Consider the following 115343-nt stretch of genomic DNA (forward strand, 5'->3'; position numbering starts at 1 on the left):
CGAGATCGAATGGATGCAGGCCAAGGGCATCGCCAACGGTTGGGCCGACGGCAGCTACCGTCCGCTCAACGATACGAACCGTGACGCGATCGCCGCCTTCCTGCACCGTGCGACCGATCAGGGGGTGCTGGCCCTGCACTGAACCGGTCGCGGCCATGCGGACGTCAGCCCCGCGGACGAGAACCGTGCGACTGTGCCCCGGCCGCAGGCCATCCGGCTGGAACCATCCCGAACCGAGGTCCCGGCGTTGTATCCCCCTGCAACGCCGGGACTTCTCACGCCCCCAGCCACGTCGACCCCAACGCTCCTCCCCCCAGACCGGCCATTCGGCTTATCCTGTGCAGCCTCATAGGGTGGGCAGGTGACCACCCCCGGCATTCGTCAGCGCGTCGTGGGCGGACTGTCGCGGGACGTGCTGGTGCTCGGCCTGATCGCCTTCTTCGTGGCGGTCGGCTTCGGCGTGCTGGTGCCCGTGCTGCCCACCTTCGCCGCATCCTTCGGCGCCACCGACTTCCTGGTGGGCATGGTGGTCTCGATGTTCGCCGCCACCAGGCTTGCCACCAGCCCCTTCTGCGGCTGGATCCTGGACAAGATCGGCGGACGCCTCACCCTGGCCGTCGGCATCTTCATCGTCGCGGCATCCAGCTGGCTGATGGGCGAGGCCGGCGACTTCTGGTGGCTGCTCGGCTGGCGGGCCGCCGGCGGCATCGGCTCGGCCATGTTCACCGTGTCGGCCATGACCCTGCTGTTGGCGTCCGTGCCGCCCGACATGCGTGGACGCGCCACCGGCTTCTACCAGAGCGGCTTCCTCATCGGCGGCATGGCCGGCCCCGCACTCGGCGGCCTGCTCACCCGCATCTCGCTGGTCGCGCCGTTCCGCTTCTACGCCATCACCCTGGCCATTGCCGGGCTGATCGGCCTCACGATGCTGTCGAGCGCCACCACCCACGCCGATCGTCCTGCCCACGCGCGCGCCACCCCGCGTCCGCTGCGCCAGGTGCTCGCCGACACCCGCTTCCAGGCCGCGTGTGTGGCCAACTTCGCCCAGGGCTGGAACTCGATGGGGGTGCGCAATTCACTGATTCCCCTTGTCATCGTCGCAACGCTCGGCCTCACCCCCACCTGGACGGGCATCGTGTTCGCGGTGTCGGCGGTGGTGCAGGTGATCGTGCTGCACCCCATCGGCCACTTCGTCGACACGGTGGGACGCCGCCCCGCACTGCTGGCCGGTGGCGTCGTGATGGCCGCCTCGATCGCCGCGGTGCCCCTGTCGGGGTCGATCTGGATCGTCATGGCCCTGATGTGCGTCTACGCGGTGGGCGCGGCGGCCATGAGCACTGCCCCGGCTGCCTCCGTCGGCGACGCCACCGGCGGTGTGCACGGCGGCACGCCCGTGGCGATCTTCTCGATGAGCAGCGACGTGGGTGCCATCATCGGTCCGCTGGCCGCCGGCGCGATCTCGGATGTGGCCGGACGACCCCTGGCCTTCGCCGTGGGCGCCGTCTTCCTGGCCCTCAGCTCGTTGGTCGCGCTGCGGATGCCCGGCGGACGTCCCGACCACTCCGCAGGATCTGTCGCGTCCGCCGATCCCGACGCCCTGCTGTCCGAGGACTGACCGGGTCGATCGCCGGCGCCGTGCCCCTTGTCGGCCACCATCACATTGCCGGCCAATGTCACAGTGTCGGCCACTATCTGAGGATCCAACCATGACCGAGACACCCCACAGCCCCTCGTCGCACGCCGATCCCGCGTCCAACCCCGAGCTGGTGCGCGGCGAGGACGGTCGCGTGCGTCCCCGCTGGGCTGCCACGGATCCGCTGCTGCGCGACTACTACGACCACGAGTGGGGCGTGCCGATCCGCACCGAGCGTGGACTGTACGAGCGGCTGAGCCTGGAGGCCTTCCAATCCGGATTGAGCTGGGCGACGATCCTGCGCAAGCGTCCGGCCTTCCGTGCCGCATTCGCTGATTTCGAGCCCGACGCGGTGGCCGCGTTCGGCGACGACGATGTGCGCCGACTGCTTGCCGACGCCGGCATCGTGCGCAATGAACGCAAGATCCACGCCGCCATCACCAATGCGCGCGCCACGGTGTCGCTGCGCTCCGACGGTGGCCTGGTGCAGCTGGTCTGGGGCTTCCAGCCGGCGCCGGGCCCGCCTCCGCAGTCGTATGCCGAGGTGCCCGCGAAGGTCCCCGCATCGGAGCAGCTCGCCAAGGCCCTGAAGAAGGCGGGCTTCGTCTTCGTGGGACCCACCACGATGTACGCGCTGATGCAGGCGATCGGGATGGTGGACGATCACCTGGTGGGCGAATCGGGACCACTGGCCGGCTGATTCCGGGGCCCGGACGCGCACCAATCCCCACTAAGTGGACAGCTGTGCGGCGTCATTGCCGCACAAGTGACCACCTAGCGGTCCGTCCCCGGGAACCAGGCCCACCCCGCATCGACGCCACGATCCAGCCGCCCTCTGCACCAATCCCCCACTAAGTGGACAACTGTGCGGCGTCATTCCCGCACAACTGCCCACTTAGGGTTCCGTCCAACAGAAACCAGGCCCGTCCCCGGGAACCAGGCCAACCCCGCACCGCAAGACGCCGCGGAGCACCCCCGCACACCACACAGAAATGTCAGACCCCTCCCCTAGCGTGGATCACTCCAGCCCCTGCTGGAACCCTTCGGGCCCGGACGGCCCGGCGACACCATGGAGACCGCCATGACCGAACTACCCGTGCCCGTGCCGGGCACCACCAGCGACACCCTCATGTGGGCCGATCCCACCACCGTGGAGCCGGAGGCCCTCGACCAGCTGCGCGCGATCTCGCGCCTGCCCTGGCTGGCGAAGCTGCGCGTGATGCCCGACGTGCACCTGGGCAAGGGCGCCACCGTCGGCAGCGTGATCGCCATGCGCGACGCGGTCTCGCCGGCGGCGGTGGGCGTCGACATCGGCTGCGGCATGGTTGCCGCACGCACCAACCTGACGGTGGACGACCTGCCCGACAGCCTGCATGCGATCCGCTCCCGCCTCGAGGAGCTCGTGCCGGTGGGATGGAAGAGCCACACCGGCACTGCCCCGGTGCTGAGCCGCGACGAACAGCTCAAGGGGCGATTCACCACCCTGTTCGACCGCTTCGGACAGCTGCGCGCGCCCCACATCGACGACCGCGAGACCCGGGCGCTGTCGCAGTCGGGCACGCTGGGCGGCGGCAACCACTTCCTGGAGCTGCAGGCCGACGACACCGGCACCGTATGGCTCATGCTGCACTCGGGATCGCGCAACATCGGCAAGGAACTGGCCGACCGCCACATCACCGAGGCCAAGGGGCTCGACCACAACCTCGACCTGCCCGACCGCGACCTGGCCGTCTTCCTGGCCGGCACCCCCGAAATGGACGACTACCTCCACGACCTCTACTGGGCGCAGGAATATGCGCGCCTGAACCGCGACATCATGATGCGCACCTTCAAGGGCGTCATCACCGAGTTCTTCCCGCACGCCACCTTCGACCACGACGTCAACTGCCACCACAACTACGTGTCGCAGGAGTGCTACGACGGCGTCGACCTGATCGTCACGCGCAAGGGCGCCATCTTCGCCGGCAGCGGCACGCTGGGGCTGATCCCCGGCTCGATGGCCACCGGCTCCTATGTGGTGCGGGGCCTGGGCAACGCCACCGGCCTGTGCTCCGCCTCGCATGGTGCGGGACGACGCATGTCGCGCCGTGCGGCCCGTCGCACCTTCACCGTGGACGACCTCGCCGCGCAAACGGCCGGCGTCGAGTCGCGCAAGGACGAGGGCGTGCTCGACGAGATCCCCGGCGCCTACAAGGACATCGACGCGGTGATCCACGACCAGACCACCGGGCCGAGCCCGCTCGTGGAGGTGGTGGCGAGGCTGCGCACGCTGCTGTGTGTCAAGGGCTGAGGCCGGTCACGCGAGGCCGGTCGCACCGGTCAGACGCCGCGGCGTCCACCCCTGTGGGGCCAGTGGAACAGCTCACCGGAGTTGTCCACAACGCTTGCGGTGGGCGTATCGGTCACGTCCAGCGTCACGCGCACCCAGTGGTCGGCGTCGGCGGGGTCGTGGGCCCGGTAGACGATCCGCGGGTTGGTGATCGACTCCACCTCGGTGCGCGCATCGGGCAGCCACGCATACCGGCGCCGGATCGCCAGGATCGCCTGATAGGCCCGGTAGGTGGGCAGGCCGAAGCCCGCCAGCTGGTCGGGACGCTCGGGCATCGGTTGGCGCACCTCGGCGTCGCCACCGGGACGGTCATATTTCTCGCCCCGGAAGGCCTGCTCGTCGCCGTAGTAGACGCACGGCGTCCCGCCGACGGTGCCCAGCAGCACTGCCGCGAGGATGGCCTTGTCGGCACCCACCTTGGTGGCGATGCGGGTGACGTCGTGGTTGCCGATGAAGGTGAAGGGACGGAAGTCGTCGAGCATCTCGTTGTGGCGCCCCAGCGTCCACTCGAGCTCGTAGAAGTTCTCGGTGGCAAGCGAGCTCCAGCACGCCTTCCACAGCTCGTATTCGGTGACCGCGTCCATGCCCGACTCGTGCACGATCTGCGCGTAGTCGCCGTGGATCACCTCGCCGTAGATGTACAGCTCGGGGAAGCGCTCGCGCACCGTCGCCAGCACCGGCGCCCAGAATTCTGGGTCCACCGCGTAGGCCGCGTCGAGGCGCCAGCCGTCCACGCCGCGCCCACACCAGTGCAGCATCACGTCGGTGACCAGCTTGCGCACCTGCGGCGACGCATGGTTGAGCCGCACCAGGTCGTCGCTGCCCTCGAAGTTCAGGCGGGTGGGCGGCGTGGTGGAGAAGTCGATGTGGAACATGTCGGCCAGGGGCCCATCCGGCCCCTCGGCGAGCGCCTGGCGCAGTGCCGGGTAGCGGGCGCTCACATGGTTGAAGACGCCGTCGAGCACCAGCTTGATGCCCCGGGCATGGCAGGCGGCGACCAGCGCGTCGAAGTCGGCGTCGTCGCCCAGCCGCGGGTCGATGGCGAAATAGTCCAGGGTGTCGTAGCCGTGCGACTCCGAGCGGAAGATGGGGCCCAGCACGAGGCCGTTGCACCCCAGGTCGATCAGGTAGTCGAGCCAGTTCTCCAGGCGCGGCAGGCGATGGGCCACCGGAGCCTGCTCATCCAGGTGGGTGGGGGCGCCGGTGAACCCCAGCGGGTAGACCGTCCACCAGATCACGTCTCGTCGCCAGTCGCTCACATGCATCCCCTCCGCACGCATCGCTGCTTGTCGCAGCCACCCTGCCGTGCCCTATGGGCTCACAGTAGCGGGCGTATCCGCGGGCCCTGCGCGCGCGACGATCCGCAGATCAGCTGGCCCAGTGCCCCAGGTAGAACAATCGCGCCCACCAAAACATCAGCAGGAGGTCGGCGGCGATGAGCACACCCACCACAGCCGTCCTGACGGTGCGTGCGGTGGCGCCGTGCGGACGCCGCCCCAGCCAGCTGCCCACACCGATGAACAGCGGGAACCACAGCAGGTCGGCGCGGTTCACCGACATGAACCAGGTGGCGATGCTGAATGCGAACACCTGCACCGCCACATAGCCGGCCTGCGCCCATGCCCGACGCACCAGGCAGCCCAGCGCGGTGAGGCAGCCGATCGCCATCGAGATGATCTCGAAGCGGAAGATCCAGGCACGGGTGGTCTCGGTGGGCCACCGCGCCTCGCTGGTGGCGGCCCAGGTGTTGTGCAGGCTGTCCCAGGGCGACGTCCATTCGCGCTGCCAGCCAGCCCGTTGCGCGCTCAGCCAGCTGTCCCAATGCCCCGACAGCGTGTACAGGTAGACCGTGAAGGCCGCCAACACCGCCAGCGGCACCACCAGCCAGGCCAGATTGCGCAGACGCTGCGACCAGGTGGCCACCCGCTTGGCCGGCTCGGCACCCGCCACGGTCGGTTCACCACCGAACAGCGCCAGCAGGCCGAGCCCGCCCACCAGGAACAACCCGGAGATGCGGGTGAGGCAGGCCACCGACGCCAGCACGGCCACCCAGCCCCAGCGTCCACGACGCGCCAGCACCCATGCCCAGAACGCCACCGCGCAAAACAACGCCTCGGTGTAGCCGACCGTGGTGAACACGGCCATTGGTGCCAGCAACCAGACGATCGCCGCGTTGAGGCCCCCGAGGCGTTCCATCGCGAAGGCGGCCACCAGGCTCGCGAGCTGCGACACCGCCGCAGCTCCGATGGCCATCGGCACGCCGACCGCGTCCAGCAGGCGCATCACCATCGGCAGCGCCGGGAAGAATGCCATCTCCTTGGGGTCGGCATATCCGCTGGTGGCGATGAGCATGTAGTGCTGCACGTCCCAGTTGCCCAGCGCCCGGGCCGGCGTCAACCTCCCCTGGCGCATCGCCAGCAGCAGTGCCGCGCCCATCACCAGCCGGGTGGCCAGCCATGCGGCGACGATCACCACCGTGCGTGAGCGCAGGGCAGGGCTGGTCCTGGTGGCCGTGGCGCTCACTGGCCGGACTCCTCGTCGCGGGTCCCGGAATCGTGCACATCGGCATCGGAGGTGGTGGCCGGAGCAGGCACGGTGGCAGTCGCGGGCACCTGCTCGGACGCGCCCTGCTCATCTACCGGCCCGGATTGGTCAACTGCCTGCTTCTTGCGGTCGGACTCGGCCTCGGCGAGCCACGGGGCGTCCACGGCATGGTCGAGCACGCCACCCACCGGATCGTCCACGAAGGGACGCCGGACCGGATCGTTCCAGGGGCTGAACATGTCGCCGATCACGCGGCTGGCAACCCACAGCACCACGCCGATGCGCAGCAGCACGGCCAGCCAGTACAGCGCGTCGGCACCAGAACCGGCGCCCAGGATGCCCTCGAGGTAGCCCCAGATCGCCAGCCAGTAGAGCACCTCGGCGACGTTCCACACGGCCCAGTCGAGCACCTTTGGGCGCGCCAGCACGAGCAACGGCAGGAGCCACAGCGCATATTGGGGCGAATAGTGCGGGCCGAACACGGCCACGGCCGCCACCAGCAGGAAGGCCACCTGACCGAGCCGGGGACGCCGCGGCGCGGTGAACACGAGCCAGACCACGGCCAGCACCGCGATCACCACGAAGACGCTGGCCACCACGCCGAGCAGCGTGCCCGAGACGCCCAGCAACTGCAGCGCGTACCAGAACGAGCCGACGCCCGAACCGCCACCGAGCACGGTGGACCAGTAGGCGGTCCAGCCATGCGGGGCCGTGATGACCACCGGCAGGTTGAGCGCCACCCATGCGACGATCCCCGGCACCAGCATCCGCAGGGCCTCGCGCATCCGGGCAGCGCGGATGCACAGCACGACGACCGCCAGCACCACGAGCACGGGATAGGCGTCCGCGCCCACGGCCAGGCCGAACAGCACGCCCGACACGACGGGCAGCTTGCGTGCCCAGGCCCACACTGCCAGCGAGGTGAGGGCGACGGGCAGCAGCTGCCAACTGATCAGGCCGCCGGTGAACACCACCGGCGCGATGGCGATCAGCAGCGCGTCGAAGCTGCGGACGCGCACCCCGCGGGTGGCGTCGCTGAACGAGTCGCGGCCCATCTGCAGGTGGGCGAGCACCAGCGCCAGAAAGGCGCAGAACAGGCCGATGGCGGCCAGCACGAAGAACATGTAGCTGGAATCCAGCTGGGCCTGGCCCGAGGCGTCCGGGCCGACGCCCGCACCGAGCAGCCTGATGATGAACCGGTCCAGTGACGCCAAGTAACCCACCAACACCGGCAGCGGGCTGGCGGCGTCGGAGTAGATGCCGGCGCCCGAGCCGATGCCGTTGTTCTGGAAGAACACCGGGATGTCGGAATAGCACAGCCGCAGGAAGGGGTTCACCGGCTTGCCGAAGGTGTACTGCTGGCAGGGTGCCTGACGCCACAACAGCAGCACCCAGTTGATGGTTGACAACAGCAGCGCCCATGGTGCCGGATCGAACCACAGTCCCCCCGGGCGCGCGTGGCGTCCGAGCGGGCCGCCGATGCGGTGGGAGAGGCGCACCGAGATCGTCGGCAGGTTGCTGCGGGCCGGCGCGGATTCCTGCGGCGCGGCGTCCCCAGATCCGCCCTTCGGGACAGTCTTCCCAGGTCCGCCCTCCGGGGCGGGTTCCTCCACGGATCCACTCACCGGGCTCACGGCCCCGCAGTGCCCGCCGGCGTGGGCTCACGCGACGCCGGCGGCGCGGTGGGCACGTCCACGGCGGGCTCGTTCACGGCCGGGGCCTCCGGGGTCGCCGACGCGGTCACGCTGGGGGTCGGCGTCCGTCGGACGCTGGGACGCACGGAGGCGGCCTGGGTGGGGGCGTTCGTGTTGAAGTTCAGCCGGTCCATGCCCTGGCTCGCCTGCTCCATGTAGTCCTCCCACAGGTAGGCGGGATAGGAGTCCGACTCGAATGCACCCGAGGCGGCATAGGGGTCGAGGTTGGCGTTGCCATCGCCGGCGACGAACATCACGGCGGTGGAGATCTGCTTGGTGGCGCCGACGAACCAGGCCGACACAGTCTGGTCGTCCACGTCCTTGGTGCCAGTCTTGGCGATCACCTGACGGCCCAGCTGGCGGGCCTCGGTGCCGGTGCCGCTGGTGACCACCGATTCCAGGGCGGTCTGCGCGTTGTGCACCAGCGAGGCGTCGATGGTCTGCGTGGCCGAAGTGTCGCCGGTGTACACCACCTTGCCGCTGGCGTCCTTGACCTCCTTCACCACGTGGGTGGTGTTGCGCTGGCCGTCATTGGCCAGGGTGGCGAAGCCAGTGGCGTTGTCCACCGGACTCACCTGCCCGGTGCCCAGGGCGATGCGGTTGTTGAGGTCCCAGCCGTCGCCGGTGGGCACGCCCGCGTCGTTGGCTGCCTTCACGGTGTCGGCGGGGCCGTTGGGCATGCGCTGTTCCAGGTCGGTGAACGCGGTGTTCATCGAATAGCTGGTGGCCTTCTGCAGCGTCACCGAGCCGTAGTTGACGCCGCCGTCGTTGCGCACCACCACATTGTCGCCATTGGGCGTGAAGGTGCTGCCGGTGAGCGTGGAGTTCAGCGTGAAGCCATTGCGCAGGCCCGCGACGAGCGCCCACGCCTTGAAGGTGGACGCCGCCGGGCGCGCGGTGGTGGCCCAGTTGATCTGCGACTTCAGGAAGTCGGGTCCGCCGTACAGGGCGTACACCTCACCGGTGCCGACGCCGATCGAGGCGACGGCCGCGTGCAGGGTGCTGGCGTCCTGGTTGGTCTTGGCCTTGCGGATCGCGGTGGACACATTGTCGGTGGCGGTCTTCACCGCCGCGTCCTGCATCTTCTGGTCGAAGGTGGTGGTGATGGTCAGGCCGCCGCCGTCGATCTGTTCCTCACTGAAGCCGGCCTTGCGCAGCTCCTGCTCGGCCATCGTCAGCAGGAAGCCGTTGGTGCCGCCGTAGAGGTCGGACTGGGTCACCGGCAGTGTGTCGGGCAGCTTGTCGTAGTTCGCATCGTGGTCGGCCTGGCTGATCTTGCCGGCCTCGAGCATGCCGTCGAGCACGTAGTCGTAGCGCTCGGTGAGGTCGCGCTTGGCGTCGTCGCCATTGGCCGGGTCGAGGGTGGAGGGGCTGTTGACCAGGGCGCTCAGCATCGCCGACTGCGGCACGTTCAGGCCGGCGGCATTGGTGCCGAAGTAGGTGGTGGCCGCCTTCTCGACGCCGTAGGCGTTGCGTCCGAAGTAGACGGTGTTGAGGTAGCCGGCAAGGATCTCGTCCTTGCTCACCTCACGGTTCATCTTGACGGCCAGGGCGAGCTCGGTGAGCTTGCGGCTCATCGTCTGCTTGCTGGTGAGGTAGCGGATCTTGATGTACTGCTGGGTGATCGTGGAGCCCGATTGCAGGTCCTTGCCGCGGGCGATCTGGAACAGCGAACGCACGATGCCCTTGGGTGAGACGCCCTTGTTGGACCAGAAGCTGCGGTCCTCGGCGGCGACGACGGCGGCCTTCACGTTGTCGGACATCGCCGAGTAGTCGACCATGGTGCGGTTCTGGATCGCGAGCTCGCCGAGCTTGGTGGAGCCGTCGCGGAACAGCACGGTGCTGGTCTGGCTGTTGAAATCGGCGTTGGGGTCGGGCAGCTTGACGCGCGCGTAGAAGATCAGCGAGCCGAGCACGCCGACGATCATCAGGGTGGCGAGGGTGATCGCGATGGCGGTGACCACGCGCCTGGCCCGGCTGGCCTTCTTCTTGGTGCGGTGCGGGCCGTGTCGCTGGCTGGCGCTGGGCGCCAGGGCCCGGCGCGGTTTGCGCGACTTCTTCCGGTCAGCCATAGATGTCCTCAACTGTCTGCTTGTGCCGTGGGGCGCGGCGTTTGCGTCCGTCTCCCAGCACATAGCTGGCGATCATGAAGTTCCAGCCGCAGTCGGGGCACACTTCGACCACTCGCACGGTGAACTCACCGAATTGGTGTTCCATCTCTTCCAGCTCAGCCGGCTGACGGATACGTCCTGAATACTGCCCGAGCTGGTCGCCGAACACATAGCGCAACACCGCCATGCGGTCGGATGCGCACACCGGGCATTCGCGTCCCGCGGGGGTGCCGTGGTGGAGGGCCGAGCTGATCAGACGCGGATCGGCGTCGCAGGGGTCGGCCTCCATCATGACGCGATCAGGCCGCCGCATCGCCTCCAGGGTTGCCCGGCGTTGCAGCGCATAGTCGATTCGATGGCGCTCCGTTTGCACGGGTCAAGGTTAGTCGGGGCGCCTGTGGCTGCCGCCGATACCGTATTAATAGGCGGATTGCGGCGACGGATCGGCGTGACGACGGGGTGGCCGGGTGGCCATGCGGGTGTGGCCTCGGGGGTGTCGCAAAGCGACGGGTGGATCGGTGGAGCCTGGGCGTCCAAGCCCGACGGGGAGCCTGGTTCGGGCCTGCCCGGGGGCGTGGGGCGGCGTCGTCATGCGTGCCGACTCGGCAGGGCGCCCCTCGACCGCTAAACTGTTGGGGCGCCGCCGTTGGGGTCTCCGGACGCCGGGGTGCGCAACCCGTCTCGGGGCATTAGCTCAGTTGGTAGAGCGATGGCTTTGCAAGCCATAGGTCAGGGGTTCGAATCCCCTATGCTCCACCAAAAGTGACATTTTCGAACCCTGCCCCGCAGACCAGCGGGCAGGGTTCGAAGTGTCTTCGGGGTCGGATGCTTCGGCCTCGGCGATCGGTGCGTGACCAGGGATGACGCAGTCCAACGCTGCCTGGACGGCCTGGTCGGGCTGGTAGCGGATGGTCTGCTCGTCGTCGAGGATGATCTTGTCGAAGAGGGCTCGGTTGAGGATGCGGCGTTCAGCAGGTTCGCATCGCGCGTAGACGTCGCCGAGATCGGTGAGGATGTCGGCGAGCTGGTCGAGGCCCTCACGGGCGTCCTCGTAGCTGGTGGCGAGGTTCTCCAGCCGGTGTTCGATAGCGTCGTGAGTGGTGCGGATGCGTTCCTGCTCGGACTTGAGGAGGTCGAGCGGGATGGCGTCGGCGTAGTGGGCTTGGACGAGCTTGAGTCGCTCGGCGTCGAGCTTCTCCTTCTGGGCGGTCAGGAGTGCACGTTCGTCGTCGGTGGTGGCTTCGAGCTGGTCGAAGACGGCTCCGAGGACTTCGCGGACACGATCGGCCTCGTCGGGGGTGAGGCCGTTGGCGCCGTAGGTGGAGTCGATCCGGTCCTCGATGCGGTCGGTGAGGATGGCGGACCGCGTGCAACCGTTCTTCTTGCGGCGCCCGGAGCAGGTGAAGTACTCGTAGGTGATGCCGGACTTGCCGGTGGGGCATTCGATCATCATCTTCGCCCCGCACGAGCAGTAGAGCGTTCCCTTGAGGTAGTGGTCGTGGGTGCGGGGCTTCTCTCCGCGCTGGTTCTTCGCCGCCAACTCCGTCTGGACTCGCAGCCAGGTTTCGGTGTCGACGAGAGGGTCGTGAGCGCCGTCGTAGGTGATGCCGCGGAAAGTGACGCTGCCCTGGTAGTAGGGGTTCGTGAGGACCTTGTGCAGCGCTTTCGTGGTCACCGGTTTCGCGGGGAAGGACGGGGTGGGGCGGGTGGTGAGCCCACGGGCTTCCAGCTCTTTCGCGAGGGAGGAGAGAGTCCAGTTGCCGGTGGCGTAGGCGGTGAAGGCGAAGGTGACCAGGTCGGCGCGTTCGGGATCGACGGTGACATCTCGGACCTCACGCCCCTTGGCATCAGTGGTGCGCACGTTCAGGTACCCGAGGGGTGCTTTGGCAGGAGTGCCGCCCATGCTGGCTTTCTGGGTCATTCCTTTGAGGACTTCTTGAGCGAGGTTCAGGGAGTAGAACTCGGCCATGGAGGCGAGGATGCCGTGCATGAGCATCCCTGAGGGCGTCTCGTCGATGTTCTCCGTCACGGAGACCAAGCTGATGTTCGCATCCCGAAGCGTCGCGTGGATGATCGCGTCGTCGAGGCGGTTGCGAGCCGGGCGGTCGACCTTGTTGATGAGTAACTGTTCAGGTGGTGGCTGGGGTCCAGGCCTGTCCGTTGAACAGGTCGACGAGGACCTGGTAGGTGTTGCAGGCCTGCTTGGTGGCGGTGGACAGGTAGGAGCGCAGCCGGAGGAAGCCCTCGGCGCCGGTCAGAGTGCGGTGGCATCCCGAGACCTTCTGATGCACCTTGACCATGCGGATCTCGCGTTCAGCGGCGTTGTTGTCGGGTGCCAGGCCCGGTGTGGTGGCGAAGCGCAGGTAGTCGTCGATCCGGGCACTGATCCGCCGGGCCAGGGCGCGGTGCTTCGCCCCGACCTTCCCGGGCACTCCCGAATCCGCACCCAGTCGTGCTGCGTCGACGATGAGACGCCGCCCGGCCTCCAGCAGTCCGGGGTCGGCCTGTCCTGCGGCGGCGTGGGGATCGCGGATCAGCGGCAGGAGGGCGTCGAGGACCTGGCGGGCCCAGCAGAACGCCCCGGGCGGGTCGTGGGCGTCGTGGTGGTCGGCCACCGCGACCAGTTCGCGGATCAGGTGGGCGCAGCACAGTTGGTGGTCCACGTGCTCGTAGGTGTCGTAGGGGGCCCACGCGTCATGGACCAGCACACCGGTGCAGCCGGGCAGGATGCCGGCGGCATCCATCCCCGCCCGGCCCCGCCGCCGGTGCACACTGATATGCGAGTACTGACCGGTGGAGGCCGAGTGGACCCAGTGCAGCTTCCCAGCGACCCGCAGCCCGGTCTCATCGGCGTGGACGACAGGGGATGCGGCGATCCGGCCCGCCACCTGGCCGGTGAAGGCGTCCAGGGGCTCACCGCCCGCCTGTTCGACGGCGGCGGCCACCGCCCCGGTCGACACGGGCATCCCCAGCAGGTCGGCCATGGTCACCGCGACCCGCCTGATCGGTATGTACTGGCCGGCGGCCAGGTAGACCATCGCCGCACGGGCCGCCGGCCCGTAGGAGACCGGCGCGGCCACCCCGGCCGGAGCCGTCCCCGCCGTCAGGTGCCCGCAGGCGCACCGGCGGGTGAGGATCTGGTGCTCGGTCACCACCGCGCGCACCTGGGGCAGGTCGACCACCTGCCGGGCCACCACACCCACGTCGCAGCACTCGTCCAGGACCCCGCCGCAGGCCGGGCACCGGTCCGGGGCGTGGGTCACGATGTGATCGGGATGATCGACCTGGCGCAGGGCCGCACCCGGATGGCCGGGCTGGCCGCCCGGGTGCCGTTCTGAGGGGCGCCGCAAGGATTTCGGGGCCGGCTTGGCCAACCCGTCTGCCGAGGGTGGCTTCGACGAGTTGCGCGAGGTCGACCCGAGTTGGCGTTCCAACTCAGCGATCTGGGCCGCCTGGGCGGCCACCAGCCCGACCAGCTCGTCATAGGTGGGTTTACGCGACCGCGGCATGCCCCGAATACTCCACCTCCAGCCCCCGGACCAGCGACGCGACACGCCGCACACCCCGCCAGACCCCCGAACCCACCAGCTGAACAGTTACGACTGGCTCAGGCAGGCCATCGGGGACCTCATCGCCTACGAGTACGACTCCGGTATCCTCCCATGGCCATGACACCCCAGACAGAACTACGACGACTCCACCAGTCCCCGGCTGCGAACCGGAAGGCTTCCTCATCGCCGTCGACGTCGCCGCCCCCGATCCTCAGACTGAACCGTCCCGGGCCTGATTGAGAGGTATCCAGACATTCTGTAAGCAATCCCTGATCATGCCTGAATACAGCAAGTACCCGCCCGAACTCCGCGAACGAGCGACCCGACTGGCCGGGGAGGCCCGCCGTGACCCCGAGACCCGTACCGGTGAGATTCACGTGACCTGATCCAACGCATTCAGTCCGACCTGGCCACCCTGGCGAACAACGTCTCCTGACAGTCACAATGCGGCGGTGCCGCCGACCGTAATGGGTCGGCGGCACCGCCGCATTGTGACTCGCTACGACTACCAGGCTCAGGCCTTCTCGGGGGCGCGGGTCTCGGAGCTGATGAACCAGGCCTGCTGCTCCAGCTTCTGGGTGTACTCGTGCAGCATGTCCGAGGTGGTCGGATCCTCCGCGTCGACGGCGTCATGCACCTCGCGCATTGTGGCGACAGTGGCCTCGATGGCGGCCACGATGAGGTCGATGGCGTCGTGGGTCGACACCTCGCCCTGCGGGAACTGGCCGATCGAGGTGCGGGCGGCGACCACCGAGGGACGGCCGTCCGGGGTGGCGTGCAGAGCGCGCAGACGCTCGGCGAACTCGTCGGACCCGTCACGGGCGATATCGACGACCTCATCGAGGTTCAGGTGAAGGTCGCGGAAGTTCGGCCCCACGATGTTCCAGTGGGCCTGCTTGCCGACCAGGCTCAGGGCGATGAGATCGACCAGGACCTTCTGGATGTTGTCGCTCAGCTCCTGGGACGCGCGGAAGCCCTTCTCAGCGTTCTCCGCGGCGGTCCGGGTGTCTCCAGCGTGCTTCGGAACGGTGATGGACTGCTCGGTCATATGACCTACTCCTTCTATCTCGACGTCTCTTTCGCTCTCTGTGGGGTGGAACGTCCCACCGCCCTCCACTATTCCGTGTAGGAGAGCCCGGCGTGTCGCGATCGGGCAGGATCCCGCACGCCCTCAGCCGGCCGCCAGCTCCTCCAGGGCGTCGACGTCGCGCAGCGTGATCTCCGCGCCCGAGGTGGCGATCAGGCCCTTCGATCGCAGGGCGTCCAGGCCCCTGCTGAACGACTCCGGGGTCATCCCGAGCAGCGACGCCGTGTCCTTCTTGGCCATCGGCAGCCTCACCCGGTAACCCGACTCCTCGGCGCTCCCCGGCTGATCCAGCAGATAGCCGGCGATCCGTGCCGGCCGGCTGGTGGAGGCCAGGCTCAGCCGGTGCTCGGCGTCGTCCAGCCGCTGAGCCAGTGAGCGCAGCATGGCCATCGCCACCGACGGATGGGAGGCGATCAAGGGCGCCAGATCGGCCCGCGAGAAGACGCACATCCGGGTGGGGGCGGCGGCCTCGATGAGATAGCTCGGTGCCTCCCCGGTGAGGAAGGACCCCTCCCCCACGAAGTCGCCGGGCCCAGCCAGCCGCAGCACCCGCTCGTGGCCGCTCGCCGAGAGCCGCGACACCTTCACCTGCCCCCGGTGCACCACGGCCAGGCGCCCGGTCGCCGGCCCGAAGGCCTCCCCCCGCTCCAGCGACGTCGGCCTGGCCAGGGACCCGACGGCGTCCTGATCAGGCGCGCTGAGACCGCCGAACAGCGGGACCAGACGCACACAGCTCACATGCTCGGTGACGTCGGTCAGAGGCAGGTTCTTCACCCGTCCGAGGCTAGTGCCGATCGGCCAGAGCTGCGGCGATCAGCCGGAGATGGCCCCGCCCAACCGCCCGATAATCCATGTTGACAAGGGAGTTCATGTGATCTTGACCTACGTCAAGGAGTGTGGCGCCGCCTCGAACCAGTATTCGAGGTGTCGCCGGAACAGGCGGCATGACGAAAGGACAGATCATGAGCACCAACGAGATCACCACCACCCACACCGTGCTGCGCGCCGAGGGGTTCTCCTGCCCCTCCTGCGTCGCCAAGATCACCGGGGCCCTGGAGAAGCTGCCCGGCGTCGGCGACGTCACCGTGCACTTCGCCTCCGGACGCATCGAGGCCGACCACGACGAGGCCCGCACCAGCGTCGACGATCTGATCGCCGCCGTCGGCAAGCTGGGCTACCCCGCCACCGCCTCGGCCTTCTGAGCCGACCGCCAACCGAATGCGAAGGAGAAGGATGATGTCTGCTCTCAAACGCCCGGGGCCGCGACTTGCCGCCGCCGGGATCCTCATCGCGGCCGCCCTGGTGATGGGCCGCCTCGGCACCGATTGGGCACTGCCCGGCAACATCGCCATGGCTGCCGCCGCCATCATCTCGACCATCCCGATCGCGGCGGCCGCCCTGCGGGCGCTGCGCTCCAGGACGATCGGGATCGACCTGCTGGTCACCATCGCCTCGATCGGGGCCCTGGCGATCGGCAACTACTGGGAGGCGGCCGCCGTCACCTTTCTCTTCGCATTCGGCCACGTCCTGGAGCAGGGGGCCATGACGCGCACCCGATCGGCCCTCACCGATCTGGTGCGCTCGGCCCCCCAGGACGCCGTCCTGGTGCGCGACGGACGCACCGAGACCGTGCCCACCCGCACGCTGAGGCCCGACGACGTCGTACTGGTCGCCGCCGGCAGCTCCGTCTCGGTCGACGGGACGGTGATCTCGGGATCCGGTGCCGCCGACGAGTCGGCGGTGACCGGGGAATCCATGCCCGCCGAGAAGACGCCGGGCGACCAGGTGCGATCCGGCACCACGCTCACCTCGGGGATGGTGCAGGTGCGCGCCGAGAAGGTGGGCTCCCAGACCCTGCTGGCCCGCATCGTGGCCAGGGTCGAGGAGGCCCAGGACGCCCGCGGACGGGTGCAGACGATGATGGATAGGTTCGGACGCTGGTACACCCCGGCCATCATCGTGCTTGCGATCGTCGTCGGGCTCATCAGCGGCAGCCTCACGCTGGCCCTCACCCTGCTGGTCATCGGCTGCCCTGGCGCCCTCGTGATCTCGGTGCCGGTGGCCGTGGTCGCCGGTATCGGACGCGGGGCCCGCGACGGCATCCTCATCCGCGGCGGGGAGCATCTGGAGACCGCGGCGAAGGTCGACACCGTCGTCTTCGACAAGACCGGGACGCTGACCACCGGGCATCCCGAACTCACCGACGTCGTGGCGTACGGGGCCGCAGGCGAGGAGGAGGTGCTCCGGTGGGCGGCGCTGGCCGAGATCGGCTCCGGGCACCCGCTGGCCGGCCCGATCCTCGACGCCGCCCGGAGCCACGGCGTCGCCCCCGGGGAAGTTCCCGGCGAGGCCGACGCGATCCCGGGACGCGGCCTGATCGCCGACGTGCTGGACGCCGAGCACCCGCAGACCCGCCATCGGGTGGTCGTGGGCACAGTGGAACTGGCCGGCCAGGAACTGGGCTACGACAAGGAGTCCGACACCGCATGGGCGGCCCGGACGTCCGCCCGGCTGGCCGGCGGCGGGGCCACGCCGGTCACCGTCGTCCGCGACGGCGTCCTGCTCGGCGTGCTCGCGATCGCCGACACGATCCGGGCCGACGCCCCCGCCGCACTGGCCCGGCTGCGCCGGACCGGCGTCACCCGTCTGGTGATGCTGAGCGGCGACCGCCAGGAGGTCGCAAGCGCGGTGGCCGATCAGCTCGGCATCGACGACGCCCGTGGCGGCCTGCTGCCCGAGGACAAACTGGCTGCAGTCCAGGAGCTGCGCGCCGGCGGAGCGGTCGTGGCCATGGTGGGAGACGGCATCAACGACGCCCCGGCCCTGGCGGCCGCCGACGTCGGGGTGGCGATGGGGGCGGCCGGCAGCGCTCTGGCGGTGGAGACCTCCGATATCGCGCTGATGGCCGACGACCTCACCCGGCTGCCGGAGTCCCTGAGGCTGGCCCGCCGCACCCGCGCGGTGATCCGCCAGAACATCGTCATCGCCGTCGCGACGGTGACCCTGCTGCTGGCCGGGGTGCTGCTCGGCGGGGTGACGATGGCGCTGGGGATGCTCGTCCACGAGGCGTCTGTGCTCGTGGTCATCGTCAATGCCCTGAGACTGCTGGGACGCCGAGCCCGCACCCGCGAGGAGTCCCGCCAGGACCAGGCCGGCAAGCAGGATCAGCCGTGGCAGACTTCAGAGCATGGCGGATCGAGATCGGGACGCCCAGGGGCGTCCCCGCAACAGCAGGCCGCGTGACGGCCTCGGCCGGCCCCTGCCCCGTGGCCAGGAGGGTGTCCCGGTGACTCCGGACGATCTGGAGCTGCCGGGCCCCGAGACCCTGGAGATGGCCCAGGAGCTGCTCGACCGGGGCCGGCCCTTCCACGCCCACGAGGTACTCGAGGCCAGGTGGAAGAACTGCCCCGAGGCGGAGCGGGACCTGTGGCACGGTCTGGCCCAGCTGGCCGTCGGCGTCACCCACCAGATGCGCGGCAACACGACCGGCGCGATCCGGCTCATCGGGCGCGGGGCCATGTACCTGCGCCCCTACGCGACGGCGGCCGCACCGGCCCGCGTCGAGGAGGTGGACGTGGCGGGCATCCTGTCCTGGGCCGATGCCACCGTCACCGCACTCGAGGACGGCCACTGGATCGACACCGTGGTGACACTTCGTCAGAAGGCATCCTCATGAGGCTGCATCAGAAGGGGTCGTCATGACGACCTTCCACATCGCCAACATCCGCGACGACATCCGCGAGGGCAGTGCCGACTCCGGCTACCGCGTCCTGGTGGACAGGATCTGGCCGCGCGGCGTCAGCAAGGAGCGGGCCGGCCTGGACGAGCACCGCAAGGAGGTCGCCCCGAGCAACGAGCTGCGCAAATGGTTCGGCCACGACCCGGTGCGTTTCGACGAGTTCACGGCCCGCTACCGGGCAGAACTGGACGCCTCCGGCGCCGCCGAGACCTTCGCCCGGGACATGGCCGGCCACCCGCTGGTGACACTGCTCTACGGCGCGAAGGATCACGAGCACAACCAGGCGGTCGTTCTGAAGCAGGTCCTGGAGGAGCTGGACGGGCATACCGCCTGAAGCCGCGGGCGACCCGCGTGATATTTTCAAGGAGTGCCTGATCAAAAATCGCGGGATCCCCGCGCCCGCGTTCAGGCCGCTCATCTCGAGGCGAAGGCCCGCCCCGGCGTCCTCAGCCGGCACCGGGCCTGGTTGATGGTCGGCGCGGGGTTCTCCCTGCTCGCTGGCCTCGACGGCGCTCTCATCCTACTGGGGGTCTGGTCGCCGGTGCTCACCGCCCGGCTCTCGCAGTGGCACGGCCCCTTCATGACGCTGGGCTTCATCGGCACCGTCATCTGCCTGGAGCGGGCCGTCGCCCTGGACCGTACGTGGGGCTATCTGGCCCCGCTGGCCTCGGGCATCGGGTCGATTCTGCTGGCCTCCCCCGCACCGGTGCAGATCGGGCTGGCACTGCTGCTGCACGGCCAGATCGGCATGCTCGCCATCTACATCCCCTTGTGGCGGCGCAGCGAGGACGACGCCACCGTCATCCAGGCCGCCGGATCGGCATGCGCGGTCGGCGCCGCCGGGCTGCTGCTCGCCGGGGTCGAGGTGAGGTCGGTGATCGGATGGCTGTCGTGCTATCTGGTGCTGACCATCCTCGGGGAGCGCCTCGAGCTGTCTCGGCTGACGATGACTCGGAACCGCTTCCTGCCCGCCGCCGCACTGTGCCTGCTGGCCGCCCTGGTGATCCAGACCGCCTCGCCGAAGGTCGGCTGGCCGCTGCTCGGCGTCGTGCTGGTGGTGATGTCGGTGTGGCTCATCGACAAGGACGTCGCCCGGGTCGGCATGCGGCGCGGCGGGCAGGCCGCCTACATCGGCGGGATGCTGATGGCCGGCTATGTGTGGCTGGCGATCGCCGGCGTCGTGTGGATCTTCTCCGGGCCGCTGGGCACCGGTACGGGATATGACGCCGCCGTCCACGCCGTCTTCCTGGGATTCGTGATGGGCATGATCCTGGGGCATGCGCCGATCATTCTTCCCGCCGTGCTGCGGATCCGCCTCGACTGGTCGAACTGGTTCTGGGTGCCGGCGGTGCTGCTGGAGGCCTCGCTCGTGGTCCGGTTGGGGATCGGCGACGGGCTGGGCCTGCCCCTGGCCGTCCAGATCGGTGGGACGATCAATGTGATCGCCCTGCTGAGCCTGATCGCCGTCGTCGTCACCCATGCCCATTCACGAGATGGTGCTCATTCAGCCCATCCACACGACAGGAGGTCCCGTGCCTGAGATCACCTCGCGCCCGCAAGAGGATCCAGGGAGACCCGCCCCGAAGGGCTCCGACCGGACCCGCCGCAGCGCCTGGCACCGCAAGGCCTCCGCCCCGGTGTCGGTGTGGCTGGTGGCCCTGCTCGCCGTGGTGATCGGCGGGCACTGGATCCCCCAGCAGCGGTGGCTGCTGGTGCACATGGTGACCCTCGGCGTGGCGACCACCTCGATCCTGGTGTGGGGGCAGTACTTCACCGAGTCGATCCTCCACGAGAAGCTCGCGGAGCCGGACCGCAAGCGCCAGGTGTGGCGGATCCGCATCCTCAACCTCGGCGTGCTGGCCTGCTGCGTCGGCATGGTGCCGAGCTGGCCGTGGGTGGTGGTGGCCGGCGCCACCGTCGTCGGTCTGGCGATGTGCTGGTACGCCCTCGACCTGGGCCTGCAGGTGCGCCGCGCCCTGCCGGGACGATTCGACGCCACCGTGCGGTTCTACAGCGCCGCGGCCTGCCTGCTGCCACTGGGCGCGATCGCCGGGGCGGTGATGGCCTTCTCTCCCGAGGAGCCCTGGCGCACCCGACTGCTGATGGCCCACCAGGGGCTCAACATCATGGGATTCGTGGGGCTGACGGCGGTCGGCACCCTGGTGACCCTGTGGCCCACGGTGCTGCGCACGAAGATGCAGCCCACTCAGGACCGCAACGGGAGGCGGGCTCTGTGGATCATGTGCGCCGCCGTTCTCGTGATGACGGTCGGATCGCTGGCCGGATGGTGGTGGCTCGAGGCCGCCGGGGTGCTCGCCGAACTGGCCGGGCTGTGCGTCGTCGGGGTCGACCTGGTGCGCTGCGCCATGAAGAAGCCCCCGCGGGACTTCCCCGGATACTCGATGGGTGCGGCGGTCATCTGGTTCGCCATCTGGCTGGGATGGCTGGCCGCCACCATCCTCATCAAGCGCGACCACCTGCTCCAGGAGGACATCACCGCCCTCACCGTGCCAGTGGTCGTCGGCTTCCTGCTGCAGTTGCTGCTGGGGGCCATGAGCTACCTCATGCCGATGGTGATGGGCGGCGGGCCGGCGATCGTGCGCGCCACCAACGCGAGGATGCACACCCTGGGGGCGCTGCGGGGCACCGCCACCAACGCCGGACTGGTGATCTGGGCGCTGGCCGCCGGGACGTGGACCTCCCGGATCGGACTGGGACTGGCCATTCTCGGGATGGCGGGATTCCTGCCGGCGATGGTCGCCATGGTGAAGACCGGGGTCGGGATGCTGCGGGCGAAACGGGCCGCGGCCGAGCAGAAGGCCCCGGTGCCGGCGGCCGACCGCGCGGATCACTCGCCCGAGGGCCGTTCTGGGGCTCCGGAGCCCGGGAAGGCCGCTCCAGCTAGCAAAATGCGCACTCCCACCAACCATCCGGCCCCGGCTCCCACCGCCCCGACCTCCCGGCGCTCCTTCGCCGAGGCGGCGATCGGCCTGGGCGCCGCCCTGGGAGCGGTGGCCGTGGGCTGGCGCCTTGACGGGGACACCTCCGGCTCCGGGTCTTCCGGCCATGTCACCGCGACCGGCCGCACCACCACCGTCAAGATCTCGATGAAGGACATGCACTACCACCCGTCGGCGGTCGAGGTGCCCGCCGGGAACCGCCTGGTGGTCCAGCTCCACAATGCCGATCCGGAGCAGACCCACGACCTCTACTTCCCCTCCGGTGCGGCCTCGAGGCGGCTGGCCCCCGGGCAGAGCCAGACCGTGGACGCCGGAGTCATCAGCGCCCCCACCCAGGGGTGGTGCACCATCGTGGGCCACCGCTCGATGGGCATGGAGCTCGAGGTGACGGTCGGCGGCGCCTCCGCCTCCCAGGGCGGATCCTCGGCGGCAACGTCCACCCGCCGGAAGATCGACCTCACCAAGGCGCCCGGTGCGGGTTTCCGCACCCGTGACGCCAGGCTCCCGGCCCTGCTGGCCGGGCGTGATCACACAATGACCCTCACGGTCACCGAGTCCACCCAGGAGGTGGCCCCTGGCGCCACGATCCGCGCCATGACCTACAACGGGCGGGTGATGGGACCGGCGATCCACGCCCGGATCGGCGACACCATGGACGTCCACCTGGTCAACCGCGGCTCGATGGGCCACTCGATCGACTTCCACGCCGGGACCGTCTCCCCCAATGCCGTGATGCGCACCATCTCGCCGGGAGCGTCCCTGGACTACCGCTTCACTCTGCACCGGTCGGGCGTCTGGCTGTACCACTGCTCGACGATGCCGATGAGCTCGCACATCGCCGCTGGCATGTACGGGGCGGTCGTCGTGCCTCCCCACGACCTGGCCCGCGCCGACCGCGAGTACCTGCTGGTGCAGTCGGAGACCTACCTCGATTCAGCCAACGGCAAGGAGGTCGACGCCGACAAGATCGCGGCCGAGACCCCCGATCTCACGATGTTCAACGGCCACGCCAACCAGTACGTCTTCGCCCCACTGACCGCGAAGGTCGGGGAGCGGGTGAGGATCTGGGTTCTGGCCGCAGGCCCGAGTCGTGGTATCTCATTCCATGTGGTGGGTACCCAGTTCGACACGGTCTTCAAGGAGGGCGCCTACCTGCTGCGCCCCGACAACGCCGAGGGCGGCGGGGCCCAGGCCCTGGATCTGGCCAGCGCCCAGGGAGGATTCGTGGAGATGGTCTTCGAGGAACCGGGCCGCTACACCTTCGTCAACCACTCCTTCGTCGAGATGGAGCGCGGGGCGAGGGGACTCATCGAGGTGATCTCATGACCGAGAATCAGCACACACTCACCGATCCCGGGGCCGATTCTCCGGCCGACCGGGTCGTCGAGGCCCTCAGGCGCCGTGGCGGCACGGCCTCGGCCGCCGAGGTGGGCGCCGATCTGGGCATCCACGTCTCGACGGCGCGCTTCCACCTGGACCATCTGGTCGAGGACGGACGCGCCCGGTCGGGTCGCGAGAAGCGCGCCACCCGCGGGCGCCCGCGCACCATGTTCACCCTGACCCCCGACCCGAAGGAGGGGCCGAGGGCCTACCAGATGCTCGCCGGGGTGCTCGTCGACCACCTGTCGCGGCAGGACGACGCCGTCGCCCTGGCCCACCAGGCCGGGGTGGAGTGGGGACGTCGGTACGCAGGTGTCGACGTCACCGAGATCCTTGAACAGATCGGCTTCGCCCCTTGCACGACCCTGGTGGACGACGACCAGGATGAGGGCCCGGACGGCGAGGCACGGATCGCACTGCGCCACTGCCCCTTCATCGACGTCGTCCAGGAGCATGCGGCCCTGCTCTGTCCGCTGCACCGCGGCGTCGTCGAGGGGGTCGTGGGCCATCCGGTGACTCTGGAGGCCCACCCCGGCGCAACCTGCTACGTCGATCTGGAGCAGGCCGGCTGATCCGCGGGAAAGCACCATACCCGCGCCTCGTGAGCGCGAGGTACCGCCTCTGAGAACCGCGATGTTTGCGCAATCTCTCACACGGTCATATGCTCCTGGTCATGACTGACGCACGTATCTCGCTGGGCAGCTCTGCTTCTGCTCTGCGAATGTGTTGTCCCTGCAGCCTGTGATCCTGCGCCTGTGACGGTGCATCACCGGTAAGTCAATTCTCCGAAGCTTCACAGCGGGAGGCGTCTCTGCGCCTCCACGCAGCTTCTCACCTTTTCTGCAGCGGCCCGCATGTGCGCAGTGACCACCACGATCTGCTCCTGAGGGCGGCGTTCTGCATGCCCTTCAGGAGCCGAACCTGTGGTCAGACTCATCCTCAGACGAATCGCCGGCTGGGCGGCGATGATCGTCGTCGCCACCAATGCCACGTATTTCCTCGCGGTGGCATTCCTCGATCCCCGATCCAACTACCGGGACACCCGCCCCGTCCCCAGCGAGATCCATATCGACCAGGCCCTGGCTCCCTACAACCTCGACCCGAGGGTTCCCGTCCTGGAACGCTGGTGGCACTGGCTCAGCGACATCGTGCTGCACTTCGACTGGGGACGCTCCCCCACCGGTGGATCGGTCAACGCGGAGGTCGGGTACCGGGTCTTCACCAGCGCCGAACTGGTCCTACTGGCCACCGTCCTGTCGGTGGTCATCGGGGTGGGCCTGGGCGTGGTGAGCGCGCTTCACCAGTACCGACCTGCCGATCGCATCCTGCAGAGTGTCTCCGTCATCCTCTACAACGTTCCGACCGTAGTGGCGGCCCTGTTCCTAGTGTTCGGGGCGATCCGCCTCAATGACGCCGTCGGCCGGCGCATCTTCTTCGTCACCGGCTCCAGCTCCCCCGACGTCACCGGCTTCTGGGCCACCCTGGGCGACACCCTCGCCCACCTCCTGCTGCCGACGATCTGTCTCACCGTGCTCGGCTACGTCGGCTACCACCTGACCCAGCGGTCCCTGCTCCTGGACACCATCAATGCCGACTTCGTGCGCACCGCCCGGGCCACCGGGCTCACCCGCGCCCAGGCCGTCCGGCGGCACGCTCTGAGGGCCTCGCTCATCCCCACCGCCACCTCCGTCGCCTTCTCCATCCCCGGTATTTTCACCGGAGCGGTCCTCACCGAGAGCATCTTCGGCTGGCACGGCATGGGCGAGTACTTCACATTGACCCTCAGCAAGAATGATGTTCACGGCGTGGTCGCCGTCGCTGCCTTCGGGGCACTCATGACGGCGATCGGCGCCGTTCTCGCCGATATCGCCACCGCATTCCTCGACCCGAGAGTGAGGCTACGATGACGGGCTCTTCACGAACGAGGGTGTAGCGCGGGTCTGAATCCGCCGGCTTCGAGCAGCGACCGAGCGATGTAGTGGCTGAGGTTGCGGAAGCCGAGGGCCGTGCCGCGGAGGTGTTCGAGTCGGCCGTTGATCGCTTCGGTGGGGCCGTTGCTGGTGCCGGGGCGGTCGAAGTAGCCGAGCACGTCCGAAGCGCGCTGTGTGAGGGTGCGGGCGAGTTTGCGGATCTCGACGAGCTGCTCCGGGACGCTGGCGCTGATCTTGTCGATCGTGTGCGCGAGGAAGAATCTGCCCAGGCCGCGGTCCTTGTCCCGGTAGGCGGTGATCATGTCTTGGTAGATGCCCCACGTCGCTTCGACCTCGACGTGCCTGTCGTCGGCGAACAGGGCATCTAGCTGTTGTGGGTCATGACGTTGTGGTCGCTGGGGTGGGGATAGAAGGAACGGGCCCCTGACCGGCACGATGGGTGGTGCTGAAGCCATGCATCTGCTGGGAGGAGACCCGTTCCATGACCCACCGTAATGCCCCGTTGACCGTGCTCGGAAGACAGCGTGCTGTCGCACAGGTCCTCGAGAGAGGACGCCCGATCGCGCACGTCGCGCAGGAGTTCCACATCGCCCGCTCGACCCTGTCGAAGTGGGTCGCCCGCTATCGCAAGCACGGCCAGACAGGACTGGTAGACCGCTCGAGCGCTCCCGCGCACCGGCCTACGCGATTGCCCGCGCAGGTCGTGGAACTGATCGAGGACTGGAGGCGGGAGAAGAAGTGGTCCGCCCGCCGGATCGCACGGGAACTCGCCGACGGCCACGGGTTCCGCTGCTGCGTGCGCACGGTGACGCGCTGGCTGGACCGCCTGGGTCTGAACCGGATCCGCGACATCACCCCGGACGGCAAGGATCTCCGCCGGCCGGGGAAGATCATCGCCCGCTATCCCGGGCACATGGTCCACATGGACGTGAAGAAGGTCGGGAAGATCCCAGACGGCGGCGGCTGGAGAGTCCATGGCCGCGGCAGCGAGCAGGCCCTGGCCGGCAAACGCGCTCACAAGCAGAAGGTCGGCTACGCCTACCTCCACTCCATGATCGACGGCTTCTCCCGCTTGGCCTACACTGAAGTCCTGCCCGATGAGAAAGCAGCCACCACAACTGGGTTCTTCCATCGCGCAAGGGTGTTCTTCGCCGCGCACGGCATCAGCAGGATCACGCGTCTGGTCACGGACAACGGCAGCAACTATCGCGCCGCGTCGTTCGCCCAGTCGACCAGGGCGTTCGTCTCCCGCCACCAGCGGACCCGGCCCTACACGCCCCGACACAACGGGAAGGTCGAGCGCTACCAGCGGATCCTCACCGACGAGTGCCTCTATGCCCGCGACTACGCCTCCGAGAAGGAGCGAGTCGAGGCGCTCGGCGTCTGGAACCACCACTACAACTACCATCGGCCCCACACCGCCTGCGGCGACCAGCCCCCGGCCTCACGCCTCCACACCGGCGTCGACAACGTCATGACCAACTACACCTAGATCGCTACGCCGATGGCCAGCATGACGACGCCGAGGGCGGGCACGACGCCCTGCTTCAGCGCGGCGGCGGCCTTGTCGGGGCTGGACAGGATCAGCACGAGCGCGGCGCCCACCATCGAGCCAGCCCCGGTGAAGATGAGGGTCAGCGCGATCGAGTCCTGCCCGATCGCGAAGAAGATGATGCCGAGGATGACCGCGACCGCGAGGAAGAGGTTGTAGAACCCCTGGTTGAACGCCAGCGCCTTGGTCGCCGGCGCGGCGGCCTCGTCCTCGGTGGCGCCGAAGGTCTTCCTAGCCGCGGCGGACGTCCACGCGATCGACTCCATGTAGAAGATGTAGACGTGGATGAGCGCGGCGATGCCCGCGAGTACGAGTCCGGCGATGATCATGGCGGGGATCCTTCTGGTTGGGGTCAGCGGAGGGGTTGATGTCCAAAGCCTATTTCGCCTCGTGCTTGGCCAGCGCTGCGACGAGGTCGTCCCGTTCGCGGCGCAGCGCGACCTGGAAGAGCTCGTGATCGTCGAGGGCGCGGGCGAGGACGATGCCGCCCGGCATTGGACGGCAACAGCGGAGCGATCCGCTTCCACTGCGCATCCGTGAACACCCGATATCGAGAACCCGTCGACCTCACCCCACCAGACTGCCGCGAACCTCACGATGCATATGGGAGACACGCCCTAGTTCGGCCCAGTGGGTGGTGCCCCGGTTGGACAGCATCTCGCGGCGCATCTGCCAGTCCGGGGGAGCTGTGATCCCGGCCCATCCCAGGCCCAGGGCCCCGCGCCCGCAGGCGGCGTTGACCCGATCGACCAAGGCGCCCAGGCGGGCCAGGCGAGGGTCGGGGGAGAAGGGGTCGAGCATCGGCTGGGCGCCTGCCGGGGCCAGGTCCAGCAGCGAGATCCCGGCCCGGACGTACCGGCGGCCGGGCTCGATGCGATCCAGCAGCAGATCGCAGGCCGCCTTGACGATGGTCACCGGATCATCGGCGGGGTGGGGGAGCCGCCCGGCCACACTGATCTGGTGGACGGGTTCGACGTACCAGCTCGTGGAGGCGAAGACCCACAGGCCGGCAGCCACCGAGTGCTGGTGACGCAGCCGCGTGGCGGCCTGCTGGGCATAGATCGCCAGAACCTGATGCATCTGGGTCCGGTCGGTCACCGGTGTGGAGAACGACCGGGAGAACATGATCTGCCCCGTCCGCACGGCGTCCCTGTCATCGACGTCGATGCAGTCGGTGCCGCGCAACTCCAGGATCGTGCGGGCCAGGTTCACGTTGAACCGTCGGCGCATCACCGCAGGGTCGGCATCGCGTAGCTGGCGGGCAGTGCGGATACCCATCGAGGCCAGCCGGGAGTCCAGGCGCCGGCCCACACCCCACAGGTCGGCGACCGGGGTCGCCTCCAGGATCGCGTCGACCTAGTGGGCCTACCCTGGTTTTTCGGACACCTGATGTGGCGGGGCCTGGTGGCCCTGCCCAGTTGCTCGGACTCGTCGCGGGTGGGAAGGATGCCGGCAACTCGGAACTCGAGAAGGCGGGATCCCATGAGACCGGCGCCGGCTTCCCCGTTACCTGGCGCACTGACACCGATCACCAGGGCTTCTGAGCCTCGGACGAGTTCAGGGCACTCGACATACCCCAACGACATACCCCAACTCGATCTGTCGGCCAGACAGTGCATGATGTTCAGAGAAGTCCGACCGAAGGGATCCTCACCCATGCCCAATCCCGTACACGACATCGACGCAGGCGGCCAGCCGATGGATAAGTATGACGCTCGAGTATGGAAGTCGCTGAACGAGTTCTGGGAGAAGAAGAGTGATCCCCAGACCCTGACGAACCGAGCCGCCGCGGCGCTTCAGCACGGCGGTGCAGCTGTCGAAGGAGCCGCCAAGAAGGCCACCGGCGCCATCCCTGAGATGGTGAAACAGCCGATCCGTCACGTCAGTGACGCGGCTGGAGAGAAAGTCATGGAGCCGGTGGCTAAATCGGTGGTTCACCTGCTCGATCTGGTTAATTCATGGGCCCTCGATCTCAATGATCCGAGCTGGGTCGTGACCCACGCGCAAAAGCAGGGGCTGTGCATCGATGCCTTCACCGAGCTGCATGATGCCGATCTCAAGTTCTGCGACAGACTGCTCGATCGCAGTACCTTGACGTGGCGCACGGTCGGTGCGCTCGAAGGTGGTGCCATGGGTGCTCTCGCAATGGTGCCCATTGCAGGAACTGTCGCCTCAATCAGTGCGGACATCATCGTCATCCAAGTGCTGAGTACTGCCATAGCTGCCCGGGTGGCGTACTCCTACGGTTTCGACGCGAAGGATCCGGACGAGCAGAGGTTCATCCAGCGTCTCGTGAACCGAACTTTCATGGCCCAAGCGGCCAAGACGCAGCCGATGGCGCAGGTTGGTAAAGCCGCCGGTGCAATCAAAGGGCGCGTGCACTGGTCCGATAAACTCCGCAACGATCACCAGATCATCAAGAATCTTGAGAAGCTCATGAATCTCACTGGAACGAATGGTGGGAAGGTCGGCGTCCAGAGTGTCGGAAAAGCTGTTCCAGTAGTTGGCGTGCTTCTCGGAGCAGGAACGAACTCCGCAGTGCTAGGCAACGTAGCGGCTGATGCCAAGCGTTACTGTCAGACCCGGTTCTTGTGTGAGAAGTACGGTCTACAAACCCCCTCCGCCTTGGACTTCTAGGGGATCCAAAAGAGCGGTAGCCATCGACACCATGGGCATGCCCACCGAATCGGTGTCCAGTTCGGCAACCGTCCCGGCTCCCTGCGGTTCACGACCCCAGCAGCCGGGCCCGCTACTGAAACGATCACTCCCACATCCGGCCACGGACCGCCCGGTACGCCCTCGCAGATCTGCACGAGAGCGATCACGAACCCCGGGGCGCAGGTGAACTGCTCCGCACGCCCCACGACTCCCGGCATCCCCACCGACTCGGCCTCCACCGCCTCGCAACGGGCGGCAGAGCTGAAGTAGCGACTCCGGGCCCGGTCGGGGCCCCTGGAGCCCGGTCAGATGTGGTCCCGCTGAGGTGGTGGCGGATCCTGGTTCGACTACGGACCAGCATCCGCCACACTCTCGGGCCACCAGGCCCCGCCACATCAGGTGTCCGAAAAACCAGGGTAGGCCCAGTCGGTGGTCGGTCTGCTGTTGGTCCGGGAAAGAGCTTCAGTGTTGGTAGCGGCCTTGGCCGGACAGGGCGGTGTAGAGGGTCTGCCGCGACACTCCGAGATCCCGGGCGACCCTGGATTTGGTCACCCCGTTGGCGATGCGCCGGCGGGCGGTGTCGATCTGGTCGGCCGACAGTTTGGGTCCCCGGTCGTAGACGCCGCGGGCTTTGGCCAGGGCGATGCCTTCGCGGATCGATCGCCGTGGGCTACCAAACTCTGAACCAGAACGGCGACATCCGGCAGCGCGCGCGAATCACGCTCATAGGCTGGAGATGCGACGTTGGAGCTCAGGCCGCAGCACCGGGTGCTGAGAGCGGCGAAAAGGCGATCAAACGCGGAGAAAGTCGCTGAGTCGTACCTGGTCTGGCATTGCGACTACAGGCTGATGGCGGCAATGCCGGCAAGTACGATCACGGCGCCGATCAGACGCCGGGCGAGGTGTCCTTCGCCGAAGAGACGCCAGGCGAGGAGCGCGCCGATCACGATGGATGCCTCCCGCAGTGGCGCGACGAGTGCCACGGGTGAGGTTTGCATTGCGGTCAGCACAAGGATGTACGCGAGCGGGGACAGCACTGCGACCGCGGCGGTAGGTGCGCGATTTACGCGGAGGGTGTTCGCGAACGCTGCGCGGCGTCTGATGATGGCTGGAGCCAGGAATACGACCTGGACGACGAGCGTGCCGGCGTAGTAACTGACGGGTGCGAGCCCGATGGAGCCGATCGCGAACGCGTCCCACAGCGTGTAGGCGGCGATCGTGGCTCCGGTGGTAGTACCCCATGCGATGCCGCGGAGGGGGCGGCTGCCCGTTCTCTGGAAGGGGTTGCCCGTGACGACGAGGATGCCTGCGAGGATAACGAGCGCTCCGATGATCGCCAGCGCCGTGGGGCGTTCTCCGAGCAGGAAGATAGCGATCACGATGGTGAGCAGCGGCCCGACGCCGCGAGCGATCGGATAGACGACTCCGAGGTCTGCTCGGTCGTAGCCCGCCTGCAGGGTGAGCGAGTACGTCAGGTGCAGGGCGGCGGACACGGCCGCAGCGGCGACCAGGGCCCAGGTGATCGGTTGCGAACCGGAGACGGCGGCACCGATCGCGAGAGGGAGACACAGGATCGCGGAAGCGGTCGTGTAGGCGCCCACGAACAGCAGCGTGTCGCCTTTCTTATACTTCGATACGAGGTTCCAGCCAGCGTGGGCGACTGCGGCGACGAGGACGATCGCAACGGTGACTGGTGGCATCAGGTGATGTCGGGCAGGTCGATCCCGGCCCGTTCCGCGCGCGAGACACGGTCGGGATCGCGCAGTGCCAATGCAGCTGCGAGTGCGTCGACGACGACAAGCTGTGCCAGCCGGCTCCCGGCAGCGGCCATCTGCGTCGTCAGCGGCGCGCCGCCCACGACGAGTGCGACGGCGGAGACATCGGTGAGTGGTGTGCCGTACTGGTTGGTGATGGCGATGACGGTCGCGTCGGCGGTCGCGGCGGCGTCGGCGATCGCGACGGTCATGTCGGTGCGACCGGTCGAGCTGACGGCGACGACGACGTCGCCGGGGTCGAGCAGGCGTGCCGCGATCATCGCGGACTCGTGATCGACGACCCCCGATGTCCGCACGCCCAGCGAACGCAGCCTGAACACGACATCGGCCGCGACCGTCGCCGATGGGCCCGCACCATAGGCGAGGAGTTGCCCCGCGCCACGGATCGCAGAGACCGCCTGGTCGAGAGCGTCCGGGTCGATCGCGCCGCTGAGGGCGGTGAGCGCGTCGATCCCTGTGCGCGCTGTCGTGTCGATGATCGTGCGCGTCGAATCGGTGCTCGTGAGCGTGTGTGGCGGGGCGAAGAACTCCGCTGTTCCGCGAGCGCGGGCGATTTCCAGCTTCAGTTCGGCGAAGCCCGAGAAACCGATTGCGCGGGCGGCACGGATCACGCTTGGTGCCGAGACCCCTGCTCGCTCGGCGACTTGCGCCGTCGTGCTCCTTCCCACGAACAACGGGTCCTCCAGCACGAGGTCGACAACCTTTGCCTCGCTTGCCACCAGGCCCGCGCTCCGCGCCTGAACCGTTCCGAGCCAGCGGCGCAGCGGATCCACTGCTGCCGAAACGGAGTTACTTGATGGTATTGTCACGGGTAATAGCGTAACATTGCAGCATGGCGACAGAGCAACGGCGCGGCTCCGCTGGAGGGCGCATACGGGTTGGCGTGGTGGGTCCGGGAGCCATCGGGACGACGGTGTCCGCACTCCTACATGAGGCAGGCAACACACCGACGCTCTACGGTCGCACGCCGCGAACAGAGCTCACCCTGATCGACGGCGACCGCCGGATCGTCGTTCCCGGCCCCGTGCGCACCGATCCTGCTGCGCAGCCCGAGAAGGCGGATGTGCTCTTCTTGGCGGTCAAGGCCACCCAGACCGCGGCGGCAGCCCCCTGGCTGCGTGCTTTGTGCGCCCCCGGGACCGTGGTCTGCGTGTTGCAGAACGGCGTCGAGCAGATCGCTGCCGTTCGACCCCATGTTCCTGAGGGAGTAGAGGTCGTCCCCGCGGTCGTCTGGTTCCCGGCGCAGTCGCAGGAAGACGGCACCATCCTCCTGCGGGGCGAGCCCCGGCTGACGCTTCCCGCATCACCGGAGGCGGAGCGCATCGCGGATGTCCTGCGCGACACGCGCTGCCAGGTCGAACTCGCGGGCGACTTCACCACTCTCGCCTGGCGCAAACTCCTCCAGAACGCCGCCGCCGGGCTCATGGCACTCACCGGCCGGCGCGCCGGCGTGTTCACCCGCCCTGACTTCGCGGACCTCACTCTCGACTATCTGAAAGAGTGCCTGGCCGTCTCGCATGCGGAAGGAGCAGCACTGAGCGATGACGTGCCCGCTGCCATCCTGGCCCGCTTCCAGGCCTTCCCGGCTGATATGAGCACGTCGATCCTCACCGACCGAGAAGCCGGCCGGCCGCTCGAATGGGATATCCGCAACGGCGTCATCTCGCGTCTCGCGCGCAGACACGACATCCACACGCCGATCAGCGACGCCATCACTGCGCTCCTCGCCGCCACAAGCGACGGCCCCGGATGACCCGGGACGCTGCTGCTCCGGCTCAGCGTCCGGAGAGATTACGGGCTCTTCCCAGATGAGGGTGTAGCGCACGTCGCGCGGCGGGCCGGCGCGTCTGGCTATGTCAACTTCATTTGGCCCCGGGTTGTCGGTCTGGCTGGGCCCCGGTTGGGTGCGAGAAGCCAACCCAGAGTGAACTCCGGGCAGCTTATGGGGGGCGGTTCATGTCAGTGGTGTCGGCGCAGGCGCAGGGAGTTGGTGATGACGCTCACCGAACTGAGGGCCATGGCGGCTGCGGCGATCATCGGGGACAACAGCCAGCCGAAGGCGGGGTAGAGCACTCCCGCGGCGATCGGAATGCCGATGACGTTGTAGATGAATGCGAACAGCAGGTTCTGCTTGATGTTGCGCATAGTGTCGACGGACAGGTCGCGGGCCTTGACCAGGGCTGCGAGGTCGCCGCCGAGGAGGGTCACGTCTGCGCTCTCGATGGCGACGTCGGTCCCGGTGCCCATGGCGACGCCAACGTCCGCCCCGGCCAGGGCAGGGGCGTCGTTGACGCCGTCACCGGCCATCGCGACCGTGTGACCTTGCTCCTGGAACCGCTGGACGTGCCCATGCTTCTGATCCGGAAGCACGTCCGCGATCACCTCGTCGATGTGGAGCTCGTCGGCGATGGCGTGGGCGGTGGTGGCGTTGTCCCCGGTCAGCATCACGATCCGCATGCCACGGTGACGTAGGTCGTCGATGGCCTGGGCGGTGGTGGGCTTGAGTGGGTCGGCGATGGCCAGGATGCTTGCAGGCTGACCATCGACAGTCACGATGACGGCAGTGGCTCCTTGGCGACGGAAGGCGTCGATGTCGTCGGTCAGGGGGGTCGTGTCGGCATGCTGGGTCGTGAGGAAGGCAGGGCTGCCGACCATGACCTGGTGACCGTCGACCAATGCTTCGACGCCGCCACCCGGGTGGGCGGTGAATGCAGTGGCGGTCGGTACGGTGACGTCGCGTTCTCGCGCCGCGTCGACGATCGCGCGGGCCAAGGGATGTTCGGACCCGGACTCGACAGCGGCCGCCATGGCCAGCACGATCTCGGCGTGGTGGCCGGCGACGACCTTCTGGTCGACGAGGCTGGGATGGCCCTGGGTCAGGGTCCCGGTCTTGTCGACCACCAGGGTGTCGATCTTCTGCAGTCGTTCGAGTGCTTCGGCGTTCTTGACCAGGACGCCATCGCGGGCTCCGCGACCAACCCCGACCATGATGGACATGGGTGTGGCAAGGCCAAGCGCGCAAGGGCAGGCGATGATGAGCACGGACACTGCAGCAACGATCGCGAACGGTAGCCGGGGCTGTGGCCCGACCGTGGCCCAGACGGCGAAGGTGATCAGTGCGATGCCGATCACGACCGGCACGAACACAGCGGAGATCTTGTCGACGAGCCCTTGGATGGGGGCTTGGGAACGTTGCGCCTGGGACACGAGGTCGACGATGCGGGCCAGGGTCGAGTCGGCGCCCAGGCCGGTGGCCTCGATGACCAGGCTGCCGCCGCTGGTGATGGTGCCGCCGATCACACGGTCGCCGGGGTTCTTGTCAACAGGTACCGGCTCGCCGGTGATCATGGATTCGTCGACGTAGGCGTGGCCGTCGACCACGATGCCGTCTGCTGGGATCTTCTCACCGGGGCGGACCCGGCAATGGTCGCCGACCTGCAGGTCCGCGGATGGCACTTCCTCTTCTTCTCCGTCGGGGTTGATGCGGTGCGCGGTGGCTGGCGACAGGTCCAGCAGGGCGCGGATGGCACCCGAGGTCTGGTCGCGTGCCCGCAGTTCGAGTACCTGCCCCAGCAGCACCAGGGTGATGATCACGGCGGTGGCCTCGAAGTAGACGCCGACCCGGCCACCGTCATCACGCATGATGGCCGGGAAGATCCCCGGGGCCAGGACGGCGACCACACTGTAGAACCACGCGGCACCCACACCGAGGCTGACGAGGGTGAACATGTTGAGGTGCCGGCTGGCCACTGATCGGGCGCCACGTGCGAAGAATGGCCACCCGGCCCACCACACCACGGGGGTGGACAGCGCGAGTTCGACCCAGGGCACCCACGCCCCGACGGCCAGGGCCGGGACCATCGCCAGCACCACCAGGGGCAGGCTGAGCACGGCTGCCACGCGGAGACGGCGGCGCATGTCTGCCAGCTCTGGGTTGGGTCCGTCGTGGACGCCCACCGAGACCGGTTCGAGCGCCATGCCACAGATCGGGCACTCGCCCGGCCCATCCTGCCGGATCTCGGGGTGCATGGGGCAGGTCCATTCGCCATCGCGTGGGCCGGTGTCGGCCTGTGGTGGCGGGGCGCTTTGCCCGCCGTGCTCTTGGTGGGCAGCAGTCTGCCCGGGGTGGGTGTGCTGGTGTGCTGCTGGCGCGGGGGGCTGTCCGTCCGGTTGGAGGAACATGCCGCACTTGGGGCAGCGGCCAGGGTGGTCACTGGTGACCTCGGGGTGCATGGGGCAGGTGAAGGAGTCCCCTTCAGCCGTGATGGGCTCGTCGGGTGGGGTAGGGCTGGTCATGGTCTTCCTCGTCCGTTGAGTGGTGGTGCTCTGTGGTGCTGGTGGGCGCGTGGTGCGAGGTTCTTGGCTCAGTGGTGATCGGCCCCGTGGTTCATCATCCGCATCATGAGCCACATCATCACTACGCAGCCGAGGGCGGGGATGACGGCGGCCATGACGCCGCCTGCGGCGAGGCTGGCACGACCTGTCCACAGGTATCCGGCCACGATGAGCAGCATCGGGGCACACATCAGCAGGTGCATCCAGTGGTGGCTCTTGCCGTGGCCTGTCATCTTCGGGTCGTGCCGGTGCTGCACGGGCTCGAGTACCGGGTCGGCGGCGGGGCGGGGAGCGTCGCTGTCACTGCGGTTGAGCTGGGTGGGGTTTGTGTACATGGTGGTCTCCTTCGTCGTGTGTGGCTGGCTGCCGTCACCATCCAGACTGTCGAGCGTCCATGAAGCTGGACCGGGGCAAATGATGAAGGTTTGACCAAGACGTCGGAGGCATGTGCGGGCATGCGGCGGTGCGGTTCCCGGGGCGACGCGGGAACCGCATCGGCGTGGGCTGGGGTCAGTAGCGCAGGCTGGTCATCATGCCGATCTCGGCGTGGTAGATGTTGTGGCAGTGCAGCATCCAGGCTCCGGGGTTGTCGGCCTGCAGGTCGGCCTCGATGGTCTGCATGGGCAGCAGCAGCACGGTGTCCTTGCGTAGTCCGTTGCTGCCCGGCAGGGACCAGGTGTGGCCGTGGATGTGCATCGGGTGGGCCATCATCGTCATGTTCGTCATCCGCATCCGGACCCGCTGTCCCAGGCTGATCGACAGGGGTGTGTCCTCACCGAACTTCTTGCCGTTGATGCCCCAGGCGTAGGGCTTCATCTGGCCGTTGAGCTGGACCTCGAGGGTCTGCTCCGGTTCCTTGTCGGGCAGCTTGGCTGCGTCGGCGGCGCGCAGGGCGGTGCCAAGGACAGCCTTTCCTCCGAGTTCGGGGATTCGGGTGGTGGCCGGCGGAATGCTGCCGGCGCCGGTCTTGACGATGGCGCGGGCGGGAGTACCGGTCTTGCCCTCGGGGGCGGCCTGCAGCACGAAGACGCCGTCGCCGACGGTGACGGTGGCGTCGATCCTTTCTCCCATGGCGAGGTAGATGGCCGTCGCCTCGACTGGCTGCACGGCGAATCCGTCGGCGTGGGTGATGGTGAGTCGGTGCCCGGACAGGCCGACCTTGAAGATCGTGTCGGCTCCGGCGTTGATCAGCCGTAGCCGGATCTTGTCTCCGGGGCGTGCCGTGAGGGTGCGCGGTGCGGCCGGGATCCGGCCGTTGACGACGTAGTGCGGGTAGCTCACGTCTCCGGCATCGCCCAAGGGGGAACTGCCGTGGTCCATGCCTCCCATGTCGTGGTTCATTCCTTGGGACAGGGGGCCGCTGTTGGCCTTGAAGTCGGCGAAGATCGCATCCGGTGACTTGCCCACCCCATCGGTCCAGTCATCCAGGACCAGGACCCATTCCGCGTCGTGGTCGCCCGGATCGCGTGGGTCGTCCAGCACGAGGGGAGCGTACAGGCCCCGGTCGATCTGGACTCCGCTGTGGGGATGGAAGAAGTAGGTTCCGGCATGGGGTGCGACGAACTCGTAGGTGAAGGCACTCTTGGCGGCGATGGGGTCCTGAGTGACACCAGGCACACCGTCGGAGGCGTTGCGCAGGGCAATGCCGTGCCAGTGCACCGAGGTGGCTGTGGGGAGCTGGTTGTCGACCGTGACCCGGAACAGGTCGCCCGCCTTGCCGCGCAGGACGTTCCCGTCGAGTTCGTCGGTGTAGGCCCAGGTCTTGGCCAGGACACCGCCCAGGTCCAAGGTGACAGGGCGCGGGGTCAGGGTGTGGGTGACGGTCGTCGCCCCGGCCGGGGTGGCGAGTGGTGTCTGGGTCGGGATGGCCCATGTGGCCGGGGTGGTGCTGGCCGGGGAGGGCTGCTTGGCGCCGCATGCAGCCAGGGCGCTGGTGGATGCCAGGCCGAGGCCGGCGAGCAAGGCCTGTCGGCGAGTGATCGTGTTCATGCCCCCGACTCTTCCCGCCCCGCATTGTGACCGGGTCAGGGAAGTGTGGAGATTCGATCAAGACTTCGTGGCAGCACCAGGCTGAACGACGCACCGCAGCCCACCCCCGGACTGGCCGCCAGCACGTCGCCCCCATGTGCCCGGGCGACGGCCCTGGCGATGGTCAGGCCGACTCCGGTTCCGCCGTCGACGTCACGGACCCTGCGTGATCCTTGGTGGAAGAAGCGTTCGAAGACGTGGGGCACCTCACCGGCGGGTATGCCTGCGCCGGTGTCGCTGACCTGGATGGACACCGAGTCCGTGTCAGACCAGCTCGTCACACATACCTCACCCCCGCGTGGCGTGTGCTGGACGGCGTTGCGCAGCAGGTTGTCCAGGACCTGGCCGATGCGTGCAGGGTCGACATCCACCTCCACGGGGCAGTTGCCACGGGTCACCAGCTGGATACCTGCCTCGGCACAGGCTTTCGCACACGAGGTGACCGCCGATTTCACCAGGTCATCGATGCGGGTCAGCCGTAGTTCCAAGGGGATCCGCCCCTCCTCTGCCCTGGAGACCTCGGAGATGTCGGCCGCCAGCGCCGTGATGCGCTCGTTCTGGCGTTGGAGGACCTCAAGGACCTCCGGCCCATACACGGCGACTCCGTCCTCGAGGCTCTCGAGCGTCACCCGCGTCACGGACAGGGGCGTGCGCAGCTCATGGCCAAGATCGGTCCACATGCGTCGTCGGGTGGCCTCCGTGGCCGCGATCTGGGCCGCCATCCGGTTGAACTCATGGGCCACGGATTCGAGTTCGCGCCCCAGCGGCGGCATGCGCACGGGATCGTCGTAGTTGCCGTGCGCGACCCTCTCAGCCCCCTCGGCCAGGGCATCCAGCCCTCGGATGAGGCTGCGGTTCAGCACCCATGACGTCACCGCCGCGATCATCATCGCGGCGGCAAGTCCCAATCCCAGGGAGGCCGCACCGGCGTCATGGAAGGCACGCTCGGCATGGTCCAGCACCTTGGGCTGGGTGTGCCCGGCCTCGGCCATGTGCTTCTTGAACAACGGCGGGCCCATCTCCAGGGCGGTGAGGACCAGCGTGACGCTCATGGTGACCAGGACGGCGAACTGGGTCCACACCAGCCGTCGACCCCACGACAACCCGGGCCACAGCTCTGATGGCCGTCCTCCCATCAGCCTCGGCCCATCCGGTAGCCCACGCCCCGCACAGTCAGCACGTAGCGGGGATCGGCGGCCTCCTCACCCAGCTTCTTGCGAAGGTGTGCCACGTGGACATCGACCAGATGGTCGTTGCCGACCCAGTCCTCGCCCCAGACCATGTCCGTGAGCTGACGCCGACTCAACACACGTCCGGGATGCGCGGACAGGGCCTTCAGCAGGTCGAACTCGGTGCGTGTCAGGTCCACCGCCACACCATCCATGGAAGCCTCGCGCGAGTCGGGATGCACCACCAGTTCCCCGATCCTGCGGGCGACGGATGCCGAAGCCGTGGATCTCGGGCGACGCAGCATCACCTGGACACGTGCGACGAGTTCGCGCGGGCTGAAGGGCTTGGTGAGGTAGTCATCCGCGCCCACGGACAACCCGATGAGCATGTCCACCTCGTCAGCTCGCGCGGTCAGCATCAGGACGTAGCAGTCGCTGAAGGTGCGCACCTTGCGACAGACCTCCACTCCGTCGAGGCCCGGAAGGCCGAGGTCGAGGATGACGACATCTGGCTGCTCCTCCCGGATCCGCGACACCGCCTCGTTCCCGTCTGCACAGGTGTCTGCGGCCATGCCGGCCCGTTCCAGGTAGTTCTTCACCGTGCCGGCCAGCACCGGTTCGTCGTCGACCACCAGCACCGAAGTGCGCGCCACATCGCTCATGGCTCCACCTCACCACGAGACCCAGCAGGCGTCACCTCGTCGGTTGCGAGGACGGGGACATGTTGTGGTTCATGCTGCCCATGTCGTGGTTCATGCCGGACATGCCACCCATGTCATGGGTCATGACGCTCGACGACGTGTCACCTCCCAGGACTGCCGGATCGACCATCCCGAAGATCATCGCCACGTGGGCCACCACGAGGAAGGCCGCCACCATCGCCACGTGCATCCGCAGACGGTTCTCACTACTGCGGCCCAGGACCCCCGCCTCGAGGAGACTGATCACGAGCATGGGCAGGCCACCGACCAGGTAGCTGAGGACCGCGATGACATCAGCCGGGCCGCGCCATCCCCCATTCATGGTCAAGGGCACCACCGCGTGGACCATCAGGTGCGTCCCGATGAAGACCCACACGGGACCGGCGAGCAGGCCAGCAGCCCGACTGAGCCTCGCCACCCACGGGGCTGCGGGCCGGTCATTGCGGCGCCCCAGCAGCATGACCAGTTCCGTGATCGCCAAGGTCTCGGCCAGGATGACCGGGAGGGCCATGAACAACAGCAGGTTCCACGGTTGCCGCACCGCGAGGAGTTCCATGTAGTGGGTCATCGCCATGCCAGCCATGCCCGAGCCAGCAGTCAGGTCGGGCACGGCCAGGGCCAGCCCGACCGCGGCCACGCTGGCAATTCCCAGGAATGCGAGGGACCCACGAGCCAGGGATGAGGATTCATTCGTCGTCATGCCGCCAAGCCTCCAGGCGGCATGTCGAGCACGAGCAAGACAGTGTGAAGAAATGATCAAGATCCACCGCGAACACCGGCTGTCACCCACCTCCCCCGTCCGGACCATCGATGCCCCGGACCTGTGCAGTACCCGCAGTGGCACAGAAACCCACCAGAAGTCGACCGGCACTCGGTTCGGCCGCCTCTCTGCCGTGCACTTCTCTCGATGGCCACGCCATGACCCGTCGAGTCACAGAGTCTGGCGAGCTCGCGTGTGGGCGAGGCGATAGGAGTGGGTGCCGGTCTCGATGATGGTGGCGTTGTAGGTGAGGCGGTCGACGATCGCTGCGCACAGTCGTGGATCGGTGAAGGTGTCGGTCCAGGCGGAGAAGGACTGGTTGGAGGCGATCGCGATGGCGTTCTTCTCCTCCCGCTCGGTGAGGACCTGGAACAACAGCTCGGCCCCGCGCCGGTCGAGCTCCATGTATCCCAGTTCGTCAATGACCAGGAGATCCACTCTTCCGTAGCGGTTGATGGTCTTGGTGAGTTGCTTCTCGTCAGCGGCCTCGACGAGCTCGTTCACCAGGCGGGTGGCGAGGGTGTAGCGGACGCGGTAGCCCTGCTCGGCGGCGGCGGTCCCGAGTGCGATGAGCAGGTGGGACTTGCCGGTGCCGGAGTCCCCGATCAGGCACAGCGGGTCGCCGCGGCGGATCCAGTCCCCGGTGGCGAGCTCGTTGATGGTGGCGGGGTTGATGTTCGGGTTCGCGGTGAAGTCGAAGTCGGCCAGCCACTTCTCGCGCGGGAATCCGGCGCTCTTGATACGGCGCAGGGTAGAGCGCCGGTCACGGTCGTCGACCTCGGCCAGGAGCAGCTCGGCGAGGAAGCCCTGGTAGGTGAGTTGTTCCTTGGTGGCGGTGGTGATCGCCTCATCGACGACGGACCGGATGGTGGGCAGTCGTAGGCGGCGGCAGGCCTGGTCGATCGCGGCCTGGGCGGCTTGTTCGGTGAGGCCGTGACGACGACGAAGACCGCCCGGACGGGAGCTGCTGGTGTTGGTGGTGGTCATGGGGTTCCTGTCGGAGTGTGGTGATGGGCTTCGGCGGTGGCCGAAGCGGGGTCGGGTTGGCGACGTCGCAACAGCTCGTCGTAGGCGGTGACGCTGGGCAGGGGCCAGGTGTCGGCCGGTAGCGCGGCGATCAGCGAGTTCGAGTCGGTGTGGCGGCGCGGTGGCAGGTTCACCACGGTGCCGCCGCGCTGCGGCGCGGGCGCGGTGTGGCTGACGCTGTGGCGTCGGGCCTCGACGGCGACGACGTCGGCCGAGACGGCCCCGACGGACAGGGCGCTGGTGATCCCGGCGATCACCGCCTCGGCCGGCAGGGAGCGGTGGAGCAGGAGCACGTCGATCAACTCCTGGGTGCCCGCGACGTCGCCGCTGGTCTTGCGGGCGGCAGCCCAGAACGCGTCGTGGGCGGCGGTGAACGCCCCCGCGGCTCTGGCTTGGGCCAAGGCGGTCGAGCCGGGGAACGCGCCGGGCTTGTGGCGCAGAACCTCGAGGTAGTGGTCCAGCTCGACCCGGGTCACCCCACGCGTGCCGAGGCGGGGATGGGTGGCGACCACGGTGCGGCCCTCGAACACGACCACGCACGAGGCCCGCAGACTGACCCGGACGCGCTGCCCGATCAGGTGCGCCGGAACGGAGTACTTGACCATGCGCACGGTGATCAGGGCGGAGCGGTCGACGCGCGGGTGGAGGATCAGGCCGGGGTCGAAGTCATCGGCCGGCAGCGGCGCCAGGTGGTCGAGTTCGGCGCGGTAGTCCTGCCCGATCGTGTTCGCATGGCCGGCGATCCGGCGGGTGTTGTCGTCGACTTCCCAGACACGGATCTGGTCGTTGAGTTCGTCCAGGCTGGCGACCTCGGGCATCGGGGTGAGGTGGTTGCGGCGGAACCAGCCGACCTCGCCCTCGACACCGCCCTTCTCATGGGCGCCGTCGATGCCGGGCTGGCAGTAGAACGCGTCGAAGCCGTAGTGGGACTTGAACAGAACCCAGCGTTCGTTCTCCTCGCGGAGCCGGTCACCGCCATGGATTACCTGCACGACCGCGGACGTGAGGTTGTCGTAGCGGATGTGGCGGGTCGGGATGCCGCCCAGGGCGTGGAAGGCCTCGATGTGGCCCTCGAGGAAGGCTTCCTGCCCTCCGGTCGGGTAGACGCGGTGGATCGCCTTGCCCGAGTGCGACAGGCGGTAGACGAACATGTGGCGCTTGGTCTTGACGCCGTCGAGGATCACATACACCTCGCCGAAGTCGACCTCGGCCTCCGCGCCGGGGGCGTGGTCCTGCGGCACCATCGCCTCCACCCGCCGCCCGGCCTCCAGCTCGATCTGCGCCCGCCGGGTCCTGACATAGTCCCGCACCGTCGAGTAGGACAGGTCCGTGGCACCGTGCTCGTCACGCAACCTGGCCAGGATCCTCGTGGCGGTGTGGCGCTGCTTGCGCGGGGCGGTCAGGTCGTAGAGCAGCATCTGGTCGATCGCCGGCTTGTACGGGTCCAGACGTGGTGCGGACCGTACCGGGGTCTTGCGGGGCGGGGGTTCGGCTGCCGCGAGGGCCTGGCGAATGGTGCGGCGGTGCACCCCGTGCTTGCGCGCGAGTTCGCGGATGGACAGGCCATCGACTCGCGCGTCGTGGCGGATGTCGGCAAACAGTTGCACTCGTGACCCCATCTCGGCCTCCTCGCCTCACACCAGTGGATGGGGACCAGCGTGGAGGGGCGGGGCCAATTCAGACCGTCAACACCCCGGCAGGCTGCACGTGGGGCCGATTCAGGCCGTCACAACGGGGCCAAACCAAGCTGTCACAACCAGGCGCCGCCGGTGCGGCGCAGGAGGTAGGTCATGGTGTGATCTCGCAGGTCGTGAGGTAGGTCAGGGCGTGGTCCGGGGCAGGGCGTGGTCCGGGTCAGTCGGTGAGCCAGGTGTCGTAGAAGCGGGGTCGACCCACGGACTCGGTGGCGAAGCCCTGGACGGCCGCGGTGAGCCCGTACACCTGCGGCTCCTCGAAGAGCGGCAGGATCAGCGCCTGCTCGGCCAGGTGCCGCTGGGCCGCGGCGGAGGCCTCGGCCCGCCCCTCGGCCTCCGGCACGGAGGCGATCCGGGCCAGCAGCTCGTCCAGCTCCGGGTCGCCGACACTGCCGTCGGGGTACCCGTTGAGCAGGGTGTTGCGGTTGTCTGAGGAGTACTGGGACTTCAGCACGTCGTAGTCCGAGCGGCCCACCATCGAGTGGTACACCTGCACGGTGCCGGGCTCGCCCCGGGCGGCGTCCTGCGCGGCCTGGTCGCCGGGCAGCAGCTGCACGTCAATGCCGAGCTCGGTGGGCTGCCCCTGGATCAGGGTGACCACCTCCCGGGAGCGGGGCTGCGGGAGGGCCTCGTTGAACGTGAGGGTCAGGGGCTTGCCGTCCTTGGTGCGGGTGCCGTCGGCCCCGGCGCTCCAACCGGCCTCCTCCAGCAGCGAGGCCGCCTTCTCGGGGTCGTGGACGTAGTGCTCGGAGGTGTCCACATAGCCCAGGGCGGTGGCGGCGAGCGCCCCGGTGGCCAGGGGATAGTTGTCCGTGAACAGGGTGTCCACGATGGCCTGGCGGTCGATCGCGGCGATCAGCGCCTGGCGGGTGCGCAGGTCATCCGGGGCCGGGTCGCGGAAGCGGAAGCTCAGGCCGTTGTTGACGCCGTTGGTGGAAGCGGCGTGCAGGCTCAGCCCGTCGGCCGCGAACTGGGGGTCGTCGGGCGCCTCGATCTGTCGGGCGATGTGGGCCTGCCCGGAGGTGACGGTGCCCACCCGCACGCTGTCCTCGGCGGCGACCACGTAGTCGATGCCGTCCAGCAGGGCCCGGCCCTCGCGCTGGGCGGTGGCCGGCGGTTAGGCGTAGTCCTCGCGCACCGTGAGGGTGAGGCGGGTGCCGATCTCCTCCGCGTCGATCACGAAGGGGCCGGAGCCGATGATGTCGGCGGCGTTGCCAGGGCCGAACTCCTCGCCGGTGCGGTCCAGGGTGGCGTTGGAGAGCAGGCCGGAGTTGATGGTGGAGACGGCCTGGGCGAACCCGGGCGAGGGTGCGGAGAAGTGGAAGCGGACCGTGGTGGGGTCCACCACCTCGCCGCGGTCGTAGTTGTTGATCGCCTCGGAGACGGTCAGTGCCCGATCGGGGTCGCCCGCGCCGTACAGGTCGAAGTTCTTCACCACGTTCTCGGCGTCGAGGGGGGTGCCATCGGAGTAGGTGACGCCCTCACGCAGCGTAAAGGTGTACTCGGTGGCGTCCTCGTTGACCTCAGGCAGGGCCGTGGCGATCCACGGGTGCAGCTCGAGGGTCTCGGGGTCCTGGTACAGCAGGCGGTCGGTGATGTTGTTGACCACGCCGCCGTTGGGGTAGAAACCGGCCGCCGGCGGGTACAGCGTGCTCCAGGTCTGCGGCTCCAGGTATGTCAGGGTGCCGCCCTGCTGCGGTTCACCGGCCGCAGCGTTGTCGCCGCCGGTGCCGGAACCGCAGCCGGCCAGCGCCATCAGGGCCGGGGTGCCGAGACCGAGCGCGAGTGCTGAGCGACGCGTGAGGGAGGACATGGGAGGGGCTCCTGGAAGTGCGGGGGCAGTCCGGGCGGCGTGCCGCGGACTGCCCCCGTGCACCACAGGTCCCAAAGAATCGCTAATGGCGGTTCATGGTGTGACATGGGGGCTCCGGAGCTCACCGGGGCTCCTGGCCCGCGCACCAGCTGCACTGCACCAGCAAAGGACGATTACGTTCCAGGACCTCGCGATCGTGGAACGGAATCGTCCTTCTTGTGACTGGACAGCACGAAGGCCAGGGCACCTGCAACACGTCGCAGGCGCCCTGGCCTCTGTGGCCCCGTCGCGGGGGGGCGGTTACCCGAGCATCACAGCTCCGTGGTCCCCGTCCCGCCGGGGGTGTCGCCGCCGGTGACCTTGGCCTTGAGGATCTGGGCCACACCTGCGACCTTGCCACCGGGCAGGCCCCAGTACTGTGCGGACTCACTGGTGACCAGCACCAGGGCCAGGTTCGGATCGTCCACGCCGTCGGGGAAGTAGCTCTTGGCGGAGTCGTCCCACAGCTCGGCGATCTTGGCGCGGTCCTCGACGAACTTGGCCCTGCCCGCCACGGACAACCAGGATCCGGCCTCGGAGACGTTGAGGTTCACCTCGGGGCCCTGACGCAGGGCGTCGGCCTGATCGCCCTGCAGGCCCACGAACAGCCACACATCAGCATCGTCGGTGACGTCCTGGACGGTCATGGGGTGGGACAGCAGCTTGCCGTCGGCGCGGGCGGTGGTCAGCATGACGATGCTGGTGCCGCGCAGCTTCTCGACGACGTCCTGCTGGGTGAAGTCCTGGTCGGTGCTCACGGTTCCTCCATCGGGTCGAGCGGGTGGTCGAACGGGGTGCGGGCCCCTGGGCCACACCTGGATGAGCGGGCGCGCCGACGTCGGGCGGCCGCGCCCGGTGATGCGTCGACCGTAGGCTCCGCACCTGCGACGGGCACCCAGGAACCCGACCGACCGGTCCCGGGATGCCAGGCAGCTCGTCGCGCACTCCGGCGGCCACCAGCACCCTTCGGGACCGGATGCGGGTGCCACGCCCCCTCGACCATTCGGTCACAGCAGGCCGTCCGTTCATGGGGCCTGCATGTTGTAGCGTGGCCAGGTGACCCACACCTCCGGCTCCCCGCAGCGGGAGCACACCAGCAGCACGCCCGCGGATGACCGGCCGCCCGCCACCCCCACCGAGGCGGCCACCAGCGGACCCGACATCCCCGTCGGCCTCGACAACGGCCCGGAGGGCCCGGGCGTCTCCGCGGCGGGGTTCGCGTCCCCCGTGCCCGCGATCGTGGCCGGGATCAGCGAGGCCATCGGGAACACTCCCCTGATCCGTCTGGACTCCCTGTTCCCCGACTCCGGGGTGGAGATCCTGGCGAAGCTGGAGTCGGTGAACCCGGGCGGCTCCACCAAGGACCGGCCGGCGATGGGCATGGTGCGCGACGCCCTGCAGACCGGGCGACTGGCCCCCGGCGGCACCGTGGTGGAGTCCTCCTCCGGCAACCTTGGCGTGGCCCTGGCCCGTGCCTGCAACGCCCACGACGTGCGGTTCGTGTGCGTGGTCGACGCCCGTACCAACGCCACCACCGTGCGCACCATCCAGGCGCTCGGCGGGGAGATCGACCTGGTGTCCGAGCCCGATCCAGCTACCGGCGACCTGCTCACCGCCCGCTTCAACCGGGTCAAGGAGCTGCTGGAGGAGATCCCCGATGCGGTGAACCTGTACCAGTACGGCAATCCCGCCAATCCCCGTGCCCACTACGACGGCACCATGCGGGAGATCGCCGAGGCCACCGGGCACCAGGTGGACGTGCTGATGGCGGCGGTGTCCACGACCGGAACCATCGGCGGCTGCTCCGCGTACATCCGCGACCACGACATGAGCACCCGCGCGATCGCGGTCGACGCGGTGGGCTCGGTTCTGTTCGGTGGCACCGCCGCGCCCCGCCCCCTGCCCGGCATGGGTGCGGGCGTGGTCACCGAGCTGTCCCGCCAGGTTCAACCCGATCAGGTGATCCGCGTGGAGGGCCTGGACTGCGTGGTGGGCGCCCGGCACCTGGCACGCAGCGAGGGCATCCTGGCCGGGGGCTCCACCGGCGGCATCGTGCATGCCCTGGGCGGGCTGATCCCCAGCCTCGAGCCCGGCACCCGCGTGGTGTTCGTGGTGCACGACGGCGGCGTTCCCTACCTGGAGACCGTGTACGACGACCAGTGGGTGCGGGAGAACCTCGACGCCGACACGGACGCGATCGCGGAGGGGATCGAGCAGCTGCGCAGGACCGCCCGCCGTGGCTGAGCAGCCCTCCGTCCGGGCCGGCACGGCCCATCCGGCCCGCAGCGACGGTGCTGCCCGCCCGATTCGCGACGACCGCACTGCACCGCCCATGGCAGCCGCTGAGACACCGCTTCGCCCGGCCGCCGATGCGCCGCTGCGGCTCGCCGTCGTCGGTGCCGGACCGAAGGCGCTGTACGCGCTGGAGGAACTGACCGCGCTGCTGGATGCTGCGGGCTCCGCCACGGCCACCGCCGACGACGCGGGAGCTGCGGCCTCCGAATCGTCAGCAGCATCCGGCCTGATCGTGACGGTGATCGATCCTGTCGCCGTGCCGGGTACGGGCGCCGCCTACCACTCCGGCCAGCCGCACCACCTGCGGCTGAACGTGACCGCGGCGATCCTGGATGAGCCCGCCACCGGCGACTTCCCCGCGTACCCCAGTTGGGTGCAGGACCCGTACCCGCAGCTGGCCGACGAGCCGTACCCGCCGCGCGCGGTGGTCGGCGAGTACCTCGCCCAGCGCTGGCAGCAGATGATCCATGGTCTCTCCCGGCATGCCCGCGTGGAGCACGCCCGGGCCCGGGTGACGGACCTGCGGCGCGAGGGCAGCGCCTGGCATCTGACCACCGACGCTGCTCCCGCGGACGTCGGCCCGGTGGACGAGGTGCTGATCGCCACCGGTCACGCCGCTGGCCACCGGGGCGCCCTGGTGCACCACTGGAGTTCACCCCTCCCCCTGGTCCCGGCGGTGCTGCCCGCTGAGCGGATGCTCAGCGCCGAGCAGGTCCCACCCGGTTCCCGGGTCGCGGTGCGCGGCGGGGCGCTGACCTTCATCGACGCCTGCCTGACCCTCACCGAGGGCCGCGGCGGCACCTTCACCGAGAGCACCGAGGTCGACGCGAGCGGCGGCACCGAGGCGGATGTCCCTGCCCGCCTGGTGCACCATCGCGGGCCGCACGAGCCGACCGTGATTCGGCCGATCACCCGGCAGGGTCTGCTGCTGGATGCGAAGCCGGACCCGGGATCACCCCTGACCGGGGCCGGCGAGCGCGCCGTCGAGCAGGCCCGCGCCCGATTCACCTCCGGCCAGGGCATGGGCCCGGACGCGGTGCTGGCGATCGTGGTCGATGCCGCCACCGCCATGCTCGAGGGGACACCCGCGCCCAAGAAGCACGCCAGTACCTCGGGACGGGATGCGCGCGACACCGTCGCTGGTTCTCGCGCGGCCGTCGAACACACGCTGAGCACCGGTGCGGAACCCGATCTGCCCCGCGGCGCGGGGCGCGCCGAGGCGGCGCTGCGTCGCAGTATCGAGACGGCCCAGGGCCACCGCTCGCCCGGTCCGGCCTGGGCGCTGGGTCGCGTGTGGCAGACCCTCTACTCCCTGGTCTCCGCCGCCCTGCGCGGCAGCGACGCCCCCGAGGAGGAGTGGGCGCGCTTCCGGCAGGCCGCGCAGGTGCTGGAGCGGTTCGCCTTCGGCCCTCCGCTGGTCAACGCCCGCAAGCTGCTGGCGATGATCGACTCCGGCGCGGTGGACCTGTCCTGGATGGATGGTGGGACGGGCATCGACGGCAACAGCATCCATGTCGCGCCCGTGACCGAGAGCTCCGACGCCACTGCCACCGGCCGGCATGTTGACGCCACTGCCACCGGCCGGCACGACGACGCACCGTCGGGCGGCGATGTCGACGTGGTGATCGACGCGGTGCTCACCCCGCCCGGTCTGCTGAACCTCACCGACGAGCTGGCGGGGTCGCTGCTGCACCGCGGCCTGGTGCAGGTGCGGCCCGGCAGGCGGGGGGCGATGATCGACGAGGCCGGCTCCCCCGTCGGCCGCGATGACGCGCCACTGGTCGCCCCCGACGGTCGGACCGTGGCCGGGCTCGCGCTGATCGGGCGGCCCACAGAGGACCATGTCATCGGCCACGACTCGCTGAACCGCCACCTGCACCACGAGGGCCGATGCTGGGCCCGACGGATCGCGGACCGGGTTGCGGGCGTTGACGATGCCGCTCCCGCTGACGCAGCTGTTCCTGCCGCCCCCGCCCCCGCTGTCGCCCCCGAGTGAGAGGACCTGCCGTGACCGAGGAACCCACCCTGCGCGAGGCATGCCAGGGAACCCCGCCGCTGTCGGCTCGTCTGGAGCCGTGGATGCAGGAGCTGCTGGCGGACCCTGCGACCTGCAGCTCGCTGCTGGAGCGCTACGGAAGCCCGCTGAACGTGCACGACTTTTCCGCGCTGCCGCGCAACGCCGCAGAGCTCACGGAGGTGGCCGAGGGCTCCGGGGTGGACCTGCGGATCTTCGTGGCACGCAAGGCCAACAAGACCCTCGGCATGGTGCGTGCCGCGCATCGCGCCGGGCTGGGGGTCGACGTGGGCAGCGAGCGCGAGCTGGGCCAGGTGCTCGAGGCCGGTGTGCCGCCGCATGACGTGGTGGTCACCGCGGCCATCAAGCCCGATCCGGTGCTGCGCCTGGCCCTGGAGTCCCGCTCACTGCTGGTGCTGGACAACCTCGACGAGGTGGCCGCCTCCCGGAGGGTCGCCGAGCAGGTCACCGGCGCCCGGAGCGCGGAACCAGGTCGCCCCGCGGACGGGGCCTCTGGTGCCCCCGAGCCGTTCCCCGTGGCGCTGCGCCTCGCGCCCAAGCCCAGCGACCTGATCCCGCCCACCCGCTTCGGGGAGTCGGCCCGCGCCTGGCTCGAGCTGATCGACTCCGGCGGCCTGGGCGACCTGCTGCGGGTGGACGGTGTGCACTTCCACCTGCACGGCTATGACCCGACCGCGCGCGCCACCGCCCTCGGGGAGGCGCTGGAGCTGATCGACGCGCTGCGCGAGCGCGGCCTGGCCCAGGATGGCGCGTTCGTGGACATCGGCGGCGGCATCCCGATGAGCTACTTGGACGATGCCGAGCAGTGGGACGCCTTCTGGCAGGCCCACGAGCGGCAGGCCCCGGAGTCGGGCCTCGGCGGGGGTGCTCGCGCGGCCGACGACGACCGGCCCGCGGCTGCCCCCGACGCCGGCGAGGACGCCCCCACCGCCCCGCTGACCTGGCGCCGGGAACCGCTGCGGCAGGTGTACCCCTACCACCAGCAGGTGATCCGCGGGCCCTGGCTGGAGCGGTTCCTGGGCCACGAGATCCGCCCGGGTGCCACTGCCGGGCAGGCCCTGCGAGAGCGCGGGGTGCAGCTGCGCTGCGAGCCGGGCCGCTCCATGATGGACGGTTGCGGCATGACGCTGGCGAGGGTCATCCAGCGCACCAGTGCCAGCGACGGCGTGCCCCTGGTGGGGCTGGAGATGAACCGCACCCAGTGCCGCTCCACCTCCGACGACTTCCTGGTGGACCCGATCCTGGTGCGCACCGGCACACGCGACGATGCCACGGATCCGTCGGTCGCCGGTGCCGGGCAGAGCAGGGCGAGCGAACGGTTCGAGGGGTTCCTGGTGGGCGCCTACTGCATCGAGGCCGAGCTGATCCTGCGTCGGCGCCTCGCGTTCCCGCAGGGTGTGGCCGTGGGCGATGTGATCGCCCTGCCCAACACCGCCGGGTACCTGATGCACATCCTGGAGAGCGCGTCCCACCAGATCCCCCTGGCCTCCAACGTGGAGCGCGTCGGCGGTGGGGAGGCAGGCGGATCCGGAGGTGACCACCCCAGCGCAGAGGTGGCGGACCGCAGCAGGACGGGCGGCACGGACCACAGCAGCACCGCCGTCGAAGGCAGCGATCCCCGTCCTGATGTGCCCGGGTTCAAGCGCGACGGCATCGACCGGGTGCTGCCCATCCGGGCCTGATCCCCCGCTTGAGAGCTCTGTGAGCACGCCTACATGCCGGGAATCTTCGGCCCACCGGTCGAGGTGGGCACAGATGCGTCCCGTCAGGTGCAGGTGCTGGCACGCACGGGGCGGCACGCGACCAGCTGACGGCGCGGCCATGCACGGGGCGGCCTCGCGCTCGGCGGCACGCGACCTGCTGACGGCGTTGCCAAGCGCGGGGCGGCACGCGAGCCGGTGGCGGCGCGGCCTCGGTCTGACCCGACGCAACAGGAGTGCTAGCTGTACTTCCCCGGGAGGTTGTGAACGGGTGAGGTAGCGAAGACCTCCGGGCAGGATGTGGGTTACCACACTCACTCTCCTGACCACGGAGGTCTTCGTGACTCACGCTAACGCACCCTTGACACCGGAAGGGCGTCGTCGTCTTGCTGTTCTCGTCGTGGAACAGGGCTGGTCGTTGCGGCGGGCGGCGGAACGGTTCCAGTGCTCGCCCGCGACGGTGAAGCGGTGGGCCGACAGGTACCGGGCAGGGCTGCCGTTGATCGACCGTAGTTCGAGGCCCACCTCGTCACCGAACCGGCTTTCGCGTAAGACGGAGCATCGGATCGTCGCGTTGCGGTTCACTCGCCGGTGGGGTCCGCACCGGATCGCGTATCACCTGCGGTTGCACCGTTCCACGGTCGGTCGGGTGCTCGCCCGATACAAGATGCCGAAGCTGATCAACATCGACCAGGCCACCGGGCTGCCGGTTCGCCGCCCGAAGCCGAAACGGTACGAGGTCGCCGCGCCGGGCCAGCTCGTGCACGTAGATATCAAGAAACAAGGCCGGATCCCCGACGGCGGCGGGTGGCGTGCCCACGGTCGCGGATCCATGCAGGACCGTCACGCGGGAGTGGCCCGCGACAAGGCAGCCCGTGCCGGGGCAGCCGGCTCTCGCGGCTACCGGTATCTGCACCACGCCGTGGACGACCACTCCCGGATCGCGTACTCAGAGATCCTTGACGACGAGCGCAAAGAGACCGCAGCGGGGTTCTGGACCCGCGCGAACGCGTTCTTCGCAGGCCTGGGCGTCACAGTCACCGCGGTGATGACCGACAACGGTTCCTGCTACCGGTCAGGCGCCTTCGCTGACGCGCTCGGCGACGAGGTGAAGCACAAGTGGACCCGGCCATACCGGCCGCAGACCAACGGCAAGGTCGAGCGGTTCAACCGGACCCTCGCCGTCGAGTGGGCCTACGCGAAGCCCTACGCCAGCGAAGCCGAGCGCGCCGCAGCCTACGAGACCTGGCTCCATCACTACAATCACCACAGACCCCACACCGGGATCGGCGGCCAGACTCCCTCAGCCCGCGTTCACAACGTCACGGGGAAGTACAGCTAGACCCTAGAACGGTGCCTCGTCGCGTGTCGCCCACGGGTTCGGGGGCGACGGCGGCAAGGCTCCCCCGGGCAGCGGCAGGTTGGTGACGACGTAGAGGTTCAAGATGTCGTCGCGGTCCATGAACATGATCTGGCTCCGCTTGCTGGCATCGAGAGCGTTGCCGAGCCAGTTGCGAGCCGCCTTGGTGATCTCCCCGCCCGCCACGATGAAGGCGTGGTCAACCAAGACCCGGCGGTTGGTCTCAGGATCGAAGATCTCGTGTGCCAGCATCATGAGCGCTTGGTTGTGGATCTCGGCCATGTTGGCGTTGCCGGTCTTGGTGACGCCTGAGGCGTCGAGCTTGCCCTTCTTAGCCTGGATGCCGAAGTAGAGGATGTGCTGGGTCGGCAAGGTGTAGCGCATCCAGATGTCCTTGCCGTACTCCAGCGCCTTGTCCTTGTGCCCGGCTGCCGTGATGCGGTGGTAGCCCAACTGTCTGAACAGCGGGAGGAGCACTTCCTCGATGAGATCATCCTCGCTGCACTGGTCGAGGTAGGCCGTCAAGAGCTGCCGCCGCTCCAGTTCAGCCTTGCTGAAGGGGCGGTGCGGATTGGCGGCAAGGACAGTGACGGTCTGTGTGCCGACGTGGCGGAGGTAGCAGTGGTTGTCTTCGCCGTAGAACGCCTCGAAACCTTCGCGACCGAGTACCTCGTTGAGTTGTGCCAGCGCACGAGGACGGTCGGGGCCTTCGTTGAGCCGATCGGCTGGACTCATGAGTTGGTCAATGAGACGGCAGAAGACATCCGGGGGACGTGTGGGGCCGTCATGGGGTTCGGCCAGCATCTGTTCCAACACGTCCGCAACCCAGCGATGGCGGGTCGAGCCGTCGTGGTGGAACTCGGTCTCCAACTCTTGAAAGAACTCGGTGATGTACATGCTGGAGCGATACGGGAAGTACTTGGCTTCGTCCTCGTTTTCGGCGTCGTCACGACCCACGTTGCCCACGATGAGTGACCCGAGGGCTTCGAGGTTGCGGCGACGGAACTTCACGGGACCATTGTTGCAAGCGGGACCGACAAACGACCGGACTCCGTGGGCTGCGGCTGCACCGTCTGCCCCGGCATGCGGTGCCGCATCGGCTGAGTGTCAGTGTCACGTGCTCGAATAGACCCATGACTGTGGACGTGCGGCGCGCTGTTCTTGACCGCCTCGGCACTGGAGGTGCCTCGCGCTTTGGCCGCCCATACCTCGTGGCAACCCTTCACCGGGAAGTTGGCTGTTCCGAGACGGAAGTGTGGGAGGCCTTCTGGGGTCTGGTCGGTGAGGGACTGGTCTACCTCGACACCGCCGGCCAGGGATCAGGCACTGACAACTGGCAGTGGCACCTATCGACAGATGGCCGAAGGGTGGCTGAGGGCGGCTCCTGGGAGCCACGCGACCCCGACGGCTACATGGATCGGGTTCGACGAGACATCCCCGACTTGGACGAACTCGTGGAACTTTACCTGACAGAGGCGTTGCAGTCGTTCAACGGGCGATGCTACCTCGCCACCTCCGTCATGCTTGGAGTCGCCGCAGAACGTGCCTTCCTGGTCATGGCTGCGTCCTACGCCGCCTCTACTGTCTCGGGCGCGCCGGCTATGGCCAAGGAGTTAGCGCGGCCGCGAAGCAACTACTTCGCCTTGTGGACGGAGTTCCGAAAGCGCATCGAGCCGATCCGCCAGGATCTGCCGGATGGGCTCGCCGACTCTCTCACGCTGGATGCCATCGCTGACCTGATCCGCCTGACCCGCAACGAGGTTGGCCACCCCACTGGCCGCCAGATTGACGAGGACACCGCTCGAGTTCACCTGACGATTGCTCCGACATACATGCGGAAGATGCGTGCGCTGACCGTCCACTTCGCCCAGAGGCCGGCGGAGGTGAACGAATGACGCAACTGCCGATGCCGGTCCACGTCGGATCCGAACCACCTGAGCATTGGGACGACATAGAGGCGCGACAACAGCAGTATGGCGACGATGCGGCACCATACCTGCGTGACAAACAACGGCCGTCCATCGCCAGGCCAGACATTGACTGGGGTGCGCTTGGATTCGAGCCACGTTGGGTGGGTTTCGACGCCGCAGACTGCGCGGCTGCGTTGCAGCCGAGCATTTTCTCTGGTCAAGGCGCCGACGAGTTCAACCGCTTCCGTCAAGGTGCTGAGCGGCGGGGCGAGACAGCTCTAGTGATCAGCCCGATCGGTGAGACCGAAGGCGCGTCTCGCAACGTGCACAACGTCTTCGATCCACCTGTCAGCTCGGTCTCGATTGGGCAGACCTACACGAGCATCGACGGTCGCACAATCGGCAAGGGCGCGCGGGTTCGGGCCGCCTCCGACCTCGATGATGCGGACGGCCAGCTCGCGCTCCGACTACTCAGCGCCACGCAGGCACCTACGTGGCGCAGCCTGTCGCTCAGCGGTGCAGTGTTGGAGTCCGTGTACGGCCGCGAGGACCACCCTCCCGAAGGAACGCTGCTGCCTATCTTGGAGACGGAGCTGGGCGAACCAGTTGTGGCGGTCTGGATATCGCCGGATGGTGTGGAGCGACGCTACGTCGTTCCGGTCGAGACTTCCTGGACGCTGTTGCTTCCGTGGCTACTGGAACAAGCGCTCCCGGCGTTCGTTCCTGGGGCGATGCGCCGTGCGCGGCGTCCGTTGACCTCAGACAGGGATCTGATGACTCGGCGTGAACGGGACGCCCATGCCGCGCTGGCCGATCTGGAGCTGGACTACGCCGCGCGCCGCATCGAACTTGAGCGCCAGATCGAGGACGCACAGGATGCCGCCGTGGCGACCCGCGAGGGACTTCTTTACGGTACTGGCCAGCAACTGGTCAGCGCCGTTCGCGCCGTCTTCGAGACCGCTGGAATCGAGGTTGTTGACCTTGACGAGAAGCTCGGAGACACCAAGAACGCCGACCTGCTCTGTACCTACGGAGGCTTGTCGCGATTGGTCGAGGTGAAGTCAGCGAACGGGAGCGCTCCCGAACGTGCCTACCAAGACTTGATCCGGCACCTACGTGAGTGGCCGAGCTTGCCGGGCGCTTCTCCGATCGACGGAGGCGCGCTTGTGATCAGTCATGATCTCCGCAAGGTGCCTCTTGATCGGAGGCCGACGCCATACGCGAGGCCGGAGTTTTTGTTGGCGCAGACCGAGCCGGTGATCTCCGCGCTGGAACTCTTCGCGGCCTGGCGCGACGAGGACGTGGAAGCGATTCGTCAGCTGCTGTTCGGCTCAAGTGCCGCACCTGTGGGTAACTCGGCGGGGCAGGCCGGTGCCGCGGTTGTCGACGTCGATGCCGCCTCATCCAGTCGCATCCTGCGACACTGGTTTGGGCGGCGCTGAGTCAGGACCCGCTCAGCGCGGCCAATCCGAGCAGGGCCAGACAAGCGCCTACCGGGCAGGTGGGGTCTTCTGTGCGTAAGACATAACACTGCCGGACAACCTCGCCACCGAGGCCGAGAACCTCCATGAGTATGTCGTCGTCCCCGAACTGCTCCGCCTCAAGTACCGTTAACGCTGCAAGCAGTTCAAGGCCGTGATGACCTCCCTAGTTCCGAACCGGCGGGAGTTGGAGTAGAGCAGCAAGCACTCGGCGCAACAACAGGCAGGCATTGACGCACATGGCATTTCTGGGCAAGACGAAGCGGGCGGTCCAACAGTTTCCGTCGCCGGAGGAGCTGTACCTCAGCGGGACTCTGCCACGCACCACGGACGCTGTCGACTCTCTCTGGCTGCATCAGGGCGACGTCATCCGTGCCTACGCCGAGAACCACGTGGACACCCCGGACCTCGCGCTGGAGCTACCGACGGGAACCGGCAAGACCCTGCCAGGTCTGCTCGTCGGGGAGTGGGTGCGACGTAAGGCCGAAGGTCCTGTTATCTACGCCACACCGACCAAGCAGCTCGCGCGTCAGGTGGCGGCGACCGCTGAGCGCGAGGGCATTGCGGCCGCGCTCCTGATCGGAAGTGCCAAGTACTGGGATCCGGCGGATGAGGCATCGGTCGAGGGTGGCGAGGCAATTGGGATCACGACTTACAGTGCGGTCTTCAACAGCAGTCCCAAGCTGCCCGAGCCCAGGCTCCTGATCTTCGACGATGCTCACGCTGGCGAGCAGTTCGTGGGCAATGAGTATGGCATCAGCATCCGTCGCCACGACGATGAGGACGCATACCTCGAGGTCCTGGAAGGGCTGAAGCCGTTCCTGTCTGGACTCCTCATCCAGCGACTTGAAGGCGACCCCGATCCCGGCGCTCACCACCAAGTGCGCCTAATCCTGCCTGCGGTCGACCAGACGGCGCTGACGAAGCTCGACGCCGTTTTGGCAGGTCTGCCCAAGCCTCACTCGTACAAGCTCGCTATGATCCGGCCGGGCCTGGCAGCCTGCTGTGTCTACCTGTCCTACGGCGGTATCCAGATCCGCCCGATGATCCCGCCGACGTACGAGAACCGTGTCTTCGCTCGCGCCAAGCAGCGCATCTACCTGTCGGCGACTCTAGGCTCTGGCGGGGAACTGGAGCGCGCCTTCGGTCGGCGTGAGATCGTGCGAATGCCGCTTCCGACCAAGACACCTCCTCGCTCTGGCCGGAGGCTGTTCGTCTTCCCTGACTTGGTCAAGGACGGAGACGCAGTGGAGCTGACGAAGCAGATAGTCGGCCTCACCGACAAGGCGCTCGTGCTCAGCCAGGAGACCATCGCCAACACCGAGGCGACAGCGAAGGCACTGGCCGGCAACGACGTGCCGGTCATGGGACGGGACGATCTAGAACGGAACGGCTTGGAGTCATTCGCGAAGGCTTCGAGTGGAGTACTCGGGCTGGCCAATCGTTATGACGGACTCGATCTGCCCGGCAAAGCCTGCCGGATTGTTGTCCTTGACGGGAGACCGGACGCAGTCGGGCTACAGGAGCGATTCCTGAGTGAGCGGGCAGAGGCCAACGCAGCCCTCGCAGAGCGCCTCCGTACCCGCATCGTGCAGGGCGCCGGGCGCTGCACCCGTGGCCCGAACGACTACGCCGTGGTCGTCGTGCTCGGTTCGGACATCATGAAGTACTTCTCTAGGCCCGAGAACCTCAAGGCACTCGAACCGGAGCTACAGGCCGAGGTTGAGTTCGGTTGGCAGAACAGCAGGGGCACCGATCCCGACGAGATAATCGAGAACGTCGGAGTGTTCCTCGAACACGGTGCCGACTGGCGTAAGCAGGGTGAGCCCATGGTGGCCGAGTTCCGGCAGGACGCCGTCAAAGTCGAGGCTCCTGGAACAGATGCTCTCGGCAAGGCCGCGGCGCTTGAGGTTGAGGCCTGGCAGCTGGCATTCGGGGGCGACTGGATAGGTGCCAGCGAGAAGATGCAGGAAGCGGTGCCCCATGTCGGCCCTGAGGCAACGCGCGGCTACCGCGGTCTGCTGCTGTACATCGCAGGTGTGTGGCTGCACCTTGGAGCCCAGGATGAAACCCAGCGATCACGTGCCCGACAGCTCGTTCGAGAGGCCGCTCTCGCGGCCAATCGCGGCACCTGGCTCAAGGAGATGCGAGAACTGCCTGGCGCCGAGGAGGTTCCGCTTGTCCTCGAGGACATCGTGGCTGTGAACCAGGTGGTCGCCCGCCTGCGTGGACAGATCAAGCCGAAGCGGATCAACACAGCCCTCACCGAGATGCAGGAATCACTCGACCAGGATGAAGCCATCAGGTATGAACGCGGTTTGACGACTCTCGGGTCGTTCCTCGGGGCGGAGGCTTCTAAGCCGAAGGGCCAGGGCCGCTGCGACTCCGCCTGGGTATGGGGCACCGCTATGTGGATGACCATCGAGGCGAAGTCGGAGGAGCACAACGGCGGCCTGCTTCCGCTGAAGGACGTTCGCCAGGCCAACACTCAGCTCGACCAGCTGGCGGCGGACAGAGGGATGGATCACCCGCCGGCGGGTAGTCCAGCGATCATCGTGTCGGACAAACTGTCGGTGGACCCGCAGCATGCTCAAGCGGCGAACCCCAACGTCTACCTGACATCGACCAGGGTCGTGGGGGAGATAGCCAGTGACGTTGCCGTCGTCTGGGCGGACCTGCTTACGACCGCCATCGGTATTGCCTCCGAGCATGCCCAGAAGCAGCACGTCCGGTCTGTCATGACCGAGAACGGCTGTCTGCCGAGTCAGGTGATTGATCGGCTCGCGCAGAACCGGATCAGGCCCGGCCACTGAGGGGGAGCGGCAAGTCCTCCCAGCGTGATCACAGCAAGTCCTTCGTGTGCGTCCACACGGTCATCCGGTGCACGCCGAACCGCCGGGAGATCGACACCACGCTCTCGCCGTTCGCTCGGGCAGTTCGGATAGCGTCCACTTGGCTCTCCGTCAGCGGTGTTCTAGCTCGTCTCCTAGGGTTCGCCACGACGCCGAGGTCGTCCTCGACGGCAGCTTCCGGCTCATCGCCGAGACCGAGTTTCGCCTGCTTCCACGCGGAACCAAGCCGCTCGAACCTCTGCCAGGTGTTCGGTTTGAGTCCACTCGCGTCCACAATTCTTGAGGTGCACGGGGCCCGTTGTGCGAGGGCCGGTGCACATGGCTTCCCCGGATCCCCCGCTCACTCTGTGCGCCCCCGCCCAGTTCATGGTTGTGGTGGTGGGACGCGTCGAAACCAACCGGGACGCGCTGATCCCGCAGGATAGGTGCGGATAAAGCACCGTCTTTGGTGCCTAATCCGCACCTATCCTCGAGTCCCCGGCCATGGCACCGCACGCCGGGCAGGCCCGGGATGGGGAGGACCTTTACGTCGTCTAACCTGCAAAGGTCCTCCCCATCCGCCGGTCCACCTATGCGTCGCGCGACTGGCGCCGCAGCTCGGCGAAGTACAGGCGCTCGAAGACCACGAGTACGACGAGCACCATCGTCACCGCCGCCAGTCCCCCGAGGGCGGGCAGCCTGATGATCGCGGGCGCGAGCCCCACCAGGATGACCAGGGCACAGGCACGCGCGACGTTCCTGGCGCGCTGCACGCGGAGGTCAAAGATTAGGTGCCCGATGAGGTGGAGCGCCACGCCACCCACGAGGCACAGGCCGTAGAACGCACCGAGGGACTCGTCCGTGCCGGCCAGGCGCAGGGCACCCTCCACGCCGACCGCCGCGAGGAGGACCCCGCAACCAGGGGAAAGTGGCCATAGACGTAGGCCTCAAAGGCGATGCGGATACGTTCGGTGCCCGCCAACTCGGCAACGCGTCGCCCCGTGGCCGCCGCCACGAGATCGAAGTAGAGCCACCACAGGCAGATCGCGAGCACGACACCCAGCCCGGCCGCCAGCAGCAGCGGGATCGTGAGCGGATGCTCCCCGGCCCCGACCCCGACGGCCACCAGCGATTCGCCCAGGACGATCAGCACGAACAGCTCGAAGCGCTCCGTCCAATGGGAGGCGCTGTAGATGCGCCAACTCCCGTGCCGCGACGTGAGGTAGACCGACAGCCACTCCCCCAGCATTGCGATGGCGAACAATGCGGTCTGCGCCTGCCCGCCCACCACGACGCCGATCACCAGCAGCACGGCCTGCACGAGCAGTGGCAACCGGGAAATGGCGATCTGCCGGCGCAGTCCGGCGTCATCCCGGGCGGCGATCGTGTAGACGACGAGATGAACCAGCCGCACGAACAGATACGCACTCACCAGGACGACGGGCCCGGGCAGCCCCTCGCCGGCGCTGTCCCATGCCGACGGAATCGCCAGGGCTATGACGAAGACGCCGACGAGTGCGAGGCCGAACCCGACCGCGCCGAGTCCGACATCGGCGCGCAGCTGGTTCCCCAGCCAGACGAACGTGCACCAGGTCCACCACAGCATCCCGAACAGGATCAGGCCGTGCGGCACCCCCTCGGCACCGTGCTCGTGGGAGATGAGGTCGGTGACCTGGGTGACGGCGAACACGTACACGAGGTCGAAGAACAGCTCGAAGGTCGTGGCCCCCTCACCCGCGTGTGGACGAGCGTGCCGCAGCCCCCGCGCCCGGGCAGGTAATGCACCATCCATGCTCGAATCCCCTCATCCAGATGAACACTCGATCGCCGGCCGTTCAATTTCCGGTAACAAGAATAATCGGGGCCCAGAATGGCGCTCGGGCAATACCAGCCGACGAGAACCCGATCACCTTGATGAAGGCGCTCATTGGTTGCACGCAATTCACCCCCGGACCGACAATGTGCGCCCGGCGCCGGGGCTGGTTCCCCGTCCGCGCCTGGCACATGCAGCACCAACAGGCTCGTGGCTACGCGTTACACCACCGCCCCGGGCGCCCCCCATGCCACCCTGAGTGACGGCATTGCCGCCCGCGTGCCACGGCGGGAAGGCCACCACCCGGGCATTCCGGGCGCATCCATCGCATGGCATAATCGCCGCATGAATGACATCGTGGCAAACCTCACGGCACAACCGATCCTCGGGGTCGGCACCGTGCTGTTCGTTATTGGCCTCGGGTTTGCCGTGCTCTTCGGATTGTCCTTCCGAATTCGGGCGGTGCTCAACAAGCGGGCGTGGAACGGGCCGACGCGTCCCTTCTTCTTCCTCATGTTGCTGACGCTGATTCCGGGCATCGCCCTCATCGGGCTCCAGCTCTGGCTGAACCAGGGCCACTAGCCGCCGCCACATCGGGCGGCGCCCACCATGGGCGCTCGGCACGCGGCCGCGCAGTGGGCGGGTCGCGCGCCACCCGGGCGCGCAACCCGCCCCACATGCGTCAGCCCTCGGTCACCGAACCCAGGATCACCGACAGTTCGGCGAAGCCACTGGCCGGATAGCTGGCGTACTGCGACGTGGCCGCACGGTCGGGCGTGATCGTGCCGGTTGCCGCCAGCAATTCCTGGGTGAGCATGCGCAGCTCGAGGCGCGCCAACGGCGCACCCGGGCAGACGTGGATCCCGGCCCCGTAGAGCAGGTTGTCCTCGCGCGGACGATCAAGGCGGAACTCATTGGGATCGCCGAACACGTCCTCGTCGCGGTTGGCCGATGCCCACAGGATCGTCAAGCGCTCCCCCGGCTCAAACTGGCGTCCGCCGATCTCGGTGGGCTCGGCCACCACGCGACGGTTCGAGATGAGTGGCGGATGAATGCGCAGGATCTCGTCCACCGCATCGTCGAGCGTGGCAGGCGAGCCGGCCTTGGCACGCATCAGGCTCTGCACATCGGGATGTTCGGCAAGGTGGTCGACGACGATGCCCGCGGCGGCCGAGATGGTGCTCAGCTCGCCCACCGTCCAGTTGCGCAGGATCGACACCAACTCGCCGTCATTCAGCACTCGGCCGTCGACCTGCTCCTTCATCAGGCGGGTGGTCAGGTCGTCCGGGGCGGCGTCGCCCATGGCGCGTCGCTTGTCGAGCAGGCCGGTGATGTAGCCATCGAACTGCTCGGCCACGGCGGCGGTGGCGGCCCGGTCGCCGGACGCGGTGGCCCGGCGGTTGCTCAGCGTCCACTCACGCAACGGTTCGCGCAGGCGCTCCGGCCATCCCAGGTAGGCCGACTGCACCTGCAGGGCGAAGGGCTCGGCCAGGTCGTTGACGATGTCGGCCGGCTTGTCGCGGGGCAGCGCGGCGATCAGGTCCGCGGCGATCGCCCGGCAGGCCGGCTCGAACGCATCCACGACCTCCTGGGTGAAGTAGCGGTCGACGATCGTGCGGTACACGGTGTGTTCAGGCGGGTCCATGCCGTTGGGCACCGCGACGTGCTTCGAGACGACCGCGGAGAAGGTGCGGGTCTGGGTGGCGGCGCGCAACACATCGTCGTGGCGCAACAACGACCAGCCCATCTGCTCGCTGTGGGCCACGGGGCACCGGGCGCGCAGCGCGTCGTAGGCGGCGATCTGGTTGTCCAGCACCTCGGGGGCGCGAGGATCCCATTCGTACGACTGCGGTTCGTGCGGGGCGGGGTTGTCGCGAGAGGGAGTGTCGGAAGTCATTGCCGGGCCTTTCGGGGTGGAGGTGAACAGGCACAGGTCGTATGTCACCCGCCACGTGGGGTCGCCCAGCTAGCGCGACGGGCCGGGCTTCCGGCCACGCGTGCTCCCATGGCGCCCCCACGTCGCGGCGACACATCTACTGGGACGCTATAGCGGCGTTGGGGCAGCGTCAACGGATGGACGACGCCCGTCGGCAGATCAGCCGCGGGGACTCTCCGGGCACCCGGCGCCTCGGCCTCCCCAGGAAAGCTGTTGGGTGGTCAGTTGTGCGGCTATGACGCCGCACAACTGACCAGCTTGGGGGTTCCCCAGCCGGCGCCCGGGCGCGACGCTTACTTGCCGCTGTACACGGGGAACTTGGTGTACTTGCCGTAGTCCGTCTGGTCGAGCCCGCGCAGCGTGGCCATGTCGTCGTCCGAGATCACGAAGTCGACCTGCGCGTTGGCGCGCATGTGGTCGGGGTTGGCGGTCTTCGGCAGCGGCACGGTGCCCAGCTGCAGGGCGTAGCGGATCGACAGCTGCGGCACGGTGACGTGGTTGTCCTCGGCGATGTCGCGCACGCGCTCGTTGCCCATCATCTCGCCGTGGGCCATGGGCGAATAGGCCTCCACGAGGATGTCCTTCGACGTGCAGTAGTCGATGAGTTCCTGGGGCGTATTGCCGATGTGCACCAACAGCTGGTTCACCTGCGGCGCCACCTGGGCCGAACCCAGGATGTTGTCGACGTCCTCCTTCAGGAAGTTCGAGATGCCGATCGAGCGAACCTTGCCCTCGTGGTGGGCCTTCTCCAGCGCACGCCATGCCTCCCGGTTGCCCTCGTCGTAGTTGCCGCCGCGGAAGTCGTTCCAGGGCTGCGGGCTGTGGATCATCATGAGGTCGACGTAGTCCAGGCCGAGCTTGGCCAGCGAGCCGTCGATCGCGGCAACCGCCTGGTCGAAGTCCTTGATCTCGGCGGCCAGCTTGGTGGAGACGAACAGTTGGTCACGGGCGACATCGGCGGTGCGCACGCCCTCGCCGACGCCCTGCTCGTTGCCGTAGGCCTGGGCGGTATCGATATTGCGGTAGCCGATCTGCACGGCATCACGCACCGCCTGGGCGGCCCGGTCATCGTCGATGAACCATGTGCCCAATCCGAGCTTGGGGATCTTCTCGCCATTGGACAGGTCAAATGTCTCGTTCAGGATCATGGTTCGCATTCCTTCTTCTTGGGGTTTCTGGCTCGTGAGGGCGTATCTGGGCTTGTCAGGGTCTAGTTGGTCGGGGAACTGGCGGCGTGCCGGACGCGACGAGTGCGCGCGTCGGCAGGTGCTCGCGTCGACTGGCAGGGACGTCACGGGGGTGCGCGCCTCCACCAGCATCAACCACGCGGACGCGCCACATCATCCCCGGCGCGCTCACTGGGCCTGCCAATGGGGCAGGAACTCACCGTCGGCCTTGCGGCAGGTCACTGCCGTGCCGTCGCTGGCGGTGCCCGTGGAGCCCTCGTCCAAGCAGATGCCGCCCACCTTCGTGGACCCCACCTGGCTGGTGGCCTGCGACCAGGCGCTGCCGATCGGATTGCCGCCCGTGACGGTGACCGTCGGGCCGGGCGCGGTCGTGGTGGTGGTCACCGGGGGTGCCGTGACGGTGTTGGTCGTCGTGGTGGTGGCGGTCACCGTGGGCGAGGGCGACGACGATCCGCCCAGGCCCACCGCCCCCACGACGGTGCCGACGACCAATGCGAGGATCACGAGCAGCACCCACACGATGCGGCGTCCGGTCTTGTTGGACCCGCCGTTGCCCTGCGGCTCGGGGCCGGTGGGCTCCTGGTAGCCGGTGCCCGGATAGTTCGGTGGGCCGGGATAGTCGGGGCCCGACGGATAGCCGCCCCGGCCGGAGTAGTTCCCCCGGTCGGAATACTGTGCGCCGCCGTAACCCGCACCGGCCTCGACGCCGGGCAGCACCTTGGTGGGTTCCGGGCCGCCCTGCGAGGACGACGCCCGGTAACCCTCGGAATAGGGGTCATCGCGATAGCCACTGCGGTAGGGGTCACCCGGGTAGCCGGCGGCGCTGAGCGGGACGGTCGGATCGGCCGGTTGGCCATTGACCGGCCCGGAGAACGGACGCGTCGGCTCATCCGAAGGCAGGCTCACCGTCGGATCAGCCGGATAACCATTCACCGGCCCCGAAAACGGACGCGTCGGCTCATCCGAAGGCAGGCTCACCGTCGGATCAGCCGGATAACCATTCACCGGCCCCGAAAACGGACGCGTCGGCTCATCCGAAGGCAGGCTCACCGTCGGTTCGTTCGGCGCGGGGATGTACACCGTCGGCTCGGCATCGTCGTTCGACGGATCCCGTCCACCCACCGGCGGGAGCTGCATGGTGCGCTCCACGTCGGTCTCGTCATCGCGGCGACGATGACGCGGATCGTGATCCCGCGGCGTCCCCTGCGTCATCGCGTTCCCCCATGTCTCGGATTGCCTGATGCCCTTCGCTGGCACTGCGCACCGCGGCGTGGCCTCCGCCCGTGGCGTGGCCCCTTGCGTGCGGTGCGCACCCCACCACTCTAGGGACGGCCGGGGAAGCCGCGCCTGTGGCGAGGGTCGCAGGAAACCCTGAAATGCCTTGATCCCGGGACCCGACCGGGGACGGCGGTGCACCGGACAAGACACGCGTTAGGGTGTGCCATCCACGATGCAGATGACTCATATGACGTGATGGACTGGGGATGAGCGGGTATCCGGGCCGCGCACCACGCCGCCCGCTCACCCAACCAGCAGCCACACGCAGCGATCGGGCTGCAGCTGGCCGTCGATCACCGATCCGGGGCTGCTCTCGAGCAGCAGGGCCCGGTCGCGCGTCGCCTGATCCCCCGACGCCTGGTCACCCAGCACGTGGTCTCCCAGCGGCTGGGGTGAGCGCGACATGTTCACCACCACGCGCACCTCGCCATTGGTGAAGTCGAGCACGCCCGGGTCCGCCTCGTTCCAGTGCATCCTGCCGGTACCCAGCCGATGGGTGCGCCGCAGGTCGATCGCCGCGCGGTACATCTCCAGCGTCGATCCGGGATGTCCGCGCTGCTCGTTGGCCGCGTAATCGGCGAAGCTGGCCGGTTGGGGCAGCCAACTCCTGCCCGAGGGGCTGAACCCGAAGGCGGGCGCCCCCGAGTCCCACGGCAACGGCACGCGGGCACCATCACGTCCGATCACGGCACCGGCGGTGCGCAGGAACTCCGGGTCCTGGCGCACCTCGGGCGCAAGGTCGGTGACCTCCGGCAGGCCGAGCTCCTCGCCCTGGTAGAGATAGGCGCTGCCGGGCAGCGCAAGCATGCCCAGCGTGGCGGCCCGGGCGCGCGACAGGCCCAGTTCGTCGTCGGGCTTCGGGTCGTCGGGGCCGATCCCATTGGTCCAGCTGGGGGCCGGGGCCCCCTGGTCGGACGCCGGCACGGGATATCCCAACCGGGATGCGTGGCGCACCACATCGTGGTTCGACAGCACCCACGTGGTCGTGGCGCCGACCGCATCATTGGCGCCCAAGGCGTCGTCGATCGCGTGGCGCACCGCCCCCGCGTCCCAACCGGCCATCAGGTAGCCGAAGCTGAATGCCTGCTGCATCTCGTCGGGACGCACGTACAGCGCGCGTCGCGTGGCGTCGGCCACCCAGGCCTCGGCCACGAGCATGCGGTCGCCGCCGAAGCCCTCGAGCACCCGGTGCCAGCCGCGGTAGATGTCGTGCACGCCGGGCTGGTCCCAGCGCGGATCATCAAGGCGCGACAGGGCGTCATGCTCGCCGGAGGCCACATCGGGCAGGCCCTGCTGCTTCACCAGGCCGTGTGCCACGTCGACGCGGAAGCCGTCGACGCCACGGTTCAACCAGAAGCGCAGGATGTCCTGGAACTCGTCGATCACCTCGGGGTTGTCCCAGTTGAGGTCGGGCTGGCCGGCGTCGAACAGGTGCAGGTACCACTGGGGATTCGCCGTGCCGTCGTCGACGCGCGTCCAGGCCGGCCCGCCGAACTGCGAGGGCCAGTTGTTGGGCGACAACTCGCCGTGCTCGCCGCGTCCGTCACGGAAGACATAGCGGTTGCGCTCGCGGCTGCCGGGCGCCGCGGCGAGGGCCGCGGTGAACCACACGTGCTTGCTGCTGGTGTGGTTGGGCACCAGGTCGATCACCACCCGCAGTCCGCGTTGGTGCGCGCCGGCCAGCAGCGCGTCGAAGTCATCAAGGGTGCCGAACAGCGGATCGACGTCACGGTAATCGGCCACGTCATAGCCGGCGTCGGCCTGCGGCGAGGGGAAGAACGGACTCAGCCACACCGCGTCGACGCCCAGCGCCTCCAGGTCGCCCAGGTGTTCGCGCACACCACCCAGGTCGCCCATGCCGTCGCCATCCGAATCGGCGAAGGAACGCGGATAGACCTGGTAGATCACCGCGTCGCGCCACCACGCCTTCGATGGGTCCGCCACGGATTGCCGGGCCACGGGCTGCTTGCCCGCAGATTGCCGGGCGGTGGGACGCCCGTTCGAACCTGCTGATGGAGTGGACATACTCACGGTCACTTCCTGATGGACGCCTGGACAGCCACACTAGCCGCGGCACCCAGCAGCAGCGTCAGGGCGTGGGCGAGGGGACGGCCGCAGAGGCCGGGGCACCCTTGGCGGGTGAGGATGCCGGCGCGGAGGGCTCGGCGTTCTCCTCGGGCGTGGGAGTGGGCGTCGGCGTCTCATCGACGTTGAGCGTGCCCATCACCTTCCACTCGCCACCCTGCTCGGCCATCACGGCGGCGTAGGGGGTGGCGGCAGCGCCCGGCGTGAGCACGTCAACGCGCATCACGGCGGTCTTGTCGTCGATCTTGCGCCACGACGAGGGGTCGGGCGAGATGGTGGCGTCCGGCGGCAGAGCCGTGCCCGGATCCACGTCGAAGTAATGGCGCACCTGCGCCGACACCTGGCCCTCGGCCGGTGAGGACGGCGTGTCCTGACCAGCCCTCGGAACCGGCGCCTGGCCGTTGCCACTGGCGTCGACGCTCTGGTCGCCGCCCGATGCGTTGCTCGCGGGCTCAAGGGTGAGCAGCTGCTCGGCGGTCATGCCGGCCGCCACCGGACGCGATTGCGCCGTGCCGGGCCCCACGGATCCGGCAACCCAGGCGGCGGAGACCCCGACGACGGCAGCCACTGCCACGCCGGCCCACACGAACCTGGCCTTGAACTTCCTCATGACGCTCGCCCGCATCGCGGGACCGGGCCCTCGGCGACGAGCTCCGTCACGGCATGCCCGACGCGCACAGCACCCACGCGGGACACGAGGTCACCGTGGAGGTTCTGGGAGCAAGGACACATGACACACAGCTTAATCCATTTTTGTGGGTTTATACTCGTCGACTTTGCGCTGACGGCCATCCTGCGCCGGGCAGCTACATCCATCCTGATGCACCTGTGATCAGCGCGGGAACCCGTCCGCGGCACCCGGGCACCCCGAAAGATGCCGGATCAGGGCGCTGACAAGGCCGTCCACCCGGCCGGACGCTGCGTGGGCAAGCCTGCGGACACCTGGGTGAACACCCGGGTGAACAACTGTGCCACCCCCGTCACCGCCCACTGCTTGATCTGCTGCGCCACCCTTACATGGCCCGCCATCGGCCGTCGGGGGTGCCCGTTTGGCAAGCGGGCGTGCACCCGGCGCGCGGTGGCGAGACAATGACTCGTCCATTCGATCCAGGAGCCCTGTCCATGTCATTGACCGCCACCGCGCCAACCGTGAAAGATCCGGTTGACCGGGTGCCACCCATACCCAAACTCACGATTCTCGGCCTGCAGCATGTGCTGGCCTTCTATGCCGGGGCGGTGATCGTTCCGCTGGTGATCGCCCAGGGCCTGGGGCTTGATTCGGCCACCACGATTCACCTCATCAACGCCGACCTGTTCACCTGCGGCATCGCCTCCATCATCCAGTCGGCAGGACTGGGACCGAAGATCGGGGTGCGTATGCCCCTGCTGCAGGGCGTCACCTTCACCGCCGTGAGTCCATTGATCGCGATCGGGTTGGCGGGTGGCGGTGGGGTCGGCGGCCTGGCCACCATGTACGGATCGATCATCGTGGCCGGATTAGCCACCTTCTTCGTGGCACCCTTCTTCGCGAAGTTGCTGCGCTTCTTCCCGCCCGTGGTCACCGGCACCCTGCTGACCATCATGGGCACCACGCTGCTGTCGGTGGCCGCCAACGACATCGTCTCGTGGGGCACCGCAGCCGCCAAGGCCGGCGGCAGCCCGGTCTCGGGCACCATGCGAGGGCTCATCTACGCACTGGGCACGCTGGCCGTGATCGTGCTGGTGCAGTGGTTGTTCAAGGGCTTCATGGCCACCATCTCGGTGCTCATCGGCCTGGTCGCCGGCACCATCGTGGCCGTCTTCCTGGGCGACGCCGACTTCTCGGGCGTCGGCCAGGCCGCCGCGTTCGGCGTCACCACCCCCTTCTTCTTCGGCATGCCGAAGTTCTCGGTGGGCGCCATCATCTCGATGCTCATCGTGATGGCGATCACCGCCGTGGAGACCACCGGCGACGTCTTCGCCACCGGTGAGGTGGTGGGCAAGCGCATCACCTCGAAGCACGTGGCCAATGCACTGCGGGCCGACGGCCTGGCCACCACCCTGGGCGGCGTGCTCAACTCGTTCCCCTACACCTGCTTCGCCCAGAACGTCGGCCTGGTGCGGCTCACCCGCGTGAAGTCGCGCTGGGTGGTCACGATGGCCGGCGCCATCATGATCGTGCTCGGCATCCTGCCCAAGGCAGGCGCCATCGTCGACGCGATCCCCACCCCGGTGATCGGCGGCGCGTCGCTGGCCATGTTCGCCTCGGTGGCCGTGGTCGGCATCCAGACCCTCGGCAAGGCCGACATGCACGACAACCGCAATGCGGTGATCGTGTCCACCTCGATCGGACTGGCCCTGCTGGTGACCCTCAAGCCCGACCTGGCCGGCATGGTGCCCAGCTGGCTGTCGATCTTCTTCGGCTCCGGCGTCACCTTCGGCTCGATCGTGGCGATCGTGCTCAACATCGCCTTCTTCCACATCGGCCCGCATCGCAGCCCCGACGTCGCCCGCTCGAAGAAGGGCCGCAATGTGAGCCTCGACCAGGTGAACCGGATGGGCAAGGACGAATTCGTCGACACCTTCGGTGAGCTGTTCAGCGGCACCACCTGGCCGGTGGAGAGCGCCTGGGAGCTGCGTCCGTTCAACTCCACCACCGAACTGCGCCAGGCCTTCGAGGACTCGGTGCTGACCGCCGAGCCGTCATGCCAGAAGGACCTGGTGCGCGGCTACTTCGACATTGCCGACCTGGTGAGCGACGAGAACGGCGACCTGCAGGCCCAGATCGACACCGGCTCGGTGGCGCTTGACCGCATGGACGATGTGCAGCGCCAGGAGGTGCGCGCCGCGTCGCACGCCTACCGCGACCGTTTCGACATGCCGATGGTGATCGCGGTGGAGAACCTGGCCAGCCGCGAACAGCTCGTGAAGGACGCCTGGCGTCGCGTCGAGCACTCGCCCGAGCTGGAGCGCCGCATCGCGGTGGCCCAGGTGGTGGCAATCGCCGACAACCGCTTCACCAAGCTGGTGGCCGACGCCAACCCGATCCGCAATGCCTGGAGCCGCAAGTTCGAGCAGCTGGACGAATAGCCCACGCGCAGAGCAGGGATAGGGGCGGATGAGGCACCGAAGACGGTGCCTCATCCGCCCCTATCGTCGTCCTGGGCAGAGCGCGCGGGTCGAACCGCTCAGTTCAGCTCGTCGAGGGACACCTGCAACCTGTCGAGCGTCTCGCGGTCGATGAGGTCGGGGGACTGCTGGGCCACCTGTGCGGGGCTGACCAGCAGGGACAGTTCGCCGTCCTGCACGGCCAGGGTCAGGGCCGGGGCGGCGGCGGCCATCACGTGCACGGCTCGCTCGTCGGCCACCAGGTTGCGCAACGGCATGTGCACCCCGAGGCGGCGTCGCAGCAGCAGGGTGTCGTAGCCGGGCTGGCTGCCGGCCAGTTCGACGTCCACGAACACCGTGTGCAGGAAGCGCACCGAATCGGCGAACCATTCGGCGGCGCCGGGCTCCACATTGTGGGCCTGTCCGCCCGAGCTGGCAGGCCTGGCCAGCGACAGCCCGTGGCCGCCCAACAGGTAGACGTGCGACTCGAAGGGCACCAGGTGTGAGTCGAGCTCGGCGATGAGGTCGAGGGTGTTGCGCACCGGCACCATCGGGTCGCCGCAGGTGGCGAAGACGAAGATCGGCGGGGTGTCGGGCGTGATGGCGCCCACCAGGTCGGGGATGCGCTGGCCCAGCGGACGCCCCATCTGCGCCATCGTCACCGGGTAGCCGAGCACCAGCGCATCGGGGGCCTCCTCGGCAATCGTGCCCAGCGCGAGCGCCAGGTGGCCGCCGGCCGAGAAGCCCGCACAGGCGATGCGGTGCGGGTTGATGCCGAACTCCTCGGCACCCGAGCGGATGCGCAGCAGGGCGGCGGTGGCGTCGGCAAGGCTCGCCTCGAAGGGGACGTCGGCACCCACCGCATAGCGCAGCACGAACGCATTGAAGCCCTCCGCCAGGTAGGCGGTGGCCACCGGCTCGGCCTCTCGTTCGGCGATCTCGAGATAGGCGCCGCCGGGCAGCACGAGCACCGCGGGGCGTGGCGGCATCGTCGGGTCCACCGCATGGGTGGTGGGGGCGTCGTCGAGGAGGTAACTGGTGAGGGTCGCGGTGTCGCTGAGGCTCTCGGTGGTCACGCGCATTTTCGCTCCTTGTTCAACAGCCGGGGGTTCGTCGTACCCGTCATTCTCACAACCGGTGATCCTGCGGGGGCCCGTGGTGGTGAATGCGCTTGCCAGCGTTCATCCCTCCGGTGCGCGCCCCCGGCCCGACGGCGGGCGGATCAGCAGCCCACCGGCAGAACTTTACCGGGATTTCGCCGCCAGCAGAGCTGGCGGATCACCGCTGTGTGAGCGTCGCAGGAGGTTCCGCGGCGGAGGTCCATGCCACGAGTGCAACCCCACCGTGCGCCCTTCGCGGACGATGGACAGCTGCTCGTCGAAACCTACGTTCGCGTAACTTGGATGTCGGGACCGCCACCTGTGGCGACCACCCCGATGATGACGACAACACGACGCAAACCAGGCCATGCTGCCCGCCCGGCCCGCCGCGACCCAGCGGGCCGGGCGGGCGATGAGCGCCGGGACGCCTCCCGGCAGCGGCTGGCCAAGGAGATCCCCATGAACGAAAGCCTCGACGCACTGCAACCCACCATGTTCCGCGAGGTGTTCGAGCACCACTTCACCTGGGCGTCCGGATTCGAGCGCAATATCCACCGCTATGCCGATCGCCCTGCCATGACCGACCTGCCCAGCGGGCGCCACTGGACCTACGCCGAGCTGGGACGCGACACCGGCCGGCTGGTCGCGGGGCTCGCGGCGCGCGGCGTCGGCAAGGGCGACCTGGTGGCCTACCAGCTGTACAACTGCCCCGAGTTCGCGATGCTCTACATTGCCGCCCAGGGCCTGCGCGCGGTGAGCTCGCCGTCCAACTTCCGGTTGGCGGCCGGCGAGCTCGCCCACGTGTTCGACCAGACCCGGCCCAAGGTGTTCGTCTACGACGTGAGGCTGGCCGATCAGGTGGCCCACGCGCTGGAACTGGCCGACTTCAACCCGCAGACGTTGGCCGGCGTCGGCTCCGGTGAGCTGCTGCCCGGCGCGATCCGCTTCGACGAACTGCTCGCTGACGAGGCGCCCAGCTTCCACGCCCCCGACGACGCGTCCACCTGGGACTGGACCAGCCTGTTGTTCACCTCGGGCACCACCGGCATGCCGAAGCCGGTGCCGCTGACCAGCCTCAACGAAGTGCTCACCGCCCACGACGTGATCATGCACTTCCCGCTGAATGCCCACGAATCGACGCTCAATATGTCACCGTGGTTCCACCGCGGCGGCAACTACTGCGCCGGACCCAACACGATGTTCTACCTGGGCGGCGAGGTGGTGATCATGCCGAAGTTCGACGCGGACGCGGTGCTCGACACCATCGCCGAGCGCGGACTCGCCTATGTGGTCGGCGCCCCCACGAACCTCGAGCGACTGGCCGACGCCCAGGAACGCAGGCCGCGCGACCTCAGCTCGCTGTCGGGCATCGTCACCATGGGCGCCCCACTGGAGAGGGCCGCCGCCCTGCGCTACCAGCGCGTGCTCAGCCCCCGCATCGCCAACGGGTACGGCACCACCGAGGGCTTCTGGAACACCTACCTGCGTCCCTACGACCTGCCGGAGGGCTCCGGCACCGCCGGGCATGCCTGCCTCGACGACGATGTGGCGGTGGTCAGGCTGTTCGACGACCGCACCGCCGCCCCCGATGAGTTGGCCGCCAAGGACAACAAGGAGGTGGGTGAGGTGGTGATGCGCACTCCGAAGGCCGGTTACACGTACCTCGGTCACGACGCCGAAGCGGCTGAGAAGTTCCGCGACGGCTGGATCTATCCCGGCGACCTGGCCACCTGGGACGAGACCGAGACACTGACCATCGTCGGACGCAAGGACGACATGGTGATCTCGGGCGGCGAGAACGTGCATCCCGTGCAGGTGGAGGAGATCCTGGACGCCGACGATCAGGTGGTCGACAGCCTGGTCACGGGCCTGCCCGACAAGGAATGGGGCCAGGTCGTGGTGGCCTATGTGGTGCCCGAGCCCGGTGCCTTCACCGACCACCAGCAGGCCGCGCGCCACCTCGACCGGCTGTGCCGTGACGCCGCCACCCTGGCCAACTACAAGCGTCCGCGCCTGTATGCCTTCGTTGACGCATTGCCGATGACCGCCACTGGCAAGAAGCAGCACTACAAGCTGCACGAGCGCACCACCGCCGACGCCGCGAAGGGATTGTTCGTGCGCCCATAGCCCTCGCCGGCGTGAAACTGGTGGCACCCACCACCACTCGGGCAATAAAGCAGTCCCGCCCACCGATCACGTGGATCGGCCGGCGGGACTGTTGTGTCACATCAGCTCAGGCCATCGCGGGCACATGCCCTTGGGCGTGCTCAGATGCGTCCGGCGATATCGGCACCCACTTCGGCGTCGATCTTCGTCCAGTATTCGACGATGCGGCTGCGCACCGGCTCCACCACATCGGTATTCACGATCTGGTCGACGATCGTATTCACCAATTGGGCCCGGTCCTCCTCGCTGAACACATCGCGCACCAGCGCATGGGCCTGGCCGAAGTCGTCGTCCGACGAATGCAGCGTGGCCGAGGCACGCACCAGGTCGCCATCGGACTCCCACGAGTCCTCGGCCCGGCCGCCACCCTCGGCCCACGGACGTCCCGCCGAGTTGGGCGCATAGACCGGCGCTGCCCCCGAATGGTCGAAGCGCATGTGGCCGTCGAAGGTGTACGCGTTGGTCGGGATGACCGGGCGGTTCACCGGCAGCTGCTCGAAGTTCGCCCCGATGCGGTTGCGCGCCGCATCGTTGTAGGCGAACACGCGGCCCATGAGCATCTTGTCGGGCGAGATGCCGGTGCCCGGCACGTAGTTCGACGGTGAGAAGGCGGCCTGCTCGATCTCGGCGAAGAAGTTGTCGGGATTGCGGTCGAGCGTGAACCGACCCACATCGATCAGCGGGTAGTCGCCGTGCGGCCACACCTTCGTGAGGTCGAACGGATTGAACCGGTACTCGCGGGCATCGTCGTAGGGCATCACCTGCACCTTGACGTCCCAGCTGGGGAAATCACCATCGGCGATGGCGTCGAACAGGTCCTGACGATGGAAGTCGGCATTATCGCCGGCGATCTCAGCAGCCTCCGCAGCCGTCATGTTCCGCACGCCCTGCGCGCTGATGAAGTGGTACTTCACCCAGAACAATTCGCCGCCAGCATTGATCCATGAATAGGTATGCGACGAATAGCCGTTCATTTCACGCCAGGTGGCCGGAAGGCCACGCGGCCCCATCAGATATGCCACCTGGTGGGCAGATTCGGGCGACAGCGTCCAGAAGTCCCACTGCATATTGGGGCTGCGCAGGCCAGAATCAGGAAGCCGCTTCTGCGACCGAATGAAATGCGGGAACTTCATCGGATCGCGCATGAAGAACACCGGCGTGTTGTTGCCGACCATGTCGAAGTTTCCCTGCTGGGTGTAGAACTTCAACGCGAAGCCGCGCACATCGCGCCAGGTGTCGGGCGATCCCTGCTCGCCGGCCACGGTGCTGAACCGGGCCAGCATCGGGGTGCTGCGGCCCGGCTGCAGGAAGTCGGCCTTCGTATAGGCGGTGACGTCGCCGGTGACGGTGAAGGTGCCGAAGGCGCCGGAGCCCTTTGCATGGGGGCTGCGCTCGGGCACGCGTTCACGGTTGAAATGGGCCAGGGTCTCAACCAGATGCACATCATGCAGTGCAATGGGGCCGTCCGCACCGACAGTGAGCGAGTGCTCCTCGCTCGCCGCCGGGGCACCGTTCTCCTGGGTGGGGCTGGCTTTCGGATCGATAGGCATGGGTCTCCTTGCGACTCGGTGCTTCGATGGCTCGTTGCCATTGCCCCCATTCTTGCCGACAGCCTGTCGCGATCAGGTGGTGGGGCCGAAGAATCGCCGCAGTTTCACTCCTCGGATAAATCTGGACGGTAGGGGTCCAGCTGCTCCACCGAGGGCAGGTAGTAGTAGCCGCCGGTCTCAGGATGGCTGTAGAAGGTGAGCGCGTCGCGCAGGCCGTCGACGCCGGCCATCTGGTCGAGCATCTTCTGCATCACGTCCGAGCCGGCACCGATGCCGACGAACATCGTGCCGTGGGCGCTGGCGGTACCGAAGGCGGTGTTGCGACGCAGGATGTCACCCAGGTCATCCTGATCGGTGCGGGCAATGTGCGAGCTCGGGGGCTTCGGGTCAAATTCGGCGTCGGTCTCCTTGGTGCGTCCGATGACCCTTTCCTGGTCGGCCACCGGAAGGGACTCCCAGGCCTGCACGTCATGGGGCCAGCGCTGCAGCAGCAGCACACTGCCACCTGCGGCGGGGCCGTCGGGCACCTGCACGACGCCCGGCAGCTGCGACAGGTGCGGGTTCTCGGTGCCGTCGACGAAGCCGGTGAGGTCGCGGTGGTGGTGATAGACCCAACCCTCGGTTTCGTCGGCCAGCGTGGCCCACGTCGACACGGCGTTGATGAGCGTGCGGCTCAGGTCGAACACCGCGTCCTGCGCGCCGCCCTGCACCCAGATCGCCACATCATGCTGAGTGGCGGGCATCGTGAAGTCATCGAGACCGCGCAGCGGGCGGTTGAAGCCCGCCAGGCCGGGCAGCACGTGCTCGGGCACCAGCTTGGCCCACATCTCGGGTCGGAAGCCGACCACGGCCATGCTGCCGGCGCCGGTCACCAGGCTCTCATCAAGCGCGCCGACGACTCCCCTGAGCACCTCAGTTGAGGCGTCCACGGTGAGGTCGAACTCGAGATAGGCGTGATGGGTGGTGCCGAAGGCCAGGATTCCGGGCTGTGGCGCTCCGATGGGTGCAGATTCAGTGGGCATGCACCCATCCTAGAAAAGACGCGGCCCCCGCGCTGCGGCGCAAGTCCGTGGAGCGACCACATCGGCCGGGCGGGCAACGCGACAGCCGGGGCCGGCGAGCACCGTCACCCGTTGTGGGGCGGTGCCACTTGCTGCGGAGGTTCTTTGCGCATCTGGGCTACCTTGCCGGAACCCATAAGCAGGGGGGTGCTTCTCCACGAGAAATGCCCCTCGCTAGGGTGTTCCCAGGATCACCAACCTGTGCACGCAATCGCCCGCGGACACATCCTCGACGATCCCTGAACCCCCGGCATGAAGGTTTGGCTCGACTTTCGCGCCGGGACGATGGTTCTGGGGCGATGACCTGGAAAGTCGATCAGCGTCGATCGGCCAAGGGAGGGGCGGGTCTTCACGATCCGCTCCTCCTGCAAGGCCCCTGCGTCAACCGGGCACGGTTTCCCGGCAGCCCACCGCGCGCCGGGACGGGGCGAACACCGACCCCACCAGCGGTTTTACCGCCCGTAACCCTGTTTTGATGGCAATGTGTCCGATATGCCCGCACCCATCCTGGAACTGCTCGTCCTCGCGCTGCTGGCGGTGGCGATGGCGGAGGTGGCCAAGCGCATCATCACCGGAGTGAGCTTCGTGCGCCGCTTCGTGGCGTCGCTGTTGGTGTTCCTGCTGACGCTGCCGGCCGGCACCTGGGTGATGGAGCAGACCCGCATCGTGACGCCCGACGGCACCCTGCAGGTGAGCTGGCCCATCTTCCTGCTGGTGATGGTGCTGTGCTTCGTGTGGGTGTTCGCCGCGGCCCTCACCGGACTGGTGGTGCTCGAGATGGTGCTGCCCAGCGGGTCGATGCCGTCGCCGATCCAGTCGGCGCGCGACATCCGGATGGCGCTGCGCCGTCACCGCCGCTACCTGCAGCTCGGCTGGATCGCCATGAGTTCCGGGCTGTGGAAGGCGCTGCGCAAGGGCCCCGATTCGCCCGGTTTCGGCGAGGCCCTGGTGAAGATGCTCAACCGCTCGGGCGTCACCTTCATCAAGCTCGGCCAGGTGCTGTCGACCCGTCCCGACGTGCTGCCGAACACCGTGATGACCGCCCTCTCGTCGTTGTGGGACACCGCGGCCCCCGCCCCCGAGCAGAACATCCGCACCATGCTGCGCAGCCAGTGGGGCCGCGACCCGGAGGAGGTGCTCGGCAGCTTCGACGACACGCCCTTCGCCGCCGCGTCGATCGCCCAGGTGCACCGCGCCACCCTGAAGGACGGCACGGCAGTGGTGATCAAGGTGCAGCGTCCCGGCGCCACCGAGCAGGTGGTGGTCGATTCCGACATCCTGCTGCGCTTCACCCGGCTTGCCGAGCAGCGCTTCGCCTGGGCGCGCGCAATGGGCGTCGACGCCCTGGGACGCGGCATGACCAAGGCCCTCAAGGAGGAGCTCGACTACCGTCGCGAGGCACGCAACACGAAGGCGATCGCCGCCACGCTGGCCGACAACCCGGCGATCACCACGCCGGTGGTGGACGAGGAGCTGACGCGCGAGAAGGTGCTCGTGATGAGCCCGGTGAACGGCTCGTCGCTGGTCTCGAAGGTGGACACGCTCGACGACGACACCCGCCACGAGCTGGCGCGCACGCTGATGACCGCCACGCTGCAGGGCATCCTGGTGCACGGCATCTTCCACGCCGACCTGCATCCCGGCAACATCCTGCTGCTCGACGACGGGCGCATCGGCCTGCTCGACTTCGGTTCGGTGGGCGTGATCGACGCCGAGACCCGCCAGTTGATCGCCGCCCTACTGGTGGCCTTCGTGGCCGACGACAACTCGGCCGCCACCACCGCCGTGACCGCCGCCTTCGACGTGGGCGACGAGGTCGACCGGATGGCGCTGCAGCGCGACCTCGGGCGCGCGTTGACGCTGCTGACGCACACCGGCGACGAATCCGCCGCCACCCTCAACGAGTTCTTCACGGTGATGCGCGACTACCGCATCACCATTCCCGGTGACGTGGCAGGCGCCTTCCGCACCCTCACCTCGCTGGAGGGAACCCTCACCGCCCTGTCGGCCGACTACGGCCTGCTGGCCGGCGCCGAGGACGCCATGCCGTCGATCATCACCAAGTTGGCCGCCCCCAAGCAGCTGGCCATGATCGCGGCCACCACCACGATGACCTCGGCGCTGCTGGCGCGTCGCCTGCCCGCGCGCACCGAGCAGATCACCGACCTGCTGGCGCGTGGCCAGTACACGCTGAACACCCGGATGTTGTCGGATGACTCCGACCGGGAGTGGCTGCGTTCCCGCCTTGACGACGCGATGTCGTCACTGTTCGCGGCCGTGGCCGTGGTGCTCGCGGTGGTGTTCATCGTGATTCCCGGTGGGCCGGCCATCACGTCAACCCTCACCGGCTACGACCTGGCCGGTGCCGCCATCGGTTGCGTCGGGCTGGTGCTGATCCTGCGCCTGGTGGTGCGGCTATTCACCCGGTATTCGGGGCGCCCCTGATCGTTGCGGTGGATGTTGGCACCGCGCGCCTTCCGGGCCCGGGTCAGCGCAGATCCAGAAGATAGGGGCGGATAAAGCACGGTCTACGGTGCTTTATCCGCCCCTATCTTTGCGTCCGATCACGTGGGGTGGACGCCGGGTGCCCATCCGGGGCCGGCACTTCCACCACTAACTGGACAGTTGTGCGGCAATGACGCCGCACAGTTGCCCACCCAACGAGGTTTCGGGCGGGACGCGTCATGGCGTCGGACGACATGTTCGTGGCGCCTGGTCCGGCGCAGTTCGTCACTCAGTGGATGGTTGTGGTGATTAGACGCGTCGAAACCATCCACTTAAGGCCCGATCGGGCCGCATCCGCCCGGGTTTCGCCACGATCTGCACGCTAAGTGGACAGTTGTGCGGCAATGACGCCGCACAGTTGCCCACCTAACGGGGGGTTCGGGGCCAGGACGGGGACCAGCAGGAACTAGTTGGTGGTCTTGCCGGACGCGTCCGGCCCGTTGTCGGGCACCTGGGGGATGTCGGGGCGGGTGTCGCCGTCATCGGATGCCTCGTCGGCCCGGGGAGCAGCATCGGTCTGGGGAGCAGCTCCGCCCTGCGATGTCGGAACGATCGGCTCGGTCGGCTGATCGGCCGCGCCCTGCGCAGCCGCACTGTGGCCGGTGGCGTCCTGCGCGGACGCCTGACCAGCGCCGTCCTGACCCGCACTGTCCTGACCCGGCGCGAATCCCTGCGTTGCGCCATAGGCGGTGCCGGCGTCGAAGCGCTGGCCCTGGGTGGTCGCATACTTGGCGGCACCGGGCGCGGCCTGGCCGTCACCGAAGGCGCCGGTGCCATAGGGCGCCGCGTCGGCCGGCGGCTGCGCGGGAGCGGGTGCCGGCGCAGGGGCCGCGGGGGCCTGGGCCTGTTGCGGCTGGGTGGCGTAGGTGCCCGGAATCTGCTGCCCGTAGGGCGCCACCGCAGTGGGCAGCTGGCCGCCGTAGTACTCAATGGCGAGCTTGTTGCCCTCGGGGCGTCCCCACACAAACCAGCAGATCATGCCGATCAGGCCCGACGGCAACGCCGCCAGCGCCCACAGCGCCTTCATGCCGGGCGTCCAATTCCTTGAGGTGATGATGCTCACCAGGGTGATAACCCACAGGATTGCCGGGATCGCCAGGATGATGAGGAAGACACCGACGGAAATGCCGTCGAGGAAGTTCGTGTCCAAGGGAGTCAGCATGCAAGTGACATTACTGGCATGCCCGCGCCCCGGGGCGCCGACTCCCGGATCATTGGTTGCCGAAGTGCATATTCAGCCGGCGATCAGGCACCTGTCGGGCCCGGGCCGCGCCGACGAAGACGCCGCGCCAGACGCGGGAGCAACAGGTACAGCGCCCAGGTGAGTCCCACTCCCCAGGCCACCGCGCTGCTCGTGAACAGGCCCGAGCCGGTGAGTTCCAGGGCGAACATCGCCGAGAACATGGGGGAGCGTTGGGTGAGCGTCAGCACGCAGGCGGCGCCCACCACCGCCACCGTCACGCCCACCGCGGCGTCCACATGGCACCAGCCCATCAGCGCCATCGTGAGGGACGCACCCACCGCCAGCGACGGCGTCAGCACGCCACCGTTCGACCCGGCGCCGAAGCTCAGCAGGGTGGCGCCGAACTTGGCGACGCAGGCGATCAGCAGGGCGCCGGGCAGCAGACCACCCGTCAGCACGGTCTGCACGAGCACCTGGCCGTTGCCGGGGATCTGGGGATTCCACAGGCCGATGGCCGCCACCGCCACGGCCCCGATCGGCACCGTCCACCACAGCCGCCGGGTGTCGGGCTCGTGGGCCTTGATCCAGGCCAGCGCCCGCTGGAAGGCGAAGCCCACCACCAGCGCCACGACAGCGATCAGCGCCGCCCAGGCGTAGGCGTGCACATCGACGCGCACCTGCGGCATCACATAGGTGCGCGCCCGATGGTTGAACAGCCACGACACCGCGGTCGACAGTGCGGAGATGATGACGGCAACCGCCACCTGCCACCAGCCACGACGGGTGCGCAGGTTGGGCCGCACCACCTCCTCGAGTGCGTACAGGGCGCCAGCAAGCGGCACGTTGTACACCGAGGCCAGGCCGGCTCCTGCGGTGGCGGCGATCAACAGGCCGCGGGTGGCCACGTCCACGCGGAAGCGCCGGGCCAGGGCCTGGGCGGCGACGGCCGCGTACTGGCGGGGTGCCGGCTCGCGTCCCTGTGAGATGCCGGTGCCGACGATGAGCATCTGGGCGAAGGCGTCGAGCACCGTGGCCAGCGGCGGCAGGCGCTTGGTGCCGGTGGGGTCGGTGGAGGCGCCCTTGACCCCCACGAGGTTTCCGCCCGGACGTGGCCGGATGCGCATCCAGATGAGCCCGCAGGCCACTCCGCCGAGCAGGGCCACCAGCAGGCGACGCCACCATGGGGCGCCGGCCGGTCCGTTGGGTGATTTCGTGAAGTCGAAGCCGAATGCCAGGGTCTCGATGAGTCGGTTCGCCTCGGCGGTGAGTCCACCGATCACTCCCGCCACCACGCCGGCCACGACGATGAGCACCACCATCGTGGGCCACCGTGTGCGGTCGGTTCGGCCTGTCGACTCTCCGTTCATCGGGTTGCGGGTCCGCCACAACGGTGCCCGTCACGGCTGTGTTCATGCCGCCCGTGCCCGTGGCCACAGTGCGCATGACAACAGTCGGCAGCGCGCCAGCGGGGATCATCGCACCCGATGATGGATCCGGGCTGATCAGCGCTTGCGAGGCGACGCATCGGACCCCCTGTCGGGACGGGCGCGGCGATCACCACGCGACGGTTCCGCCCGGCACCTCGTGCCGGACACCATCATTGTGCCGCCGCAGGGGATTTCCTGCTGACCAGGGGTGCGCGAAAAGTTGCTCCCTCGAATGGGGGTCCCTTCTTAGAAATCGACCGCCGCGGATGGTCGGTGGTCGAGGGCCGGGGCAATTCACACCTCGATGGCGAGGACCAGCTCCCGGGCGTCTGAGCGGTCGGCGCCCGCGCCGCCGGGCACGCCGTGGGTCGGGCGGCGTGTGTGTGCCCGGGGACACCGGCGGCGATCCAGGCAGTGACCTCCCACAGTTCCGGTCCGGGCATGCCTCTGGTCTGTTTGGTGCGTCTACTCCGATCGCTGTGGCACCCACGCGCCACTGATCGCCCTCCACAATCACCACCGTCGATGTACACGCCATGATTCCCGTGTCCTCGCAGACACACCACCGGACCTGCCGAGGCAGGCCGCTGTGCTCAGAGCTCCTCGTGTCGCTCACGAACAGCGACCAGAAACCTGAAGACATGGGACACGCCGTTTGCATGACACGGCTCGCGGCTGTGTGCATCGTCCGGACGAAATAAACTGAGCGCATGACGGCGCTTGGCTCGGCCCATTCCTGTCCCCGGTGCGGTGCGCCGGTTCCGGTCTATGTCGGTCGCGGTCGCAGGAGGCGGTGACCATGTCGACGCGCGACGACTACGCCGGGCTGAGCGACACGGTGCTCTACGACGTGTTCTACGAGGCCGGGACCATGGTCGGCGGAGCTCTTGTGGCGTCCTGGCGGCGCGCTGAGGCGGCCGGCGACCAGGTGGCTGCGCAGCAGTTCCGGGATGAGCATTTTTCCGTTAACCATGAACGCAACGCGGTGGCGGCCCGGGATCGTGAGGGCCAGATCGCGTGGATCCTTCGGTGGGAGGCCCGCCGTGAGGAGCTTCGGCGGGCCGCCGACGGCGATGACACCCGGCCCGCCAGTCACTGACTGAATCCCCCGCAAACAGCGCTGAGGGGCGCTCCAAGACCAGCTGACGGGCGCCCTGAAGCTCTCATCTCGCGTTGTAACCACATATTGATACGACACAACAAGACCGCGGGCCACCGCCGTTCTGTCATGCCGGAGCACGCTCTGCCCGGTGAAACAATGATGGCAAACCACCGGTGACTCAACCGGAGGGCCCGGACAACCATGCCCCTATTTCGATGAAGAGGAAGAAACCAGTAGTAGCCCACAGGAGTTTTCGAGGAAGCCTCACGCGTCTTTCATAGAAGACCTAGCAATCTTGAGGCACTGGATGGGAAAATACTCCCAAAAACCTATTGCGCCAACAAACCTGCTGACAATGGTCTACGAGTAAAGACAATCCGAAGTAGTCCCTTGCGGGAACGACGCCGTTGCGCGGAACGTTATCGTCGCGCAGGGGTCAGGATGCTTCTGCTTTCGCCACCGATATAGGTGGCCGTCGTGCGGGCCGCCGGGTCAGTGGCAGCAGCAGGCGCCGCCGTCGTCGCAGGTCTTCACGGTGCGTCCGTCAGCGGTGACGACGACCTTCTTCTTGGGCCAGAAGTGCGACACCGCACCGAGCGCCGCGCCGGTGCCGATCGCCAGCACGATGGCCGATTGCACGTCGGTTGCGAACCAGCCGATGCCGAAGACGACGATGCATGCGGCGGCGATGATCACCAGACGCTGCCAGCTGGTCTGCTTGTTCATAAGGCAACCCTAAGTTCTCGGCCGGCGAACGTCCACCCCGTCCACGCGCGAGGACCATCCAGCGGTCACTTTGGACGCATTCCCAGCCGCATCTGCACGATTTCCCGACTGCCGAAGGCCTCACCCCCGGAACTGGGCCCCTAGCCAGCTGGGCAACTGAGCAGCACGCGCCGGACTCTCAACGCCCCCACGCATCCCACCCGGGAAACACCGTGACCAACGACCGCTAGTTGCCCATCGGCGAAAGGCCCTGGGGCGTGTCCACGGGTGTCGCTGTCCTGTTCGGAGAGGGGCGCTTGAGACTGGAGAGAATCGCCACGACGCATGCGAAGAGCCCCAGCAGTGGGATCTGCGACCAAGCGGTCATGCCTCCTCGGAGCAGCCCTCCGCTGCCCCAGATGAGGAACAGCACCACGATGCAGAAGCCCTTGATCCACGACCCTGCACTTTCCGAACCAGAGGCATACCGGACAAGCAATACCAATCCTGCACAGACAAGTAACAATGCTGCCACCAGTGCAAGGATGAGCGGCCCCGACCACGATGCCTTCATATCAACCAGGTCGGCGACGATCGACCAGAACATGAAAGCCATGAAGGCAATCATGAGACCACACACCCGCTTTGTCCTCGTGTCCATAATGTTCTTTCCCTCTTCATCATCCCTTGTGGAACAGTTGTCCCCATGTCGTTGAATTACATGCACTAAACCGTGCAGTGTGCCCCAGCCGCGTCGGACAGCGCAGGGGCTGGACAGCCGGGGGTGGACCCGAAGACCCGCCCCCCGACTGTCGCGCGGCGATCAGGTGAGCGAGGCCGCAGCGATCTTGTTGATCGACGCCTCGAGCTTGCCGTCGAAGTCCTCTGGGCTGTCGTCCACCGACAGGCCCTCCGACAGGGCACGCGAGAAGCTGGCGATCAGGCCATGGTTGCGGGCCAGGCGCTCGCAGGCCTCGTCGCGGCTGAATCCGCCCGACAGCGCCACGACGCGCAGCACCCGCGGGTCGGCGATCAGGTCGGCGTACAGATCGTCCTTCACCGGGATCGAGACCTTGAACATCACCTGCTGGCCCTCGGCCAGGCCGTCCAGGTGGCTGGCCAGCTGGTCATGCAGCACCTGCTCGCTGGCCTCGCGATCGGTGGCGGTGATGTCGGCCTCCGGCTCGAGGATCGGCACCAGGCCCTTTGCCAGGATCTGCGCGCCAAGCTCGAACTGCTGGTCGACAATCGCCTTGATTCCCTGCGCGTCGTGATGGGCGATCACCGAGCGCATCTTGGTGCCGAAGATGCCCTTGGCCACGGCACGGTCAAGCAGCTTGTCCAAGTCGGGAATCGGCTTCATGAGCTTGACGCCATGAGCTTCCTCGCCAAGGCCCTTGTCAACCTTGAGGAACGGCACGATGCGCTTGCGCTCCCACAGGAACTGCGCGGTCGGCACGTCATCCACGGTGTTGTCCATGGTGCGCTCGAAGAGGATCGCGGCGAGGATGTGCTCCTCGGTGAACGAGGGGCTGGTGATGATGCGCGTGCGCATCTGGTGCACCAGCTTGAACATCTCGTCGTCATTGTCGTAGGCATCATCGGGGATGCCATAGGCACGCAACGCCTTCGGGGTGGAGCCGCCCGACTGGTCCAGTGCCGCGACGAATCCCCGGCCGGTGGCCATCCGGTCCTTCTGATCCTGATTCATGGTGACCTCCATTGGTTGCGCCGACCCCGGCGTGGGGTCGACGCCATGTATCCCTGTTGGGCACTATCCCTGGGGCATTCACCCCTGTGGGGCATCCATTCCCCGGCGAGCACGTGTCCGCATGGGACGCATGTCCGTCGGGGTATGCATTGACGCATGTCCGTCGGGGGTAGGCCTGTGAGGGATATGCCCTTCTGATTCCGATCCTAGTAAGCAGAAGTGCCCGCGGTGGGATGCCCGAAGAACCGCCGTGATCCGTTGTGCACGTGACCAGCACGCACCCCCAGAACAGAGCGACTCCCCCCGCCATATGGCGGGGGGAGTCGCTTCAGTCATGCGCGCTGGTCACCTCGACCGCGCGGCACGGCGTTGCTCAGCAGGATCAGGCCTTCTTGATGGCCGAAATCTCGAACTCAAGCTTGACCTTCTCGCTCACCAGCACGCCGCCGGCTTCCAGGGCGGCATTCCAGGTGAGGCCCCAGTCCTTGCGGTTGACATCGAGGCTGCCCTCGAAGCCGATGCGATGGTTGCCGAAAGGATCGGTGGCGGCACCGGTGAACTCGAACACAATGGTGACCGGCTTGGTGACGTCCTTGATGGTCAGGTCGCCGGTGATCTCCACATGCGAGTTATCGATGAGCTTCACGGCCGTCGACTTGAAGGTGATCGTCGGGTACTTCTCGATCTCGAAGAAGTCGGCGGTGCGCAGGTGCTCGTCGCGCTGCTTGCTGCGGGTGTCGACGCTGTCGACGTTGATGGTCACCTCAACGCTGCTCGCCGACGGGTTGGCGCCGTCGAGGTGGGCCTCGCCGCTGAAATCGGTGAAACTGCCACGCACCTTGGTGATCATGGCGTGACGAGCCACGAAGCCGAGCGTGGTGTGCGATGCGTCGATGGTGTAGTCGCCGGACAGGGACGTGAGATCGGTGCTCATATGTACTCCTAGGGGTTGCTGGATTGACTGTGCCCGTTGACTGCTGGGTGCCGACCGGGCGGAGTGGCGACTGGCCGCACACTCCAAGACTGTTGAGTTTTCAACTATATCATAGCCAACCACATCCCGGCGGGTGATATTCCCGGACCGTGAGATCCACCGGGACCAGATCCCGCGACGATTCCCGCCGGACGTCCCGTGCCGAGTCCCTCGCCGGAGTCGTCCGGCACGCTCGGAAGGGCCTGCCGCCGAACCCCCTGGAGCGCTGCGGCGAACCGTCCAGCGACCCGCCCGGGCAACCAGCGCCGATCACGCGGAAATCATTCGCCCTGAACGAACCCGGCCGATGGCACCCGCCGCCGCCGTCTAGGGTTGGATCATGGAACACACAGCTGTGTTATCGGGCGAAGGCGCCAAGGCCGAGCTGCCCATCGTCGAATCAAGCGTCGGCTCAGACGGTTATGACATCCGGAACCTGCTCCGCACCACCGGCAATGTCACCTACGACATGGGCTTCGCGAATACCGCGAGCTGCCAATCGGCCATCACCTACATCGACGGTGAGAAGGGCGTCCTGCGCTACCGCGGCTACCCGATCGAGCAGCTGGCCGACAAGTCGACATTCCTGGAAACCGCCTATCTGGTGATCTATGGTGAGCTGCCCCGCCCGGCGGAGCTGGCCGACTTCGAGGAGCGCATCAAGCGCAAGACCATCATCGACGAAGGCATGCGCAAGTTCTTCGAGACCTTCCCCCGCGGCTCCCACCCCATGCCGGTGCTGGCCGCCGGCGTTCAGGCGCTGGGCACCTTCAGCACCACCAGCATCGGTGACGATCCCCAGTCAATCGAGAAGGCGACCGAACGACTGATCGCCAAGATGCCGACGCTGGCCGCCTACGGCTACAAGAATTCACGAGGCGAGCCCTTCTTGTATCCCGACAATGCCCTCAGCTACGTACAGAACTTTGAGCGGATGAGCTTCGGCTATCCCACCGAGCCCTACCATTTCGAGCCCGAGATCACCCGCGCGCTCGACGTCCTGCTGATCCTGCACGCCGATCATGAGCAGAACTGTTCCAGCTCCACCGTGCGCCTGGTGGGCAGCTCGGGGGCCAACATCTATGCGTCGATCTCGGCCGGCATCAACGCACTGTCGGGACCCCTGCACGGCGGCGCCAACCAGGCAGTGCTCGAGATGCTCGAGGCCATCAAGGCATCAGGCATCAGCGTCAAGGAATACGTGCAGCAGGTGAAGGATCGCAACGCCGGCATCAAGCTGATGGGCTTCGGCCACCGCATCTACAAGAACTACGACCCGCGCGCGGCCATCATCAAGCAGCACGCCGATCGGGTGCTCGCCCTCAAATCGGGGCGCCGCGACCTACTCGACATCGCCCAGGAACTGGAGCAGGCGGCGCTGGCTGACGACTACTTCACCGAGCGCAAGCTCTATCCGAACGTCGACTTCTATTCGGGCCTCATCTATGAGGCGATGGGCTTTCCCAAGGAGATGTTCACGGTGTTGTTCGCGATCGGGCGCCTGCCCGGCTGGATCGCCCAGTGGCGCGAGCAGCGTGCCGACCCGAACTCAAGGATCGGGCGTCCGCGTCAGGTGTACACCGGGGTACCCGAGCGCGACTATGTGCCCATGGACGATCGGTAGATCGTCCGGTCCCGAAAGAGTCGCACGATCGGTAGATCGTCCGGTCCTGAGAAAAATGCACGATCGCTAGATCGTCCACACCGTAGAACTGCACGATCGCTAGATCGTCCATCTCGCACCTGAGAAGGGACGCCACCCCACCGGGCGGCGTCCCTTCAGCTTGTGCTGGCCCACGGCCCCGGATCACCGCCCCGGACACCCGTCGCGCGAGCCTCGCAGGGCGATGGCAGACTGGAAACATGTTGACCGATGGTGTGAGTTATCAGCCTGATCCGAAGCGCTACGACGGCCGGATGATCTACCGCCGGGTGGGGCATTGGGGCCTACAACTTCCCGCAATCTCGCTGGGACTGTGGAAGAACTTCGGTGACGCCCAGCCCTTCGAGACCCAACGGGCCGTGGTGCGGGCTGCCTTCGATGCCGGTGTGACGCACTTCGACCTCGCCAACAACTACGGCCCGCCCTATGGGCAGGCCGAGATCAACTTCGGCACGCTGCTGCGCACCGACCTGGCGCCCTACCGCGATGAGCTGGTGATCAGCACCAAGGCCGGCTACGACATGTGGCCCGGCCCCTACGGCCAGGGCGGCGGAAGCCGCAAGTACATTCGCGCCTCGCTCGACCAGTCGCTGGCCCGCCTGGGGCTCGACTACGTCGACATCTTCTATTCGCACCGCTTCGACCCCGAGACCCCCCTCGAGGAGACGATGATGGCGCTCGATAGGGCCGTGCGCAGCGGCAAGGCCCTGTATGCGGCCATCTCGAACTATCCGGCCGCCGAAACCGCGCAGGCAGCCCAGATCGCCCGCGAACTCGGCACTCCGCTGCTGATCCACCAGGCCCGCTATTCCATCTTCAACCGGTGGGTCGAGGGCGGCGGCGATGGCGCCGCCCGTGAATCGCTGCTCGACCGGGCCGAGGCGGAGGGCATGGGCGTGATGGCCTTCAGCCCGCTGCAGCAGGGTCTGCTCACCTCGCGCTACCTCCAGGGCGTGCCCGACGATTCACGCGCCCGCCACAGCTCCGACTTCCGCCAGAGCTGGCTCGACGAGGACACGCTCGCCCAGGTGCGGGCGCTCAACGACATCGCCGCCGCGCGCGGCCAGAGCCTGGCCCAGATGGCACTGGCATGGCTGCTGCGCGACGAGCGCGTCTCGTCGGTGGTGATCGGGGCGTCCAGCGTCAAGCAGCTCACCAACAGCCTGGGCGCGCTCAAGAACCTGTACTTCACCGCCGAGGAGCTTGCCGCCATCGACGCACACGGCGCGCGTCCCGGCCACGAGCTGTGGAGCGACTGAGTTCCTTGGCCATGAGGCTCCCGGCCGCAGGACCCTGTCACCCGAACCGAAGCGCCGCCCGATGACCGCCCGCAAGGCACGTGCACGAACGGCTGCCGCCCGGCGCCGGCGGCGTCCCACACCGCGCAAGGCGCAGGGTCCGGTGCGGCGCAAGCTGGGCGATTCACTGCATATGCGCTTGTGGATCAGCATTGCCGTGGGCGTGGCAGTGGGCGTCGGCACCCTGTGGATGGGGCACAGCCCCGGCTCGTTGATGCTCGGCTGGGTGGTCGCCGCCACCCTGTTCACCGTGTCCACCTGGTACTTGGTGTTCCGCATGAGCGACGATGACACCCGCGACCATGCCCAGGAGAACAATCCCAGCGCGGGCGTCTCCGACACCCTGCTGATGAGTGCCTGCATGGCCAGCATCGTGGGGCTCGCCCTGCTGATGTTCGGGGCCAAGAGCAAGGGGCAGCTGGTCCCCGACTCCATCATCGGGGTGCTGGGCATCCTGGCGTCATGGTCTGCCATCCACACGCTGTTCACGCTGCGCTACGCCTACGTCTACTTCCGCGATGGCGGCACCGGCATCAACTTCAACGGTGACGACCGCCCCTGCTACATCGACTTCGCCTACCTGGCCTTCACCATCGGCATGACCTACCAGGTGTCGGACACCAACCTGGGCACCAAGGAACTGCGACGCATTGCGCTGCACCATGCGTTGATCTCCTATTTGTTCGGCACCGTGGTGGTCGCCTCGATGATCAACATGTTCGTGCAGGTGGCCGCCGGCGGCTGAGCGTATACCACAGCCTCCGGCGCCCGCTCAAGGTTTTTGCCCCGGACCGAAGGAACCACGGCCAGACTTCACGTCAGCCAGCATTGAGTACCCGCTGACAGCGAAAACGGCCACGAAATATACGACCATGATGATGTTGAATGGCAGTCTTCCGATGATTCCGAGTAGGTGAAGAACGAACACCACAAGACCAATAGCAGTAAACGCCAGGAGCAACCGATTCTTGGTCATGTCTCCCCCCTTCTATTGTGCGGCGCAGTAGACGACGATCCCCGAGGTCTGGGTGAACACTATCCCTGTGCCGGCGCTGGCACAGCCCCGCAACTTCCCGACATCCCACGACAAGATTCGAATTCCGGCGTGACTGCCGATGCCTGAGTCAACGGCTTTTCGTGATGTTAACATGCGAATCGCCGATATGGACGCCATTCTCATCACCACTGAGAAGGATCCGAATCTCGCCAATCCGCCAAAGGGTTTCGGCAGGTCGAACTATGAATCGGCCTTGTGTAACCCGTCACGACGCAATGAATCCTCAATGACCTTTCTGTGGACAAAGAGGGGGCGTCCGTGGATCGACTCCACGGACGCCCCCTGCATCTTCTGCAATACCGGGTTCGGCGCTACTGCGTCGCCGGATTCACGCCCTTGCCATGCGAAGCAGCCGGATCGTGGGCCGAGTCGGACACGAGCACATTGTGCGTGCGCTCCAACGAGGTTCCCTCGACGTCGACATTGGGCAGGATGCGGTCAAGCCACTTCGGCAGCCACCAGGCCGTCTTGCCCATGAGGTGCATCAGCGCCGGCATGATGAACAGCCGCACGCCGAAGGCGTCGAAGAGCACGCCGAAGGCCAGGCCGAAGCCGAGCGGACGAATCACATTCATTGGCGAGAAGATGAAGCCTGCGAACACCGAGATCATGATGATCGCGGCGGCACGCACAACCGGGGCGGCCATGCGCAAACCGCTCTTCACGGCCACCCGCGCCTCGACTCCGTGCTCATAGGCCTCGCGCATACCGCTCACCAGGAACAGCTGATAGTCCATGGCCAGGCCGAACAGCACACCGATGATAATCGTGGGTGCGAAGCTCAGCAGCGGGCTTGGATCATGCACGCCGAACACCGAGCCCAACCAACCCCATTGATAGACGGCCGTGGTGGCCCCCAACGCGGCGAACAGGGACAACACGAACCCGCCGGTGGCCACGATAGGCACCAGGATCGAGCGGAAGACCACCATGAGAATGACCAGCGACAGGCCGACCACCACGATGAGATAGGAAGGTAGCGCATCGGCCAGTTTCTGAGAGACGTCGATACTCATCGACGTCTGACCCGCCACACCCAGAGTGGTTCCGTCTGACGTAGGTGACAGATCGCGCAGATCGTGCACCAGTTGCTCGGTGGACTTGTCGGTCGGCCCGCTGTTGGGGATCACCTGGAAGGCGATCACCGTGCGCGAGTCCGAAACCGCCGCCGGCACCACCGCAGCAACATCGTTCTGGGCAGCCAGCTGCTGTCCGATCTTTGCCTCCACGATCTGCTCTTCGTCGGTCGACATGGCCTGTGGCAAGGTGGCCACCACCATGAGCGGGCCGTTGACACCGGCGCCGAACTTCTCATCGGTCGTCTTGTAGTTCTTGTATTGCACCGAATCGGTCGGTTCCTGGGCGCCGGTTGGCATGCCCAGCTGCATGGACGTCGCGGGCAGCGCAATCACCACGAGTACGGCGGTGGCGATCACCGCACGAAGCACCGCATTACGGGTGCGCATCGGCCGGATCACGGGGGCTGCCTGTTCGGGGGTGCCGATGCTCTTGCGTGACTTCTTGTTGAGCGCATGGTTACCCATCAGGCTCAGCAACGCCGGGGTGAAGGTGATGGCCACCAGCACGGCAACCAGCACAGCGACCGCGGCGACATCGCCCATCACGCGCAGGAAGGGGATGCCGGTGATGTTGAGCGCCAGCAAGGCGATGAACACGGTGGAACCGGCGAAGACAACGGCGTTGCCGGCGGTGCCCACCGCCAGACCGATCGACTCGCGCTTGTCCATGCCGGCCAGCAGCTGCTTGCGATGCCGGTTGAGGATGAACAGCGAATAGTCGATGCCCACCGCCAGGCCGATCATCAGGCCCAGCATCGGGGTGACGTTCATCATGGTGACCTTGCCCGACAGGGCCAGCGCGCCGGTCACGGCTACACCCACGCCCACCAGCGAGCTGATCAGCGGCGTAATGGCAGGCAGGATCGCCCGCATCATGAACACCAGCACCACGAGTGCGACCGCAACGCCGACCACCTCCATGCCGCCCAGGCCGCCGATGTCAAAGGCCAGGCCGTTGGAATAGGTGGTCTGCACACCGGGGATCGAGGTGTCGTCGATCACGTCGCGGATGGCCTGTTTCTGGCTCGAATCCATCTCCACTGCTTCCTTCTCCAGCGAGACGGTGGCGAAGGCGCTGCTGCCGTCCTGCGAGACGGTGCGCAGATTCTGTGACATCTCGATCAGGGACTTGGCGGCAGTGGCCTTTTCCTGCTGCGTCGACAGCTGATTGGCGCTGTCGTCCAGTTTGGACTTCTGGGCGTCCAACTGAGCCTGCTGCGCCTGGAACTGGGCCGCCATCGCGTCATAGACACCGGCCGCCTTGGCTTGGTCCTCGGCGGCGGTCAATTTCTGCTGAGCCGCATCGAACTGGGTGCGTCCAGCGTCCAGCTGCTGCTGGGCAGTTTGCAGCTGAGTCTCAGCGGCGGCAAGTTGCTGAGCCTGCGCCTCGCGCTGGTCGGCGGTCTGGAACGGGTTGACCGTGCCGGTAACCCCCTCGGCCTTGTCCACCCGACCGAGTAACTCTGCGATCTGCGTCTTCTGGGCGTCGGAGAAGCTTCCCGAGTCGGAGGTGAAGACGATCCGCTCGCTGCCGCCCGACGCCTGTGGCAGCGCCTGCTTCATCGAGTCGGCAACCTGCTGGGTCTCGGTGTTGGGAATGGAGAATGAGGTGCTCAGGGTGCCGTGGAACGCGGCATAGGCGCCACCGGCTGCGGCCAGCACGATTAGCCAGCAGATGATCACCGCCCAGGCCCGGTGTGCGGCCCCTCGGCCCAACCGGTACAACAACTTCGCCATCGGATGTCCTTCCGTTTCTCACATGTGGCGGCCCCACCCGCACGCCCCCGCAGGGACGCGGCGAACTGGAGCCACCTGGTCGTTCGTGGTTGGCACATCGTCGGGCCGTGAGCCACGATACACAACGAGTGTTGCATAAACAACATCTGTCGCATATCCTGTGAAGGTCGTCGCAGATCGCCCGTCGGTGGGCGGTCATCGGGGGAGGGCACCATGGACGCACGCATCGTCAGGACGCGGCACGCGCTGCAGGGCGCCCTGCTGGAATTGGCGCGCGACAGGCCGCTCGACGACATCACGGTGGGCGACATCACCAAGCGCGCCCGCGTGAACCGCTCGAGCTTCTACCTGCACTACACCGACAAGGACACGCCGCTGGCCGACGCACTGGAGATGCAGATCGACAGGTCGGCCGACGACGAGGACCTGCGCACCGACTCACCCGAGCACATGCCGCCGGGGCTGACGGACTACCTCAACCACGTGGCGGAATATGCCTCGCTGTACGGCCGGGTGCTCAACGACGGCGGGTCGGGCGTGGTGGCCAACCGGCTGCGCAGCCACGTGCACGACATCGTCGAGCGCGCCCTGAACGACTCGGACGCCGATCCCTTCCCCAACCTGCCGCGCGACATCGCCGCAGCCGGGGTCGCCGGCCTGGCAGTGGGCATCATCACCGCCTGGCTCGGGCGCGACCCGATGCCACCGGTACACACCGCCGCCACCTGGATCTGGGACATGCTCGTGCCGGTCGCCGGCGTGGCCGGACGTCCGTCGGATGCTGCGTCGTCCTCCAACGACGGGTCCGGGCCCAATCCTGCGGCCCCCTCGGGCGGCGACTCCGGATACCTCGCGCTGGGGCTGCGCCGAACAACCGGGAAATCATCGATCCCGGGCTAGCTACTGTGGATACAGCCAAGTAGACAACCGGGGTCATCTCTCCGAAGGAGAACAACCATGGAGAAGAAGACAACCACCAAGAACGTCACCGTCCTGGGCGCCCACGGGCAGATCGCCCGCATCGTCATCGAACGGCTGCTGGCCGAAACCGACGACCACCTCACCCTGTTCATGCGCGACGCTGCGCGCCTGGGCAACGTCGACGCCGCCCGCGAGACCGTGGTGGAAGGCGATGCCACCAGCACCGACGACCTGGCGAAGGCCGTGCGGGGCGCAGACATCGTCTACGCCAACCTCGCCGGAAAGATCGAAGCCGAGGCCGACGCCGTCGTGGCGGCCATGCGGGCAGCCGGCGTCAAGCGCCTCATCTGGATCTCGTCGCTGGGCATCTACGACGAGGTTCCCGGGGCCTTCGGCGCATGGAACCACAAGATGCTCGACGGCGGATACCTGCAGACCTATGCGCGCGCCGCCGCCACCATCGAGGCGTCCGGACTCGACTACACGATCATTCGTCCCGCCTGGTTGCAGGACGAACCCACCGTTGATTACGAGACCACCCAGAAGGGCGAGCCCTTCAAGGGCACCGAGGTCTCGCGTGCTTCGGTGGCCGACGTCGTGGTGCACCTGATCAACCAGCCCGACCGCGACATCGGCCATTCGGTGGGCGTCGACAAGCCGGGCACCGACGGCGACAAGCCCTCGTTCTATTGATCTGCGGCGGCGACTCGGGCACCGGGCATCGCGATCACTCAGCCCCCAGTCCAATCCCTCCCACCCAGCATTTCCACCCCCAGGAGTCAGACATGTTCCACCGTTCGCAGAAGCAGTCACCATCCAGCTCGTCACCCTCGGCACGCCGCCACCCGGTGCGCACCGCCGCCCGCTGAGGCCTGGCCGGAGCGCTGGCATTCACCGGTGTGGGCCACCTGAGCTTTGCCCGCGAGGGCTTCGCCGTCGCGGTGCCCGATTGGATGCCGGGCAGCAAGGACGCCACGGTGCTCGCCTCGGGCGTGGTCGAGCTGGCGCTTGCCGCCGCGCTTGCCTCCGGCGTCCAGCGCAAGCAGGTGGGACGCGCCACGGCCGCCTTCTTCGCGGCCGTGTTCCCGGGCAATGTGCACCAATATGTGAAGCACCTCGACGCATCATTCCTCAACAGTGACCAGCGACGCCTGGTACGCCTGTACTTCCAGCCCCTGCTCGTGGCGTGGGCGCTGGAGGCGACGCGCGAGGACTGAGCGCACCGCCACCCGGCAGTCATGCCCGGCGGGCGATGCTCACTCCACCGCCCTGCGGACGATCTCGGCGGCCTGCGCCGGCGTCACCCCGCCGCGCCACTGGTTGTCGGGATAGCTGACCACCACCGGGGCTTGGTTGCACGGGAACAGGCACAGGGTGCGGGTGATCAACACCTCGTCGTGCACCACGCCCAGCTCCTTGGCGGTGCGCACCATCGACTCCACCACCTCGCGGCTGCCCTGCGCGTTGCAGCGCACGCCGCAGCACACCAGCAGGTGACGCCGGAACGGCGGGGGAGCCTGCCACGCCGGGCTGTGCAGCGGGGCCTCGTCGCCACTGATCGGGTCCCAGCGGGTACCGGACGCGGAGCCATCCCGGGGGGATTCCCCGGGCGCGGACGCCACAGCCACTGGCCCACGCAGCGGACCGGCATCTGGCGGCTCAACGCCATCGTGACGCTCATGGCGCACCTGCAGCACCACGGCGGGCGCGCCATCGCGGCGGGTGCGCAGCCAGTGTCCGGCTACCCGACGCAGCCACGACACCGACGTGGCACCACCGCCGGGCTGGCAACCGATCAGGCGGATGCCCACCCCGGACGAACCGAGCGGCGCGCGCCCACTCGTCGAGGCCCGCCCCTCGGGCCCGGCCCCCGGGGACGCGTCCACGCCCGCCAATTCATCGAGCACCTCGACCAGCGGCGTGCCATCACCCTCCAGGCTGGCCGACGCCAAGCCCGGCAGCTCCGCGGCCCAGGCCTGCACCGCCGCGTTGCTCGTGGCGTTCATCGACACCAGCACCACCTGCCAACCCCGCTCCTCAGCCGCCATCGCTGACCAACCCCTGCCATGAGAACCTGAGTCGATCGGTGCGGCTCACCTGTCCACGCACCGCGAAGCGCTCGGCCACCAGCTGGGCGGTCAGCACCTCGTCGGTAGGACCCTGCGCCACCAGGTGGCCGTCGTCGAGCACGATGAGGCGGTCGGCGAAGGCTGCCGCCAGGTCGAGGTCGTGCAGCACCACCAGCGTGGTCAGCCGCAGCGAGGTGACGATGCGCAACAGGGCGATCTGATGGTGCAGGTCGAGGTGGTTCGTCGGCTCGTCAAGCATCAGCACCTGCGGCTCCTGGGCCAGGGCGCGTGCCAGCTGCACCCGCTGGCGTTCCCCACCTGACAAGGTGTTCCACGACCTGTCGTCCACCCGGGCGCCATGGGCGTTCAGCTGCCAGCGTCCCTCGTGGGGGATGCGGCCCAGCGCCACCACGTCGCGCACGGTGAGCGCCACGCGGGCCTGTGGCAGCTGTTCCATGAGCGCCATCGTGCGGGCGATCTCGCGGCGCGACATGTCGGTGAGGCGACGATCGTCCACCAGCACCTGACCCCGACTGGGCTTGCGCAGCCCACACAGCAGTTGCAGCAGGGTGGTCTTGCCGGAGCCGTTCATGCCCACCAGCGCGGTGCAGCAACCCTCGGCCACCTCGGTGGTGATGTCGCGGACGATCCACCGGTCGTCCACCTGCCAGCCCAGGCCACGGCATGCCAGGCGCGTCATTGCGACGCCTGCCTGCGCAACAGCACGGCCAACACGGGAGTGCCCAGCAGCGCGGTGATCACGCCCACCGGGATCTCGGTGTTGCCGGTGATCGACCGTGCCGCGGTGTCGGACCACAAGAGCAGCAGGGCCCCACCCAGCGCGGTGAGCGGCAACAGCCCGGCGTGCCTGGGGCCCACCAGCAGGCGCATGATGTGGGGCACGGTGAGCCCCACGAAGCCGATCGGGCCCACGAAGGCCACCGTCATGGCGGTGGTCAGGGCGGTGAAGATCATCAACCCCCAGCGCACCCGGGTGACGTTGATGCCCAATGAGGCCGCCGAGGTGTCGCCGAAGCTGAAGGCGTCCAGGGTGCGCGAATAACCCATCGCCCCCACCAGCGTGACCAGCGCGACGCCCGCCAGCACGCCCGCAGCCAACCACCGCGCCCCGGCGAACGAGCCGAGCCTCCACTCCATCGCCGTGCGGGCCGCGGTGGTGCCCCCGAACACCATGATCAACAGGGAGGTGATGGCGGCGCACACCTGCGCCACCGCCACGCCGGCCAGCACCGTGCGGGCCGGCGGCAGCTCACCGCCGCGTCCGGTGGCCAGCACGAGCACCAGCAGCATCGCCAGCACGGCACCCACGAAGGCGGCGCCCATCATGAGCACCGACTGCGACAGGCCCACCGACAGGCCGATCTCCAGCACGAAGACCGCCCCGACGCTGGCGCCGCTCGAGATGCCCAGCAGATAGGGGTCGGCCAGCGCATTTCCGGTGAGCGTCTGCAGGATCGCACCGCACACGGCCAGCACGGCTCCGGCGGCGATGGACGCCAGCACGCGCGGCAGGCGCAGCTGCCAGACGATCTGGTCGGCCAGCGGCGTGACATCGGCGCCGGTGATCAGCCGCAGGCGTCGCGCGATCACGCCCACCACCTCACCGGGTGACAGCGGCACCGATCCGATGCCCAGCGCCATCACGACACTCACCGCCAGCGCGACCACCAGGACGCCCAGCCACAGCCAGTGCGCGGTACGAGCGTGCCCTGCGTGGGTCCGGCTGCCCGCATCGGCGCTACCGCCGGCATCAGCCCGGGCGTCCGCCGCGGTCCGCGTCATGGACGCATCACCTGGGCAGTGCGGCGAGCTGGTCCGAGACGGACTTGGCGCCGTCCACCAGCGTGGCGCCCGGCGTGGTCTGCGAGAACGGCACGGTGATGAAGCGCTTGTTCTGCACGGCCTTGAGGTTCTTCAGCGCCGGATCGTTGGAGATGTAGTCGATCTTCGACTGGGCGGTGGACCATGACGCGTCGGCCAGCACGATCACATCGGGATCGGCGGCCACGACCTTCTCCCAGGGCACATTGGCCCAGGCCCCGTCCACGTCGGCGAACGCGTTGGTGGCACCGACCGCCTGCATCACCAGCGCCGGACCGCCGGCATTGCCGCCGGTGAACGGGGTGTCGGTCTGCGAATCCCACCAGAACACCTTCTGGCCGTCGCCGGCCTTCGCCTGCTTGACGGCGTCCAGCTCGGTCTTCTGCGCGTCGATCACCGTGGTGGCATTGCCGGGCTGGCCGAACAGCTTGGCGATGTCGCCCAGCGACGACCACACATTGTCGAAGCTCACCTGGGCGCGGTCGGCCTTGTTGTCACAGGCGAAGGGGTCTAGGTAGGTGGGGATGCCCTGCTGCTCGAGTTCGTCGCGGGTGCCCACCGCCTTGTCGCTGAAGGCGCTGGCATACGACGCCAGGGCGAAGTCGGGCTTGGCCTGGGCGAAGACCTCCTTGGTGGGGTACTTGTCGGCCAGCACCGGGATCGACGCGTAGGCGTCCTTGTACTTGTCGGCCACCTTGTCGTCGAGGTAGGCGGTGCCTGCCATCTGCTTCTGCACGCCCAGCGCGAGCGCCTCCTCGATGGCGCCCTGGTTGAGTGCCACCGCGCGCGTCGGCTGCTGCTTCACGGTGACGGTGCGCCCGCAGTTGTTCACCGACACCGGGAAGGCACCACCGGTGGCGCTTGCCGACGAGCTTCCCGAGCCGGGCGCGCCGGCGCATCCGGTGGCGGCATGGCCAGGCCGAGGCCCAGGGCCACCAGGCGGGAGCGGACCGGCAGGCGGCGGGCGACGTTGGGGCGCGCAGAGCTTGAGCGCCCAGAGCTTGAACGCACGGAATTCGGGCGCGGGGAATTGGGACGTGAGTACGCGGACATTGCGAAACCTTCCTGAGGGGCCCTTCGCGGGGCCGACCGTGACAAGAGCGTTGGGCTTGGTCTTCGGACTCGGCGTCATCCGCGGCAGGCGCCTTCCCGGGGATCCGCCCCAGTGACCTGATGCCTGCTGCGTCGGCCTCACCGCTGCGCGACAGTCCCGGTTTCCCACCGGATTCCCACACATCTGTGATGCGACCCAACGGGCAGACAGTCTAGGGCTCCGGCCGCGGTCGGGTGCGATCCCGGACCCCTCTGCCTGCCACCCGGGACCCCTTTTCGCCGACCGACCCACGACCTGGGCACCACCGCACCGGTGATCCTCAGCCAACACACAGTCTTGACGCTCCGCACGGGTTCCCGACTGGGGCACACTGGTATCAGGTCCACGGCCGCCGGTGGGCCCGGAAGGATGTCCATGATTCCGCTGGAGGTCAGCGTCAAGTTCCCTGAGACCGTCATCGAGATCGTCGTCACCCTCGTGCTGGCGCTGGTCTGCCGCTTCGCGCTGCGCAAGGTGATCGATCGCGCGGTGGCGCGCGCCACCCAACGTCAGGGCGAGCACGGCCTGCTGGCGATGGGACGTTCCTCGAGCGTGGTCGCCACCACCGGCGGGGTGAACACCAACCGCTCCATGCAGCGGGCCAAGACGCTGGGTTCGGTGCTGAAGTCGATGACCGACGTGGTGTTGATCATCGTCGTGGTGCTCATGGTGCTGAACTCACTGAACATCAACATCGGACCCGCCCTGGCAAGCGCCGGCATCGTCGGCGTCGCGGTCGGCTTCGGCGCGCAAAGCCTGTTCAAGGACCTGTTCAGTGGCGTATTCATGCTTGCCGAGGACCAGTACGGCGTCGGCGACATCATCGAGGTGAACAAGCTCAAGGGCACCGTGCGATCGGTGGGCTTCCGCGTCACCGAGTTGCAGGACTTCAATGGCGAGGTCTGGTACGTGCGCAACGGCGAGATCAGCACGGTGGGCAATGTGAGCCAGGGCTTCACGTCGAGCCTGGTGACCATTCCGGTGAGCGTCGACGAGAGCCCCAAGCTGGTGATCCGGCTGCTGGCGCGCATGTTGAAGAAGATGGACTCCGAGCCCGATTGGCACAACAAGATGCTGGAGGAGCCCAGCATGCTGGGCCTGTCCGCCCTGGACGCCACCACCGCCAGCTACCAGATCTCGATCAAGTGCCCGGCCAATTCGCAGTGGGACGTCGAGCGCGAGATCCGCAGCCGCGCGTTGTCGACGCTGAGCCAGGCCGGCGTGCGGATGCCGGTGACGCGGGTGGCCACGGTGCCGCCGCACACCGCCGACGAGACCATGGCCATGCCCCATTCCCGCAGGCGCCGCCTGGGCCAGTTGGCGCAGCAGCGCATGGCCGAACGGCACGCCACCGACCAGTCGGCCACGGGACGGACGGGCACCGAACCAGCCGGGGAGGCCACGCAGGAGCCGTCGGCCGAGCAGGGCACGCCCCCCACCGGCGAGGTGATCCGGCGTCCCGCCGAGCCGGGACAGGCCGCCGCCGACAGCCGGCCGACCGACGCAGCCCAGGCCGCAGCGGGTCCGGCATCCGATCAGGTGGTGCCGGCTGACGACACCCTGCCCGCCCCGAAGGTGAAGGCCGCCGACACCGGCCAGCTGCGCAAGGCCCGCGCCTGGCTCGACCACGGCGCCGACCGCTCGGTGCGCTGGGTGGCGCAGGCCACTCCCGGGGCCAGCGAGGTGCACGACATGACCGCCGACCAGACGGTGCTGATGAGCGCCGATGATGTGCTGCGTCGGCCCGATCAGGCCGACGGCACCGGCCGGACGCACCGCAGCACCGCGGCATCGGGCACGACGGCATCAGGCACTGCCGCATCAGATACTGCGGCATCGGGCTCGGGCACCGACGGTGCGAAGCCCACGGGCGACAGGCCCGGCGCCGACCCCAGTGACCCCCGCACCGGTGCCGCCGACTCCGGCGCCACCAAGTCCACTGCGGCCGGCTCCTCCGATGCGAAGGGCGACGACGAGGCCAGCAAGACCCGCAGCCTGCGGGCGATCGACACCGGGCACCAGCCCGGCACCGACCCGGAGCAGGGCACCGGCGATCCGGCCCCGCAGTCCGGCGACCGATCCGACCCGTCCGAGCCGCCGGCCGACCAGACACGGCGCCTGTTCGGGCGTCGCGGCCGCAAGCGCGACTGAGCGACCGACCTCGCCCCCACCACCGGGCCGGCACCGCCACTAAACTCGTGACTCGTGTCCGATTCTTCGCAGGCCCTGTCTGTTGCCCAGCGTCACGCGGTGGATGAGCTGTTGCGCATCACACCGGTGATCGACGAGCTGGGCGCGCTGTTCCACAAAGCCGGCGAGGAGCTCTACCTGGTGGGCGGTTCGGTGCGCGACGCCCTGTTGGGCCGCCTGGGCCACGACCTCGACTTCACCACCTCGGCCGATCCCGACACCACCGAGCGGTTGCTGCACCGGTTCAGCTCCGCGGTATGGACCGTCGGCAAGGAGTTCGGCACCATCGGGGCGTCCAAGAAGTCGAACGGCCACGAGCTGCAGATCGAGATCACCACCTTCCGCGCCGACGCCTACGAGCCCGATTCGCGCAAGCCGATCGTGGCCTACGGCGACAATGTGCAGGACGACCTGGTGCGCCGCGATTTCACGGTGAATGCGATGGCCATCGACGTGCATTCCAAGGCGTTCGTCGACCCCCACGGCGGCATCCGGGACCTCGCCGCGAAGGTGCTGCGCACCCCGACGGCCCCCGAGATCAGCTTCAGCGACGATCCGCTGCGCATGATGCGGGCCTGCCGGTTCGCCGCCCAGCTGGGGTTCAAGGTTGACCCGGTCACCTTCAATGCGATGAAGGCCATGCACGAGCGCATCGAGATCGTCTCGCCCGAGCGAGTGCGCGACGAATTGTCGAAGCTGCTGCTGGCCGACGCGCCGCGCCCGGGCCTCAACCTGTTGGTGGCCAGCGGACTGGCCGACATCGTGCTGCCCGAACTGCCCGCAATGCGCCTGGAACGCGACGAGCACTTCCGCCACAAGGACGTCTACGAGCACTCACTGACGGTGCTCGATCAGGCGATCGCGCTGGAGAAGGCCCGCGACTACAAGGACGGCAAGCCCAACCCCCACCACCAGCCCGACCTGGTGATCCGCCTGGCGGCGCTGCTGCACGACATCGGCAAGCCGGCCACCCGGGGGCTGGACGGCGACAAGGTCACCTTCCACCACCACGACATCGTGGGCGCCAAGCTGGCGCGCAAGCGGCTGCGTGCACTGCACTATCCCAAGGCCGTGGTGGACGCGGTGGGCCAGCTCATCGAACAGCACCTGCGCTTTCATGGCTATGGCGAGGCGAGCTGGACCGATTCGGCGGTGCGCCGCTATGTGCGCGACGCCGGCGACCAGCTGGAGCACCTGCACATCCTCACCCGCAGCGACTGCACCACCCGCAATGCCCGCAAGGCCGACACCCTGCGCCGCGCCTACGACGAGCTCGAGGCCCGCATCGACGAGCTGGCCGCCACCGAGGAGTTGAAGTCGATCCGTCCCGACCTGAACGGCGACGAGATCATGACGATCCTGGGCATCGCGCCGGGTCCGCAGGTGGGCCGGGCCTACCAGCACATGCTGTCGGTGCGCATGGACCAGGGCCCCCTCGACCATGACGCCGCAGTCGCCGAGCTGAAGCGCTGGTGGGCCGCGCAGCCCCACCCGGATGCCAGCTGAGGCAACGAGCGGATTGCACGGCAATCCACGAGCACCGCTTGCCCACAGACAGGGGCGACTACACTAGGTGAGTTGGCTTCATCCGTCACCGATGCCCCGGCGGCTTGCGCCTTCCTGAATGGGTTGGCCACTGACCGCCACGGAATCGGTTGGATATGCCAGCCACCACGCAATGAATTCTCAGGTACGGCGCTCGACACGAGATATATTCCGGTATCACGTCGGATGGCCATCTCGCGGCGATAGCCCTTGGCGCCCCGTGCACGGAAGCCGGCGTGGACCACCACATGCGTGGACGAAACAAGCATGCACAAGGCGAAGCTGCCACCCCCGAGCATCGGTGGCGCTTCGCCTTGACTATGCGTGCTGCGGGAATGACAAGCAGAGAAGTTGAGGAACTCAGTGGATTTCAGGAACGAGCGGCACCTTATTCACGTGCCGGGCACCGATCGGGTGTTCAACCGACTCAAGGTACTGATCGTACTGATGATCCCGCTGGCGATGTCACTGATGTCGATCAGCTCGATCAACGTGGCACTGCCCACCATCGAAACCTCCATCGGCGCCTCCGACACGTCCGTGCAATGGATGCTGTCGGGCTACGCCCTGGTGTTCGGCATGCTGCTGGTGCCCTCGGGGCGCCTCGGCGACGCGATCGGACGCGGCACCGTGTGGATCACCGGCGTGTCGATCTTCTCGATCGGCTCGCTGGTCTGTGGCTTCGCGAGCACCCCGGGGCTGCTCAACATCGCCCGCGTGGCGCAGGGCTTCGGTGCCGGCGTGCTCAATCCCCAGACCATCGGCATGATCCAGCAGTACTTCCGCGGTGAGGGCCGGGCGCGCGCCTACAGCGTCTTCGGCCTGGTGATCGCCGCATCGGTGGCCGCCGGCCCGCTGTTCACCGGCCTGATCATCCGTGCGCTGGGCGCCCAGAACGGCTGGCGCGCCAGCTTCCTGTGGAACGCCCCGCTCGGTTTCCTGGGCATCGCACTGGCCCTCATGTGGTTCCCCTTCGACGGGGAGCGCCGGCGTCGCCACGCCAAGGAGGCCGGCGAGGCGGTGCACACCAAGCTCGACCTCGACCCGGTGGCGATGGTGTTGCTGGCCGCCGCCGTGCTGTGCATCATGATGCCGTTCATGCTCAAGACCGGCCCGGGCTTCCTGCTGTTGCCGGTCGCTGCCGTGCTGCTGGTGGCGTGGGTGCGCTGGGAGCGCCACTACGGCGCCCGCGGGGGTCAACCGATGGTTGACCTGAAGCTGTTCCGCTACCGCTCGTTCACCCATGCCACCGCCGTGTCGGGCACGCAGTTCCTGGGTGGCACGTCGATCTTCGTGCTCGTGGCGCTGTTCCTGCAGGACGGCATGCATGTCTCGGCCCTGCAGGCGGGCATGATCGGCCTGCCGAATGCGGTGTTGTCGGCCATCGCGTCCCTGTGGTGTGGACGCCAGGCCCTCACCCGCGGACGCAACCTGGTGATCGTCGGCCTGTCGTGCATCCTGGTGGGCGTGCTGGGTTCCATCGGCATGGCCAAGCTGATCATGGAGCACGGGGTCAACTTCTGGTGGCTTGCCGTGCCGCTGTCGCTGATCGGCATCGGCAACGGCTGCATGACCGGCTGCAACCAGACCCTGTCGATGCTCGAGGTGCCCCCGAAGGAGGGCGGCGTCGCCGGCGGCGTGAAGTCGACCACCGAGCGCGTGGCCACCGCCATCGGCAATGCGGTGATCACCGCCGTGTTCTTCACCCTGGTCACCAAGGGCTGGGCCGTGGCGCTCACCTGGGCCTATGTGGTGATCGCCGTGATCATCGCCGTCGCCATCGGACTGGCGATCTACGACCGCGTCACCCTGGGCCGTGGCGCGCCGCCCACCGCACACTCCGTGACGGTCTGAGGCCGTCGCGGGACGACGGGACTGCGGGCCTGCCGCGCAGGTGTCGTCCGTCACCGGGCACGTCATCAACAGGGTCGGGCGTCAACAGGCCCCGGCATCAACAGGCCCCGGCATCAACAGGCCCCGTCGTCAACAGGCAGGGCATCGACAGGCACAGGCAATACGATGGGCGGGTGAGCCCACGACATGCCGACGACGCCTCCGGTGACCGCCGGCGCACCGGCCCGCAGGCCCGGCTGCCGCGCTGGCTGGCCGGGCTGTTGTGCATCGTGCTCACCACGCTGTCGCTGGGCGTCGTGCATCCCGCCGTGCGCGCCGACGACGCGACACTGGACGTCACCTTCACCTCGATGTCGCCGTCGGCGGTCACCGACGAGGGCGACCTCACGCTCACCGGCACCATCACCAACAAGGGCTCGGCCACGGTGAACCGTCCCACCGTGCACATGTGGCGCAATCGGGCGCCACTGACCAACGCCGACGCGCTCAACTTCCTGGTGAAGAACCAGTCGTCCGAGCCGATGGGCGATGTGGTCACCACCTCGGCCGCCGCCCAGACGGTGGCCAGCCTGACGCCGGGGGCGAGCGCCAACTTCACGGTGCGCGCCGCCTTCTCGGGCGGTGGCGACCCGTTGGCCCTGGTGAGCCCGGGCAACGCCTACCTGGTGGGCGTGCGCGTCGACAACAGCGCAGGAACCCAGGTGGGCAGCTCACGCACCCTCATCTCCTATCCCGGCACCTCGAAGTACGACGTCACGACGGTGGCCGAGCTGGCCAGCGCGCCCAGCTATGTGGGCACCGACAACGGCAAGCCCGTGTTCACCGACGACCACCTGGCCGCCGAGATCTCCCCCGACGGACGCCTTGGCCAGCTGGTGCAGCTCGCCGAGGCCGACAACGTCAGCTCGGTGATCGACCCCCTGCTGGTCGATGAGCTCACGGCGATGGCCTCGGGCTACGAGGTGCGCAGCACCGACGGCACGCGGGTTCCCGGCCGGGGACAGGACGCCGCCAGCTCGTTCCTGCGGCGCATCCAGGGCGTCGCAGCGAACGGACGCAGTTACCGCGGCCTGTACGGGATGTTGGGCGTCAGCGCGGCCGCGTCGGCGTCCCGCCACGACCTGCTGGTGTCGGCGGCGCAGCAGTCGGCGGGCAACCAGACCCTCAAGGCACTGCCGCTGGCGATCACCGCCACCGGCAATGCGCTCACCAGCAACGACCTCGAATACCTGGCCAGCGCCAAGCCGACGCTGGTGTTGGCGCAGGGCATCGACCCGGCATCGCCGGTGCGTCAGGCAACGGTGCGGCAGGGTGCACCCACCCAGCTCACCGTGGTGTCGGTGCAGACCACGCTGGGCGACGGCGGGCCCGCGCCGGCCCCCGACCAGGACCTGGTGCACCGGGTGGGACGCCTGCAGAGCGAGCAGCTGGTGCGTGCCGCCGCCTATGGCACGTCGGTGCACCTGGTGACCGGTGGCGATGCTGCTCGCGCCGAACTTGCCGCTGCCACTGGGCGGGTGCGCGTTCCGCTGCAGGAACTGCTGAAGAAGCAGACCACGCCGGTAGCGCTGCAGACCGGCAACACCGACGAGATCAGCGCCCCGGGCAGCCTCACCGGGGCCGAGTCAACGGCCCAGACGCAGTTGGGCTTCTACAAGGCGCTGACGGGTGAGGATGCCGGCATCGACACGGAGTTGCTGATCACGCGGGTGTGGAGCGGTAGCTTTGCCGACGCGGACGCCGCCGAGGCCTACCTGAACACGGCGATGGCCACCGTCAGCGCCGCCCTGCAGTCCGGGGGCGTGGAGGTGCACATGAGCGAGAAGCTCATCGTGCCCTCGAAGTCCACGTCGTTGCCGATCAGCCTGACCAATTCGATGTCGATCCCCGTGCGGGTGCGGGTGCACTTCGACTCCGACAACTCCTCGCGCATCGACATCGACGACACCGATGTGATCCGGCTCGACCCGGGTGAATCCGCGACGGTGCGCATCACCCCGCATGCCAGCGGGTCGGGCACCGTGCAGATGGACGCCATGGTGATGACCGCCGGCGACCAGGCCCACCAGCTGGGCGATTCGGTGCGCTTCACCGTGCAGGCCAACAATGTGGGCAACATCGGGTGGATCATCATCATCGCCTCCGGCGTGGTGTTGTTGGGGGCCACCGCGCTGCGGGTGCGCCAGGTGCGCCACGAGCGTGCCCAGCAGCACACGCCTGCCGACGACGACCCCGACGTGCCCTTCGACCCGCGCCCCCTCGACGACTGAGCGTCGGGTGGTGCCCCTCACCGGATGGCGTTTGCCCACCGGCGGGCGGGCTCGTCCTGCTGTCTCCCCTCGGCCATCACCCCACCGACCACTAACTGGTCACCTATGCGGAGTCATTCCCGCACAACTGTCCAGTTAGTGACCAGGCGGCGGTGGACTCGGGGCGGCGTCGACTCGATCGGTTCTTAGGTGGAGGGTTTCGATGCGTCTAGTCATCACAACCATCCACTGAGTGGCCCGACGTCGCCTGGCACGGAAACCTCGTTGGGTGGTCACCTGTGCGGCGTCATTGCCGCACAACTGCCCACTCAGGGGGATCGTCATGCCCACTCAGGGGGAGCGTCGCCCCCGGGCGAGCACCGGCCCAGCCCCCAACCCCCCACCTCCAAGATGGGCGATTCCCCGCAGCATCGGCACGCCCACGTGCCCCGCGCCCGCGCGCGAGGGCAGACTAGAGCCGGTACGCCCACGCACGGGACAACCAGTCGTCGGAGCGGAGGCCAGCGAGGGGGATGATGAGCGCCGAGAGCCAGCCGGAGCTGCCCGGCGCACGCCCCTATCCGCGCAATCTCATCGCGGGCGACCTCGTGGCCAATCGCTATCAGCTGGAGGCCCAGCTCAACCAGTGGGACGCCGGCGTCACCTGGCGGGCGATCGACCGCACCCTGTCGCGTCGCGTGGTGGTGCACCTGTTCAACCCCCACTCGCCCGAGACGGCCCGCGCCCTGGAGGCCGCCCGACGCGCGGCCGTGGCAGTGGACTCCCGCTTCGTGCGCGTCCTCGACGCCATGGACGGCGACCAGCCCTTCATCGTCACCGAATTCGCCACCGGCATCACGCTGCGTTCGCTGCTCGCCCACGGCCCGGTGACGGCCCTCGAATCGGCCCATATCGTGCGCGAACTTGCCGACGCCCTGGCCCCCATGCACGCCGAGGGCCTGTTCCACCGTCGCCTCAATCCCGACACCGTGGTGGTCACCCGCACCGGCAATGTGAAGATCATGGGCTTCCTGCTCGAGGCGGCCCTGGCCGGCGCCACGATCTCGTCGTCCGACAACTGGGCGCGCCAGGAGGCCGAGGACGTCCGGGCGCTCGGCAAGGTCCTGTATGCGTGCCTGGTGGCGCGCTGGCCGATCGACCCGTCCCTGGCCCAGACCAGCCAGTGGGGGCTGCCCGCCGCCCCGATGAGCGCGCCCGGCCCCGACGGACCGCACTGGGCGCCGCCGACCAGCGTCGACCCACGCGTGCCGCCCACGGTCAACGCCATCTGCATCCAGTCCTTCGACCCCCGCCCCGATTCGGTGCCGCTGCGCACCGCCGACGAGATCGTCATCGCGCTGGGCCGCGTGCTCGGCACCGCGGAGGCCGACGAGGTGCTGGGACGACGCATCCGCGCCCTGCCCGCCGACGAGGCCGGCGAGAACGCCCACATCGGCCTGCATGCCCCCGGCATCGACGAGCTCCCGCAGCGCGCCGCCACTCCCGACGACGACGGACCGGCCACCCAACGCATGCCTCCCGTTAGGGGCCACGACGATCCGAACTGGCCCGGCGGCGACGACCCCAACTGGCCCTTCGGGGCCGACGACAGCTCTCCACTGGGCACGACCGATACCGGCACGCGCACCCCCCTGACCGGGGCCCAGGCGGAGGCAGCGGGCTCAGCAGCGCCGCGGCCGCCGGCACCGGTGGGCGCCGGTTCCGCCGTGCCGGTGGGGACGGTCCAGACCTTCATCACCGCCCTGCCCGAGCCCGGAGACGGCGGCGCCCCTCACCCCGACCACCGGGATCTCGACCGCAGGGATCTCGACCACAGGCATTCAGACCTCCGGGATTTCGATCCCGACCGCACCGATCCGCGGTTGCGGCGCCTGCGGCAGTCCGACGCCGACGCCTTCGACGATGACGACGATCCCGATGACGACCTCACCATCGACGTCAGCGGCAAGCTGGTGGGCCCGCTGCCCGACCGCGACGCCGAACCCCGGCGCCTGGCCACTGATGCGCGCGCCTATCGACTGGCGCGCTGGCTGATACCGCTGGGCGTGGTGCTGATGCTGGTGATCGCGCTCACCGGCATGGTGCGCTCCTGCCAGGCCACCAGTGCCGCGAAGTCCGCCCAGGCGAAGGTGGTTGCCCCGGCCTCGGTGGTCGAGTTCGATCCCACCGCCGATGGCGGCGAGGCCGCCGAGTCGCCCAGCGAGGTGGCCCTGGCCACCGACGGCTACCCGTCCACTGCTTGGCACACCCAGGAGTACGGCGGCAGCGCAGCATTCGGCGGAGTCAAGCCCGGCAGCGGCCTGCTACTCGACCTCGGCCGCGCCCACGAGCTGTCGTCGGTGACCCTGACGTTGATCGGCGCGCCAACCGGCGTCCAACTGCTCGTGCCCCACGACGACGCGAACCCCTCGATGTCCACGGTGAAGGACTGGACCGTGGCCAGCCGTGCCGACGCCGCCGGCCAGAGCGTCACGCTGACGCCTGACAAGGCCACCAGTACCCGTCACCTCGTGGTCTACCTCACCTCGCTGCCGCAGCTCACCAACGGGCGCTATCAGGGCGCGATTGCCGAGATCTCGGTGAATTCCTGAGCCCGTCACCGCAGCGTTGGCGCCCCGTCACCCCGCAGTTGGCCGTTCGTGGTGCGCCCCTGAGACAATGGCCCGATGAAGCTGCTTCTCATTCGTCATGGCCAGTCCGCAAACAACGCACTCAGCGGATCAAACCACCCGGTGAGCAGCCAATATCCCGATCCCACGTTGACCGACCTGGGCCGTCAACAGGCCGAGACGCTGGCGCATGCCTTCACCGACGGGCTGCTGCCGCGTCCCAGTGTGTTGCTCAGCTCCCCGATGACCCGCGCCGTGCAGACGGCCTCTCCGCTTGCCGACGAGCTCGACATGCCGATCGAGTTGGAGACGCAGGCCCACGAGGTGGGTGGCATCTTCCAGAGCGTGCAGGGCGAGCCCGGTAGCTTCCAGGGGGCGTCGCGCGCGGAGCTGGCTGACATCAGTGACCGGCTGATCTTCAACGAGGACATCCACGACGAGGGTTGGTACCGCCTCGGATCGCATGTGGAGACCCCGGCCGAGGGGCAGGGACGCGGCAAGCGCCTCTATCGCTCGATCCTGGAGCGGTACGGCAACCAGGACGGCGTGGTCGCGCTGGTCTGCCACGAGTGGATCACCAACTATGTGCTGCGTGCCGCGCTCGGCCTGTCCGATCCCGAGGGCGAGCCCGATCCGTGGTTCTCGCTGCCGAACACCTCGAGCACCTTCATCCAGACCGGCCTTCCGTTGCCCGGCCCCTACGAGGGTGGCGGCACCGCGATGATCTGGTGGGTCGGCCGCTTCGACCACCTTCCGGACGAGCAAGTGAGCCGCTGACAAGGGATGATGCCCGCAGGGCCCGCGACACTCCATGAGTCTCGGGATGAGTCTCGGGGGCCCCGGCGTCCCTGCACGGGTTCCTGATTCCCGCGGGCCATGCCCGTCGGGGGTTGGGGCCGCAGGCCTCAGGCGCCGCGGCTCAGCGAGTCCGAGACCACCTTCGCCAGGTTGCCCACGGTCATGTCCGACGACTGCTGCCCACGGATCGCCGCCATCAGCTGGCCCTCGATCACCGGCTCCAGATCGAGCCAGGCCGGGCAGCCGCCCAGCGAGGCGGTGGCGTACCTCACATTCGCCAGCCCGGCGCTCATCACGCGGTTGCCGGCCAGCTGCGACCCGGCGATCACGTCGGAGCGCGGGGGCACCGCCGGCAGCATGCTCACCGCCGACAACAGCGGCTGGGACTGCAGGGCGTACTGGCAGAACTGGAAGGCCACTTCCTTGAACTGCGACTGGCGGCTGACGGCCAGCTGGGTGCCGGTCTGCAGCACCACGGGGTCCTTGGACGCCTGGTCGGGGGGCAGCGGGAAGAAGCCCAGGTGGCCCTCGTCGTCCAGGTGTGAGCGCCGCAGCGCCGGCCACAGGGTCGACGACATCGGCGACATGGCCGTCTTCTGCTGGATGAACAGGGGCTGGGCGCCATCGGTGGGGATCTTCGCCGGGTCGGCCGTGCCGTCCTTGACCAGGCCGATGATGTAGTCGAGCGCCTTCACCCCGGTGCCGTCGTTGAACGCCAGGCCGCCCTTGGGCGTGAACAGCGAGCCGCCGTAGCTGCCCACCAGCATCGCCCACAGGTGCACCACGCCCGCCCCGAAGACGTCGAAGCCACCATGGTCGGGGGCATTGAGCTGCTTGGCCATCTCGCGCAGCTCGTCGAGCGTGCGCGGAGGGGCGCTGATGCCGGCGTCGGCCAGCACATCGGTGCGGTAGCCGATCACGGTCAGGTCGAGTGCATAGGGCAGCGCGAACAGCTTGTCGCCCCAATAGCACCCGGTCATCAGGCGTTGGTCCAGGTTGAGGCCGTCGGTGATGTCGGCAGGCATCTCGGCCAGCGCATTCTGCCGTTCCAGCACGGGCACCCAGCCCTGGCCGGGCATGAGCACATCGGCCAGCTTGCCGGCAGCCAGTGAGGTGATCACCTTGTCGGGCAGCTTGTCCAGGCTCGTATAGGTGGCCGCAAGCGAATAGCCGGTGCCGGCGAAGAAGCCGGTGAGCATGTTGTTGGCGTAGGAGTCCTGGCTCGCCTGGTCCTGGTAGAGCGCCGACAGCATGTTGAGCCGTCCGCTGCCGTGGCTCTTGGCGTCCTGCCAGGTGGGCGTCGGCGACGGCGTACAGGCCGACGACAGGGTCGAGCTGGAACTGCTCTTCCCGCCACAGGCGCTCAGCGTTGCCGCAGCGGCGGCCGCACCGGCCCAGGCCAGCAGTCCCCGTCGCTGTAGGCGCACGACGCCCCCCTCATTCGATGATCAGTGGCCGGTTCGCGGGTGTCCCACGCGTGGCCTCGGCAGGCCGATGCCATGGCGACGCCGGCCCGCGTCACGACTTTATCCGGCCCGCGGCATCGGCGCTCCCCGCTGGCGTCCGTGTCGATGGCGCACCGGGTGGCGGACGGCGCAGGCCCACAGCGACGGCGCGGCATGCCGGTGCATCGCTACCGCTCTGCGGGGCGGTCCAGCGCGGCGGGGCAGGGTCGGGAATTGTGGCGCCCGCAATAGAGTTGAGGAAGGTGTGGTCCCTCCACTTGGGGGTGCGGGGCATGACCGCCGGGTGTGCACCCGGGCGCGATGCCGTACCCTACAGATTGTGGTGCGCCACGTTTCATTCAACTAGAGCTTGTGGTTTTGCTCAAGGAGAAGGGGAAGCATGAACGACGAGATTCGCGATGTCATCATCGTGGGTTCAGGCCCGGCCGGCTACACGGCCGCGATCTACACCGGACGCGCCGGCATGCGACCGATTGTGCTCGAGGGTTCGGTCACCGCAGGCGGTGCGTTGATGACCACCACCGAGGTGGAGAACTACCCCGGATTCCCTGATGGCGTGCTGGGTCCTGTGCTGATGAGCGATATGCGCGCCCAGGCCGAGAAGTTCGACGCCGAGTTGATCGCCGATGACGCCACCAAGATCGAACTGGGCGGCGACATCAAGAAGGTCACCGACTCCGAGGGCAATGTGTACCGCGCCCGCGCGGTCATCCTGGCCATGGGCTCGGCCTATCGTCATCTCAACCTGCCCGAGGAGGAGGAGTTCTCCGGACGCGGCGTCAGCTGGTGCGCCACCTGTGACGGGTTCTTCTTCCGCGGCAAGGAGATTGCCGTGGTCGGTGGTGGCGATTCCGCCATCGAAGAGGCAACCTTCCTCACCCGCTTTGCGGACAAGGTGACGCTGATCCATCGTCGCGACGCATTCCGCGCCAGCAACATCATGGCCAAGCGCGCCTTCGACAACCCGAAGATCGAGATCGCCTGGAACTCCGAGGTAGTGGGCATGAAGGGCGACGGCACGCTCAACGCACTGCGCCTGCGCGACACGCAGACCGGCGAGGAACGTGAGTTGGCGGTGGCCGGCCTGTTCGAGGCCATCGGCAATGTGCCGCGCTCCGAACTCGTCAAGGGCCAGGTAGAGCTCAATCCCGACGGCTATGTGAAGGTTGCCGGCGACTCGACGCTCACCGACGCACCCGGCGTCTTCGCCTGTGGCGACCTGGTCGACCATGTGTACCAGCAGGCCATCACGGCTGCCGGCACCGGTTGCCGCGCCGCACTGGACGCCGAGCACTACCTGAGCGCCCTGATGGACGAGAACAGCGATCAGGCGACGGAGGCACTTGCCAACGCCTGACCTCCCTGCGGACCAACCCGGCCCCGGACGGCCGGAGTATCCGCTCCACAAGCCATAACGGCCCTGCGGTCCACTCCGTACACGGGGTGGATCCGCGGGACCCGTGCGACGGCCCCGAGGGGCCACAGACAACGGCTCCCAACCGGGCCACCAGACAACAACAAGGGGTAACCATGGCACAGCCCAAGGACGTCACTGACGCCACATTTTCCGACGAGGTGCTCAAGGCCGACAAGCCCACCGTCGTTGACTACTGGGCGGATTGGTGCGGGCCCTGCAAGCAGCTCAGCCCGATTCTCGACCAACTCGCCGAGGAGTACGGCGACAAGATCAACTTCGTGAAGGTCGACGCCGACGCGAACACCAAGGTCGCCACCGACCAGGGGATCCTGGGCCTGCCGACCGTGCAGATCTACCAGAACGGCGAAGTGGTCAAGCAGTTCCAGGGCGGCAGGCCCAAGAGCGTGATCGTCAAGATGCTGCAGGAGTTCGTGTGATGTCCGGCGAGCAGACGAAGACCTCCCGGGTGGGTGTGAACCTGAAGCGCGTGAGCCCCGTGCACTACGAGGTCACCAATGGCAGGGGATCCACCATCAGCGTGGGACATGGCGATGACGTGTTCAGCCCCGTCGAGCTGCTGTTGGCAGCCGTCGGTGCCTGCTCGTCGATCGACGTCGACGTGGTCACCACGCGACGTGCCGACCCGGAGAAGTTCGATGTGAGCATCGCCGGCGACGTGGAGAAGGGCCCCGAGGGGAACCGGGTCAAGGACGTTGACCTCAACTTCTCGCTGAGCTTCCCCGACACCGACGAGGGACGCACCGCGCAGAGCCTGGTGGCCCGGCTGGTGAAGCTGAGCCACGACAAGGACTGCACCGTGGGACGCACCGTGATGCTGCCCACCGAACTGCACAGTGCTGTTGATGGTGAGGTTGTCGCCTGAGGCGACCAACCAAGACAACCAGATGGTGAGGGCCCGATCGGAGAAATCCGGTCGGGCCCTCACTGTGTTGAAGTGCCCGCCTTGAAGTCACTGCCTTGAGGTCACTGTGTGGAAGTCACCATGTTGAAGTCACTGCGTAGAAGTGACTGTGTTGAAGTCTCCTGGCACCCGTCGCACGTCGAGCGCCCCCGCGCCGCCCCGATCGTTCGAATCAGGCTTTGCGGAGCCCGGATTCCGGCCGGATCACACGGGTGCTATTCCGCTCAGAATCCGTTGGGCACAAGATGGGGTTTCGTCCTCCCCAGCGCCCTTATGGGGTGCGCCAGTGGGGAGTAAGGATCACTTTCCAACTATTTTGTGTGTCCATGTGGAGGAATCAAGAAATCCCAGGGATCTGCCTGATTTGAGGGGCGTGGGGCGGCCCCAGAACCGGCCGAAACGCCCTTCAACATCTCGACGATCCGCTGCAGGTCATCCTCGCCGGCGAAGTCGATGGTGATGCGACCCTTCTTGCGTCCCATGTTCACCTTCACCCGGGTGTCGAACCGGTCGGACAGGGACGTGGCGAGTTGCTCGGCGCGTGGGTCGTGTTCCTTCGGACGCGCGATCCGCTGCCTGGGCTTCTCGTCCCCACCCAGGGCAACGATCTCCTCGGTGGCCCGCACGGAGAGGCCCTCGGCCACGATGCGCTGCGCCAGGCGCTCCTGGGCCAGCGGATCATCCAGGGCGAGCAATGCCCGGGCGTGGCCCGCAGACAACACCGCGGCGGCAACACGGCGTTGAACGGTGACCGGCAACTTGAGCAACCGGATGGTATTGGAGATGTGCGGACGCGACCGCTTGAGGCGTCGCGCAAGCTCGTCCTGGGTGATGCCGAAGTCACCCATCAACTGCTCGTAGGCGGCCGCCTCCTCCAGGGGATTCAGCTGGACGCGGTGCAAGTTCTCGAGCAACGCATCGGTGAGCATCGATTCGTCATCGGTGGCGCGGACGATCGCCGGAATCTGCGCGATGCCGGCCTCCTGGTGGGCCCGCAATCGCCGCTCGCCCATGATGAGTTCATAGTGCGTGGCGTCCAGCTTGCGCACGACGATGGGTTGCAGCAGGCCGACTTCCTTGATCGACTCCGTGAGCTCCTGCAGGTCGTCCTCATCGAACACCTGACGCGGCTGCTTAGGATTCGGGGTGATCTGCGCCACCGGCAGTTCCGCGTAATAGGAACCGTCAGCCATCTGATCAGATGCGGACTCGCGAGGTTCCTCTGCGGCCTGGATGTCGGTGCGCTGAAACAGTTCACCCAGTCCGCGGCCAAGACCACCAGGACGTGCGCTCATTCCTGCTCCTTCATTGCTCGTTGCGACAATTCCTGGGCCACCTTGCGGTAGGCGTTGGAGCCCACCGAGTTGGGGTCGTAGTTCAACACGCTCTGCCCGTAGCTGGGTGCCTCGCTGATCCGCACCGAGCGGGGGATCATCGTGTGCAGCGTCTCCTTCGGGAAATGTGCCATCACTTCCTCCGCCACCTGCGCCGAGAGGCGCGTCCTGGCGTCATACATGGTCACCAACACCGCCCACAGCTCCAGGTCGCTGTTCAACTGGCGCTTCACCAGCGAAATCGTGCGCATCAACTGCTGCACGCCTTCCAACGCGTAGTACTCCGACTGAATCGGAATGAGGATGTCACTTGCCGCGACGAGTGCATTCACGGTCAGCAGTCCCAGCGACGGCGGGCAGTCGAAGATGACGAAGTCGACGTCGTGGTCGGCCTCGTAGTCCCTGATCGCACGCGAAAGGCGCTGCTCGCGAGCCACCTTCGAGACGAGCTCCAGCTCCGCGCCTGCCAGGTCAATCGTTGCCGGAACAACCTTGAGGCCCTTCGCCTCGGGAGAGTCGACCACCAGGTCCGCGACGGGAACCTCGTCGAGCAACAGCTCGTAGCTTCCCCTGACGCCCTCCTGGTGGGGAATGCCGAGCGCAGTGGACGCATTTCCCTGCGGGTCGACATCCACGACGAGCACATTGAGCCCGCCCTGGGCGAGTGCAACCGCCAGGTTCACCGACGTCGTGGTCTTTCCGACCCCGCCCTTCTGATTGGCAATAACAATGCGCCGCGGTGCATCGAGGTGCGGCAGTGGAACGGTCTTCACTCGTGTTTCACGTGAAACATTCATCGTCTCCAACGAGAGCGGCTCCTCATAGAGCGCCCGCTCCGGACGGTGCCTGGGTTCTTCGGGGGGACGCGGCGCAGGATGCCGGGCGGCCGGATTGCGTAGCGGTCGCGGAGCGGCGGGGTCATTGCTACCAGTCAAGGCCTCACCCTCCTCGGACGTTTCACGTGAAACATCCACCGCTGGATCCACGTCGTTGGTGAGTCCAACCGCGGAATCGTTCTGCTCGACCCGGCCGCTCGCAGCTCGCGAGCCATCAGGCCGCGGGGAACTTCCAGCGCTCGAGTCCGAGTCATCGGCCATCGATGTTTCACGTGAAACATCGTGCGTCTCCTCGTCGGACGCCATTCCACTCCCCACTGCATCTCGCGAGCCCCTTGGCTCGATGTCTGAGT

Annotated in this window: 90 protein-coding genes, 1 tRNA gene, 4 pseudogenes and 1 riboswitch (1 of these 96 only partly in view); of the genes and pseudogenes, 44 read left to right on the forward strand and 51 right to left on the reverse strand. The window is 67.8% G+C overall.

Annotation, left to right across the window (positions count from 1 at the left end):
• The 4 genes from RM25_RS11125 to RM25_RS11140 form a co-directional block, all read left to right on the forward strand.
• Window positions 1-142 carry the 3' portion of an S-layer homology domain-containing protein gene (locus RM25_RS11125; RefSeq protein WP_060759114.1) on the forward strand. Its footprint begins 938 nt before the window's first position, so 142 of the gene's 1080 nt are visible here — the last part of the coding sequence; its start codon lies off the left edge, out of view; it ends in the stop codon at window positions 140-142.
• Window positions 143-361: 219 nt separating this feature from the next.
• Complete coding sequence (locus RM25_RS11130; RefSeq protein WP_013162186.1) at window positions 362-1615, forward strand: MFS transporter; 1254 nt, start codon at window positions 362-364, stop codon at window positions 1613-1615.
• A 91-nt stretch (window positions 1616-1706) separates the two neighbouring features.
• Window positions 1707-2333, forward strand: a complete 627-nt coding sequence (locus RM25_RS11135) for a DNA-3-methyladenine glycosylase I (protein WP_013162187.1) — start codon at window positions 1707-1709, stop codon at window positions 2331-2333.
• Window positions 2334-2714: 381 nt separating this feature from the next.
• Window positions 2715-3923 (forward strand): RtcB family protein, encoded by a 1209-nt coding sequence (locus tag RM25_RS11140; RefSeq protein WP_044636488.1) that lies wholly within the window; start codon window positions 2715-2717, stop codon window positions 3921-3923.
• 29 nt (window positions 3924-3952) lie between these two features.
• Here RM25_RS11140 and RM25_RS11145 read toward each other — a convergent pair whose 3' ends face one another.
• The 5 genes from RM25_RS11145 to RM25_RS11165 all read right to left on the reverse strand — a co-directional run bounded on the left by RM25_RS11145 (window position 3953) and on the right by RM25_RS11165 (window position 10684).
• Window positions 3953-5227 carry an alpha-amylase family protein gene (locus RM25_RS11145; RefSeq protein ID WP_036942692.1) on the reverse strand — a complete coding sequence of 425 codons (1275 nt, stop codon included), beginning with the start codon at window positions 5225-5227 and terminating at the stop codon, window positions 3953-3955.
• Window positions 5228-5330: 103 nt separating this feature from the next.
• Window positions 5331-6485 carry a mannosyltransferase family protein gene (locus RM25_RS11150; RefSeq protein WP_044636489.1) on the reverse strand — a complete coding sequence of 385 codons (1155 nt, stop codon included), beginning with the start codon at window positions 6483-6485 and terminating at the stop codon, window positions 5331-5333.
• The gene (locus tag RM25_RS11155) at window positions 6482-8140 is read right to left on the reverse strand and encodes a glycosyltransferase family 87 protein (protein ID WP_157764722.1); all 1659 of its coding nucleotides are present in this window, start codon (window positions 8138-8140) and stop codon (window positions 6482-6484) included. The genes RM25_RS11150 and RM25_RS11155 overlap by 4 nt, the downstream gene beginning before the upstream one ends.
• A complete protein-coding gene (locus RM25_RS11160; protein ID WP_052809217.1) occupies window positions 8137-10272 on the reverse strand; it encodes a transglycosylase domain-containing protein in 2136 nt (711 codons plus the stop codon). The genes RM25_RS11155 and RM25_RS11160 overlap by 4 nt, the downstream gene beginning before the upstream one ends.
• Window positions 10265-10684, reverse strand: coding sequence for a DUF5318 family protein (locus RM25_RS11165; RefSeq protein ID WP_013162193.1), 420 nt, complete (start codon window positions 10682-10684; stop codon window positions 10265-10267). Before RM25_RS11165 ends, RM25_RS11160 begins: the two co-directional genes overlap by 8 nt.
• Window positions 10685-10994: 310 nt before the next feature.
• Between RM25_RS11165 and RM25_RS11170 the strand changes: the two genes are divergently transcribed.
• Window positions 10995-11070: transfer RNA gene (locus tag RM25_RS11170), tRNA-Ala, on the forward strand.
• 628 nt (window positions 11071-11698) lie between these two features.
• On the opposite strand, the pseudogene RM25_RS13565 reads toward RM25_RS11170, so the two are convergent.
• From RM25_RS13565 to RM25_RS11190, 4 genes and pseudogenes are all read right to left on the reverse strand, one after another.
• Window positions 11699-12430: pseudogene (locus RM25_RS13565) on the reverse strand (recombinase family protein); the annotation flags it as partial.
• Window positions 12431-12440: 10 nt separating this feature from the next.
• Complete coding sequence (gene tnpC, locus RM25_RS11180; RefSeq protein ID WP_097784151.1) at window positions 12441-13820, reverse strand: IS66 family transposase; 1380 nt, start codon at window positions 13818-13820, stop codon at window positions 12441-12443.
• Window positions 13821-14376: 556 nt separating this feature from the next.
• Window positions 14377-14910 carry a Dps family protein gene (locus RM25_RS11185; RefSeq protein WP_044636490.1) on the reverse strand — a complete coding sequence of 178 codons (534 nt, stop codon included), beginning with the start codon at window positions 14908-14910 and terminating at the stop codon, window positions 14377-14379.
• A gap of 123 nt (window positions 14911-15033) precedes the next feature.
• On the reverse strand, window positions 15034-15723 hold the full coding sequence (locus RM25_RS11190; RefSeq protein ID WP_044636491.1) for a Crp/Fnr family transcriptional regulator: 690 nt from the start codon (window positions 15721-15723) through the stop codon (window positions 15034-15036).
• Window positions 15724-15911: 188 nt separating this feature from the next.
• On the opposite strand from RM25_RS11190, the gene RM25_RS11195 reads away from it, so the two are divergent.
• The 8 genes from RM25_RS11195 (at window position 15912) to RM25_RS11230 (ending at window position 24935) form a co-directional block, all read left to right on the forward strand.
• Window positions 15912-16151: a heavy-metal-associated domain-containing protein gene (locus RM25_RS11195; protein ID WP_015069004.1), complete on the forward strand. Its 240-nt coding sequence runs from the start codon at window positions 15912-15914 to the stop codon at window positions 16149-16151.
• Window positions 16152-16185: 34 nt separating this feature from the next.
• Window positions 16186-18192, forward strand: coding sequence for a heavy metal translocating P-type ATPase (locus tag RM25_RS11200; protein ID WP_230846250.1), 2007 nt, complete (start codon window positions 16186-16188; stop codon window positions 18190-18192).
• 43 nt (window positions 18193-18235) lie between these two features.
• The gene (locus RM25_RS11205) at window positions 18236-18625 is read left to right on the forward strand and encodes a DUF309 domain-containing protein (RefSeq protein ID WP_230846251.1); all 390 of its coding nucleotides are present in this window, start codon (window positions 18236-18238) and stop codon (window positions 18623-18625) included.
• 22 nt (window positions 18626-18647) lie between these two features.
• The gene (locus tag RM25_RS11210) at window positions 18648-19022 is read left to right on the forward strand and encodes a DUF488 domain-containing protein (RefSeq protein WP_044636494.1); all 375 of its coding nucleotides are present in this window, start codon (window positions 18648-18650) and stop codon (window positions 19020-19022) included.
• Between the two features lie 135 nt (window positions 19023-19157).
• The gene (locus RM25_RS11215) at window positions 19158-20228 is read left to right on the forward strand and encodes a DUF8744 domain-containing protein (protein ID WP_044636924.1); all 1071 of its coding nucleotides are present in this window, start codon (window positions 19158-19160) and stop codon (window positions 20226-20228) included.
• Window positions 20221-22974, forward strand: a complete 2754-nt coding sequence (locus RM25_RS11220) for a multicopper oxidase domain-containing protein (RefSeq protein WP_044636495.1) — start codon at window positions 20221-20223, stop codon at window positions 22972-22974. The genes RM25_RS11215 and RM25_RS11220 overlap by 8 nt, the downstream gene beginning before the upstream one ends.
• Window positions 22971-23600, forward strand: a complete 630-nt coding sequence (locus RM25_RS11225; protein ID WP_015068998.1) for a helix-turn-helix transcriptional regulator — start codon at window positions 22971-22973, stop codon at window positions 23598-23600. Before RM25_RS11220 ends, RM25_RS11225 begins: the two co-directional genes overlap by 4 nt.
• A gap of 351 nt (window positions 23601-23951) precedes the next feature.
• Entirely contained in the window at window positions 23952-24935 is a 984-nt protein-coding gene (locus RM25_RS11230) for an ABC transporter permease (protein WP_044636496.1), read from the forward strand.
• 8 nt (window positions 24936-24943) lie between these two features.
• On the opposite strand, the pseudogene RM25_RS11235 reads toward RM25_RS11230, so the two are convergent.
• Window positions 24944-25330, reverse strand: a pseudogene (locus tag RM25_RS11235) (transposase); the annotation flags it as partial.
• A 110-nt stretch (window positions 25331-25440) separates the two neighbouring features.
• On the opposite strand from RM25_RS11235, the gene RM25_RS11240 reads away from it, so the two are divergent.
• The gene (locus RM25_RS11240; protein WP_044636925.1) at window positions 25441-26451 is read left to right on the forward strand and encodes an IS481 family transposase; all 1011 of its coding nucleotides are present in this window, start codon (window positions 25441-25443) and stop codon (window positions 26449-26451) included.
• Here the strand turns inward: RM25_RS11240 and RM25_RS11245 are convergent.
• Window positions 26448-26840 carry a DUF1304 domain-containing protein gene (locus tag RM25_RS11245; protein WP_044636498.1) on the reverse strand — a complete coding sequence of 131 codons (393 nt, stop codon included), beginning with the start codon at window positions 26838-26840 and terminating at the stop codon, window positions 26448-26450. The genes RM25_RS11240 and RM25_RS11245 overlap by 4 nt on opposite strands.
• Between RM25_RS11245 and RM25_RS12660 the strand changes: the two genes are divergently transcribed.
• Window positions 26833-27051: a hypothetical protein gene (locus RM25_RS12660; protein WP_144406074.1), complete on the forward strand. Its 219-nt coding sequence runs from the start codon at window positions 26833-26835 to the stop codon at window positions 27049-27051. The two genes, RM25_RS11245 and RM25_RS12660, sit on opposite strands and share 8 nt — an antisense overlap.
• A gap of 27 nt (window positions 27052-27078) precedes the next feature.
• Here RM25_RS12660 and RM25_RS11250 read toward each other — a convergent pair whose 3' ends face one another.
• A complete protein-coding gene (locus RM25_RS11250) occupies window positions 27079-27789 on the reverse strand; it encodes a DUF4113 domain-containing protein (RefSeq protein WP_155487536.1) in 711 nt (236 codons plus the stop codon).
• Window positions 27790-28167: 378 nt separating this feature from the next.
• Between RM25_RS11250 and RM25_RS11255 the strand changes: the two genes are divergently transcribed.
• Window positions 28168-29148, forward strand: a complete 981-nt coding sequence (locus RM25_RS11255; protein ID WP_013160232.1) for an EcsC family protein — start codon at window positions 28168-28170, stop codon at window positions 29146-29148.
• 483 nt (window positions 29149-29631) lie between these two features.
• On the opposite strand, the gene RM25_RS12475 is transcribed toward RM25_RS11255, so the two are convergent.
• The 3 genes from RM25_RS12475 to RM25_RS11265 all read right to left on the reverse strand — a co-directional run bounded on the left by RM25_RS12475 (window position 29632) and on the right by RM25_RS11265 (window position 31753).
• Window positions 29632-29826: a helix-turn-helix domain-containing protein gene (locus RM25_RS12475; protein WP_373561289.1), complete on the reverse strand. Its 195-nt coding sequence runs from the start codon at window positions 29824-29826 to the stop codon at window positions 29632-29634.
• A 182-nt stretch (window positions 29827-30008) separates the two neighbouring features.
• Window positions 30009-30869 carry an EamA family transporter gene (locus RM25_RS11260; protein WP_044636499.1) on the reverse strand — a complete coding sequence of 287 codons (861 nt, stop codon included), beginning with the start codon at window positions 30867-30869 and terminating at the stop codon, window positions 30009-30011.
• Entirely contained in the window at window positions 30869-31753 is an 885-nt protein-coding gene (locus tag RM25_RS11265) for a MurR/RpiR family transcriptional regulator (RefSeq protein WP_044636500.1), read from the reverse strand. The genes RM25_RS11260 and RM25_RS11265 overlap by 1 nt, the downstream gene beginning before the upstream one ends.
• Window positions 31754-31776: 23 nt before the next feature.
• Here RM25_RS11265 and RM25_RS11270 point away from each other — a divergent pair, with 23 nt between their 5' ends.
• The gene (locus RM25_RS11270; protein ID WP_044636501.1) at window positions 31777-32697 is read left to right on the forward strand and encodes an oxidoreductase; all 921 of its coding nucleotides are present in this window, start codon (window positions 31777-31779) and stop codon (window positions 32695-32697) included.
• Window positions 32698-32903: 206 nt separating this feature from the next.
• Here RM25_RS11270 and RM25_RS11275 read toward each other — a convergent pair whose 3' ends face one another.
• The 10 genes and pseudogenes from RM25_RS11275 to RM25_RS11320 form a co-directional block, all read right to left on the reverse strand.
• On the reverse strand, window positions 32904-35240 hold the full coding sequence (locus RM25_RS11275) for a copper-transporting P-type ATPase (RefSeq protein WP_044636502.1): 2337 nt from the start codon (window positions 35238-35240) through the stop codon (window positions 32904-32906).
• Window positions 35241-35308: 68 nt separating this feature from the next.
• Window positions 35309-35614, reverse strand: coding sequence for a hypothetical protein (locus RM25_RS11280; protein ID WP_028703848.1), 306 nt, complete (start codon window positions 35612-35614; stop codon window positions 35309-35311).
• Window positions 35615-35789: 175 nt separating this feature from the next.
• Entirely contained in the window at window positions 35790-37268 is a 1479-nt protein-coding gene (locus RM25_RS11285; protein ID WP_027586299.1) for a multicopper oxidase family protein, read from the reverse strand.
• A 35-nt stretch (window positions 37269-37303) separates the two neighbouring features.
• The gene (locus RM25_RS11290; protein WP_080774576.1) at window positions 37304-38443 is read right to left on the reverse strand and encodes a sensor histidine kinase; all 1140 of its coding nucleotides are present in this window, start codon (window positions 38441-38443) and stop codon (window positions 37304-37306) included.
• A complete protein-coding gene (locus tag RM25_RS11295; RefSeq protein ID WP_044636503.1) occupies window positions 38443-39138 on the reverse strand; it encodes a response regulator transcription factor in 696 nt (231 codons plus the stop codon). The genes RM25_RS11290 and RM25_RS11295 overlap by 1 nt, the downstream gene beginning before the upstream one ends.
• 31 nt (window positions 39139-39169) lie before the next feature.
• Entirely contained in the window at window positions 39170-39877 is a 708-nt protein-coding gene (locus tag RM25_RS11300) for a DUF6803 family protein (RefSeq protein ID WP_027586302.1), read from the reverse strand.
• 231 nt (window positions 39878-40108) lie between these two features.
• Window positions 40109-40924 (reverse strand): IS21-like element helper ATPase IstB, encoded by an 816-nt coding sequence (gene istB / locus RM25_RS11305; protein WP_027586303.1) that lies wholly within the window; start codon window positions 40922-40924, stop codon window positions 40109-40111.
• The gene (gene istA, locus RM25_RS11310; protein ID WP_044636504.1) at window positions 40921-42582 is read right to left on the reverse strand and encodes an IS21 family transposase; all 1662 of its coding nucleotides are present in this window, start codon (window positions 42580-42582) and stop codon (window positions 40921-40923) included. Before istA ends, istB begins: the two co-directional genes overlap by 4 nt.
• Before the next feature lie 235 nt (window positions 42583-42817).
• Window positions 42818-44470: pseudogene (locus RM25_RS13335) on the reverse strand (TIGR04028 family ABC transporter substrate-binding protein).
• Window positions 44471-44781: 311 nt separating this feature from the next.
• Window positions 44782-45267, reverse strand: coding sequence for a pyridoxamine 5'-phosphate oxidase family protein (locus RM25_RS11320; protein ID WP_015069156.1), 486 nt, complete (start codon window positions 45265-45267; stop codon window positions 44782-44784).
• 298 nt (window positions 45268-45565) lie between these two features.
• Between RM25_RS11320 and sbnA the strand changes: the two genes are divergently transcribed.
• The 4 genes from sbnA (at window position 45566) to RM25_RS11340 (ending at window position 51881) form a co-directional block, all read left to right on the forward strand.
• Window positions 45566-46753: a 2,3-diaminopropionate biosynthesis protein SbnA gene (gene sbnA / locus RM25_RS11325; RefSeq protein ID WP_080774577.1), complete on the forward strand. Its 1188-nt coding sequence runs from the start codon at window positions 45566-45568 to the stop codon at window positions 46751-46753.
• Entirely contained in the window at window positions 46746-48800 is a 2055-nt protein-coding gene (locus tag RM25_RS11330) for an FAD/NAD(P)-binding protein (protein WP_230954641.1), read from the forward strand. Before sbnA ends, RM25_RS11330 begins: the two co-directional genes overlap by 8 nt.
• A gap of 11 nt (window positions 48801-48811) precedes the next feature.
• Window positions 48812-50521 carry a type III PLP-dependent enzyme domain-containing protein gene (locus tag RM25_RS11335; RefSeq protein ID WP_044636505.1) on the forward strand — a complete coding sequence of 570 codons (1710 nt, stop codon included), beginning with the start codon at window positions 48812-48814 and terminating at the stop codon, window positions 50519-50521.
• A 358-nt stretch (window positions 50522-50879) separates the two neighbouring features.
• A complete protein-coding gene (locus RM25_RS11340; protein ID WP_044636672.1) occupies window positions 50880-51881 on the forward strand; it encodes an IS481-like element ISPfr17 family transposase in 1002 nt (333 codons plus the stop codon).
• Between the two features lie 3 nt (window positions 51882-51884).
• On the opposite strand, the gene RM25_RS11345 is transcribed toward RM25_RS11340, so the two are convergent.
• Window positions 51885-52910, reverse strand: a complete 1026-nt coding sequence (locus RM25_RS11345) for a PDDEXK family nuclease (RefSeq protein WP_044636506.1) — start codon at window positions 52908-52910, stop codon at window positions 51885-51887.
• A 122-nt stretch (window positions 52911-53032) separates the two neighbouring features.
• Between RM25_RS11345 and RM25_RS11350 the strand changes: the two genes are divergently transcribed.
• The 3 genes from RM25_RS11350 (at window position 53033) to RM25_RS11360 (ending at window position 58103) form a co-directional block, all read left to right on the forward strand.
• Window positions 53033-53794, forward strand: coding sequence for a hypothetical protein (locus RM25_RS11350; RefSeq protein WP_044636507.1), 762 nt, complete (start codon window positions 53033-53035; stop codon window positions 53792-53794).
• Window positions 53791-55251 (forward strand): hypothetical protein, encoded by a 1461-nt coding sequence (locus RM25_RS11355; RefSeq protein ID WP_052809220.1) that lies wholly within the window; start codon window positions 53791-53793, stop codon window positions 55249-55251. Before RM25_RS11350 ends, RM25_RS11355 begins: the two co-directional genes overlap by 4 nt.
• Before the next feature lie 278 nt (window positions 55252-55529).
• The gene (locus RM25_RS11360) at window positions 55530-58103 is read left to right on the forward strand and encodes a DEAD/DEAH box helicase (RefSeq protein ID WP_044636508.1); all 2574 of its coding nucleotides are present in this window, start codon (window positions 55530-55532) and stop codon (window positions 58101-58103) included.
• Window positions 58104-58711: 608 nt separating this feature from the next.
• Here the strand turns inward: RM25_RS11360 and RM25_RS11375 are convergent.
• Window positions 58712-59913 (reverse strand): annotated as a pseudogene (locus RM25_RS11375) (low temperature requirement protein A).
• 366 nt (window positions 59914-60279) lie between these two features.
• Here RM25_RS11375 and RM25_RS11380 point away from each other — a divergent pair.
• Window positions 60280-60516, forward strand: coding sequence for a hypothetical protein (locus RM25_RS11380; protein WP_044636512.1), 237 nt, complete (start codon window positions 60280-60282; stop codon window positions 60514-60516).
• 100 nt (window positions 60517-60616) lie between these two features.
• On the opposite strand, the gene RM25_RS11385 is transcribed toward RM25_RS11380, so the two are convergent.
• The 6 genes from RM25_RS11385 to RM25_RS13340 all read right to left on the reverse strand — a co-directional run bounded on the left by RM25_RS11385 (window position 60617) and on the right by RM25_RS13340 (window position 67431).
• Entirely contained in the window at window positions 60617-61831 is a 1215-nt protein-coding gene (locus tag RM25_RS11385) for a cytochrome P450 (protein WP_044636931.1), read from the reverse strand.
• A gap of 332 nt (window positions 61832-62163) precedes the next feature.
• Window positions 62164-63018, reverse strand: a complete 855-nt coding sequence (locus tag RM25_RS11390; RefSeq protein WP_044636513.1) for an aldo/keto reductase — start codon at window positions 63016-63018, stop codon at window positions 62164-62166.
• 207 nt (window positions 63019-63225) lie between these two features.
• Complete coding sequence (locus tag RM25_RS11395) at window positions 63226-64269, reverse strand: chromosomal replication initiator protein DnaA (RefSeq protein WP_044636514.1); 1044 nt, start codon at window positions 64267-64269, stop codon at window positions 63226-63228.
• Between the two features lie 309 nt (window positions 64270-64578).
• Window positions 64579-66360 carry a glycoside hydrolase family 13 protein gene (locus RM25_RS11400; RefSeq protein ID WP_052809221.1) on the reverse strand — a complete coding sequence of 594 codons (1782 nt, stop codon included), beginning with the start codon at window positions 66358-66360 and terminating at the stop codon, window positions 64579-64581.
• A gap of 64 nt (window positions 66361-66424) precedes the next feature.
• The gene (locus RM25_RS11405) at window positions 66425-67030 is read right to left on the reverse strand and encodes a hypothetical protein (RefSeq protein WP_055344933.1); all 606 of its coding nucleotides are present in this window, start codon (window positions 67028-67030) and stop codon (window positions 66425-66427) included.
• A 272-nt stretch (window positions 67031-67302) separates the two neighbouring features.
• Complete coding sequence (locus RM25_RS13340; RefSeq protein WP_257009035.1) at window positions 67303-67431, reverse strand: hypothetical protein; 129 nt, start codon at window positions 67429-67431, stop codon at window positions 67303-67305.
• 111 nt (window positions 67432-67542) lie between these two features.
• On the opposite strand from RM25_RS13340, the gene RM25_RS11410 reads away from it, so the two are divergent.
• Window positions 67543-69489 carry a solute carrier family 23 protein gene (locus RM25_RS11410; RefSeq protein WP_044636516.1) on the forward strand — a complete coding sequence of 649 codons (1947 nt, stop codon included), beginning with the start codon at window positions 67543-67545 and terminating at the stop codon, window positions 69487-69489.
• Between the two features lie 98 nt (window positions 69490-69587).
• Here RM25_RS11410 and RM25_RS11415 read toward each other — a convergent pair whose 3' ends face one another.
• A complete protein-coding gene (locus tag RM25_RS11415) occupies window positions 69588-70583 on the reverse strand; it encodes an alpha/beta hydrolase (protein WP_218915920.1) in 996 nt (331 codons plus the stop codon).
• A gap of 483 nt (window positions 70584-71066) precedes the next feature.
• Here RM25_RS11415 and RM25_RS11420 point away from each other — a divergent pair, with 483 nt between their 5' ends.
• On the forward strand, window positions 71067-72734 hold the full coding sequence (locus RM25_RS11420; protein ID WP_044636517.1) for a class I adenylate-forming enzyme family protein: 1668 nt from the start codon (window positions 71067-71069) through the stop codon (window positions 72732-72734).
• 140 nt (window positions 72735-72874) lie between these two features.
• On the opposite strand, the gene RM25_RS11425 is transcribed toward RM25_RS11420, so the two are convergent.
• Together RM25_RS11425 and RM25_RS11430 are read right to left on the reverse strand one after the other, a co-directional pair.
• On the reverse strand, window positions 72875-74323 hold the full coding sequence (locus tag RM25_RS11425) for a catalase (protein WP_044636518.1): 1449 nt from the start codon (window positions 74321-74323) through the stop codon (window positions 72875-72877).
• A gap of 104 nt (window positions 74324-74427) precedes the next feature.
• Window positions 74428-75345: a Dyp-type peroxidase gene (locus RM25_RS11430; RefSeq protein ID WP_013162208.1), complete on the reverse strand. Its 918-nt coding sequence runs from the start codon at window positions 75343-75345 to the stop codon at window positions 74428-74430.
• A 531-nt stretch (window positions 75346-75876) separates the two neighbouring features.
• Here RM25_RS11430 and RM25_RS11435 point away from each other — a divergent pair.
• The gene (locus RM25_RS11435; protein ID WP_052809222.1) at window positions 75877-77829 is read left to right on the forward strand and encodes an ABC1 kinase family protein; all 1953 of its coding nucleotides are present in this window, start codon (window positions 75877-75879) and stop codon (window positions 77827-77829) included.
• Window positions 77830-78295: 466 nt separating this feature from the next.
• Here the strand turns inward: RM25_RS11435 and RM25_RS12125 are convergent, their stop codons facing one another.
• Together RM25_RS12125 and RM25_RS11445 are read right to left on the reverse strand one after the other, a co-directional pair.
• Window positions 78296-79051, reverse strand: coding sequence for a PLD nuclease N-terminal domain-containing protein (locus RM25_RS12125; protein ID WP_052809223.1), 756 nt, complete (start codon window positions 79049-79051; stop codon window positions 78296-78298).
• 83 nt (window positions 79052-79134) lie between these two features.
• On the reverse strand, window positions 79135-80391 hold the full coding sequence (locus tag RM25_RS11445; protein ID WP_013162211.1) for a chloride channel protein: 1257 nt from the start codon (window positions 80389-80391) through the stop codon (window positions 79135-79137).
• A gap of 907 nt (window positions 80392-81298) precedes the next feature.
• On the opposite strand from RM25_RS11445, the gene RM25_RS11450 reads away from it, so the two are divergent.
• Window positions 81299-81598: a hypothetical protein gene (locus RM25_RS11450; RefSeq protein WP_013162213.1), complete on the forward strand. Its 300-nt coding sequence runs from the start codon at window positions 81299-81301 to the stop codon at window positions 81596-81598.
• A 495-nt stretch (window positions 81599-82093) separates the two neighbouring features.
• Here RM25_RS11450 and RM25_RS11455 read toward each other — a convergent pair whose 3' ends face one another.
• The 4 genes from RM25_RS11455 to RM25_RS11470 form a co-directional block, all read right to left on the reverse strand.
• Window positions 82094-82327 carry a hypothetical protein gene (locus RM25_RS11455; RefSeq protein ID WP_013162214.1) on the reverse strand — a complete coding sequence of 78 codons (234 nt, stop codon included), beginning with the start codon at window positions 82325-82327 and terminating at the stop codon, window positions 82094-82096.
• 226 nt (window positions 82328-82553) lie between these two features.
• On the reverse strand, window positions 82554-82922 hold the full coding sequence (locus RM25_RS11460) for a hypothetical protein (RefSeq protein ID WP_129931436.1): 369 nt from the start codon (window positions 82920-82922) through the stop codon (window positions 82554-82556).
• Window positions 82923-83129: 207 nt separating this feature from the next.
• Window positions 83130-84068, reverse strand: coding sequence for a fructose bisphosphate aldolase (locus tag RM25_RS11465; protein ID WP_430270610.1), 939 nt, complete (start codon window positions 84066-84068; stop codon window positions 83130-83132).
• 331 nt (window positions 84069-84399) lie between these two features.
• On the reverse strand, window positions 84400-84951 hold the full coding sequence (locus RM25_RS11470) for a YceI family protein (protein ID WP_013162217.1): 552 nt from the start codon (window positions 84949-84951) through the stop codon (window positions 84400-84402).
• Between the two features lie 379 nt (window positions 84952-85330).
• On the opposite strand from RM25_RS11470, the gene RM25_RS11475 reads away from it, so the two are divergent.
• The 3 genes from RM25_RS11475 to RM25_RS11485 all read left to right on the forward strand — a co-directional run bounded on the left by RM25_RS11475 (window position 85331) and on the right by RM25_RS11485 (window position 88696).
• Window positions 85331-86614 carry a citrate synthase gene (locus RM25_RS11475; protein WP_013162218.1) on the forward strand — a complete coding sequence of 428 codons (1284 nt, stop codon included), beginning with the start codon at window positions 85331-85333 and terminating at the stop codon, window positions 86612-86614.
• Between the two features lie 239 nt (window positions 86615-86853).
• Window positions 86854-87912, forward strand: a complete 1059-nt coding sequence (locus tag RM25_RS11480) for an aldo/keto reductase (protein ID WP_013162219.1) — start codon at window positions 86854-86856, stop codon at window positions 87910-87912.
• Between the two features lie 61 nt (window positions 87913-87973).
• The gene (locus tag RM25_RS11485) at window positions 87974-88696 is read left to right on the forward strand and encodes a DUF1345 domain-containing protein (RefSeq protein WP_048735348.1); all 723 of its coding nucleotides are present in this window, start codon (window positions 87974-87976) and stop codon (window positions 88694-88696) included.
• A gap of 27 nt (window positions 88697-88723) precedes the next feature.
• Here RM25_RS11485 and RM25_RS11490 read toward each other — a convergent pair whose 3' ends face one another.
• Window positions 88724-88927 carry a hypothetical protein gene (locus RM25_RS11490; RefSeq protein WP_013162221.1) on the reverse strand — a complete coding sequence of 68 codons (204 nt, stop codon included), beginning with the start codon at window positions 88925-88927 and terminating at the stop codon, window positions 88724-88726.
• A gap of 392 nt (window positions 88928-89319) precedes the next feature.
• Window positions 89320-91824, reverse strand: a complete 2505-nt coding sequence (locus RM25_RS11495) for an MMPL family transporter (protein ID WP_044636520.1) — start codon at window positions 91822-91824, stop codon at window positions 89320-89322.
• A gap of 213 nt (window positions 91825-92037) precedes the next feature.
• Here RM25_RS11495 and RM25_RS11500 point away from each other — a divergent pair, with 213 nt between their 5' ends.
• The 3 genes from RM25_RS11500 (at window position 92038) to RM25_RS11510 (ending at window position 93962) form a co-directional block, all read left to right on the forward strand.
• Window positions 92038-92724 carry a TetR/AcrR family transcriptional regulator gene (locus RM25_RS11500; protein ID WP_052809224.1) on the forward strand — a complete coding sequence of 229 codons (687 nt, stop codon included), beginning with the start codon at window positions 92038-92040 and terminating at the stop codon, window positions 92722-92724.
• 57 nt (window positions 92725-92781) lie between these two features.
• Window positions 92782-93438 carry an NAD(P)H-binding protein gene (locus RM25_RS11505; protein ID WP_044636521.1) on the forward strand — a complete coding sequence of 219 codons (657 nt, stop codon included), beginning with the start codon at window positions 92782-92784 and terminating at the stop codon, window positions 93436-93438.
• Between the two features lie 206 nt (window positions 93439-93644).
• Complete coding sequence (locus RM25_RS11510) at window positions 93645-93962, forward strand: DoxX-related protein (protein ID WP_013162225.1); 318 nt, start codon at window positions 93645-93647, stop codon at window positions 93960-93962.
• 39 nt (window positions 93963-94001) lie between these two features.
• Here the strand turns inward: RM25_RS11510 and RM25_RS12130 are convergent, their stop codons facing one another.
• The 4 genes from RM25_RS12130 to RM25_RS11530 are packed head-to-tail and all read right to left on the reverse strand — an operon-like array spanning window position 94002 to window position 97494.
• Window positions 94002-94793 carry a (2Fe-2S) ferredoxin domain-containing protein gene (locus RM25_RS12130; RefSeq protein WP_052809225.1) on the reverse strand — a complete coding sequence of 264 codons (792 nt, stop codon included), beginning with the start codon at window positions 94791-94793 and terminating at the stop codon, window positions 94002-94004.
• The gene (locus RM25_RS11520; protein ID WP_044636522.1) at window positions 94783-95514 is read right to left on the reverse strand and encodes an ABC transporter ATP-binding protein; all 732 of its coding nucleotides are present in this window, start codon (window positions 95512-95514) and stop codon (window positions 94783-94785) included. The genes RM25_RS12130 and RM25_RS11520 overlap by 11 nt, the downstream gene beginning before the upstream one ends.
• Window positions 95511-96617 (reverse strand): FecCD family ABC transporter permease, encoded by a 1107-nt coding sequence (locus RM25_RS11525; protein ID WP_080774580.1) that lies wholly within the window; start codon window positions 96615-96617, stop codon window positions 95511-95513. Before RM25_RS11525 ends, RM25_RS11520 begins: the two co-directional genes overlap by 4 nt.
• Before the next feature lie 7 nt (window positions 96618-96624).
• Window positions 96625-97494, reverse strand: coding sequence for an ABC transporter substrate-binding protein (locus tag RM25_RS11530; protein ID WP_080774581.1), 870 nt, complete (start codon window positions 97492-97494; stop codon window positions 96625-96627).
• A gap of 251 nt (window positions 97495-97745) precedes the next feature.
• Window positions 97746-97924: riboswitch (cobalamin riboswitch) on the reverse strand.
• 200 nt (window positions 97925-98124) lie between these two features.
• Between RM25_RS11530 and RM25_RS12135 the strand changes: the two genes are divergently transcribed.
• From RM25_RS12135 to RM25_RS11560, 6 genes are all read left to right on the forward strand, one after another.
• The gene (locus tag RM25_RS12135; protein WP_013162230.1) at window positions 98125-99900 is read left to right on the forward strand and encodes a mechanosensitive ion channel domain-containing protein; all 1776 of its coding nucleotides are present in this window, start codon (window positions 98125-98127) and stop codon (window positions 99898-99900) included.
• A gap of 54 nt (window positions 99901-99954) precedes the next feature.
• Window positions 99955-101445 (forward strand): CCA tRNA nucleotidyltransferase, encoded by a 1491-nt coding sequence (locus RM25_RS11540; RefSeq protein ID WP_044636524.1) that lies wholly within the window; start codon window positions 99955-99957, stop codon window positions 101443-101445.
• 435 nt (window positions 101446-101880) lie between these two features.
• Window positions 101881-103338, forward strand: coding sequence for an MFS transporter (locus tag RM25_RS11545; RefSeq protein ID WP_230845471.1), 1458 nt, complete (start codon window positions 101881-101883; stop codon window positions 103336-103338).
• A 173-nt stretch (window positions 103339-103511) separates the two neighbouring features.
• Window positions 103512-105608: a DUF6049 family protein gene (locus tag RM25_RS11550; protein ID WP_044636525.1), complete on the forward strand. Its 2097-nt coding sequence runs from the start codon at window positions 103512-103514 to the stop codon at window positions 105606-105608.
• A 515-nt stretch (window positions 105609-106123) separates the two neighbouring features.
• Window positions 106124-108199 carry a hypothetical protein gene (locus RM25_RS12140; protein WP_144406076.1) on the forward strand — a complete coding sequence of 692 codons (2076 nt, stop codon included), beginning with the start codon at window positions 106124-106126 and terminating at the stop codon, window positions 108197-108199.
• Between the two features lie 75 nt (window positions 108200-108274).
• On the forward strand, window positions 108275-108994 hold the full coding sequence (locus RM25_RS11560; protein WP_055346876.1) for a histidine phosphatase family protein: 720 nt from the start codon (window positions 108275-108277) through the stop codon (window positions 108992-108994).
• Between the two features lie 128 nt (window positions 108995-109122).
• On the opposite strand, the gene RM25_RS11565 is transcribed toward RM25_RS11560, so the two are convergent.
• Entirely contained in the window at window positions 109123-110442 is a 1320-nt protein-coding gene (locus RM25_RS11565; RefSeq protein WP_036941582.1) for an ABC transporter substrate-binding protein, read from the reverse strand.
• A 418-nt stretch (window positions 110443-110860) separates the two neighbouring features.
• On the opposite strand from RM25_RS11565, the gene trxB reads away from it, so the two are divergent.
• The 3 genes from trxB (at window position 110861) to RM25_RS11580 (ending at window position 112781) form a co-directional block, all read left to right on the forward strand.
• Window positions 110861-111838 (forward strand): thioredoxin-disulfide reductase, encoded by a 978-nt coding sequence (gene trxB, locus RM25_RS11570; protein WP_044636526.1) that lies wholly within the window; start codon window positions 110861-110863, stop codon window positions 111836-111838.
• 173 nt (window positions 111839-112011) lie between these two features.
• Window positions 112012-112335 carry a thioredoxin gene (gene trxA / locus RM25_RS11575; protein WP_044636527.1) on the forward strand — a complete coding sequence of 108 codons (324 nt, stop codon included), beginning with the start codon at window positions 112012-112014 and terminating at the stop codon, window positions 112333-112335.
• Window positions 112335-112781 carry an OsmC family protein gene (locus tag RM25_RS11580; RefSeq protein ID WP_013162239.1) on the forward strand — a complete coding sequence of 149 codons (447 nt, stop codon included), beginning with the start codon at window positions 112335-112337 and terminating at the stop codon, window positions 112779-112781. Before trxA ends, RM25_RS11580 begins: the two co-directional genes overlap by 1 nt.
• A 350-nt stretch (window positions 112782-113131) precedes the next feature.
• Here RM25_RS11580 and RM25_RS11585 read toward each other — a convergent pair whose 3' ends face one another.
• The gene (locus RM25_RS11585; RefSeq protein WP_044636528.1) at window positions 113132-114115 is read right to left on the reverse strand and encodes a ParB/RepB/Spo0J family partition protein; all 984 of its coding nucleotides are present in this window, start codon (window positions 114113-114115) and stop codon (window positions 113132-113134) included.
• The gene (locus tag RM25_RS11590; RefSeq protein ID WP_036941579.1) at window positions 114112-114951 is read right to left on the reverse strand and encodes a ParA family protein; all 840 of its coding nucleotides are present in this window, start codon (window positions 114949-114951) and stop codon (window positions 114112-114114) included. The genes RM25_RS11585 and RM25_RS11590 overlap by 4 nt, the downstream gene beginning before the upstream one ends.
• Window positions 114952-115343 lie beyond the last annotated feature (392 nt).

The sequence above is a fragment of the Propionibacterium freudenreichii subsp. freudenreichii genome (assembly GCF_000940845.1).
In the GTDB taxonomy this organism is placed as follows: Bacteria; Actinomycetota; Actinomycetes; order Propionibacteriales; family Propionibacteriaceae; genus Propionibacterium; species Propionibacterium freudenreichii.

Coding starts and splice junctions, on each gene's coding strand:
- RM25_RS11145 (WP_036942692.1), bottom strand. CDS start 5,227: ATGCATGTGAGCGACTGGCGACGAGACGTGATCTGGTGGACGGTCTAC.
- RM25_RS11590 (WP_036941579.1), bottom strand. CDS start 114,951: ATGAATGTTTCACGTGAAACACGAGTGAAGACCGTTCCACTGCCGCAC.
- RM25_RS12135 (WP_013162230.1), top strand. CDS start 98,125: ATGATTCCGCTGGAGGTCAGCGTCAAGTTCCCTGAGACCGTCATCGAG.
- RM25_RS11430 (WP_013162208.1), bottom strand. CDS start 75,345: ATGCCCACTGAATCTGCACCCATCGGAGCGCCACAGCCCGGAATCCTG.
- RM25_RS11260 (WP_044636499.1), bottom strand. CDS start 30,869: ATGCCACCAGTCACCGTTGCGATCGTCCTCGTCGCCGCAGTCGCCCAC.
- RM25_RS11425 (WP_044636518.1), bottom strand. CDS start 74,323: ATGCCTATCGATCCGAAAGCCAGCCCCACCCAGGAGAACGGTGCCCCG.
- RM25_RS11250 (WP_155487536.1), bottom strand. CDS start 27,789: ATGGGTATCCGCACTGCCCGCCAGCTACGCGATGCCGACCCTGCGGTG.
- RM25_RS11240 (WP_044636925.1), top strand. CDS start 25,441: ATGACCCACCGTAATGCCCCGTTGACCGTGCTCGGAAGACAGCGTGCT.
- RM25_RS11225 (WP_015068998.1), top strand. CDS start 22,971: ATGACCGAGAATCAGCACACACTCACCGATCCCGGGGCCGATTCTCCG.
- trxA (WP_044636527.1), top strand. CDS start 112,012: ATGGCACAGCCCAAGGACGTCACTGACGCCACATTTTCCGACGAGGTG.
- RM25_RS11195 (WP_015069004.1), top strand. CDS start 15,912: ATGAGCACCAACGAGATCACCACCACCCACACCGTGCTGCGCGCCGAG.
- RM25_RS11520 (WP_044636522.1), bottom strand. CDS start 95,514: ATGACGCGCCTGGCATGCCGTGGCCTGGGCTGGCAGGTGGACGACCGG.
- RM25_RS11360 (WP_044636508.1), top strand. CDS start 55,530: ATGGCATTTCTGGGCAAGACGAAGCGGGCGGTCCAACAGTTTCCGTCG.
- RM25_RS11255 (WP_013160232.1), top strand. CDS start 28,168: ATGCCCAATCCCGTACACGACATCGACGCAGGCGGCCAGCCGATGGAT.
- RM25_RS11390 (WP_044636513.1), bottom strand. CDS start 63,018: ATGATCCTGAACGAGACATTTGACCTGTCCAATGGCGAGAAGATCCCC.
- RM25_RS11525 (WP_080774580.1), bottom strand. CDS start 96,617: ATGACGCGGACCGCGGCGGACGCCCGGGCTGATGCCGGCGGTAGCGCC.
- RM25_RS11475 (WP_013162218.1), top strand. CDS start 85,331: ATGGAACACACAGCTGTGTTATCGGGCGAAGGCGCCAAGGCCGAGCTG.
- RM25_RS11460 (WP_129931436.1), bottom strand. CDS start 82,922: ATGGCTTTCATGTTCTGGTCGATCGTCGCCGACCTGGTTGATATGAAG.
- RM25_RS11395 (WP_044636514.1), bottom strand. CDS start 64,269: ATGACGCAGGGGACGCCGCGGGATCACGATCCGCGTCATCGTCGCCGC.
- RM25_RS11380 (WP_044636512.1), top strand. CDS start 60,280: ATGAATGACATCGTGGCAAACCTCACGGCACAACCGATCCTCGGGGTC.
- RM25_RS12140 (WP_144406076.1), top strand. CDS start 106,124: ATGAGCGCCGAGAGCCAGCCGGAGCTGCCCGGCGCACGCCCCTATCCG.
- RM25_RS12125 (WP_052809223.1), bottom strand. CDS start 79,051: ATGCTGACTCCCTTGGACACGAACTTCCTCGACGGCATTTCCGTCGGT.
- RM25_RS11215 (WP_044636924.1), top strand. CDS start 19,158: ATGGTCGGCGCGGGGTTCTCCCTGCTCGCTGGCCTCGACGGCGCTCTC.
- RM25_RS11400 (WP_052809221.1), bottom strand. CDS start 66,360: ATGTCCACTCCATCAGCAGGTTCGAACGGGCGTCCCACCGCCCGGCAA.
- RM25_RS11290 (WP_080774576.1), bottom strand. CDS start 38,443: ATGGGAGGACGGCCATCAGAGCTGTGGCCCGGGTTGTCGTGGGGTCGA.
- RM25_RS11355 (WP_052809220.1), top strand. CDS start 53,791: ATGACGCAACTGCCGATGCCGGTCCACGTCGGATCCGAACCACCTGAG.
- RM25_RS11490 (WP_013162221.1), bottom strand. CDS start 88,927: ATGACCAAGAATCGGTTGCTCCTGGCGTTTACTGCTATTGGTCTTGTG.
- RM25_RS11210 (WP_044636494.1), top strand. CDS start 18,648: ATGACGACCTTCCACATCGCCAACATCCGCGACGACATCCGCGAGGGC.
- RM25_RS11200 (WP_230846250.1), top strand. CDS start 16,186: ATGTCTGCTCTCAAACGCCCGGGGCCGCGACTTGCCGCCGCCGGGATC.
- RM25_RS11445 (WP_013162211.1), bottom strand. CDS start 80,391: ATGGTGGTGCTCATCGTCGTGGCCGGCGTGGTGGCGGGAGTGATCGGT.
- RM25_RS11580 (WP_013162239.1), top strand. CDS start 112,335: ATGTCCGGCGAGCAGACGAAGACCTCCCGGGTGGGTGTGAACCTGAAG.
- trxB (WP_044636526.1), top strand. CDS start 110,861: ATGAACGACGAGATTCGCGATGTCATCATCGTGGGTTCAGGCCCGGCC.
- istA (WP_044636504.1), bottom strand. CDS start 42,582: ATGGGGTCACGAGTGCAACTGTTTGCCGACATCCGCCACGACGCGCGA.
- RM25_RS12660 (WP_144406074.1), top strand. CDS start 26,833: ATGATCATGGCGGGGATCCTTCTGGTTGGGGTCAGCGGAGGGGTTGAT.
- RM25_RS11405 (WP_055344933.1), bottom strand. CDS start 67,030: ATGAGGAAGTTCAAGGCCAGGTTCGTGTGGGCCGGCGTGGCAGTGGCT.
- RM25_RS11560 (WP_055346876.1), top strand. CDS start 108,275: ATGAAGCTGCTTCTCATTCGTCATGGCCAGTCCGCAAACAACGCACTC.
- RM25_RS11470 (WP_013162217.1), bottom strand. CDS start 84,951: ATGAGCACCGATCTCACGTCCCTGTCCGGCGACTACACCATCGACGCA.
- RM25_RS11505 (WP_044636521.1), top strand. CDS start 92,782: ATGGAGAAGAAGACAACCACCAAGAACGTCACCGTCCTGGGCGCCCAC.
- RM25_RS11270 (WP_044636501.1), top strand. CDS start 31,777: ATGGCGACAGAGCAACGGCGCGGCTCCGCTGGAGGGCGCATACGGGTT.
- RM25_RS11500 (WP_052809224.1), top strand. CDS start 92,038: ATGGACGCACGCATCGTCAGGACGCGGCACGCGCTGCAGGGCGCCCTG.
- RM25_RS11350 (WP_044636507.1), top strand. CDS start 53,033: ATGACTGTGGACGTGCGGCGCGCTGTTCTTGACCGCCTCGGCACTGGA.
- istB (WP_027586303.1), bottom strand. CDS start 40,924: ATGACCACCACCAACACCAGCAGCTCCCGTCCGGGCGGTCTTCGTCGT.
- RM25_RS11385 (WP_044636931.1), bottom strand. CDS start 61,831: ATGACTTCCGACACTCCCTCTCGCGACAACCCCGCCCCGCACGAACCG.
- RM25_RS11485 (WP_048735348.1), top strand. CDS start 87,974: ATGACCGCCCGCAAGGCACGTGCACGAACGGCTGCCGCCCGGCGCCGG.
- RM25_RS11455 (WP_013162214.1), bottom strand. CDS start 82,327: ATGAACAAGCAGACCAGCTGGCAGCGTCTGGTGATCATCGCCGCCGCA.
- RM25_RS11300 (WP_027586302.1), bottom strand. CDS start 39,877: ATGACGACGAATGAATCCTCATCCCTGGCTCGTGGGTCCCTCGCATTC.
- RM25_RS11245 (WP_044636498.1), bottom strand. CDS start 26,840: ATGATCATCGCCGGACTCGTACTCGCGGGCATCGCCGCGCTCATCCAC.
- tnpC (WP_097784151.1), bottom strand. CDS start 13,820: ATGCCGCGGTCGCGTAAACCCACCTATGACGAGCTGGTCGGGCTGGTG.
- RM25_RS11420 (WP_044636517.1), top strand. CDS start 71,067: ATGAACGAAAGCCTCGACGCACTGCAACCCACCATGTTCCGCGAGGTG.
- RM25_RS11285 (WP_027586299.1), bottom strand. CDS start 37,268: ATGAACACGATCACTCGCCGACAGGCCTTGCTCGCCGGCCTCGGCCTG.
- RM25_RS11480 (WP_013162219.1), top strand. CDS start 86,854: ATGTTGACCGATGGTGTGAGTTATCAGCCTGATCCGAAGCGCTACGAC.
- RM25_RS11135 (WP_013162187.1), top strand. CDS start 1,707: ATGACCGAGACACCCCACAGCCCCTCGTCGCACGCCGATCCCGCGTCC.
- RM25_RS11435 (WP_052809222.1), top strand. CDS start 75,877: ATGCCCGCACCCATCCTGGAACTGCTCGTCCTCGCGCTGCTGGCGGTG.
- RM25_RS11295 (WP_044636503.1), bottom strand. CDS start 39,138: ATGAGCGATGTGGCGCGCACTTCGGTGCTGGTGGTCGACGACGAACCG.
- RM25_RS11275 (WP_044636502.1), bottom strand. CDS start 35,240: ATGACCAGCCCTACCCCACCCGACGAGCCCATCACGGCTGAAGGGGAC.
- RM25_RS12130 (WP_052809225.1), bottom strand. CDS start 94,793: ATGGCGGCTGAGGAGCGGGGTTGGCAGGTGGTGCTGGTGTCGATGAAC.
- RM25_RS11410 (WP_044636516.1), top strand. CDS start 67,543: ATGTCATTGACCGCCACCGCGCCAACCGTGAAAGATCCGGTTGACCGG.
- RM25_RS11585 (WP_044636528.1), bottom strand. CDS start 114,115: ATGAGCGCACGTCCTGGTGGTCTTGGCCGCGGACTGGGTGAACTGTTT.
- RM25_RS11140 (WP_044636488.1), top strand. CDS start 2,715: ATGACCGAACTACCCGTGCCCGTGCCGGGCACCACCAGCGACACCCTC.
- RM25_RS11185 (WP_044636490.1), bottom strand. CDS start 14,910: ATGACCGAGCAGTCCATCACCGTTCCGAAGCACGCTGGAGACACCCGG.
- RM25_RS11160 (WP_052809217.1), bottom strand. CDS start 10,272: ATGGCTGACCGGAAGAAGTCGCGCAAACCGCGCCGGGCCCTGGCGCCC.
- RM25_RS11450 (WP_013162213.1), top strand. CDS start 81,299: ATGTCGACGCGCGACGACTACGCCGGGCTGAGCGACACGGTGCTCTAC.
- RM25_RS11495 (WP_044636520.1), bottom strand. CDS start 91,824: ATGGCGAAGTTGTTGTACCGGTTGGGCCGAGGGGCCGCACACCGGGCC.
- RM25_RS11280 (WP_028703848.1), bottom strand. CDS start 35,614: ATGTACACAAACCCCACCCAGCTCAACCGCAGTGACAGCGACGCTCCC.